At 67.1% G+C, this 112,406-nt stretch carries 106 protein-coding genes, 1 pseudogene and 1 riboswitch (1 of these 108 running past the window's edge); of the genes and pseudogenes, 54 read left to right on the top strand and 53 right to left on the bottom strand.

Going from position 1 to position 112,406, the window contains the following annotated elements; genetic code table 11:
- Positions 1-165: 165 nt before the first annotated feature.
- Together WKB25_RS10745 and WKB25_RS10750 are read right to left on the bottom strand one after the other, a co-directional pair.
- Positions 166-729: a TlpA disulfide reductase family protein gene (locus tag WKB25_RS10745; RefSeq protein WP_340570529.1), complete on the bottom strand. Its 564-nt coding sequence runs from the start codon at positions 727-729 to the stop codon at positions 166-168.
- Entirely contained in the window at positions 726-2,000 is a 1,275-nt protein-coding gene (locus WKB25_RS10750; protein WP_340570531.1) for a YihY family inner membrane protein, read from the bottom strand. The genes WKB25_RS10745 and WKB25_RS10750 overlap by 4 nt, the downstream gene beginning before the upstream one ends.
- 77 nt (positions 2,001-2,077) lie before the next feature.
- Between WKB25_RS10750 and wrbA the strand changes: the two genes are divergently transcribed.
- The 3 genes from wrbA (at position 2,078) to WKB25_RS10765 (ending at position 3,568) form a co-directional block, all read left to right on the top strand.
- A complete protein-coding gene (gene wrbA, locus WKB25_RS10755) occupies positions 2,078-2,671 on the top strand; it encodes an NAD(P)H:quinone oxidoreductase (RefSeq protein WP_093818977.1) in 594 nt (197 codons plus the stop codon).
- Entirely contained in the window at positions 2,668-3,003 is a 336-nt protein-coding gene (locus WKB25_RS10760; protein WP_340570533.1) for a DUF2069 domain-containing protein, read from the top strand. Before wrbA ends, WKB25_RS10760 begins: the two co-directional genes overlap by 4 nt.
- 79 nt (positions 3,004-3,082) lie before the next feature.
- The gene (locus WKB25_RS10765; RefSeq protein ID WP_033830416.1) at positions 3,083-3,568 is read left to right on the top strand and encodes an asparaginase domain-containing protein; all 486 of its coding nucleotides are present in this window, start codon (positions 3,083-3,085) and stop codon (positions 3,566-3,568) included.
- Positions 3,569-3,735: 167 nt separating this feature from the next.
- Here WKB25_RS10765 and WKB25_RS10770 read toward each other — a convergent pair whose 3' ends face one another.
- The 3 genes from WKB25_RS10770 to sufT all read right to left on the bottom strand — a co-directional run bounded on the left by WKB25_RS10770 (position 3,736) and on the right by sufT (position 7,604).
- Positions 3,736-5,475 carry a S8 family peptidase gene (locus tag WKB25_RS10770; protein ID WP_340570535.1) on the bottom strand — a complete coding sequence of 580 codons (1,740 nt, stop codon included), beginning with the start codon at positions 5,473-5,475 and terminating at the stop codon, positions 3,736-3,738.
- 423 nt (positions 5,476-5,898) lie between these two features.
- Positions 5,899-6,993 (bottom strand): branched-chain amino acid aminotransferase, encoded by a 1,095-nt coding sequence (locus WKB25_RS10775; RefSeq protein ID WP_340570537.1) that lies wholly within the window; start codon positions 6,991-6,993, stop codon positions 5,899-5,901.
- 59 nt (positions 6,994-7,052) lie between these two features.
- Positions 7,053-7,604, bottom strand: coding sequence for a putative Fe-S cluster assembly protein SufT (gene sufT, locus WKB25_RS10780; RefSeq protein WP_025877975.1), 552 nt, complete (start codon positions 7,602-7,604; stop codon positions 7,053-7,055).
- A 121-nt stretch (positions 7,605-7,725) separates the two neighbouring features.
- Here sufT and WKB25_RS10785 point away from each other — a divergent pair, with 121 nt between their 5' ends.
- Positions 7,726-8,145, top strand: coding sequence for a hypothetical protein (locus WKB25_RS10785; protein ID WP_340570541.1), 420 nt, complete (start codon positions 7,726-7,728; stop codon positions 8,143-8,145).
- Positions 8,146-8,246: 101 nt separating this feature from the next.
- Here WKB25_RS10785 and WKB25_RS10790 read toward each other — a convergent pair whose 3' ends face one another.
- Positions 8,247-9,707 (bottom strand): NAD(P)(+) transhydrogenase (Re/Si-specific) subunit beta, encoded by a 1,461-nt coding sequence (locus tag WKB25_RS10790; RefSeq protein ID WP_340570542.1) that lies wholly within the window; start codon positions 9,705-9,707, stop codon positions 8,247-8,249.
- The gene (locus tag WKB25_RS10795; protein ID WP_340570545.1) at positions 9,704-10,024 is read right to left on the bottom strand and encodes an NAD(P) transhydrogenase subunit alpha; all 321 of its coding nucleotides are present in this window, start codon (positions 10,022-10,024) and stop codon (positions 9,704-9,706) included. Before WKB25_RS10795 ends, WKB25_RS10790 begins: the two co-directional genes overlap by 4 nt.
- Before the next feature lie 97 nt (positions 10,025-10,121).
- On the opposite strand from WKB25_RS10795, the gene WKB25_RS10800 reads away from it, so the two are divergent.
- From WKB25_RS10800 to WKB25_RS10810, 3 genes are read left to right on the top strand one after another with little or no spacing between them, the layout of a single operon-like run.
- Complete coding sequence (locus tag WKB25_RS10800; RefSeq protein WP_340570547.1) at positions 10,122-10,706, top strand: RNA polymerase sigma factor; 585 nt, start codon at positions 10,122-10,124, stop codon at positions 10,704-10,706.
- Positions 10,703-11,029 carry a hypothetical protein gene (locus tag WKB25_RS10805; RefSeq protein ID WP_340570549.1) on the top strand — a complete coding sequence of 109 codons (327 nt, stop codon included), beginning with the start codon at positions 10,703-10,705 and terminating at the stop codon, positions 11,027-11,029. Before WKB25_RS10800 ends, WKB25_RS10805 begins: the two co-directional genes overlap by 4 nt.
- Before the next feature lie 3 nt (positions 11,030-11,032).
- The gene (locus WKB25_RS10810; protein WP_340570550.1) at positions 11,033-11,497 is read left to right on the top strand and encodes a DUF3106 domain-containing protein; all 465 of its coding nucleotides are present in this window, start codon (positions 11,033-11,035) and stop codon (positions 11,495-11,497) included.
- A 72-nt stretch (positions 11,498-11,569) separates the two neighbouring features.
- Here WKB25_RS10810 and WKB25_RS10815 read toward each other — a convergent pair whose 3' ends face one another.
- Both WKB25_RS10815 and WKB25_RS10820 read right to left on the bottom strand, forming a co-directional pair.
- Positions 11,570-12,649: an NAD(P) transhydrogenase subunit alpha gene (locus WKB25_RS10815; protein ID WP_340570552.1), complete on the bottom strand. Its 1,080-nt coding sequence runs from the start codon at positions 12,647-12,649 to the stop codon at positions 11,570-11,572.
- A gap of 52 nt (positions 12,650-12,701) precedes the next feature.
- Entirely contained in the window at positions 12,702-15,023 is a 2,322-nt protein-coding gene (locus WKB25_RS10820; RefSeq protein ID WP_340570553.1) for a DUF1631 domain-containing protein, read from the bottom strand.
- A gap of 338 nt (positions 15,024-15,361) precedes the next feature.
- Between WKB25_RS10820 and WKB25_RS10825 the strand changes: the two genes are divergently transcribed.
- From WKB25_RS10825 to WKB25_RS10840, 4 genes are read left to right on the top strand one after another with little or no spacing between them, the layout of a single operon-like run.
- The gene (locus WKB25_RS10825; RefSeq protein WP_340570554.1) at positions 15,362-15,943 is read left to right on the top strand and encodes a nitroreductase; all 582 of its coding nucleotides are present in this window, start codon (positions 15,362-15,364) and stop codon (positions 15,941-15,943) included.
- Complete coding sequence (locus tag WKB25_RS10830) at positions 15,940-16,872, top strand: 5'-3' exonuclease H3TH domain-containing protein (RefSeq protein ID WP_340570555.1); 933 nt, start codon at positions 15,940-15,942, stop codon at positions 16,870-16,872. Before WKB25_RS10825 ends, WKB25_RS10830 begins: the two co-directional genes overlap by 4 nt.
- Entirely contained in the window at positions 16,869-17,423 is a 555-nt protein-coding gene (locus tag WKB25_RS10835) for an NUDIX hydrolase (RefSeq protein ID WP_049463930.1), read from the top strand. The genes WKB25_RS10830 and WKB25_RS10835 overlap by 4 nt, the downstream gene beginning before the upstream one ends.
- Positions 17,416-18,213 (top strand): N-formylglutamate amidohydrolase, encoded by a 798-nt coding sequence (locus WKB25_RS10840; protein ID WP_340570556.1) that lies wholly within the window; start codon positions 17,416-17,418, stop codon positions 18,211-18,213. Before WKB25_RS10835 ends, WKB25_RS10840 begins: the two co-directional genes overlap by 8 nt.
- Before the next feature lie 191 nt (positions 18,214-18,404).
- Here the strand turns inward: WKB25_RS10840 and WKB25_RS10845 are convergent, their stop codons facing one another.
- Positions 18,405-18,557, bottom strand: coding sequence for a hypothetical protein (locus WKB25_RS10845; protein ID WP_340570557.1), 153 nt, complete (start codon positions 18,555-18,557; stop codon positions 18,405-18,407).
- Positions 18,554-19,972, bottom strand: a complete 1,419-nt coding sequence (locus WKB25_RS10850; RefSeq protein ID WP_340570558.1) for an MFS transporter — start codon at positions 19,970-19,972, stop codon at positions 18,554-18,556. Before WKB25_RS10850 ends, WKB25_RS10845 begins: the two co-directional genes overlap by 4 nt.
- 106 nt (positions 19,973-20,078) lie before the next feature.
- Between WKB25_RS10850 and WKB25_RS10855 the strand changes: the two genes are divergently transcribed.
- On the top strand, positions 20,079-20,963 hold the full coding sequence (locus WKB25_RS10855) for a LysR family transcriptional regulator (protein WP_340570710.1): 885 nt from the start codon (positions 20,079-20,081) through the stop codon (positions 20,961-20,963).
- Positions 20,964-21,143: 180 nt separating this feature from the next.
- On the opposite strand, the gene pip is transcribed toward WKB25_RS10855, so the two are convergent.
- Together pip and prmC are read right to left on the bottom strand one after the other, a co-directional pair.
- Positions 21,144-22,085 carry a prolyl aminopeptidase gene (pip, locus tag WKB25_RS10860; protein WP_340570560.1) on the bottom strand — a complete coding sequence of 314 codons (942 nt, stop codon included), beginning with the start codon at positions 22,083-22,085 and terminating at the stop codon, positions 21,144-21,146.
- 49 nt (positions 22,086-22,134) lie between these two features.
- Positions 22,135-22,992 carry a peptide chain release factor N(5)-glutamine methyltransferase gene (prmC, locus tag WKB25_RS10865; protein WP_340570561.1) on the bottom strand — a complete coding sequence of 286 codons (858 nt, stop codon included), beginning with the start codon at positions 22,990-22,992 and terminating at the stop codon, positions 22,135-22,137.
- Positions 22,993-23,282: 290 nt separating this feature from the next.
- On the opposite strand from prmC, the gene ahpC reads away from it, so the two are divergent.
- The 5 genes from ahpC to WKB25_RS10890 all read left to right on the top strand — a co-directional run bounded on the left by ahpC (position 23,283) and on the right by WKB25_RS10890 (position 28,263).
- Positions 23,283-23,846, top strand: coding sequence for an alkyl hydroperoxide reductase subunit C (gene ahpC / locus WKB25_RS10870; RefSeq protein ID WP_025877950.1), 564 nt, complete (start codon positions 23,283-23,285; stop codon positions 23,844-23,846).
- Between the two features lie 235 nt (positions 23,847-24,081).
- Entirely contained in the window at positions 24,082-25,674 is a 1,593-nt protein-coding gene (gene ahpF, locus WKB25_RS10875; RefSeq protein WP_340570562.1) for an alkyl hydroperoxide reductase subunit F, read from the top strand.
- Positions 25,675-25,754: 80 nt separating this feature from the next.
- Positions 25,755-26,720 (top strand): LysR substrate-binding domain-containing protein, encoded by a 966-nt coding sequence (locus WKB25_RS10880; protein ID WP_340570564.1) that lies wholly within the window; start codon positions 25,755-25,757, stop codon positions 26,718-26,720.
- Between the two features lie 123 nt (positions 26,721-26,843).
- Positions 26,844-27,248, top strand: a complete 405-nt coding sequence (rnk, locus tag WKB25_RS10885; RefSeq protein ID WP_049468992.1) for a nucleoside diphosphate kinase regulator — start codon at positions 26,844-26,846, stop codon at positions 27,246-27,248.
- 58 nt (positions 27,249-27,306) lie between these two features.
- Positions 27,307-28,263: a transaldolase gene (locus tag WKB25_RS10890; protein WP_340570566.1), complete on the top strand. Its 957-nt coding sequence runs from the start codon at positions 27,307-27,309 to the stop codon at positions 28,261-28,263.
- 522 nt (positions 28,264-28,785) lie between these two features.
- Here the strand turns inward: WKB25_RS10890 and msrA are convergent.
- Together msrA and WKB25_RS10900 are read right to left on the bottom strand one after the other, a co-directional pair.
- Entirely contained in the window at positions 28,786-29,451 is a 666-nt protein-coding gene (gene msrA / locus WKB25_RS10895) for a peptide-methionine (S)-S-oxide reductase MsrA (protein WP_340570711.1), read from the bottom strand.
- 30 nt (positions 29,452-29,481) lie between these two features.
- Positions 29,482-29,745: a DUF2007 domain-containing protein gene (locus tag WKB25_RS10900; protein WP_089238899.1), complete on the bottom strand. Its 264-nt coding sequence runs from the start codon at positions 29,743-29,745 to the stop codon at positions 29,482-29,484.
- 207 nt (positions 29,746-29,952) lie between these two features.
- On the opposite strand from WKB25_RS10900, the gene WKB25_RS10905 reads away from it, so the two are divergent.
- The 5 genes from WKB25_RS10905 to WKB25_RS10925 all read left to right on the top strand — a co-directional run bounded on the left by WKB25_RS10905 (position 29,953) and on the right by WKB25_RS10925 (position 34,719).
- Entirely contained in the window at positions 29,953-31,701 is a 1,749-nt protein-coding gene (locus WKB25_RS10905; RefSeq protein WP_340570569.1) for a glutamine--tRNA ligase/YqeY domain fusion protein, read from the top strand.
- 180 nt (positions 31,702-31,881) lie between these two features.
- Positions 31,882-32,613 carry a DUF6348 family protein gene (locus WKB25_RS10910; protein ID WP_340570571.1) on the top strand — a complete coding sequence of 244 codons (732 nt, stop codon included), beginning with the start codon at positions 31,882-31,884 and terminating at the stop codon, positions 32,611-32,613.
- A gap of 96 nt (positions 32,614-32,709) precedes the next feature.
- Positions 32,710-33,270 carry a nucleoside deaminase gene (locus WKB25_RS10915; RefSeq protein WP_059066057.1) on the top strand — a complete coding sequence of 187 codons (561 nt, stop codon included), beginning with the start codon at positions 32,710-32,712 and terminating at the stop codon, positions 33,268-33,270.
- Complete coding sequence (rlmM, locus tag WKB25_RS10920; protein WP_340570574.1) at positions 33,254-34,321, top strand: 23S rRNA (cytidine(2498)-2'-O)-methyltransferase RlmM; 1,068 nt, start codon at positions 33,254-33,256, stop codon at positions 34,319-34,321. The genes WKB25_RS10915 and rlmM overlap by 17 nt, the downstream gene beginning before the upstream one ends.
- Positions 34,321-34,719 (top strand): EF-hand domain-containing protein, encoded by a 399-nt coding sequence (locus tag WKB25_RS10925; protein WP_340570576.1) that lies wholly within the window; start codon positions 34,321-34,323, stop codon positions 34,717-34,719. Before rlmM ends, WKB25_RS10925 begins: the two co-directional genes overlap by 1 nt.
- Positions 34,720-34,806: 87 nt before the next feature.
- Here WKB25_RS10925 and WKB25_RS10930 read toward each other — a convergent pair whose 3' ends face one another.
- The gene (locus WKB25_RS10930) at positions 34,807-35,988 is read right to left on the bottom strand and encodes a UbiH/UbiF family hydroxylase (RefSeq protein WP_340570578.1); all 1,182 of its coding nucleotides are present in this window, start codon (positions 35,986-35,988) and stop codon (positions 34,807-34,809) included.
- Positions 35,985-37,190, bottom strand: coding sequence for a 2-octaprenyl-6-methoxyphenyl hydroxylase (ubiH, locus tag WKB25_RS10935; RefSeq protein WP_340570580.1), 1,206 nt, complete (start codon positions 37,188-37,190; stop codon positions 35,985-35,987). The genes WKB25_RS10930 and ubiH overlap by 4 nt, the downstream gene beginning before the upstream one ends.
- Before the next feature lie 108 nt (positions 37,191-37,298).
- Here ubiH and WKB25_RS10940 point away from each other — a divergent pair, with 108 nt between their 5' ends.
- The 10 genes from WKB25_RS10940 (at position 37,299) to WKB25_RS10985 (ending at position 47,194) form a co-directional block, all read left to right on the top strand.
- Positions 37,299-37,883 carry a hypothetical protein gene (locus WKB25_RS10940; protein WP_340570582.1) on the top strand — a complete coding sequence of 195 codons (585 nt, stop codon included), beginning with the start codon at positions 37,299-37,301 and terminating at the stop codon, positions 37,881-37,883.
- A gap of 8 nt (positions 37,884-37,891) precedes the next feature.
- Positions 37,892-38,446: a cob(I)yrinic acid a,c-diamide adenosyltransferase gene (locus WKB25_RS10945; RefSeq protein ID WP_089238883.1), complete on the top strand. Its 555-nt coding sequence runs from the start codon at positions 37,892-37,894 to the stop codon at positions 38,444-38,446.
- Between the two features lie 6 nt (positions 38,447-38,452).
- Positions 38,453-39,391 carry a histone deacetylase family protein gene (locus tag WKB25_RS10950; RefSeq protein WP_340570584.1) on the top strand — a complete coding sequence of 313 codons (939 nt, stop codon included), beginning with the start codon at positions 38,453-38,455 and terminating at the stop codon, positions 39,389-39,391.
- An 89-nt stretch (positions 39,392-39,480) separates the two neighbouring features.
- Positions 39,481-41,982, top strand: a complete 2,502-nt coding sequence (lptD, locus tag WKB25_RS10955) for an LPS-assembly protein LptD (RefSeq protein WP_340570586.1) — start codon at positions 39,481-39,483, stop codon at positions 41,980-41,982.
- Entirely contained in the window at positions 41,979-43,322 is a 1,344-nt protein-coding gene (locus tag WKB25_RS10960) for a peptidylprolyl isomerase (RefSeq protein WP_340570588.1), read from the top strand. Before lptD ends, WKB25_RS10960 begins: the two co-directional genes overlap by 4 nt.
- Positions 43,323-43,325: 3 nt before the next feature.
- Entirely contained in the window at positions 43,326-44,306 is a 981-nt protein-coding gene (gene pdxA, locus WKB25_RS10965) for a 4-hydroxythreonine-4-phosphate dehydrogenase PdxA (RefSeq protein ID WP_340570590.1), read from the top strand.
- Positions 44,303-45,106: a 16S rRNA (adenine(1518)-N(6)/adenine(1519)-N(6))-dimethyltransferase RsmA gene (gene rsmA, locus WKB25_RS10970; RefSeq protein ID WP_340570592.1), complete on the top strand. Its 804-nt coding sequence runs from the start codon at positions 44,303-44,305 to the stop codon at positions 45,104-45,106. Before pdxA ends, rsmA begins: the two co-directional genes overlap by 4 nt.
- A 13-nt stretch (positions 45,107-45,119) precedes the next feature.
- Positions 45,120-45,503, top strand: a complete 384-nt coding sequence (apaG, locus tag WKB25_RS10975) for a Co2+/Mg2+ efflux protein ApaG (RefSeq protein ID WP_025877914.1) — start codon at positions 45,120-45,122, stop codon at positions 45,501-45,503.
- Positions 45,504-45,518: 15 nt separating this feature from the next.
- Positions 45,519-46,541, top strand: a complete 1,023-nt coding sequence (locus tag WKB25_RS10980; RefSeq protein WP_340570594.1) for a symmetrical bis(5'-nucleosyl)-tetraphosphatase — start codon at positions 45,519-45,521, stop codon at positions 46,539-46,541.
- Positions 46,538-47,194, top strand: a complete 657-nt coding sequence (locus WKB25_RS10985) for a DUF1287 domain-containing protein (protein ID WP_340570596.1) — start codon at positions 46,538-46,540, stop codon at positions 47,192-47,194. Before WKB25_RS10980 ends, WKB25_RS10985 begins: the two co-directional genes overlap by 4 nt.
- Before the next feature lie 8 nt (positions 47,195-47,202).
- On the opposite strand, the gene WKB25_RS10990 is transcribed toward WKB25_RS10985, so the two are convergent.
- The 9 genes from WKB25_RS10990 to WKB25_RS11030 form a co-directional block, all read right to left on the bottom strand.
- Positions 47,203-47,694, bottom strand: a complete 492-nt coding sequence (locus WKB25_RS10990; RefSeq protein WP_340570713.1) for a dihydrofolate reductase — start codon at positions 47,692-47,694, stop codon at positions 47,203-47,205.
- A 5-nt stretch (positions 47,695-47,699) separates the two neighbouring features.
- Positions 47,700-48,494 carry a thymidylate synthase gene (locus WKB25_RS10995; RefSeq protein ID WP_340570598.1) on the bottom strand — a complete coding sequence of 265 codons (795 nt, stop codon included), beginning with the start codon at positions 48,492-48,494 and terminating at the stop codon, positions 47,700-47,702.
- Positions 48,491-49,378: a prolipoprotein diacylglyceryl transferase gene (gene lgt / locus WKB25_RS11000; protein ID WP_100551599.1), complete on the bottom strand. Its 888-nt coding sequence runs from the start codon at positions 49,376-49,378 to the stop codon at positions 48,491-48,493. The genes WKB25_RS10995 and lgt overlap by 4 nt, the downstream gene beginning before the upstream one ends.
- An 84-nt stretch (positions 49,379-49,462) precedes the next feature.
- Positions 49,463-49,957 (bottom strand): TPM domain-containing protein, encoded by a 495-nt coding sequence (locus tag WKB25_RS11005; RefSeq protein ID WP_340570600.1) that lies wholly within the window; start codon positions 49,955-49,957, stop codon positions 49,463-49,465.
- Positions 49,957-50,841, bottom strand: a complete 885-nt coding sequence (locus WKB25_RS11010; protein ID WP_340570602.1) for a TPM domain-containing protein — start codon at positions 50,839-50,841, stop codon at positions 49,957-49,959. The genes WKB25_RS11005 and WKB25_RS11010 overlap by 1 nt, the downstream gene beginning before the upstream one ends.
- 3 nt (positions 50,842-50,844) lie before the next feature.
- Positions 50,845-51,465 carry a LemA family protein gene (locus WKB25_RS11015; RefSeq protein ID WP_340570604.1) on the bottom strand — a complete coding sequence of 207 codons (621 nt, stop codon included), beginning with the start codon at positions 51,463-51,465 and terminating at the stop codon, positions 50,845-50,847.
- 576 nt (positions 51,466-52,041) lie between these two features.
- On the bottom strand, positions 52,042-53,202 hold the full coding sequence (locus WKB25_RS11020) for an MFS transporter (protein ID WP_340570606.1): 1,161 nt from the start codon (positions 53,200-53,202) through the stop codon (positions 52,042-52,044).
- A 218-nt stretch (positions 53,203-53,420) separates the two neighbouring features.
- Complete coding sequence (locus WKB25_RS11025) at positions 53,421-54,170, bottom strand: TerC family protein (protein WP_340570609.1); 750 nt, start codon at positions 54,168-54,170, stop codon at positions 53,421-53,423.
- A gap of 33 nt (positions 54,171-54,203) precedes the next feature.
- Positions 54,204-54,599: a diacylglycerol kinase gene (locus WKB25_RS11030; RefSeq protein ID WP_340570611.1), complete on the bottom strand. Its 396-nt coding sequence runs from the start codon at positions 54,597-54,599 to the stop codon at positions 54,204-54,206.
- 223 nt (positions 54,600-54,822) lie between these two features.
- On the opposite strand from WKB25_RS11030, the gene WKB25_RS11035 reads away from it, so the two are divergent.
- A complete protein-coding gene (locus tag WKB25_RS11035; protein WP_340570613.1) occupies positions 54,823-55,521 on the top strand; it encodes an SGNH/GDSL hydrolase family protein in 699 nt (232 codons plus the stop codon).
- Positions 55,522-55,815: 294 nt separating this feature from the next.
- Here the strand turns inward: WKB25_RS11035 and WKB25_RS11040 are convergent, their stop codons facing one another.
- The 3 genes from WKB25_RS11040 to WKB25_RS11050 form a co-directional block, all read right to left on the bottom strand.
- Entirely contained in the window at positions 55,816-57,087 is a 1,272-nt protein-coding gene (locus tag WKB25_RS11040; protein ID WP_340570614.1) for a HAMP domain-containing sensor histidine kinase, read from the bottom strand.
- Positions 57,088-57,237: 150 nt separating this feature from the next.
- Positions 57,238-57,951, bottom strand: coding sequence for a response regulator transcription factor (locus WKB25_RS11045; protein ID WP_002811889.1), 714 nt, complete (start codon positions 57,949-57,951; stop codon positions 57,238-57,240).
- 90 nt (positions 57,952-58,041) lie between these two features.
- Entirely contained in the window at positions 58,042-58,689 is a 648-nt protein-coding gene (locus WKB25_RS11050; RefSeq protein WP_340570617.1) for an arylesterase, read from the bottom strand.
- A 75-nt stretch (positions 58,690-58,764) separates the two neighbouring features.
- Here WKB25_RS11050 and WKB25_RS11055 point away from each other — a divergent pair, with 75 nt between their 5' ends.
- Together WKB25_RS11055 and WKB25_RS11060 are read left to right on the top strand one after the other, a co-directional pair.
- The gene (locus WKB25_RS11055) at positions 58,765-59,412 is read left to right on the top strand and encodes an ATP-binding cassette domain-containing protein (RefSeq protein WP_340570715.1); all 648 of its coding nucleotides are present in this window, start codon (positions 58,765-58,767) and stop codon (positions 59,410-59,412) included.
- Positions 59,409-61,922, top strand: a complete 2,514-nt coding sequence (locus WKB25_RS11060) for an FtsX-like permease family protein (protein WP_340570618.1) — start codon at positions 59,409-59,411, stop codon at positions 61,920-61,922. Before WKB25_RS11055 ends, WKB25_RS11060 begins: the two co-directional genes overlap by 4 nt.
- 166 nt (positions 61,923-62,088) lie before the next feature.
- Here WKB25_RS11060 and WKB25_RS11065 read toward each other — a convergent pair whose 3' ends face one another.
- From WKB25_RS11065 to WKB25_RS11085, 5 genes are all read right to left on the bottom strand, one after another.
- Positions 62,089-63,024 (bottom strand): DUF6607 family protein, encoded by a 936-nt coding sequence (locus WKB25_RS11065; protein WP_340570620.1) that lies wholly within the window; start codon positions 63,022-63,024, stop codon positions 62,089-62,091.
- A 72-nt stretch (positions 63,025-63,096) separates the two neighbouring features.
- Positions 63,097-63,699, bottom strand: a complete 603-nt coding sequence (locus tag WKB25_RS11070) for a Hemin transport protein (protein ID WP_340570622.1) — start codon at positions 63,697-63,699, stop codon at positions 63,097-63,099.
- 4 nt (positions 63,700-63,703) lie between these two features.
- Positions 63,704-65,890: a TonB-dependent hemoglobin/transferrin/lactoferrin family receptor gene (locus WKB25_RS11075; RefSeq protein ID WP_340570623.1), complete on the bottom strand. Its 2,187-nt coding sequence runs from the start codon at positions 65,888-65,890 to the stop codon at positions 63,704-63,706.
- Positions 65,891-66,042: 152 nt separating this feature from the next.
- Positions 66,043-66,237 carry a hemin uptake protein HemP gene (locus WKB25_RS11080; protein WP_005412278.1) on the bottom strand — a complete coding sequence of 65 codons (195 nt, stop codon included), beginning with the start codon at positions 66,235-66,237 and terminating at the stop codon, positions 66,043-66,045.
- 197 nt (positions 66,238-66,434) lie between these two features.
- The gene (locus WKB25_RS11085; protein ID WP_340570625.1) at positions 66,435-67,406 is read right to left on the bottom strand and encodes an aldo/keto reductase; all 972 of its coding nucleotides are present in this window, start codon (positions 67,404-67,406) and stop codon (positions 66,435-66,437) included.
- A 193-nt stretch (positions 67,407-67,599) separates the two neighbouring features.
- On the opposite strand from WKB25_RS11085, the gene WKB25_RS11090 reads away from it, so the two are divergent.
- Together WKB25_RS11090 and WKB25_RS11095 are read left to right on the top strand one after the other, a co-directional pair.
- Positions 67,600-68,898: a nucleoside transporter C-terminal domain-containing protein gene (locus tag WKB25_RS11090; RefSeq protein ID WP_340570628.1), complete on the top strand. Its 1,299-nt coding sequence runs from the start codon at positions 67,600-67,602 to the stop codon at positions 68,896-68,898.
- 25 nt (positions 68,899-68,923) lie between these two features.
- Positions 68,924-69,889 (top strand): ribokinase, encoded by a 966-nt coding sequence (locus WKB25_RS11095; protein ID WP_340570630.1) that lies wholly within the window; start codon positions 68,924-68,926, stop codon positions 69,887-69,889.
- A gap of 97 nt (positions 69,890-69,986) precedes the next feature.
- Here the strand turns inward: WKB25_RS11095 and WKB25_RS11100 are convergent, their stop codons facing one another.
- Complete coding sequence (locus WKB25_RS11100; RefSeq protein ID WP_340570632.1) at positions 69,987-71,171, bottom strand: MFS transporter; 1,185 nt, start codon at positions 71,169-71,171, stop codon at positions 69,987-69,989.
- 93 nt (positions 71,172-71,264) lie between these two features.
- Here WKB25_RS11100 and WKB25_RS11105 point away from each other — a divergent pair, with 93 nt between their 5' ends.
- The 4 genes from WKB25_RS11105 (at position 71,265) to WKB25_RS11120 (ending at position 74,718) form a co-directional block, all read left to right on the top strand.
- Positions 71,265-72,182 (top strand): LysR family transcriptional regulator, encoded by a 918-nt coding sequence (locus tag WKB25_RS11105; RefSeq protein ID WP_180166772.1) that lies wholly within the window; start codon positions 71,265-71,267, stop codon positions 72,180-72,182.
- 112 nt (positions 72,183-72,294) lie between these two features.
- Positions 72,295-72,720 (top strand): hypothetical protein, encoded by a 426-nt coding sequence (locus WKB25_RS11110; RefSeq protein ID WP_340570635.1) that lies wholly within the window; start codon positions 72,295-72,297, stop codon positions 72,718-72,720.
- A 164-nt stretch (positions 72,721-72,884) separates the two neighbouring features.
- Complete coding sequence (gene dusB / locus WKB25_RS11115; protein ID WP_025877853.1) at positions 72,885-73,880, top strand: tRNA dihydrouridine synthase DusB; 996 nt, start codon at positions 72,885-72,887, stop codon at positions 73,878-73,880.
- A gap of 10 nt (positions 73,881-73,890) precedes the next feature.
- The gene (locus tag WKB25_RS11120; protein WP_089238831.1) at positions 73,891-74,718 is read left to right on the top strand and encodes a class I SAM-dependent methyltransferase; all 828 of its coding nucleotides are present in this window, start codon (positions 73,891-73,893) and stop codon (positions 74,716-74,718) included.
- Positions 74,719-74,756: 38 nt separating this feature from the next.
- Here the strand turns inward: WKB25_RS11120 and WKB25_RS11125 are convergent, their stop codons facing one another.
- The 3 genes from WKB25_RS11125 to WKB25_RS11135 all read right to left on the bottom strand — a co-directional run bounded on the left by WKB25_RS11125 (position 74,757) and on the right by WKB25_RS11135 (position 78,453).
- Positions 74,757-75,791, bottom strand: a complete 1,035-nt coding sequence (locus WKB25_RS11125) for a metal-dependent hydrolase (protein ID WP_340570639.1) — start codon at positions 75,789-75,791, stop codon at positions 74,757-74,759.
- Positions 75,792-75,946: 155 nt separating this feature from the next.
- The gene (locus WKB25_RS11130; protein ID WP_340570641.1) at positions 75,947-76,747 is read right to left on the bottom strand and encodes a UDP-2,3-diacylglucosamine diphosphatase; all 801 of its coding nucleotides are present in this window, start codon (positions 76,745-76,747) and stop codon (positions 75,947-75,949) included.
- A complete protein-coding gene (locus WKB25_RS11135; RefSeq protein ID WP_340570642.1) occupies positions 76,744-78,453 on the bottom strand; it encodes a lysophospholipid acyltransferase family protein in 1,710 nt (569 codons plus the stop codon). Before WKB25_RS11135 ends, WKB25_RS11130 begins: the two co-directional genes overlap by 4 nt.
- Before the next feature lie 315 nt (positions 78,454-78,768).
- On the opposite strand from WKB25_RS11135, the gene metK reads away from it, so the two are divergent.
- Together metK and WKB25_RS11145 are read left to right on the top strand one after the other, a co-directional pair.
- The gene (gene metK, locus WKB25_RS11140) at positions 78,769-79,980 is read left to right on the top strand and encodes a methionine adenosyltransferase (protein ID WP_089238823.1); all 1,212 of its coding nucleotides are present in this window, start codon (positions 78,769-78,771) and stop codon (positions 79,978-79,980) included.
- A gap of 141 nt (positions 79,981-80,121) precedes the next feature.
- Positions 80,122-80,628: an acyl-CoA thioesterase gene (locus tag WKB25_RS11145; RefSeq protein ID WP_340570645.1), complete on the top strand. Its 507-nt coding sequence runs from the start codon at positions 80,122-80,124 to the stop codon at positions 80,626-80,628.
- 67 nt (positions 80,629-80,695) lie between these two features.
- Here WKB25_RS11145 and ppc read toward each other — a convergent pair whose 3' ends face one another.
- Both ppc and WKB25_RS11155 read right to left on the bottom strand, forming a co-directional pair.
- Positions 80,696-83,407, bottom strand: coding sequence for a phosphoenolpyruvate carboxylase (gene ppc, locus WKB25_RS11150; RefSeq protein ID WP_340570717.1), 2,712 nt, complete (start codon positions 83,405-83,407; stop codon positions 80,696-80,698).
- Positions 83,408-83,642: 235 nt separating this feature from the next.
- Positions 83,643-86,159, bottom strand: coding sequence for a prolyl oligopeptidase family serine peptidase (locus WKB25_RS11155; protein ID WP_340570647.1), 2,517 nt, complete (start codon positions 86,157-86,159; stop codon positions 83,643-83,645).
- A 122-nt stretch (positions 86,160-86,281) separates the two neighbouring features.
- Positions 86,282-86,364, top strand: a riboswitch (S-adenosyl-L-homocysteine riboswitch).
- 36 nt (positions 86,365-86,400) lie between these two features.
- On the opposite strand from WKB25_RS11155, the gene ahcY reads away from it, so the two are divergent.
- The 5 genes from ahcY (at position 86,401) to WKB25_RS11180 (ending at position 91,498) form a co-directional block, all read left to right on the top strand.
- Complete coding sequence (ahcY, locus tag WKB25_RS11160) at positions 86,401-87,846, top strand: adenosylhomocysteinase (RefSeq protein ID WP_099820281.1); 1,446 nt, start codon at positions 86,401-86,403, stop codon at positions 87,844-87,846.
- Positions 87,847-88,172: 326 nt separating this feature from the next.
- Entirely contained in the window at positions 88,173-88,940 is a 768-nt protein-coding gene (locus WKB25_RS11165; protein WP_340570650.1) for a lysozyme inhibitor LprI family protein, read from the top strand.
- A 48-nt stretch (positions 88,941-88,988) separates the two neighbouring features.
- Positions 88,989-90,359, top strand: coding sequence for a peptidoglycan-binding domain-containing protein (locus WKB25_RS11170; protein WP_340570652.1), 1,371 nt, complete (start codon positions 88,989-88,991; stop codon positions 90,357-90,359).
- A gap of 171 nt (positions 90,360-90,530) precedes the next feature.
- Positions 90,531-91,004: a Cys-tRNA(Pro) deacylase gene (gene ybaK, locus WKB25_RS11175; protein ID WP_340570653.1), complete on the top strand. Its 474-nt coding sequence runs from the start codon at positions 90,531-90,533 to the stop codon at positions 91,002-91,004.
- Complete coding sequence (locus WKB25_RS11180; protein ID WP_340570654.1) at positions 91,004-91,498, top strand: hypothetical protein; 495 nt, start codon at positions 91,004-91,006, stop codon at positions 91,496-91,498. The genes ybaK and WKB25_RS11180 overlap by 1 nt, the downstream gene beginning before the upstream one ends.
- A 67-nt stretch (positions 91,499-91,565) precedes the next feature.
- On the opposite strand, the gene WKB25_RS11185 is transcribed toward WKB25_RS11180, so the two are convergent.
- The gene (locus tag WKB25_RS11185) at positions 91,566-91,688 is read right to left on the bottom strand and encodes a hypothetical protein (RefSeq protein WP_340570718.1); all 123 of its coding nucleotides are present in this window, start codon (positions 91,686-91,688) and stop codon (positions 91,566-91,568) included.
- A gap of 292 nt (positions 91,689-91,980) precedes the next feature.
- Positions 91,981-92,538: a DUF3228 family protein gene (locus WKB25_RS11190; protein WP_340570656.1), complete on the bottom strand. Its 558-nt coding sequence runs from the start codon at positions 92,536-92,538 to the stop codon at positions 91,981-91,983.
- A 105-nt stretch (positions 92,539-92,643) separates the two neighbouring features.
- Between WKB25_RS11190 and WKB25_RS11195 the strand changes: the two genes are divergently transcribed.
- Genes WKB25_RS11195 through WKB25_RS11215 form a run of 5 tightly spaced genes read left to right on the top strand, consistent with a single transcriptional unit; the run spans position 92,644 to position 97,249 of the window.
- On the top strand, positions 92,644-93,768 hold the full coding sequence (locus WKB25_RS11195) for a type 1 glutamine amidotransferase domain-containing protein (RefSeq protein ID WP_340570657.1): 1,125 nt from the start codon (positions 92,644-92,646) through the stop codon (positions 93,766-93,768).
- Positions 93,769-93,770: 2 nt separating this feature from the next.
- Entirely contained in the window at positions 93,771-94,460 is a 690-nt protein-coding gene (locus WKB25_RS11200; protein WP_340570658.1) for a response regulator transcription factor, read from the top strand.
- On the top strand, positions 94,457-95,761 hold the full coding sequence (locus WKB25_RS11205) for a HAMP domain-containing sensor histidine kinase (RefSeq protein ID WP_340570659.1): 1,305 nt from the start codon (positions 94,457-94,459) through the stop codon (positions 95,759-95,761). The genes WKB25_RS11200 and WKB25_RS11205 overlap by 4 nt, the downstream gene beginning before the upstream one ends.
- A 43-nt stretch (positions 95,762-95,804) precedes the next feature.
- A complete protein-coding gene (metF, locus tag WKB25_RS11210) occupies positions 95,805-96,632 on the top strand; it encodes a methylenetetrahydrofolate reductase [NAD(P)H] (protein WP_340570661.1) in 828 nt (275 codons plus the stop codon).
- A 41-nt stretch (positions 96,633-96,673) separates the two neighbouring features.
- Positions 96,674-97,249, top strand: coding sequence for a DUF4124 domain-containing protein (locus WKB25_RS11215; protein ID WP_340570663.1), 576 nt, complete (start codon positions 96,674-96,676; stop codon positions 97,247-97,249).
- 179 nt (positions 97,250-97,428) lie between these two features.
- Here WKB25_RS11215 and WKB25_RS11220 read toward each other — a convergent pair whose 3' ends face one another.
- The 3 genes from WKB25_RS11220 to WKB25_RS11230 all read right to left on the bottom strand — a co-directional run bounded on the left by WKB25_RS11220 (position 97,429) and on the right by WKB25_RS11230 (position 102,414).
- Entirely contained in the window at positions 97,429-98,382 is a 954-nt protein-coding gene (locus WKB25_RS11220) for a Nudix family hydrolase (RefSeq protein ID WP_340570664.1), read from the bottom strand.
- 96 nt (positions 98,383-98,478) lie between these two features.
- Positions 98,479-101,196 (bottom strand): preprotein translocase subunit SecA, encoded by a 2,718-nt coding sequence (secA, locus tag WKB25_RS11225; protein WP_340570666.1) that lies wholly within the window; start codon positions 101,194-101,196, stop codon positions 98,479-98,481.
- 264 nt (positions 101,197-101,460) lie between these two features.
- Positions 101,461-102,414, bottom strand: coding sequence for a M23 family metallopeptidase (locus tag WKB25_RS11230; protein WP_099820294.1), 954 nt, complete (start codon positions 102,412-102,414; stop codon positions 101,461-101,463).
- A gap of 12 nt (positions 102,415-102,426) precedes the next feature.
- On the opposite strand from WKB25_RS11230, the gene WKB25_RS11235 reads away from it, so the two are divergent.
- The gene (locus WKB25_RS11235; protein ID WP_162292002.1) at positions 102,427-102,876 is read left to right on the top strand and encodes a DUF721 domain-containing protein; all 450 of its coding nucleotides are present in this window, start codon (positions 102,427-102,429) and stop codon (positions 102,874-102,876) included.
- A 280-nt stretch (positions 102,877-103,156) separates the two neighbouring features.
- On the opposite strand, the gene lpxC is transcribed toward WKB25_RS11235, so the two are convergent.
- The 8 genes and pseudogenes from lpxC to ftsW form a co-directional block, all read right to left on the bottom strand.
- Complete coding sequence (gene lpxC, locus WKB25_RS11240; protein ID WP_089238783.1) at positions 103,157-104,068, bottom strand: UDP-3-O-acyl-N-acetylglucosamine deacetylase; 912 nt, start codon at positions 104,066-104,068, stop codon at positions 103,157-103,159.
- Positions 104,069-104,273: 205 nt separating this feature from the next.
- Positions 104,274-105,509, bottom strand: a complete 1,236-nt coding sequence (gene ftsZ / locus WKB25_RS11245) for a cell division protein FtsZ (protein WP_025876577.1) — start codon at positions 105,507-105,509, stop codon at positions 104,274-104,276.
- Positions 105,510-105,670: 161 nt separating this feature from the next.
- Positions 105,671-106,906 (bottom strand): cell division protein FtsA, encoded by a 1,236-nt coding sequence (gene ftsA / locus WKB25_RS11250; RefSeq protein ID WP_025876580.1) that lies wholly within the window; start codon positions 106,904-106,906, stop codon positions 105,671-105,673.
- 68 nt (positions 106,907-106,974) lie between these two features.
- A pseudogene (locus tag WKB25_RS11255) lies at positions 106,975-107,652 on the bottom strand (cell division protein FtsQ/DivIB); the annotation flags it as partial.
- Positions 107,649-108,653 (bottom strand): D-alanine--D-alanine ligase, encoded by a 1,005-nt coding sequence (locus WKB25_RS11260; RefSeq protein ID WP_340570670.1) that lies wholly within the window; start codon positions 108,651-108,653, stop codon positions 107,649-107,651. The pseudogene WKB25_RS11255 and the gene WKB25_RS11260, both read right to left, overlap by 4 nt.
- Positions 108,650-110,086 (bottom strand): UDP-N-acetylmuramate--L-alanine ligase, encoded by a 1,437-nt coding sequence (gene murC / locus WKB25_RS11265; RefSeq protein WP_340570672.1) that lies wholly within the window; start codon positions 110,084-110,086, stop codon positions 108,650-108,652. Before murC ends, WKB25_RS11260 begins: the two co-directional genes overlap by 4 nt.
- Positions 110,087-110,126: 40 nt before the next feature.
- Positions 110,127-111,215, bottom strand: coding sequence for an undecaprenyldiphospho-muramoylpentapeptide beta-N-acetylglucosaminyltransferase (murG, locus tag WKB25_RS11270; RefSeq protein WP_340570674.1), 1,089 nt, complete (start codon positions 111,213-111,215; stop codon positions 110,127-110,129).
- Positions 111,212-112,406, bottom strand: partial view of a putative lipid II flippase FtsW gene (ftsW, locus tag WKB25_RS11275; RefSeq protein ID WP_340570676.1) — the 3' portion only. 125 nt of this gene lie beyond the right edge of the window; the window shows 1,195 of its 1,320 coding nt (coding positions 126-1,320); its start codon lies off the right edge, out of view; its stop codon occupies positions 111,212-111,214. The genes murG and ftsW overlap by 4 nt, the downstream gene beginning before the upstream one ends.

Here is a 112,406-nt window from a genome sequence, read left to right on the forward strand (position 1 = left end):
ATCCATGGCGCGACCGAGCTTACATGGACGTACTTGCAGCGTCCCCCGCAACCGGACCCACCCCGCCTACCCTCAGGAAACCCGCTTCTGCTTCGGCTGTTGCTGTTGCTTCGGCTGTTGCTCTGGCCTCTGCAGGTGCAGGGCGCAGGCCTGCCGACCAACCCCTTACTTGGCAGCCGCGATCTGCTTTTCGATGTCGGCCGCCGTGACCGGGCCCAGGAAGCTGTGCGCCAGCTTGCCCTGCGGATCGATCAGGTGGGTCAGCGGCAGGCCGCGCGGGGTGGCGAAGTCGGCCGGCGGGTCGAACGGATCGACGATCACGATCGGATAGGTCACCGGATGCTTGGTCAGGAACGACTGCATCTCCGGCGCCTCGATGTCCTCGTAGGCCAGGCCAACCACTTCGATGTTGCTGCGCATGGCATGCAGCGCCGACAGCTCCGGCATTTCCTTGCGGCAAGGTGCACACCAGGTCGCCCAGAAGTTCACCACCACCCACTTGCCACGATGCGCGGCAAGGTCGTAATCGCTGCCATCGACCGCCTTCATCTTCAGCGTCGGGAACTCGGCGGTGACGCGCTCGGCGGGCGTGTCCTCAACCGGCGCCGTCGCGGTCGGGGTCGGTGCCTGCGCGGGCGGTTGGCTGCTGGCCGGGGTCGGCTCCTGCGCGGGTTTGCAGGCGGCCAGGGCCAGCAGCACAGCCAGCAGCAATGGGGTCTTGCAGGTCATGGGGCGTCTCCAGAATCAGGGTAGATGTCGCTGACGCGACGCTTGAGGCGTTCACGCAACGGCAGGCGCAACTCGTCCAGCGCAGCCAGCGCGGCCCGGCCGAGGCTGTCATCGCGGTAAGGCAGGTGTTGTTCGGCCACCGGAATGCGCAGCTGCGTGCATTCGTACAGATCGCCCAGGCTGACCTGGTCCAGGTCACGGGCCAGCAGCCATTCGCCGCGCTCATCACGGCGCAGCAGGCCGATGTCCTCAAGGTTGCAGGCCAGGTCCTGCAGCAGCGAGTCGGTCAGCATCGGTTCCAGCCGCAGGATCTCGTCGTCGGCCAGCCCCCTGCCCTTGGCGCGTGCGTGCTGGAAGCGCCCGAGCAGGCGCAGCAGGCCATAGAACTCGTAGCCCTGCGGCAGGCGCAGTTCCACCGGCTGGTAGCGGAAGGCCGCCATCGACGATGCCAGCGACGCGCCCAGCAGCACCGCCACCCAGCACAGGTAGATCCACAGCAGCAGGATCGGCACGAAGGCCACCGTGCCATACAGCTTCTGGTAGGACTGGAAGCTGCCCAGGTAAGCGCCGATGCCCCACTTCACCAGCTCCAGGATCACCGCGGCCAGAATCGCGCCCGGAACCGCGTGGCGCCACTTCACGGTGTGGTGTGGCACCACCCGGAACATCAGGGTGATGCAGACGAACTCGATCAGGATCGGCGCCAGCCGTAACGCGAGATCGGCAAGCCAGCGCCCCTCCTGCGTGCCGAACAGCGGCATCGCGAACACCCGCGCCGACACGGCCAGTGAAGCGGCGGCAAGCATCGCGCCGAGGGTCAGCACCGTCCAGTAGACCAGGAAGCGGGTCAGCCGCGGCCGACTGCTGCCGACGCGCCAGATCTGGTTGAAGGTCTCTTCAACGCTGTTGAGAGTGATCAGCAGCGAGATGACCAGGGCGATGAAGCCGGCGGCAGTGAGCTGACCCGCGCTCGCCGAGAACTGCCGCAGGTAGCCCTCGGCGGCGCGCGCGGCATTGGGCACGAAGTTGGAGAAGACGTAGTCGCTGAGCTGGTCGCTCCAGCGATCGAACACCGGGAAGGCCGAGAGCACGCCGAACACCACGATCGCCAACGGCACCAGCGCGAACACCGTGGTGTAGGCCAGCGCGGCGGCAGCCTGGAACAGGCGGTCGTCGAGGAAGCGGCGCCACAGGAAGCGGCCGAAGCTGGCGGCGCGTGCGCGATCCCGCGCGCGCTCCATCCACAAATTGAGCGTATCCAAAGGTTCCATCGGCGCAAGGGTACCCGATGCGGAATCGGTGCAGGATAGCCATACTGGCGTCCACACGATGAGGAGAGCTAGGCGCGATGGGCGAAATCCTGGTGCTGTACTACAGCCGCGGCGGTTCGGTGGCACGGCTGGCGCGCCAGATCGCGCGGGGCATCGGCGAGGTGCCGGGCATGGCGGCGCGGCTGCGCACGGTGCCGCCGGTGGCTGCCGTCACCCAGACCGCGCAGCCTCCGGTGCCGGACGATGGCGCGCCGTATGTGAGCGTGCAGGACCTGGTGGAGTGCCAGGGACTGCTGCTGGGTAGCCCCACACGTTTCGGCAACATGGCCGCGCCGGTCAAGCATTTCCTCGATGGGCTCGGCGCCGAATGGGTAAACGGCACGCTGGCGGGCAAGCCGGCCGGGGTGTTCACGTCCACCGCGTCGATGCATGGCGGCCAGGAGTCGACCCTGCTGTCGATGCAGGTGCCGCTGCTGCACCACGGCTGCCTGATCGTCGGCATTCCGTTCACCGAGCCGGCGCTGAGTCACACCACCAGTGGCGGCACGCCGTATGGCGCCAGCCACGTGGCCGGTGCCGCCGATGACCCGCAACCGACCGACGATGAGGCGGTGCTGGCACGGGCGCTGGGCCGGCGCGTGGCCGACATCGCGCAGCGGCTGGCACGATGAGCGCCGCGCCGCGCACCGTGCTGCTGCTTGCCTTGATGGGGCTGGCGGCGCTGTTTGCCGGCTGGTTCATCAACGACAGGCACTGGCTGGCCACCCAGCTGGTGTTCACCGCGCCACCGCTGGCGCTGGCCATCGTCCTGCGGCTGGGCTGGCGCAAGGCAGGCTTCTGGGCGGCGGTGCTGGCCCTGGGCTGGTTCAGCCATGGCGTGATGAGCGCCTGGAGCCATCCCGAAACCCGCTGGCTGGCGCTGATCGAGATCGCGCTGGCGCTGCTGGTGATCTTCTCGGCCAGCCTGCCGGGCCTGCGCGCCCGTTTCGGGCGGCGGCGCTGACGCTGCGCCCGGCGGGCCGTATCATCTGCGTTCCCGGCCCCGCGCCGCTGTACCTGCCTTGGTTTCGCGCATGCACATGATGGAAGAACTCCTGGTCGTCACCACCGGTGGCACGATCGACAAGATCTATTTCGACGACAAGTCGGACTACCAGATCGGCGACCCGCAGATCGGCATGATCCTGCGCGAACTGGGGGTCACGTTCCGTTTCAACGTGATTCCGATCCTGCGCAAGGATTCGCTGCACATCAACGACGACGATCGTGAGCTGATCCGCGCGACGATCGCTGCGCAGCCCACCCGCCATGTGCTGGTGACCCACGGCACCGATTCGATGGTGCAGACCGGCAAGGTGCTGGCGACGATTCCCGACAAGACCATCGTGATGACCGGTGCGCTGAGCCCGGCGCGTTTCCGTGGTTCGGATGCTGAGTTCAACATCGGTTGTGCGATCGGTGCGGTGCAGTCGCTGCCGGCCGGGGTGTTCATCGCGATGAACGGCCGGATCTTCGATCCGCAGCATGTGCGCAAGAACGTGGCGGCGAACCGGTTCGAGTCGGTTTGAGAAACGGCAGCCGAGCGCAGGCAGCGCGCCCCTTGTAGTGCCGAGCCATGCTCGGCAACCGCGCGCCAGCGCGGCACAAAGGTCCGCAGCCGAGCATGGGCTCGGCTCTGCAGAAACAAAAAACACCCCGGCCGAAGCCGGGGCGTGCCCATGGAGAGGGCTTGGGCTCAGTACTGGGCGTTGACGGTCACGCCCGAGAAGGTGCTGTAAGCCTTCACCCGCACGTACCAGGTACCGGCGGTGGGGCTGTTGACAGTGCAGGTCTCGTTGTTGCCGCTCAGGTACGGGCGGCAGGTGTAGACGGTGTCGGTCGGGGCACTGCCCTGGCGCAGGTACAGGTCGGCGTCACCGCTGCCACCACTGATCGCCACGCGCAGCTGCGCGCTGCCAGCCGGGACGTTGACGGTATAGCTGAGCGATGCGCCGCTGGCCGCGCCGAGGCCGGTGACCGGCACGTTGTTCTGCAGCACGGTGCCACCCGGGTTGGGCGTGGTGCCGTTGATCGCGGCTGTCACCGCGGCATCGGCGTCGATGATGCCGGCGCCGCAACCACCCGAGCATGCACCCGGCAGCGGACGCGCGGTGCTCTTGATGATGCTTTCCACCTGCGCCGGGCTGAGCGGGCTCGGTGCCACCGACTGCATCAGCGCAACCACGCCGGCCACGTGCGGCGCCGCCATCGAGGTGCCGTTGTAGGAGGCATAGCTGGCGCTGCCCGGGGTCGTGGTACCGCTGTTGAGGGTGGACAGGATGCTCTGGCCCGGTGCGGAGATGTCGATGCCGGTACCGTAGTTGGAGAAGCTGGCACGCGCACCCGCCGAGGTGGTGGCCGCCACGGCGATCACGTTCGGGCAGTTCGCCGGTACCGCGCTGGAGACGTTGGTGTTGCTGTTGCCGGCAGCGACCACCACGGTGGTGCCGCGGCCGACCGCGCCGTTGATCGCGTTCTGGTAAGTGGTCGAGCAGCTGCCGCCGCCGCCCAGCGACATGTTGATGACCTCGGCCGGGTTGGCGTTGGCAGGCACACCGCTGACCGTGCCACCGGAAGCCCAGACGATCGCGTCGGCGATGTCGGAGGTGTAGCCGCCGCACTTGCCGAGCACGCGCACCGGCACAACCTTGGCATTGAAGGCGGTGCCGGCCACACCGGTGCTGTTGTTGGTCACCGCAGCGACCGTGCCGGCCACGTGAGTGCCGTGCCAGCTGGAGTTGGAGGCCGGAATGCCCGAGCCGCACTCGTTGGCGCCGTACCAGTCGCCCTCGTCGTTGGGATTGCTGTCACGGCCACCGCCATCGCGGGCCATCGCCGCGTCGCTGATGAAGTCATAGCCCGGCAGGATGTTGGCGTTGAGGTCGGCATGGTTGGTGATGCCGGTATCGATCACCGCCACCACCACGCCGGTGCCGGTGGCCTTGTCCCAGGCCGGGCGCACGTTGATCGACGCGTTGGAGGTACCGAAGCCCCATTGCTCGCTGAAGCGGGTGTCGTTCGGGGTCAGCGTCGCGCGCATGATCTGGTCGACTTCGACGTATTCCACGTTCGGGTCGGCGGCGAGCTTGCGCATCAGCAGTTCGGATTCGGCCTGGTCCAGCGCGCGGTCGGTCCTGACCACGGTGGAGCCGACAGCGAGCTTGCGGACTTGCTGCAGCCCCAGCGCGCGGCCCTGGCTGCTGGCGATGCCGGCCGCCGCGGTCTTCAGCGAAGACGCCAGCGCGGTGGTGTTGGCCACCGGCGCACTGCCGTCGCGGAATTTGACGATGAAGCGCTGGTGGGTCGGCGCGGACTGCAGGCCGCTGAGCTGGACATCACCGGCCAGCGCAGGCGTGGCCAGCAGCAGCGATGACAGGACGGACGCACCAAGGACCACCCACACACGACGCACACGCAGTTGCGTTACCTGGGACATCGGATTTCCCTTCTAATGGTGTGAATGCCGGAATCGGCAGAAGCGCCGGCCTGAACCGTGGGCTGGCTTGCAATGGCGAGGTTCGGGTCCGGCGAGCCAGCGGATTCCCCTGACCATCCGCTGTGTAGATGACGCTAGTGGCTCAGACCGGACACCACAAGATTTTCAGCGTCTTTTCAGCAAGATGAAATGTTGGTTTTGAGACTTTTCGGGTCGAGGGTTTGTGAAGATGAAGGAACTTTCGCGTCACCTGCACGGACCTGACTACGCAATGTCGTGTCTCGTCATGTCTTTGCCGACATCGGCGGTCGTGATTCGCCAGGCATGGCGCGCGCCCCCCAGAACGCAGAAAGCCCGTCACGGGGACGGGCTTTCCAGGAAGGCAGCCAGGCATGGCCCGGCTCCAACATTCAGTGCGGGCGATCAGCCCAGCTTGACCAGCCAACCGTGGCGGTCCGGCAGGCGGCCGTACTGGATGTCGGTCAGTTCCTTGCGCAGCGACATGGTCACTTCGCCGGCCGGCGCATTGATGTCGCCCACCGAGAAGCCTTCGCCCTTCAGCTGGCCGATCGGGGTGACCACCGCAGCGGTACCGCAGGCGAACACTTCGGCAATCTCACCCGAGGCCACGCCCTGCTTCCACTCATCGATGGTGACCTTGCGCTCTTCGACCTTCATGCCGCGGTCGCGGGCCAGCTGCAGGATGCTCTCGCGGGTGATGCCCTCGAGGATGCTGCCGGACAGTTCCGGCGTGACCAGGGTGCCGTCCTTGTAGACCAGGAACACGTTCATGCCGCCCAGTTCTTCCAGGTACTTGCCTTCGACCGGGTCCAGGAACAGCACCTGCGAGCAGCCCTGTGCCTGCGCCTTCTGCTGCGGCAACAGCGACGCGGCGTAGTTGCCACCACACTTGGCCGCACCGGTGCCGCCCTTGGCCGCACGCGCGTATTCGGTGGACAGCCAGATCGACACCGGGGCGACGCCGTTGGCGAAGTACGGGCCAGCCGGGCTGGCGATCACGTAGTAACCGGCCTTGTGCGCGCCGCGCACGCCGAGGAAGGCTTCGTCGCCGATCATGAACGGACGGAAGTACAGGCTCGACTCATCGGCCGACGGCACCCAGGCGCTGTCGACGGCGATCATCTGCTTCAGCGATTCGACGAAGATCTCCACCGGCAGTTCCGGCAGCGCCAGGCGCTGCGCCGAACGCTGCAGGCGACGGCCGTTGGCATCCGGGCGGAAGGTCCAGATCGAGCCATCGGCATGGCGGTAGGCCTTGATGCCCTCGAAGATCTCCTGGCCGTAGTGCAGCACGGCTGCGGCCGGGTCCAGCTGCAGCGGACCGTAGGCACGCACGTTGGCGTTGTGCCAGCCGGTGTCCTTGTCCCAGCGCACTTCCACCATGTGGTCGGTGAAGTGCAGGCCGAAGCCCGGCTTCTCCAGGATCTGGGCGCGCTCTTCAGCGCTGCGCGGGTGGTCCGAACGGGTGACGGCGAAGCTGGGAATGGACTGGGACACCGGAGATTTCCTGTTCTGGTTGCGGGTAATGCCGGGCCCGCGTCACTGCGGGCCGTGGGTCAAAGCATGCCGGTTTCGAGCCGGGCGGCCTCGGACATCATGTGCTGGTTCCACGGCGGGTCGAAGACCAGCTCGACGTCGGCCTCGGCCACCGTCGGGATCATTTCAAGCTTGCTGCGCACGTCGTCGACCAGGATGTCGCCCATGCCGCACGCAGGCGCGGTCAGGGTCATCTTCACGTCGATCTCGCGCTGCCCTTCGTCCAGGTGCTTGATCTCCACCTCGTAGACCAGGCCCAGTTCGACGATGTTCACCGGAATTTCCGGGTCGAAACAGGTGCGCAGCTGCTGCCACACCAGTTGTTCGACCTGCTCGTCGCTGGCATCGTCGGGCAGCTCCAGCGGCGCCGGCGCCTCCTTGCCGATGGCATCGCCATCCTTGCCGGCGATACGGAACAGGTTGCCCTCGACGAACACCGAATAACTGCCGCCCAGCGCCTGGGTGATGTACCCATAGCTGCCGGCGGGCAGGGTCACGGTGTCGCCCTGCGGGACCATCACGGCCTCGCAATCGCGTTCGAAGTGGACAGGTTCGCTGCTACGGGAATACATGGGGACCGATATGGGGCTGCGGCCGAAGCCACGCAAGACGGCATTCTAACGTAGGCGCCCGGCCCTCGCCGGTGCACTGCGGCAAACCACAGTATCCTGTGGGCGACCTTCAGGAGCTTCGATGTCCTCCAATGCCGCACGCGCCAGGACCGTTACCTGGCTCTGGCCCTTCATGTTGTTGCTGGCGCTGGCCACCGCCCCCCTCGCCTGGATGCTGATCGCCCTGTTCACCGGCCGTCCCGTCGGCTGGATGGCGGTACTGACCTCCCTGGAACTGGTGTTCATGCTGCGTCTGGGCACGCTTGGCCCCGGCAAGCTGCGCATCGCCCTGGTCGTACTGGGCACGCTGTTGGTGGCCGCGATCGCGAACTGGGCCATCGCCAGTGCCTGGATGGGCGGCTCGATGGGCCTGAACCCTTGGGACGCCTCGCTGCGGATGGGCCCGCACCTGGCCTGGACGCTGATCACCCTGGCCAATGGCGTGGTCGAATGGCTGTGGCTGGCGGTGGGCATTGCCGTAGGCGCCTGGCTTGCGCGTTGATCGCGCCGGTGATGCCCTGGTAGATCCACGCCTTGCGTGGATGGGGTGGTTGAATCTGGGGTCAGAGCCCTTTCCTGCGGAAAGGGCTCCGACCCCAACCCTCAGTGCCCGCCGTCGAGCGCCTTCAGTTCGCTGACCAGCGACGCCGCCGCCTCTGCACCATCGCCGTACAGCATGCGCGTGTTGTCGGCGTAGAAAAGCGCATTCTCGATACCGGCAAAGCCGGTGCCCTTGCCGCGCTTGATCACCACCACGTTGCGCGCGTTGACCACGTCCAGTACCGGCATGCCGTAGATCGGACTGGCCGGATCGGTGCGCGCCACCGGATTGACCACATCGTTGGCGCCGATCACCAGCACCACGTCGGTGGTGGCGAATTCGGGATTGATGTCGTCCATGTCCGCGATCAGGTCATACGGCACACCCGCTTCGGCCAGCAGCACGTTCATATGCCCGGGCATGCGCCCGGCCACCGGGTGGATTGCGAATCTGACCTTTACCCCGCGCGTGATCAACCGCTGCGCCAGTTCCCAGATCTTGTGCTGGGCCTGGGCCACGGCCATGCCATAGCCGGGCACGATCACCACACGTTCGGCAAAGCCCATCATCGCGGCCACGTCGGCGGCTTCGATGGGCTTCTGTGAACCGGAAATCGCCTGTGCTTCACCACCGGCGCCAGCGCCGAAATTGGAGAACAGCACGTTGCGGATCGGCCGGTTCATCGCCTTGGCCATCAACCGGGTCAGCAGGATGCCCGCTGCGCCGACCATCATGCCGGCGATGATCAACGCCTCGTTGCCCAGCACGTAGCCTTCGAAGGACACCGCCAGGCCGGTGAACGCGTTGTACAGCGAGATCACCACCGGCATGTCGGCGCCACCGATCGGCAGCGTCATCAATACGCCCAGCGCCAGCGCCAGCACGAAGAAGGCGACGATGGCCCAGGTGCTGAGCGTGCTGGCAGCGATGACGCCCAGCACCACCACGGCCAGCGCCACCAGCAGGTTCATCGCCTGCTGGCCCGGCCAGGTCACGCGCTTGTCGAGGCGGCCATCGAGTTTGGCCCAGGCAATCACCGAGCCGGACAGCGACACCGCACCGATCGCTGCGCCGACCACGGCCAGCACCAGCACCGTACCGGACGGCTGGCGTGCAGCCAGGTCGGCCAGCGCCTGCGCGCTCCAGTGGGTGGTATCGCGGTTGGCCAGGAAGGCATAGCGCAGCAGTTCCACCGCGCCGATGGCCGCCGCCGAGCCACCGCCCATGCCGTTGTACAGCGCAACCATCTGCGGCATGTCGGTGACCGCGACCTTGCCTGCCGACCACCAGGCCAGGCCGGCACCCAGCAGCAGTGCCAGCAGGATCAGCGGCACGTTGTGCAGTTCGGGCAGGAAGAAGGTCGCCACCGTGGCCAGCAGCATGCCCAGCCCCGCCCAGCGGATACCGCTGCTTGCGGTCATCGGCGAGGCCATGCGCTGCAGGCCGAGCAGGAACAGGGTGGCGGCAACCAGGTAGCTGGCCTTGACCAGCCAATCGAGCAGTTCGACGGTGCTGATGTTCAAGCCTGTGGCTCCTTCGGTTCATCGTTGCCGGCCTTGCGCACGCTCGGCTTGAACATTTCCAGCATCCGCGCGGTGACCACGTAGCCGCCGGCTGCGTTGCCGGCGCCGAGCACCACGGCAAGGAACCCCAGGATTTTCTCCAGCGGTGTCTGCGCGTGCCCCAGCACCACCATCGCGCCGATCAGCACGATGCCGTGGATGAAGTTGGAGCCCGACATCAACGGGGTATGCAGGATCACCGGGACCCGGGAAATGATCACGTGGCCGGCAATCGCGGCCAACATGAAGATGTACAGCGCCACGAACCCGTCACTCACCGGCAACGCTCCTGCTCTGTCTTCGTCGCCCCATCATAACCACGGGCTGAACCCCGCGCGCGTCCCGGTCAACCACGGCGGCACTCACGCGTTGTCGATGGTGACCCCTGTCGAGGAACCGTACCCTGTGCTGGTGAGCAGCCCTGTCCCCCCGAGCGCCGAGACCGATGCCCTGCCGGCGTCGCTGGAAGCGTTCCTGGCCAGCGTCGGCCCGCGCGCGTTCCGCTTCGCCGAAGCCGGCCTGCGCCAGCGCGACGACGCCATGGATGCGGTGCAGGACGCGTTGATGCGCATGCTGGACTACGCCGACAAGCCGGCCGCCGAGTGGGCGCCGCTGTTCTGGAGCATCCTGCGTCGGCGGGTGATCGACGTGCAGCGCCGTCGCCGCTTCCGCCTGCCTTTCTGGCGCGACAACCAGGATGCGGAGGGGGGCGAGATCGACTGGGCTGATCCCGGCCCGGACCCTTCGCAGGCGCACGAGCAGCGCCAGCAGTACCAGCAGTTGGTGCAGGCACTGCGCGCGCTGCCCGCCCGCCAGCGCGAAGCCTTCACCCTGCGCGTGCTGCAGGACCTGGACGGCGCCACCACCGCCCGCGCCATGGGCTGCAGCGAGGGCGCGGTAAAGACCCATCTGGCGCGCGCCCGACAGGCGCTGCAGAATCAACTGGAGATGCACCCGTGAACCGCCCCCTGCCTTCCGATGACGCCCTGCGCAGCCTGCACGCGCAGTCCCTGCAGGCGCTGTCGCCGGCCACGCTGGCACGCCTGCGTAGTGCCCGTCACAGCGCCAGCAGGGCGCACGCCGGTCGCTGGCGCTGGTGGCTGGCCAGCGCCTGTTCGCTGGTGATCGCGCTGGGCGTCGGTGTCCAGTTCGTCGGCCCGGGCGAACATCAAGGCAGTGCCACCGCGCCGATCGTGGCGGCGGAAGAAGACAACGGCGTGCTGTACGACGAGAATCCCGATCTGTACCTGTGGCTGGGCGACAACGACCTGGCGATGGAGTGAACCATGTTGCGATACCCCTCCCTGCCCCTGCTGATCGCCCTGACCCTGCTGCCGGCTGCTTCGGCACTGGCACAGGCCAGCCCACCGGCGCCGGCCACGCGGCCGGCACCTGCTGCCGTGCCGCTGCCGAACTGGGAACAGCTGAGCCCGGCCCAGCGCGAGGCGCTGCTGGCGCCGCTGCGTGACCGCTGGAACGGCGCCGATCCCGCGCAGCGCCAGCGCATGCTCTCGCACGGCCAGCGCTGGCAGTCGATGAGCCCGGAAGAACGCGACAAGGCCCGCCGCGGCCTGCGCCGCTTCGAACACATGAGCCCGGAACAACGTGAGCAGGCCCGGGCATTGTTCGGCCAGATGCGTGACCTCAGCCCGGCCCAGCGCGATGCCATGCGCGAGCGCTGGTCACAGATGAGCGCGGACGAACGCAGGGAATGGGTGCGCGACAACCCACCGCCGGCGAAGCCGCGGTAACCCGCCATCCGCACGCTGGGCCCCTCATCCACGCATGGCGTGGATCTACCGGAGAGGCCCGGCGCTACCAACTCATGACTGCCAGCGGGTCTTGGCCAGCAGTTCGTCTTCCCAGTCGAAACCCAGCTGGCCTTCGTGCACGAACAGGGCGACGAAGTTCATCAGGTTGCGCGCATACATCTCGCTGGCCTGGGTGGCGCCCCGGCTGGCCAGGCCCAGCGGGCCGTCGATGGTCACGCCCTGGTGCTCGATGCATTCGCCGGGCTGGGTCAGTTCGCAGTTGCCGCCACTTTCGGCGGCCAGATCGACGATCACGCTGCCCGCGGCCATGCCTTCGACCATCGCGGCGGTGACGATCGTCGGCGCCCGGCGTCCCGGCACGGCGGCAGTGCAGACCACCACGTCCACGCTGCGCAGATGGTCGCCCAGGCGCCGCTGCTGTTCGGCGCGCTCTTCGTCGGTCAGCGCCCGCGCATAACCGCCCTCGCCTGCCGCACTTACCCCGAGATCGAGGAAGCGCGCACCGAGCGACTGGATCTGCTCGCGGGTTTCCGGGCGCACGTCGAAGCCCTCCACCTGCGCACCCAGGCGGCGCGAGGTGGCGATGGCCTGCAGGCCGGCGACACCGGCGCCGATCACCAGCACCTTGGCCGGACGCACGGTACCGGCGGCAGTGGTCAGCATCGGGAAGAAACGCGGCGCCCGTTCGGCAGCGATCAATGCCGCCTTGTAGCCGGCCATGCCGGCCTGCGAACTGAGCACGTCCATCGCCTGCGCGCGCGTGGTGCGCGGCAGCTGCTGCAGCGGGAACAGGTACAGCCGGTCATCGGAGGCCAATGCAGCCAGCGCCGGGTCGGCCGCCGGGGTCAGCAGACCGACCACACTCGCGCCCGGCTTGAGCTGCGCCAGCACCTCGGCCGGTGGTGCCTGCACGCACAGCAGGATGTCGATCTCGGCCCAACGGGCGTCGTCAAAGGCGCGGGCACCTGCGTCGTCGTAGGCGGCATCGGTGAAACCTGCGGCCTGGCCCGCACCGGGCTGGTACCACACGGTGATGCCCAGCGCACCGAGCTTGCGCGCCGTCTCCGGCGTGAGCGCAACGCGCCGTTCGCCCGGCGCGGTCTCCTTGATCCCCAGCAACGCCACGGCCATGCAGATTCCCGCTGATCGGTGAGTGGGTCCGATCCTAGCAGGCGCACGCGGCTCAGTGCAGCGTCGCGCCACCCGGGTCGAGACGATCAAGCACGCCCTGCATGGCGCTGTCGAAGGCGCCATCGTCGACGTGGGGACGCAGGCGACCCAGTCGCACCATCACCGCCAGTTCCTCGGGCGAGGCCACGCAGAAGCGCACGCCCCGACGGTTGACGAACAGCAGGCGCGAAGAAATCGGGCTGATCCAGGACAGCTTGCCCGCCTGCACCTTGCCATCCTTGTCGACGAAGTCCAGCCAGTTGCCGATCTCCATCCGGCGGAAGCGATCGGCATCGGCGTTGTCGAAATCGTCGGTATTGAAGGTACTGCCCAGCTCGACGGCTGGCGTTTCCGGTGCCGGTGGTGCGGGCAGCACCACCTGCGGCAGCTCGGGCAGCGCGCGCTGCAGCTCCGGTCGCGATTCGGCGATGCCCTGCAGGGTGTCATGCAGCGCATCGATGGCTGCGGAGGCAGCGTCGCCATGCACGCCGACGCTGGCAAACACCTTGGCCAGCAGCGGCTGCCAGGCCTGCAGCCACGGCTTGCCGACAATCTGCCGGCGGGCCTCGGCCACTTCCTCCAGCAGGCCATCGGCCAGGGTCAGCGCTTCGGCCACCGAGGCACCCTCCTCGCCCTCGCGCAGCAGCGCCAGGGTCAGATGATGCTGCCAGGGCTGGCGCAGGAATTCGGCGATCGCCGGCGGCAGGGTGGCGTCGCCGATGCGGCGATCCAGTTCGGCACCGGCACGGGTACGGGCCATTTCCAGCTTTTCCTGGCCGCGCTGGGTCTCGGCGGCCCGACGCTCGGCGATTTCCACGCGACGGCGGTGCTGCACCAGGAAATCGCGGAATTCTTCTTCCAGGGTCAGGAAGATCGCCAGGTTCTCGTTGAACTCGGCGACCAGCCGCTCGATGATTTCTTCGACCTTGGCCATCAGCATGCGCTCGGCCTGGCTTTCGCCGGTGTTGCCCTCGCAGGCCTCGGCCAGCGAGTTGAGCAGCTTGCGCGCCGGATGGGTCTTCTGCACGAACATGCGGCGGTCCAGCATCGCCACCTTCACGAACGGGACCACCAGGCGGCCGATCAGTTCACGCGAGCGGCCTTCCAGTTCACGCTCATCGAGCATCACATCGAACAGCATGCCGACCAGATCGATCGCATCCTCGTCCTGCGCGTCCAGCCGGGTCTGGCCCGGGTCGACACCCAGCCGGGTGGCGCTGGAGAGCACTTCGCTCTTCAGCCGCTGCGCCAACGATTCGCCGTCCTCGCCGATCGCTGCACGCAGGGTCGCACTGGGCGTGGCCTGCAGCAGTGACAGCACCGACATCATTTCGCGCTGGCTCAACGGGCGATGCTGGCCGACCGCGACCTGCGCCGCCGAGGTCGCGTCCTCGCGCACGTGGCGGGTCTGCTGCAGCAGTTCGTGCAGCGCTTCGAGCAACATGCCCTGCTGGCCGGAATAGGCTTCACCGGACGGGCTCTCTTCGCCACCCGCGTGTTGCTGCATGTGGCCACGACGCTCCGACCAGCGCGCGGCAAACCGCTGCGCCCAGGCCGGCGCGGCCTGTTCGTCGTCATTGAATTCGTTGTCGAAGCCAGGTGCCGTGCGCTGCTCGACCAGATCATCCAGACCATGCGGAACGTGCTGCGTCGGGGCCGGCGCCAGTGGTCGGCGCGGGGCCCCCATCTGCGACATCACCCCGGCCGCGGCCAGGTGCTCGTCCAGCTTTTCGTAGATGCGGCCCACCGGTGCGCGCATGTCGCGCTCGCACAGCTTGATCAGCACCAGGTGCACTTCAGGGGCCAGCTCACAGCCGGCGAAGGCTTCGTGGATGGCCACGCCCAGATGCTCCGGGCTGATCGGGTTGCGGTCGGCATCGAGCTCGATACCGCCGCCCAGCCAGCCCAGGCGACGGTCAAGCCGCGCCAGCACCGGCTTGAAGTCGCGCAGCAGCACGGTGGCGAAGTTGCGCACTGCCAGCCGCGATTCCAGTACATGTTCGGGCACCAGGCTCAGGCCGTCCTGGGCCTGCCCGGACAGGGTCAGCTCGGCAGAGACGGGCTCGCCTGCAGCCAGACCAGCCCAGGCATGGCCGAGATGGCCGGCAAACGCGCCGGCAATCTCCTCACGGCGGCGGCGCAGCTCGCGCATCGCGTCCAGGAACAGCAACTGCGACGAGCCGGCATTGCCGGCACGGTCGAACAGGGCATCATCGAAGCGGGCCAGTGCCGCGCCAAAGGCCTGGCACAACGCCGGCAGGACGATGTCCCGGGCAAGCTGGAGCTGGGCCGGGTCACGGCCCGGCGATCCCATCGGAGTGGGCGCGCTCATCATTCGGGAAGGCTCCCCACCTTCTCTGGCTCTGGTGCGACAGACATCATGGACATCGCGACGGCCGGTACACCCCATGCACCGGTCCCTCGATGGTAGGCCGGCCAGCCCATCACGGACAGTGAAACAGTCCTCACTTCAAACCTCATGAACGGCGGCCCGGCAATATTACGTATCGTAAGCCGTGCAGGGCCTGCGAGGCGAGGGGAAGCGGGGCTCCGTGATCCGCCAGTGGCATGATGTTCATCACAGTTTGCTATTCAGGGGCCTGACGCGACACAAACGGCGTCATCTACCTCCCCGACTATAATCAGCGACCCGTGATGACCGGTTCAGACTCCATGCCCGACCCTGCTGCCCTGCTTGCCCTGGATGCCCGCCGCTCGGTGCCCTCGCGGCAACTGGGCGAGCCCGGACCAGACCCGGCCACCCTGCAGCGGATGCTGACCTCGGCGGTGCGCGTGCCCGACCACGGCAAGCGCGTACCGTTCCGCTTCCTGAGGATCGCCGGCGATGCACGTCACACTCTGGGCGACTTCCTGGCCGCGCGCAGCCGTGAGCGCGACCCGCATGCCGGCGATGCCGTGTTCGAGAAGGACCGCCAGCGCTTCAGCCACGCACCACTGGTGATCGTGGTGGTGGCCAGCCCCCGCCCGGACCCGAAAGTTCCCGCACAGGAACAGCTGATGACCGCCGGCTGCGTGTGCTTTGCCCTGTTGCAGGCCGCCCAGGCACTGGGCTTCGGCGCGCAGTGGCTGACCGCATGGATGGCCTTCGACCCCGCCGTGCACGCCCATCTGGGGCTGGCCGAGGGCGAAGGCATTGCCGGTTTCATCCACATCGGCACGCCCAAGGCCGAGGCGCCCGAGCGCGAGCGCCCGGACCCGGCAGCCCTGCTGCGTGACTGGACCCCACCGGCATGAGCCTGCCGGCACCGCCGCCGCTGTACCTGGTCGACGCCAGCATCTATGTGTTCCGCGCCTGGCATTCGCTGCCGGACGAGTTCCAGGACAGCCAGGGCTGGCCGACCAACGCCGTGCATGGTTTCGCCCGTTTCCTGCTCGACCTGCTGGAACGCGAACGCCCGCGGCACATCGCCATCGCCTTCGACGAAGCGCTGGACAGCGGCTTCCGCCACCGCCTGTACCCGGCCTACAAGGCCAACCGCGACCCGGCACCGGAAGCGCTCAAGCGCCAGTTCGTGCACTGCAAGGCGTTGTGCGCAGCGCTCGGCCTGGCGGTACTGGCCCATCATGATTACGAAGCGGACGATCTGATCGGCAGCGCCCTGCATGGCCACCGCAGCAGCCATCGCGGCGTGATCATTTCCGCCGACAAGGACCTGTCGCAGTTGCTGCTCGACCATGACGAGCAATGGGATTACGCACGCAACCAGCGCTGGGACGTGGCCGGGGTCAAGGCCAGGCATGGCGTGCACGCGCACCAGATCGCCGACTATCTTGCGCTGTGCGGCGATGCGGTCGACAACATTCCGGGCATCAGCGGTGTCGGCGCCAAGTCGGCGGCCGTGCTGCTGGCCCATTTCGGCAGCATGGACGTGCTGTACGAACGCCTCGACGAAGTGCCGTTCCTGCGCCTGCGCGGCGCGGCGCAGATGGCGGTGCGCCTGCGCGAGCAGCGCGAGCACGCCCAGCTCTGGCGCCAGCTGACCACCATCGCCCTGGACGCCCCTCTGGAAGGCTGCCAGCCCGGCATGCCGCGCCAGGCGGCCGATCCAGAGCTGCTCGGCGGCCTGTGCCAGACCCTGCGCTTCGGCCCCATGACCCGCCGCCGGCTGTTCAGTGCCGCCGGCATTTCCGACCCCGTCCCTACTTCCAGCGAGCCCGCATGAGCCAGCGCAACACCGAAGCACCGCGTGTCGTCTACGAAGGCAAGTACCAGCGCATGGTCGTGCGCGGCAGCTGGGAGTACAGCGAACGCACCCACGCCGGCGGCTTGGCCGCGATCATCATTGCCGTCACCCCCGAGGACAAGGTGCTGTTCGTCGAACAGTTCCGCGTGCCGCTGCAGGCACCGACCATCGAGATGCCGGCCGGGCTGGTCGGCGACATCGATGCAGGCGAGTCGATCGAAGTTTCCGCGGTACGCGAACTGGAAGAGGAAACCGGCTGGACCGCCGAGCACGCCGAAGTGCTGATGATCGGTCCTACCTCCTCCGGTGCCAGCAGCGAGAAGATCGCCTTCGTCCGTGCCACCGGTCTGCGTCGCATCGGCGAAGGCGGCGGCGACGAGAGCGAGGACATCACCGTGCATGAAGTGCCGCGTACGCAGGCGGCCGCCTGGCTGGTGCAGAAAATGGCCGAAGGTTACGAAGCCGATGCCAAGCTGTGGGCCGGCCTGTGGATGATCGAGCACCACCTGGATGGACGCCCCCGTGGCTGACGCCGGCCTGCATGCGCTGCCGATGCTGCTGGGTGCCGACGATCCGGCGATTTTCAGCGTGCACCGTGCGCAGGGCGCTTCGCCGTTCCTGCTGCTGGCCGACCATGCAGGCCAGCAGGTACCGCGTGCGCTGAACGACCTTGGATTGCCGCAGACCGAACTGGACCGGCATATCGGCTGGGACATCGGCATCGGCGGCACCACCCGTGCACTGGCCGAGCGTCTGGATGCATGGGCGATCGAGCAGACCTATTCGCGGCTGCTGATCGACTGCAACCGCCCCCTGGTTTCACCCACGCTGATCCCCGAGGTCAGCGACCACACCGTGGTGCCGGGCAATGCCGGGCTGACGCCAGCGCAGCGGCAGCAGCGCATCGATGCGATCCACGCACCCTACCATGCACGCATCGATGCCGAACTGGATGCACGCCGCGATGCGGAGCGGCCGACGCTGCTGGTGATGTTGCACAGCTTCACCCCGGTGATGAACGGCATGCAGCGCCCCTGGCATGCCGGCGTGCTGTACCACCAGGACACCCGCTTTGCCCACGCCTTGTTGCAGGCACTGCGCGATGAATGCGACCTGGTGGTGGGCGACAACGAACCGTATTCGGTCAACAGCAGCAGCGACTACGCGGTGCCGGTGCATGGCGAAGGCCGTGGCCTGGTGCACGTGGAACTGGAGATCCGCCAGGACCTGATTGCCGATGCCGCCGGGCAGCAGGCGTGGGCGGAGCGACTGGCGCGGATCTTAAGCGCGTTGCAGCCGCGGTTGTTGGCATTTGGATGACCGCATCCACGCATGGCGTGGATCTACTGCAGCGCTGACGGACATCCGCATTCGGCGAAGAACGAACGAAGCCGGTTCCCAGTAGATCCACGCCATGCGTGGATGATTTTCGTCAACGCAGAACGGGAACATCCATCCACGGGAACGGCCTGAAGCCGTGCACCTGCACGGTCGCGCCGATCGCTTCAAAATCATCCTTGATCGCCTGTGCTCGGCGCCGATCCAGCATCTCCCCCAGCACAAAAGGCAGCGTGCAACCAACCGAAGGAGGCGTACACCTCATCGTCATCGTTGCAGGCTGCGAAGGCGTGCAGGGTCTGTTGCAGGTCCAGCAGCTCGATCATGCTTCGTTGCTCAGGCAAGCGGTCGTCGCCGAGTCCACCCGTGCCGGACGCAGGCCCAGCGCGATGACCACGCCGAGCGCAGCGAACAGCGCGGCACCGTACTGTGCATTGACCATGCCCTGCAGGGCATCAGCACTGGTTGCCGCCTGCGTGCCGCGCGCGGCGTTGGCGACCATCACCAGCACCGCCAACCCCAACGCGCCGCCGATCTGCTGCGCGGTGGCGGCCATGCCGGACGCTACACCTTGCTGCGGCCCCGGCACGCCCTGCCCGGCCACGATCCACATCGCCGTCCAGCTCATGCCCTGGCCCACGCTGAGCACCACGATGCCCGGCAGCAGCGGCCAGTAGCCGGCACCGTGCGGCATCGCCAGCGCCACCGTGGCGATGCCGACGGCACCGGCGGCGAAGCCCCACGCCAGCACCTGACGCGGCGAACGGCGCTGCAGCATGCGTTCTGCAATGCGGATGCCGAAGGTGCACACCAGCGTCGGCAGCAGGAACGCCATGCCGGCCTGCAGCGGGCTCCAGCCGTAACCATCCTGGAAGTACAGCGCCAGGAAGTAGTACTGCACGCCATAGCTGCTCATGAACGCGAAGGTCAGGCCGAGTGCTGCACGCAGGCCGGGCAGGCGCAGCAGTGCGAACTGCATCAGCGGGTCACGGCTGCGCCTTTCGATCTGCACGAACACCGTCAGCAGTACAGCGGAAAGCAGCAGGCAGATGAGCGTGGCCGGCGCGGTCCAGCCCCACTCCGGTCCCTGCACCAGGGTGGTGACCAGCAGGCTGCCGCCGGCGGTGACGGTAAGGCAACCGGCCAGGTCGAAGGAACGGCCGCGCACGCGCGGGCCATCGGCCGGCAGCCACGCGCCCGCGGCAACCGCACAGGCCATGGCCAGTGGCACGATCACCGCCAGCACCGCCGGCCAGCCGAAGGCCTGGGTCAGCACGCCGCCCAGCAGCGTACCCAGCGCGAGGCCCGCCGCACTGGCCATGCTCCAGATCGCCAGCGCGCGGTTGCGCACCGGGCCTTCCGCATACAGGGTATTGATCAGGGCCAGGGTGGCCGGGAACAGCAGCGCCGCACCGATGCCCTGCGCCGCACGCGCCACGATCAGCAGCGTGGCATTGGGCGCCAGCGCGCCCAGCAGCGAGGCCAGCGCGAACAGCAGCATGCCCAGCCGATAGAAGCGGCGCCGGCCCAGCAGATCAGCCGCACGCCCGCCCAGCAGCAGGCTGCCGCCGAAGGCCACGGTGTAGGCGCTGACCACCCACTGCAGTTGCTGCGCATTGATCTGCAGCGCGCGGCCCATGTCGTGCAGGGCCACGAAGATGATGGTGGCATCCAGGGCGATGATCAGCTGCGCGGTGGCCAGCAGGGTCAGCGCCCAGCGCGGGTGTTTCAGGGGAGGCATGCGGCGCCCGGCTCGGAGGGGGGACGGCAGTCTCATTGATGCAGGTGAATCAATAAACCCCCTCATCGCGATTTCTGTCATGATTTTCAGCATGAATGGATCCTCGATGGACCTCAATGCGGTGCGCATGCTGGTGCAGGTGGCCGAAGCGCGCAGCTTCACCGTGGCCGCCGGCCAGCTCGGCCTGAGCCAGTCCGGGCTGTCGCGCGCGATTGGCCGGCTGGAAGCCTCGCTGGGGGTGAAGCTGCTGCAGCGGAACACGCGCAATGTCGCGCTGACCCCGGATGGCCAGCAGTTCGTCGAGCAGGTGGGACCGTTGCTGTGCGGGATGGAAGACGCCGAGCGGCTGCTGGCCGACCGCCCCTGCACGCCCTCGGGCGTGCTGAAGATCAGCGCGCCTTCGATGTTCGGGCGCAAGGTGCTGGTGCCGTTGCTGGGGGCGTTGCTGGAACGGCATCCGCAGTTGCAGGTGGAAGCGGTGCTCAGCGACCGCCTGGTGGATCTGGTGGAGGAAGGCTTCGATGCCGCCCTGCGCACCGGCACCATCGCTGACCAGCGGATGGTGGCGCGTCCGTTGAAGCCACTGCGCTGGGTGACCGTCGCCAGCCCGGCCTACCTGGCCGCGCGGGGCGAGCCGGCCGACGTGGCGTCATTGCAGGACCATGCCTGCCTGGCGGTACGCAACCTGCGCAGCGGCCGGTTGGTGGACTGGCAGTTCCTGCAGGACGGGCAGCTGCGCGAGGTCACGCCGCCGACGCGGATGGTGTTCGACTGCGGCGATCCGTTGGTGGAGGCAGCGATCGCGGGCATCGGCATCGTGCAGGTGATGGATTTCGCGGTGGCCGACGCGCTGGCCGATGGCCGCCTGCAACGCGTGCTGCGGCCGTTCGAAGGCCGCAGCCGCGCGTTGTCGTTGATCTATCCGCCGTCGCGCCAGCATTCGCCGAAGCTGCAGGTGCTGGCCGAGGCGTTGCTCGCCGGGGATTGGTAGATCCACGCCATGCGTGGATGAGGTTCAAACGCAGGAGCAGCCAGGCATGGCCTGGCTCTACTGAGCCTTAGTAGATCCACGCCGCGCGTGGATGAGCGTCTCAATGCAAACGCCGCCGGGTATGGCCCGGCGCTACCGGTAAGGCGTTGCCGGCCAGCGGCCGGCACTACCACGGCCCGATCAGGCGAAGCTGTCGGTGGCGCGCACCAGCGCGTCGACATTCTCTGCTTCGAACGCCGAATGCCCAGAGGCCGGGGTGATCTCCAGCTTCGCCTTCGGCCATGCCTTGGTCAGGTCCCAGGCGTTGGCCAGCGGGCAGACCACGTCGTAACGGCCGTGCACGATCACGCCCGGGATATCGGCGATGCGGTGCGCGTCGCGCAGCAGCTGGTCTTCCACTTCGAAGAAACCGCCGTTGACGAAGTAGTGGTTCTCGATGCGGGCAAACGCCAGCGCGAAGTGCGGGTCTTCATGGCTGTTGATGAAATCCTCGTCCACATGCAGGAAGCTGGTCGCGCCTTCCCACACCGCCCAGGCCTTGGCCGCATCCAGACGCGTTGCTTCGTCTTCGCTGGTCAGGCGGCGATGGAAAGCAGAGATCAGATCGTGGCGCTCCACCGCCGGAATGGGCTTGAGGTAGTGCTCCCACGCATCCGGGAACAGGCGGTTGGCCCCTTCCTGGTAGAACCATTCCAGCTCCCAGCGGCGCAGCATGAAGATGCCGCGCAGGACCAGCTCGGTCACGCGCTGCGGATGGGTTTCGGCATAGGCCAGGGCCAGGGTCGAACCCCAGCTGCCACCGAACACCTGCCAGCGGTCCACTTTCAGGTGTTCGCGCAGCTTTTCGATATCGGCAACGAGGTCCCAGGTGGTGTTGTCCACCAGGTCGGCGTGCGGGGTGGAACGGCCGGCGCCACGCTGGTCGAACAGGATGATGCGGTACTTCGACGGGTCGTGGAACTGGCGCATCTTGTCGCTGCAGCCGCCGCCCGGACCACCGTGCAGCATCACCACCGGCTTGCCGTCCGGGTTGCCGCACTGTTCGAAGTACAGCGTGTGGCGGTCGTCGACCTTCAGGGTGCCGACGTCGTAAGGGGTGATGGCGGGGTACAGCGTACGCATGCTTGCAGCTCCGTGGTGGTGCCCTGCCCTTGGCAGGAGAACCCCCATTCTAGGCGGGTCGCCGGCCCAGGGTGACCCGGTCGCGCTGCTCCAGGTCCTGCACGGTCTGCACGTCGCTGTAGCCGGCCTGTTCGAACAGCGCGCCGATGGCATCGCCCTGGTCCCAGCCGTGCTCGATCAGCAGCCAGCCGCCGGGCTGCAGGTGGTCGGCGCCGCCGGCGACGATGCGGCGGATGTCGTCCAGCCCATCAACGCCCGAGGCCAGTGCCGTGGCCGGCTCGAAGCGCAGGTCGCCCTGTTCCAGGTGCGGGTCGTCGCTGGCGATGTAGGGCGGATTGCTGGCGATCAGATCGAAGCGTTCGCCGCGCAGCGGCGCATACCAGTCGTGACCACCTTCGGCAAAACGCACGTTGCCCAGCTCGTGGCGCGCGGCGTTGCGGGCCGCCACCGCCAGCGCAGCGGAACTGGCGTCGGTGGCCAGTACCTGCGCCTGCGGCCGCTCGCTGGCCAGAGCCAGCGCAATGGCACCGCTGCCGGTACCGAGGTCGGCCAGCTGCAGCGCGCGGTCCGGTGGCAGGCGGTCCAGCGCCAGTTCCACCAGCAGTTCGGTCTCCGGGCGCGGAATCAGGGTGGCCGGGTCGACCTCCAGGTCCAGCGTCCAGAAGCCACGGCGGCCAGTCAGGTAAGCCACCGGTTCACCCGCAAGGCGACGGCCCAGCAGGGCCTCGAAGGCAGCCTGTTCGGCGGCCGGCAACGGATCGGTGGCATGCGCGAACAACCAGCTGCGCGGCCGCTCCAGCACATGCAGCAGCAGCAGTTCGGCCTCATGGCGTGCCTCGGCCCCCGGCAGGCGGGCGCTGGCCTCTGCCACGACCTGGCGCAGGGACGGTTCGGAATCGGCGGACATGGCAGGCACGGCACAGGCGTCGGGGCCGCAATTGTAGGGGGTGGAGACCGTTCAGGTTCGCTGGGACGGGATAAGGGCGGGCTATCGACCCGTTTCCGCAGCCAATGGCGATTTCCCTTGTCATACAGCGGGTTGCAGGATGCTGATTGCCTGATTCATTGCCGGCCCAGTGCACTTTAATAGATTGCATCTATTGAATAGATGTAATCAATGCATTGTCCTTATCGAAACGGAACCGGTAACCTAGGTCCTGTCGATTCACCCACTCCCCTTCACCCAGAGGAAAAACGATGTCCCTGATCAACACCCAGATCCAGCCGTTCGAAGCCAATGCTTACCTGAATGGCGAGTTCATCAAGGTCTCCGACAGCACCCTGAAGGGCCAGTGGTCGGTCCTGATCTTCATGCCGGCAGCCTTCACCTTCAACTGCCCGACCGAGATCGAAGACGCCGCTGACCATTACGCCGAGTTCAAGAAGGCCGGCGCCGAGGTCTACATCGTTACCACCGACACCCACTTCTCGCACAAGGTCTGGCACGAAACCTCGCCGGCCGTCGGCAAGGCCCAGTTCCCGCTGGTCGGCGACCCGACCCACCAGCTGACCCGCGCCTTCGGCGTGCACATCGAAGAAGAAGGCCTGGCCCTGCGCGGCACCTTCATCATCAACCCGGAAGGCGTGATCAAGACCCTGGAGATCCACTCCAACGAGATCGCCCGTGACGTCTCCGAGACCCTGCGCAAGCTGAAGGCTGCCCAGTTCACCGCCGCCAACCCGAACCAGGTCTGCCCGGCCAAGTGGAAGGAAGGCGAGAAGACCCTGACCCCGTCGCTGGACCTGGTCGGCAAGATCTAAAGCAGTACCCGCAGTACCGGCCTGCCGCAGCCCCACGCTGCGGCGCGCCCTTCATCCCCGTGCCGGTCCCCCCGCCGGCGTGGGGGTGAACCCAAGACAGCCAACGCGCGCCAGCCTTGGCCAGCCAGCCCCTTCCACGGTGTCGCTGCCTTGGGTTCACCCCTACCCCCTCGCTGGTCCGCTACCTTCTACAGCGGTGCCACGCCCCCGTTTTGCCTGAAGCCAGGAGAAGACCATGTTGGACGCCAACCTGCAGTCGCAGCTGAAGACCTATCTGGAGCGCGTGACCCGCCCGATCCAGATCACCGCGCATGCCGACGACGGTGCCAAGTCGCAGGAGATGCTGGACCTGCTGCAGACCCTGGAAAGCCTGTCGGACAAGATCTCGCTGCAGGTGCTGCGCGACGGCCAGGGCCGCGTGCCGTCCTTCGACCTGGGCACGCCGGGCCAAGACATCCACCTGACCTTCGCCGGCCTGCCGATGGGCCACGAGTTCACCTCGCTGGTGCTGGCCCTGCTGCAGGTCGGCGGGCACCCGTCCAAGGCCACTGCCGAGCTGATCGAGCAGGTGCAGAACCTGGAAGGCGAATACAAGTTCGAGACCTATTTCTCACTGTCCTGCCAGAACTGCCCGGACGTGGTGCAGGCACTGAACCTGGCCGCGGTGCTCAACCCGCGCATCCAGCACGTGGCCATCGACGGCGCGTTGTTCCAGGAGGAAGTCGAGCAGCGCGAGATCATGTCGGTGCCGACCGTGTACCTCAACGGTGCGGTGTTCGACCAGGGCCGCATGACGCTGGAGCAGATCGTGGCCAAGCTGGACACCAATGCCAGCAAGCGCGATGCCGAGAAGATCGCCGCCAAGGACGCCTTCGACGTGCTGGTGGTCGGCGGTGGCCCGGCCGGCGCCGCTGCGGCGATCTACGCCGCGCGCAAGGGTATCCGTACCGGCATCGCCGCCGAGCGTTTTGGTGGCCAGGTTCTGGACACCATGGCGATCGAGAACTTCATTTCGGTGAAGGAGACCGAAGGCCCGAAGCTGGCCACGGCGCTGGAGCAGCACGTGCGCGAATACGAGGTCGACATCATGGACCTGCAGCGCGCCACTGCGCTGGTGCCGGCCGGTGAAGACGGCCTGGTGCAGGTGCAGCTGGAAAACGGCGCGGTGCTGAAGTCGCGCTCGGTGATCCTGTCCACCGGCGCCCGCTGGCGGCAGATGAACGTGCCCGGCGAAGACCAGTACCGCAACAAGGGCGTGGCTTATTGCCCGCATTGCGATGGCCCGCTGTTCAAGGGCAAGCGCGTGGCGGTGATCGGCGGTGGCAATTCCGGCGTGGAAGCGGCCATCGATCTGGCCGGCATCGTGTCGCATGTGACCCTGCTGGAATTCGATTCCAGCCTGCGTGCCGACGAAGTGCTGCAGAAGAAGCTGCGCAGCCTGGCCAACGTCACCGTGCTGACCAGCGCGCAGACCACCGAAGTGCTGGGCGACGGCAGCCGTGTCACCGGCCTGGTCTACAAGGACCGTGTCGGTGGCGACTCCCATCGCGTTGAACTGGAAGGCATCTTCGTGCAGATCGGCCTGCTGCCGAACACCGAATGGCTGAAGGACACCGTGGCCCTTTCGCCGCGCGGCGAGATCGTCATCGATGACCGCGGGCAGACCAATCTGCCGGGCGTGTTCGCCGCGGGCGATTGCACGACGGTACCCTACAAGCAGATCATCATCGCGATGGGCGCCGGTTCTACCGCCGCACTGAGCGCTTTCGATCACCTGATCCGCTCCTCGGTTCCCAAGAACAGCGGTGCGGTGGCCGAAGCGGCCTGATCCAACGTTCCCAGGCCATCGGGAGCACCATCAACCGGCTGGGCACGCCCTGCCGGTGCAGTACCCCGAGAGGTCTGAGGATGAACCTGCGTGACCTGAAATACCTGGTGGCCCTGGCCGATCACAAGCACTTCGGCCGGGCCGCCGCCTCCTGCTTCGTCAGCCAGCCCACGCTGTCGACGCAGATCCGCAAGCTGGAAGAGGAACTGGGCCTGCCGCTGGTGGAACGCGCGCCGCGCAAGGTGATGCTGACCCCTGCCGGCCACGAAGCGGCCGCGCGGGCACGGGTGATCGTGTCCGAGGTGGAACAACTGAAGGAAGCGGCGCGACGCAGCCGCGACCCGGAAGCGGGTACCGTGCGCCTGGGGATCTTCCCGACCCTGGGCCCGTACCTGCTGCCGCACGTGATTCCGCGCATCCGCAGCCGCTTCCCCGAGCTGGAACTGCTGCTGGTGGAAGAAAAGAGCGATGTGCTGCTGGAGCGCCTGCGCGAAGGCAAACTGGACGCCGCACTGTTGGCGCTGCCGGTGATCGACGACCAGCTGCATGCCGAATTCCTGTTCGAGGAGCCGTTCCTGCTGGCCGTGTCCGGCCGCCATCCGCTGGCCACGCGCGAGCATCTGGACGTACAGGAACTGGCCACGCAGAAGCTGCTGCTGCTGGAAGACGGCCACTGCCTGCGTGACCAGGCGCTGGAAGTCTGTCGCCTGTTCGGCGCCAATGAAAAGTCCGAATTCCGCGCCACCAGCCTGGAAACACTGCGACAGATGGTCGCTGCCGACGTGGGCATCACCCTGCTGCCCAGCCTGTCGGTACAGCCGCCGGTGCCGCGCTCGAACAACATCCGCCTGCTCGACTTCGTCGGTGAGGGCCGTCCCAGCCGGCGCATCGCCATGATCTGGCGCCGCAGCTCGGCGATGAACGAGTTCCTGATGGAGCTGGCCGAGCAGTTCAAGCGCCTGCCCGACGCGCTGTTCACACTGGAGGCGCTGGCCCCGGCAAACGGCGATGCTGCCACCCCGCCCACGCCGGTGCTGAACGGCTGAGACACCGCAGCCGGGCCTCGAAACCGCCGGGAGTCGATTCCGGCCGCATTTGTCCCCACAATACAGTCAGGCGGCGCCAGCAGGTGCCGCCTTTTGCATGGCTTTCAACCAAGGAGCGTCACCATGAACACCGCCAGCGGCCTGCCGCCGTCGATCACTGTTTCCACCCTCGACATGGACCGCCTGGACGCCATGCTCGAATCTCCGGCACACAGCCAGACGCCGGCCGCGCGTGCGCTTGCCGACGAACTCAACCGGGCGACCGTGTTGCCGCCAGACCAGATTCCCGAAGGCATCGTCATGATGCATTCGCGCGTGGAGTGCGAAGATGAAGTGTCGGGCGAGAAGCATGTCCTGACCCTGGTCTTCCCCCGCGAAGCCAATGTCGATGAAGGCAAGGTGTCCGTGCTGGCGCCCGTCGGCAGCGCCCTGCTTGGCCTGGCCGTAGGCCAGAGCATCGACTGGACCGCTCCCGGCGGCCGCAAGCTGCGGCTGCGCGTGAGCGCGGTCCACAACGACCGTCCCTGACCTGCGCTGCGCACCGCGCGCGATCAGTTTCCCTGCAATCCCCGCACCAGGAGCCGTAATGAGTACCCCGTCCAAACTGTCCCAGCTGCGCGAACTGTCCGTGGTCGTTGCCGATACCGGTGACTACGAGGCGATCAAGCGCCTGCAGCCGGTGGACTGCACCACCAATCCGACCCTGGTGAAGAAGGCGCTGGACCTGCCGGTCTATGCGGAACTGATCGAACGCGAACTGGCCTGGGGCCGCCAGCAGGACGGTGACCGCGAGACCGTGGTGCACGCCGTGGCCGACCGCCTGACCATCGGCGTCGGCGCGCTGCTGAGCACGCTGGTACCAGGCCGCGTGTCCACCGAAGTGGACGCCGACCAGGCCCACGACACCGCCGCGACCGTGGCCAAAGCCCGCCAGTTCATCCAGATGTACGCCGATGCCGGCGTGCCGCGCGAGAAGATCCTGATCAAGATCGCCGCGACCTGGGAAGGCGTGGAAGCCGCGCGCGTGCTGCAGGCCGAAGGCATCGACTGCAACCTGACCCTGATCTTCAACCCCACCCAGGCACTGGCCTGCAGCGAAGCGGGCGCATTCCTGATCTCGCCGTTCGTCGGCCGCATCCTCGACTGGTACGTGGCCAACGGCCAGACCCCGGCGAACATCGACGAGGACCCGGGCGTGGTGTTCGTGCGTGGCGTGTATGCCGAATTCAAGCGCCGCGGTTCGCCGACGGTGGTGATGGGTGCCTCGTTCCGTTCGACCGCGCAGATCGAAGCGCTGGCCGGCTGCGACCGCCTGACCATTTCGCCGGACCTGCTGGAAAAGCTGGACGCCGACCACGGCGCGCTGCCGCGCAAGCTGGTGGCCGGTGCCGCTGAAGCGCTGCAGGTGACGCCGATCGACGCGGCGACGTTCGCTGCCGACCTGGCGGCCGATCCGATGGCGACCGAGAAGCTGGCGACCGGCATCGATGCGTTTGCCAAGGATCTGGAAGCGCTGCGTCAGCGGATCCGCGAGGCACTGTGAGGGTTCCGGCCAACGGCTGAGCCCCTCGTGGCGGATCGCGCAAGGCAGATCGTGGGATTGGCAGGGCGGGTGGGCCATGCAGGGGACGCTGCAAGTACGTCCATGTAAGCTCGGTCGCCGCATCCATGCGGCTCACGCCCCTGCACGACCCACCCGCCCTGCCTTCGACAGTTTCCTGCGGCGGTCCGCCACGGAAGAAGGAAAGAAGAGCAGAAGCGGGTCGCGCGCTACGCGTGCTCACAAACAAAAAGGACGCGGCGAAAGCCGCGTCCTTTTTGTTTTCCATCAGTTCGTCAGTAACCCAATGCTCTTTCCCACCGTCACCGGGAAACTGTCGGGGACGGGGCGGTGTGGGTTGGCAGGACCGTTGGCGCCATGGATGGCGCCATCGAGCCCCCATGGATGGGTTTACGGCGTGTCCTGCCAACCCACACCGCCCCTCCCAACCACCAGCAACCCAGAGCCGCTTTGGCTTTGGCCGTTGCTTTCAGCCTCTGCCCGCCGCAGGCGGACCACCGCGCGTCAGCGCGGCACCTCCACATCCAACCCGATCGGACAGCTCACGCCGGTACCGCCGATGCCGCAGTATCCGTTCGGGTTCTTTGCCAGGTACTGCTGGTGGTAGTCCTCGGCGTAGTAGTACTCCGGTGCCGGGTACACGATCTCGGTGGTGATCGGGCCAAAGCCTGCCGCGTCCAACTGCGCCTGGTAAGCCTCGCGGCTGGCCAGCGCGGCCTTGTATTGGGCCTCGTCGGTGGCGTGGATCGCCGAACGGTACTGGGTGCCGGTGTCGTTGCCCTGGCGCATGCCCTGGGTCGGGTCGTGGCTTTCCCAGAACAGCTGCAGCAGGCGCTCCACACTCACCACCGCCGGGTCGAACACCACCTGCACCACCTCGGTGTGGCCGGTCAGGCCCGAACAGACTTCTTCATAGGTGGGGTTCGGGGTGATGCCGCCGGCATAGCCCACCGAGGTGCTGTACACGCCCGGCTCGCTCCAGAATTTGCGCTCGGCGCCCCAGAAGCAGCCCAGCGCGAAGCGGATCTGCTGCAGGCCGGCGAAACGGTCCTTCAGCGGATGGCTGTTCACGAAGTGCTGGTTGCTGTGCAGCGGCAGCGGTTGCTCGCGGCCCGGCAGCGCTTCTTCCGGGCGCGGCAGGCGCTGCTTGAAGGCCCCGATGCCGAGGATGCCCTGTCCGATTCCCAACATGATGCGCTCCTACGCCGGAAGGCCGGCAATGTCGTCGGCATCTGAAATGGGGTCGCCGGGGGCGTGGCCCAAGTCCAGCGCCGCCACGATGTCTTCGGCCTGGGGCCTCGCGGCGTCGGGGATACCGACCCGCAGCACGCCGAACAGCGGCAGCTCGCCCATGCCGCCCAGCAGCGACTCGCCGAACACGAACGCCGGGATGCCGGCGTCTTCCAGCGCGTGCTTGACCAGGTGGGCGTCGAACAGATTGTCGGCCTTGTACACGATGTGCATGCGGCAGCTCCGTGGGACAGGATTCCAGCATACGCCCGGGGGCTGAATGGTGCCGCGGGCGGCATCCCTGGGTTGCCGGCCAGCGGCCGGCACTACCGGTGCGGGATGGTAGCGCCGGGCCATGCCCGGCGAGCGTAGCGGCAACCCGGGCAGCCCTTCCCGGTAAGCGTTAGACTGGCAGTCTTTCTGCCTTACTTTCGCCGACTCATGTCAGAGCACACCCCCGCCAGCCCCGAGACCCCCGCCGACAGCCACGAGAAACGCGATTTCATCCGCCAGATCGTGCGCGAGGACCTGGCCAGCGGTAAGCACCAGGCGATCAAGACCCGCTTCCCGCCCGAGCCGAACGGCTACCTGCATATCGGCCATGCCAAGTCGATCTGCCTGAACTTCGGCATCGCCGGTGAATTCAGCGGCGTCTGCAACCTGCGTTTCGACGACACCAACCCGGCCAAGGAAGACCCGGAGTACGTGGCCGCGATCCAGGACGACGTGCGCTGGCTGGGCTTTGAGTGGAACGAGCTGCGCCATGCGTCGGATTACTTCGAAGCCTACTACCTGGCCGCCGAGAAGCTGATCGCCGACGGCAAGGCCTACGTCTGTGACCTGTCGGCCGAGGAAGTGCGCGCTTACCGCGGCACCCTGACCGAACCGGGCCGGCCCTCGCCGTGGCGCGACCGCAGTGTCGAGGAAAACCTGGACCTGTTCCGCCGCATGCGTGCCGGTGAGTTCCCCGATGGCGCGCGCACCGTGCGCGCCAAGATCGACATGGCCAGCGGCAACATCAACCTGCGTGATCCGGCGCTGTACCGCATCAAGCACGTCGAGCACCAGAACACCGGCAACGCGTGGCCGATCTACCCGATGTACGACTTCGCCCATGCGCTGGGCGATTCGATCGAAGGCATCACCCACTCGCTGTGCACGCTGGAATTCGAAGACCATCGCCCGCTGTACGACTGGTGCGTGGACAACGTCGACTTCGCCCACGACAACGCGCTGACCCAGCCGCTGGTCGACGCCGGCCTGCCGCGCGAAGCGGCCAAGCCGCGCCAGATCGAGTTCTCGCGCTTGAACATCAATTACACGGTGATGAGCAAGCGCAAGCTGATGGCGCTGGTCACCGAACAGCTCGTGGACGGCTGGGAAGACCCGCGCATGCCGACCCTGCAGGGCCTGCGTCGCCGTGGCTACACGCCGGCGGCGATGCGCCTGTTCGCCGAGCGCGTGGGCATCAGCAAGCAGAATTCGATGATCGATTTCAGCGTACTTGAAGGCGCGCTGCGCGAAGACCTGGACAGCGCCGCGCCGCGTCGCATGGCCGTGGTCGACCCGGTCAAGCTGGTGCTGACCAACCTGGCCGACGGCCACGAAGAGCAGCTGACCTTCAGCAACCACCCGAAGGACGAAAGCTTCGGTACCCGCGAAGTGCCGTTCGCACGTGAGGTGTGGATCGACCGCGAGGACTTCGCCGAAGTGCCGCCGAAGGGCTGGAAGCGTCTGGTTCCCGGTGGCGAAGTGCGCCTGCGCGGCGCCGGCATCATCCGCTGCGATGAAGTGATCAAGGATGCCGACGGCACCATCACCGAGCTGCGCGGCTGGCTGGATCCGGAATCGCGCCCGGGCATGGAAGGTGCCAACCGCAAGGTCAAGGGCACCATCCACTGGGTCAGCGCGGTGCACGGCGTGCCGGCCGAGATCCGACTGTATGACCGCCTGTTCTCGGTACCGAACCCGGACGACGAATCGGAAGGCAAGACCTACCGCGACTATCTCAATCCGGAATCGCGCCGCACCGTCATCGGCTATGTCGAGCCGGCTGCTGCCACCGCTGCGCCGGAACAGTCGTTCCAGTTCGAGCGCACCGGCTACTTCGTTGCCGACCGCCGCGACCACACCGAAGCCAAGCCGGTGTTCAACCGCAGCGTGACCCTGCGCGACACCTGGTCGGCCTGAGTACCTGCGCGGGCGCCGCAAAGGCGCCCGCGTCATCCTGCACCTGCCTCATCCTCTGCTGAAGCCCGCGTAGCCGACCCTCGTAACGGCAGGCCCTGCTGCGCGAGCGCAGGCACGTGATGCCATCGCGCTGCCGCTGCCCGCATCATCATCCCCTCCTTGCCCCTGTCAGGCCCTGCCATGTCCGCTGCCCCGAGTGCGCTTCTTCCGCTGCTGCAACAGGTCCTGCTGGGCCGTGACATCGCCTGCACCGTCGAGGGCGACGAACTGCGGCTCGACAGCGGCCTGTGCCTGACGCCACACGGCGTCGCCAGCAATGAACGCGACAACGGCGGCTGGCAGACCTCCACCGTCATCGAGACTCGCCACGCCGGCCTGTTCGCCGATGGCCTGTTCGAATACCAGCACGCCAATGGCGCGACCGAACAGGAATCCCTGCTGTCCGGCTTCGACACCTGGGTGCGGGTGGATCTGGCGACCCTGCAGGCCGCCGTCGGTGCCGAAGATGCGCCGGATCTGCCGATGATGGGGCTGACCTACCCGACCGGCGACGAAGGCGAAGAACACGAGCGCACCGTGGTGCTGGGGCCGCTGGCCCATTACCGCGCCCGCGAACTGGACGACGCTGCCGCGTGCAGCGAGGACGACCACGGCTCCTGCCCCTGCTGCCTGTTCACCAAGAGCATCGACGCCTTCGACGACCTGCTGAAGGCCCACCACTTCCTGGCCATCCGCCTGTTCGCGTCGCGCGACGAGCAGGGCCAGTGCGAAGCCGACTGCCGGGTCAACGGCCATGACTTCGCCCCTGCCCTGCCGCTGCTGCGCGCCTATGCCGCGTGCTGGCCGCAGGCGGGACTGGAGTTCCGCAAGCAGTACGTGGTGATCCGCACCGGCTCACCCTCGCCGGCCTGAATCCAGCGCGTACGCCCGGTACATGCCACTGCCGCTACACTGCGCGCCGACATCTGTTGCACCTGTTCCTTTCACTCCCAACGAGGCACCCCCGCGATGCTGTACGCGCAAGTCCACCTGACCCTTCCCGCCTGGATCCACGACCAGATCGACCTGGATCGTCGATATCCGGGCGACGAGGCCAAGGTCGCGCTGGCGATCGAGCTGTCGCGGCTGAACGTCGACCACGCCAGTGGCGGTCCGTTCGGCGCCGTGGTGTTCGGGCCGGATGACAAAGTGATCGCCGCCGGCGTGAACCGGGTGATGCCGCATTCGACCTCGCTGGCGCACGCCGAGAACATGGCCTACATGCTGGCCCAGCAGCGCCTGCAGACCCCGCGCCTGAACGCGGTGCTGTCGCCGATCACCCTGGCCACCAGCTCGCAGCCGTGCTGCCAGTGCTACGGCGCCACCGTGTGGGCCGGGATCGACCGCCTGCTGATCGGTGCCAGTTCGGCCGACGTGGAAGAGCTGACCCCGTTCGATGAAGGCCCGCTGCCGGCCGACTGGGTGGGCGAACTCAACAAGCGCGGCATCGACGTGGTGCAGGGTCTGAACCGCGATGCGGCGCGCAGCGTGCTGCGTGCCTATGGGGAAAGCGATGGCGCCCGTTACTGAGGCCGGCATCGGCCTGCTGTGCCTGTGCCGGCAGGGCTTCGAGCCCGAACTGGCCGGTGAACTGCAGTTCCGCGCAGGCGCCGCCGGTTTTGCCGGTTACGCCCGTACCCAGCGCAATGATGGCTACGTGCTCTTCATGTGCGACGAAGCCGCGGCGCTTGCACCGCGACTGCCGTGGCGCGAGCTGATCTTCGCCCGCCAGAAGCTGGTGGTGCTGGCCGAGCTGCCGCAACTGGATCCGGCCGACCGCATCACCCCGATGCTGGAGGTGCTGGCCGATGCGCCGCGCTTTGGTGATCTGTGGGTGGAGCACCCCGATTCGGATGCCGGCAAACCACTGTCCGGACTGGCGCGTGCGTTCGGCAATGCCCTGCGCCCGGCGCTGCGCAAGGCCGGCAAACTCAGCGACAAACCGAACGCACGCCTGCCGCGCCTGCACGTGGTGTTCGTCGATGGCACGCACGCTTTCATCTGCGTGGCCAACCCGGACGACAGCGCCCCCTGGGCATTGGGCATTCCGCGTTTGAAGCTGTTGCCCGACGCACCCTCGCGCTCGGCATTGAAACTGGACGAGGCATTGCTGACCCTGCTCGCCCCGAAAGAACGCGAAGCGCTGGTTCGCCCGGGCATGCGCGCGGCCGACCTGGGCGCGGCACCGGGCGGCTGGACCTGGGTGCTGACCCGCCAGCACGTGCATGTGCTGAGCATCGACAACGGCCCGCTGCGCCAGCACGTACTGGACACCGGCCTGGTCGAGCACCTGCGCGCCGATGGCTTCCATTGGCATCCGGAACAGCCGCTGGACTGGATGGTCTGCGACATGGTCGAGCAACCGCGTCGCGTCGCCGAACGCATGGCCACCTGGTTCCGCGAGGGCTGGTGCAGGCACGCGATCTTCAACCTGAAGCTGCCGATGAAGAAGCGTTGGGACGAGACGCGCCTGTGCCTGGACCTGTTCCAGGACCAGGCCGGCAAGCCGCTGGTGGTACGTGCCAAGCAGCTGTACCACGACCGTGAGGAAATCACGGTGCTGGCGTCGCCGCTGCGCTGATGAACGCCACGCGCATTTTCCTTCTGCTGTGTACCGCGTTGCTGGCATCGCCTGCGCTGGCACAACCGGCGCGCCCGCAGCCGGCGCAGAGTGCTCCACTGCGCGATGACAGCGGCGTGGTCCGACAGCAGTCGCTGTCGGCCGGCCGTGTGACCGGCAGCGTCGACATCGTGGTACCGCTGGGGGAAACCCCGGTAACGGTGCGTTCGGTGGCGCCGGCGAGCGTGGTCGGCCAGTACCGCATCCATTTCGCCGAGCTGGACGTGGACGGTGATGGCTTCATCAGCCGTGAGGAGGCGCAGGTGAACCCGGCACTTGCCGACGAGTTCAACGCATTGGACGTGAAGCGTCGCGGCAAGCTGGACCGCACCGATCTGGCCGGTTGGCTGGTGGATTGAGGCCGCTGCGGTAACGGTATCCACGCATGGCGTGGATCTACCAGCTCGATTCCAGTAGATCCACGCCATGCGTGGATGCGCCGTCGGTCACACCCCTGCGGCGCGCTTCCAGAAGGCCTGCACCAGCGGCGGCCACTTGCCCACGCAGCCCAGCGCGCGGCCACGCGCCAGGGTCAGGTGCATCTCGTCGTTGGAGAACAGACGGTTGATCGCTTCGAAGCTGTAGGCGGCGATCTGGTTGTCACTGCGACGCTCGCGCGCCCAGCGCTGCAGACGGTGCGGCGACAACCGTGGCTGCCCACGACGTTCGGCAGACGGCGCCAGCCAGTGCTGCAGGGCGGCGACGTCGCGCAGGCCGAGGTTGACGCCCTGCCCGGCCAGCGGGTGCACCACGTGGGCGGCATCGCCCAGCGCCAGCACGCGACCGGCCACGTAGTGGCGTGCCAACTGCCGGCGCAGCGGGAACGCCGCGCGCGGCGAGACCAGCCGCAATTCGCCCAGGCGCGCGGCGAAGGCACGGGTCAGTTCACGATTGAATGCGTCTTCGTCCAGCGCCAGCACGCGTGCCGCCTCGTCGTCGGGCAACGTCCAGACGATGGAGCTGCGGCGCTCGGCCACCGGCAGCAGCGCCAGCGGGCCGGTCGGCAGGAAGCGCTGCCAGGCCGTCGCCTGGTTGGGCAGCTCGCTGTCCACATAGGCGACCACACCGCGCTGCTGGTAGTCGTGGCGCTCGACCTCGATCCCGGCCAGTCCGCGCAGGGTCGATTCAGCACCGTCGGCCGCCACGGCCAGCGCGGCTTCGATGCGACGGCCATCATCCAGGCGCAGGCGCACACCGTGCTCGTCCTGCTCAAGCGCTTCCACGCGCGCCGGGCAATGCAGCTCCACGCCGGCGGCCGGCAGCGCCGCCCACAGGCGATCCTGCAGCAACCCGTTCTCGACGATGAAACCCAGTTCGCGACGGCCGAAACGGTCCGCGTCGAACAGCAGGTCGTCGCCACCGGCCGCGTCCCACACCTGCATGCGCCGGTACGGCCAGGCGCGCGCCTGCGCGATCGTCGGCCACACGCCGAGTCGCTGCAGCAACTGCACGTTGTCGGCAGCGAAGGCGAACACCCGCAGATCCGGCTGTGCAGCCTGCCATGGTGCAGGTTCACGACCTTCCACCAGCGCTACTGCAAGGCCGGCATCGGCCAGGGCCAGCGCACAGGCAGCACCGACCACACCGCCGCCCACAATGACTACGTCCAGGCGTGCGCGGCGGTTCATGCAGCTTCTCCACGGCACAGGCGCGGCACGTCGCCACGGAAGCCCATCGCACCACCAACCAGCATCGACTGCACCGAGGCGCGCTGTGCGGCCACCAGGCCCAGGCTGCGCAGGGGGCGCAGCAACGGCGCCGGATTGCTGGTCAGGCGAGCAAGACCGCCGGAGAAGGCCACAGTCTGCCGTCGATCTTCTTCACGGCGGGCCACATAGGATCGCAGCAGTGCGTCGCTGCCAGCGTCGCCTTCCACTTCCAGCAACTCGGCCAGCGTCAAGGCATCGCGCAGACCGAGGTTGAAGCCCTGCGCACCCAGCGGGTGGATGGTCTGCGCGGCGTTGCCAAGCAGCACCGTGCGTTCCCCCACCAGCGCGCGCGCCAGTAACTGGATCAGCGGATAGGCGCTGCGCGGACCAGAATCGAGCAGGCGACCCGCGCGCCAGCCGATGGCCTGCTGCAGGCGCTGCAGCCAGGCGGTATCGTCCAGCGCCATCACCGCCCCGGCCTGGTCACGGGCAACGCCGTGCACGGTGCCGAAATGGCGGTCGCCACGCGGCAGCAACGCCGTCGGGCCGGTATCGGTGAAGCGCTCCCAGGCGGTGCCATCGGGCGCACGCTGGCTGCGCACCCGGGCCACGAACAGCGTCTGCTGGAAATCGTGGCGATCGACCTCGATGCCCAACGCATCGCGCACGCCGCTGCTGGTGCCGTCGGCACCGACCACCAGCCGCGCCAGCAGCACGCGCTCACCGCTGTCATCGGCCACCCGCACCTGGCGGTAACCGTCAATCACCTCGCCCAGACCCAGGAAACGCATCGGCCGGTAGCGGCGCAGGCGTGGCAGCTCCTGCAGCCGGCTTTCCAGCGCCTGGCCGAAATCACGCGCCACCACCACCTGGCCGAACCACGGCCGGTCGTAATCGGCAGCATCGAGCTGCACGCGGCCAAAATCACCGGCGCGGCTGACATGGATGCGACGGATCGGGCCGGGCGCCATCGACAGCTTCTGCATGACCCCCAGCGCGGTCAGCGCGTTGATGGTGGCTGCGGCAAAACTGAGGTTGCGCTGGTCGAACACCGCGGGCAGTTCGCCAGCCGGGCTGGCTTCGAGCAGGCCCACGTCGCGGCCCAGGCGGTCCAGGGCGATGGCCAGGCTGGCACCCACCAGACCGCCACCGACGATCAGCACGTCATGTCGTTCACTCATGGGCGCATGATACGCGCTCGCCGTGCCGGCATGCCCACCATGGACCCGCCTGCGCCAAGCGCCGCGCCGGGCTAGAATGAAACCTGAATCCGCTCCGGCCCCACCGCCATGTCCGACTCCGCACCCCGCGCCTTCGTCCTGTCAGTGCTCGTGCTGTTGCTGGCGGCGACCCGCGTCAATCACTTCGCGGCAATCCCGGACGCGTCCTGGGCCGTGTTCTTCATCGGCGGCTTCTACCTCGCCCGCTGGACCCGCTGGGCGTTCCCGCTGCTGATGGTGTTCGCGGTGCTGGTCGACTGGATCGTGATCCGCAGCAGCGGCCTCGATTTCTGGCAGCACTACTGCGTGTCGCCGGGCTACTGGCTGCTGCTGCCGGCGTACTTCGCCATGTGGGCCGGCGGCATGCTGCTGGGCCGCAACTACCGCAGTGCGCAGTGGTCGGTGCTGGGCAAGGGAGCGTTGCTGCTGGTGGCGTCGGTGGCGCTGTGCCATCTGCTGGCGCAGGGCGGTTTCTACTGGACCAGCCAGAACGTGGCCGAGCCGACAGTGGCCGGCTGGGCCCAGAACTACGCACAGTGGTTCGGCCCCTACCTGCGCACCACCGCGATCTACGTGGTCCTGGCCGCCGCACTACAGCTGGCCGTGGAGCAGGTGCTCAAGCTCCTGCAGGCCCGCCGCGACATCCATCACTGAGCGTCGCCATGGGCCATCGCCTCTCGCGCATCTACACCCGTACCGGCGACGACGGCAGCACCGGCCTGGGTGACGGCAGCCGGGTCGGCAAGGACGATCTGCGTGTTGCGTCCTATGGCACCGTCGACGAAGCCAATGCCACGCTCGGCCTGTTGCTGGCCGTGCCGCTGCCGGAAGACGTCCGCGCGCTGGTCGTGCACCTGCAGCACCAGCTGTTCGATCTGGGCGCCGAACTGTGCGTTCCCGGCCATGCCGCGATCCACGCCGCCGATGTGTCGGCGCTGGAACAGCAGCTGGACCACTACAACGCCGACCTGCCGATGCTGAAGGAGTTCATCCTGCCGGCCGGTGGAGAGGCCGCTGCGCGCTGCCACCTGGCCCGTACCGTGGTCCGCCGCGCCGAGCGCGACACGGTCGCCCTGGCCCGTGTTGAACCGGTACGCAGCGAAGCGCTGCAGTACCTCAACCGGCTGTCGGACCTGCTGTTCGTGCTGGCACGGGTGCTGGCACGGGCCGATGGCCACGGCGAAGCGCTGTGGCAGCCACAGCATCGCCAGCGCTGAGCCGCCATGCTGGTCTTCACCCATCCCGCCTGCCTGCTGCACGATCCCGGCCTTGGCCATCCTGAATGCCCGCAACGCCTGCAGGTGGTGCTCGACGCGCTGCACGAGGCCTTCCCCGGCCAACTGGAGTGGCGCGAAGCGCCGCCGGCCAAGTTCGGTGAACTGACCCGGGTGCATGACAGCGCGCTGCTGGATCTGGTGCTGCAACCGCAGACCGCGCCGCTGCGCCAGCTGGACATGGACACCTGGACTTCGCCGGGTTCGGCCAGTGCCGCGGTGCATGCCGCCGGCGCAGGGGTCGCGGCCGTCGATGCAGTGATGCTGGGTGAGGATCCACTGGCCTTCTGCGCAGTACGCCCGCCCGGCCACCATGCCACCAGCAGTACCGCGATGGGCTTCTGCCTGCTCAACAACATCGCCATCGCCGCTGCCTACGCCCGCGACCGCCACGGCCTGGAACGGATCGCGGTGGTCGACTTCGACGTCCACCACGGCAACGGCACCCAGGACATCTTCCAGCACGACGCACGGGTGTCCTACTACAGCACCCACCAGGCCGGCCTGTTCCCCGAGTCCGGCCTGCGCCGTGACCGCGGCGCCGGCAACCTGATGAACATCCTGCTGCCACCGGGCAGCGGTGGCTTCCGCTTCCGCAACGTCTGGGCCGACGAGATGCTGCCGGCGATCGACGACTTCCGCCCCCAGCTGCTGCTGATCTCGGCAGGCTTCGATGCCCACCTGCGCGATCCGCAGGCCGACCTGATGCTGGAGACCGACGATTTCGCCTGGATCACCCGCGAACTGCACGCGCTGGCACGCCGCCATGCCGCCGGCCGGGTGGTGTCGATGCTGGAGGGGGGATACGACCTGCAGGCCCTGGCCGAGTGCAGCGTGGCCCACCTGCAGGCACTGATGGCGACGCCTTCCGGCAATGGGCCTGGATGAACCCGAACCGGCAATCCGGGGATGCCTTCATTGCCCCTATGCAAGGGATGGGGCAAGCTACCGTCCGTTTTCGCCCGAATCCGAACCGCGTGCGCCGAGCCCTCCGCCTGCTTCCCCTGCCCCTGAGCATCGCCGTCTGCCTTCCGGCATGGGCTGATGACAAGCCGCTCAACTGGGGCCTTTGCCCGGCCACCGACGTGATCCCTGCGTTCACCGACGCGCCGACGCCGGTGCCCGGCCAGGACAAGGCTGCCGCCAGCGCTGCGCGCGAACAGCAGCCCACCGACATCGAGGGCGACCAGCTGCTGGGCACCACCACCGTGCCGCAGTACCAGGGCAATGTGGCGCTGCGCCGGGGCGACCAGTTCGTCGGCACCGACAAACTCAGTTTCGATACCGAAAGCGGCAACTACGTCGCCGACGGCAATGTGCGCTACCAGGATGCCTCGATCCGGATGGTCGCCAAGCGCGCCGAGGGCAACCAGGAAAGCGACACCCACAAGATCACCGACATCCAGTACCAGTTGGTGTCCCGCCGCGGTAACGGCGAAGCCGAATCGGTCGACCTGCAGGGCGCGGTCGGGCAGATGCATCGCTCCACCTACACCACCTGCGACCCGTCGCAGCCGGTGTGGAAGCTGACCGCCCCGGAAATCGAAGTCGACAACGATGAAGGCTTCGGCACCGCCCGCAACGCGGTGCTGCGGATCGGCAAGGTGCCGGTGCTGTGGGCGCCCTATTTCAAGTTCCCGATCGATGACCGGCGCAAGACCGGCCTGCTGTTCCCGCAGCTGGGCATGTCCGGCCGTAACGGTTTCGATTACGCACAGCCGATCTACTTCAACCTGGCGCCGAACTACGACGACACGTTGACCCCGCGCTACATGAGCCGGCGCGGCCTGATGCTCGACAACGAGTTCCGCTACCTCTACGAAGGCGGCCGTGGCGAACTGCTGACCGCGTTCATGCCCAACGACAAGCTGCGCGACCGCGACCGCGGCCGGGTGATGTTCGGCGGCTACCACAACCTCGACGACCACTGGCAGGCCCGCGCCAACCTGGCCTGGGTCAGCGACGAGCGCTACGTGGAAGACTTCGCCAATCGCCTGGTGGGTGTCACCGCCTCGAACCTGCAGAGCACCGTGGGCCTGTACGGCACCGGCAAGAACTGGACGGCCGGCATCATGGCCGACCGCTGGCAGCTGACCGACTACACCCTCAACGAGAGTGCGCTGGCCTACAACCGCCAGCCGCGCCTCTACTTCAACTGGGACAAGTCGCTGCTGCCGTGGCTGGAGACCGGTGTCTACGCCGAGGCCGTGCGGTTCACCCACGACGACATCAATTTCAAGTACGGCGCGGATGCCGGCGAAGACCTGCAGTACACCCGCAACGGCCGCCGGCAGACCGATGGCATCGGCGTCAGCGGTGGCTCGCGACTGGACCTGAAACCGTACGTGTCGTTCCCGATCAGCGGCGCGGCCTGGTATGTCACGCCCACGCTGGCCTACCGCTATACCGGTTACCAGCTGGACCGCGGTCTGGTCGACGGCGTGAACGGCATCCGCGGCCAGATCCTGCGCTCGCAGGGCATCGACCCGGCCACCGCCACCCCCGAGCAGCTGCGCGGCAACACCTCGCCCAGCCGCAGCCTGCCGATCGCCAGCCTGGACGCCGGCCTGTTCTTCGATCGTGAGACGAAGATCGGTGGCAAGTCGTTCCTGCAGACCCTGGAACCGCGCCTGTTCTACCTGCGCACGCCCTACCGCAACCAGGACGAGCTGCCGATCTTCGATACCCGCGACTTCACCTTCAGCTGGGGCCAGCTGTTCCGCGATTCGCGTTATACCGGCGCTGATCGCCAGAACGACGCCAACCAGCTGACCATGGCGCTGAGCACCCGCTTCATCGACCAGACCACCGGCAAGGAACGCTTCTCGGCCTCCATCGGCCAGATCCAGTACTTCGACGAATCGCGGGTGTCCGTGACCCCCGGTGGCGCGCCGGTGGAAAAGGGCAAGTCGGCCTGGATCGCCGACGGCAACTACATGATCAACGACCGCTGGACGCTGGGCGCCACCTATCAGTGGGACCCCAAGTACAAGCGCGAGGATCTTGCCAGTGTCCGTGCGCGCTACCTGATGTCCAACGACGGCGTGGTCAACCTGACCTACCGTTACCGCATCAATTCCGGCGCCCCGGCCACCGCCAACAAGCACGACCGCACCCTGCTGGAACAGGCCGACCTGTCGTTCCTGTACCCGCTGAACGAGCGCTGGAGCCTGGTGGGCCGTTATTACTACTCGATCCAGGACAAGGAACCGCTGGAGATCATCGGTGGCGTACAGTGGGACAGCTGCTGCCTGGCCGTGCGCGCCGTGGCCCGCCGCTACGTGCGCAACCGCGAAGGCGAAATGAACAACTCCATCCAGCTCGAGTTCGTGCTCAAGGGCTTGAGCTCCCTCGGCCAGGACACGGACCGCACTTTGCGCCGTGCTATCCTCGGCTACAACCGTGACGACCTCTATCTCGTGCCGCCCAGCAACACCGGAGCGGCCCGCGATGACTACGATCCGAATCAGATCCCATGACCAAGAGCTTCCCCGTTCTCCTCGCATCGCTTCTGGCGGTGTCCAGCGTGTCCGCCCCCCTGCAGGTCATTGCGCAGGAGGCCCAGCCGTTGGACCGCATCGCTGCTGTCGTCGATGAGGACGTGATCCTGCAGAGCGAGCTCCAGCGTGCGATCGCCAACATCAAGGCGCAGTACGCCGGCCGCGAGGCCCAGCTGCCGCCCGATGACGTGCTCAGCCGCCAGGTGCTCGAGCGCCTGGTGCTGGTCAAGCTGCAGGTGGCCCGCGCCCAGGGCAGCGGCATCCGTGTCAGCGACCAGGAACTGACCCAGGCGATGAATGCCATCGCCCAGCAGAACGGCTCGACCCTGGATGCCCTGCGCCAGCGCCTGGCCAGTGACGGCATCGACTTCAACGATTTCCGCGCCTCGGTGCGTGACGAGATCACCGTGCAGCGCCTGCGCCAGAGCTTTGCGCAGAGCCGCATCAGCGTCAGCGAAGGCGAGGTCGATGCGGCCCTGAAGCAGCAGGCCGATGCCGGCAACCAGTTCCACCTGGCACACATCCTGGTCGCCCTGCCCGATGGCGCCAGCGCCGAGCAGATCGCCACCGGCCAGAAGAAGGCCGACGGCGTGAAGGCATTGCTGGACAAGGGCGAACTGGACTTCAATGCGGCGGCCGTGCGTTATTCCGACAGCCCCAATGCACTGGAAGGCGGCGACCTCGGCTGGCGCACCCTGGATGAAATCCCGGCGGCATTCGCACAGACGATGCAGCAGATGAAGCCTGGCGAAGTGGTCGGCCCGATCCGCGGCCCGAGCGGCTTCCAGCTGCTGAAGCTGGTGGAAGTGCGTGACGCCAGCGCGGCGGCAGGCACCCACACCGTCACCGAGTACCACGGCCGCCATATCCTGGTGCGCGTGGACGATGCCCAGTCCGACGCGGCCGCCAAGGCCAAGATCGATACCCTGCGCGCCCGCATTGCCGGCGGTGCCGACTTCCAGCAGGTGGCCAAGGAATCGTCCGAGGACACCAACAGCAAGGGCCAGGGCGGCGATCTGGGCTGGTTCCCGGCCGATGCGTTCGGCCCGGCCTTCGGCCAGCAGGTGGCAGGCATCCAGGACGGCGGCGTCAGCCAGCCGTTCCGTACCGATGCGGGCTGGCACATCGTGCAGCGCGTAGGCACCCGCCAGACCGACGTCGGCAGCGACAACCAGCGCGCCCAGGTCCGCGAGACCATCGGCCGCCGCAAGCTGGAAGACGAGTACAACCGCTTCCTGCAGGAGCTGCGTGGCGAAGCCTACGTCAGCTTCCGCAGCGGTGACCGGGCGGAAAATACCGCCACGCCGCCGCAGTCCTGAGCCATGCTCCCCGAGCTCGCTCTGGTACCGGGCGAGCCCGCCGGGATCGGCCCGGAGCTGTGTGTCCGACTGGTCCAGCAGCCACGCGATGACTGCCGGCTGCTGGCATTCGCCGATCCGGACACCCTGCGCGCGGCCGCTGCCGCGCTGAACCTGCCCCTGCAACTGCTGCCCGAGGACGCGCATGCCCGCGTCCCCGGCGACCTGCGCCTTCGCGTCGTCGCCAACAGCACCCCCAGCCGTTTCGGCCATACCGACCCTGCCAACGCAGGCGCGGTGATCGGCGCCCTGCTGGGTGCCGGCCAGGCCTGCCTGACCGGTGAACTGCACGGCGTGGTGACCGGCCCGGTGCACAAGGCGGTGATCAACCAGGGCGGCATTGCCTACAGCGGCACCACGGAACTGCTGGCCGACCAGGCCGGAGTGAAAGTGGTGATGATGCTGGCCAACGACATCGTCCGCGTGGCCCTGGCCACCACCCACCTGCCGCTGCGCGAGGTCGCCGATGCGATCACCGCCCCCGGCCTGGAACACACCCTGCGCACCGTGCATGCCGCGCTGCGCCGCGAGTTCGGCCTGGCCGCACCGCGCATCGCCGTGCTGGGCCTGAACCCGCATGCCGGCGAAGACGGCCACCTCGGTCGCGAGGAACTGGATCTGGTCATCCCGCTGCTGCAGCGCCTGCGCAGCGAGGGTATGGACCTGATCGGTCCGCTGCCGGCCGATACCGCGTTCCTGCCGTCCAAGCTGGCCGGCTTCGACACCGTGCTGGCGATGTACCACGACCAGGGCCTGCCGGTGCTGAAGTACTCCGGCTTCGAGCAGGCGGTGAACCTGACCCTGGGCCTGCCCTACCCGCGCGTGGCGGTCGACCACGGCACCGCGCTGGATCTTGCCGGCCGCGGCATTGCCGATCCTTCCAGCCTGCAGGCCGCCACAACGCTGTGTGCGCGGCTGGCACGGCAACGTACACTGAGCACATGACTTCCCCGCATTCCCCCTCCGGCCCGGTGTTTTCCGCCCCGGCCAAGAAGCAGCTCGGCCAGCACTTCCTTGCCGACCGCTACTACATCGACAAGATCGTGATGGCGGTCAATCCCAGGGACGGCGACCGCCTGGTCGAGATCGGCCCGGGCCAAGGTGCGATCACCCTGCCGCTGCTGCGCGTCCACCCGAAGATGACGGTGATCGAGTTCGACCGCGACCTGATCGCGCCGTTGACCGCCGCCGCCGAACCGCTGGGCGAGCTGACCATCGTCAACCGCGACGTGCTGCGGGTGGACTTCACCGAGCTTGCCGATGGCCAGCCGATCCGCCTGGTCGGCAACCTGCCCTACAACATCTCCTCGCCGATCCTGTTCCATGCGCTGGAACACGCTGCGGTGATTTCCGACATGCACTTCATGCTGCAGAAAGAAGTGGTCGATCGCATGGCCGCCGGTCCCGGCAGCAAGGTGTTCGGCCGCCTGAGCGTGATGCTGCAGGCCTACTGCGAGGTGACCTCGCTGTTCGTGGTGCCGCCGGGTGCGTTCAGGCCGCCGCCGAAGGTCGATTCGGCCGTGGTGCGTCTGATACCGCGTGAGCCGGCCACCATCAACATCAAGGACCACAAGCGCTTCGCCGACGTGGTCAGGGCCGCCTTCGGCCAACGCCGCAAGACCCTGCGCAATGCCCTGAACAACGTGGTCAGCGCCGAGCAGTTCGTGGCCGCCGGCGTGCGTCCCGACGCCCGCGCCGAACAGCTGGACGTGGCTGAATTCATCGCTTTGGCCAATGCCACCTGATTACACTGCCGGTATGGAAGACGCTGACGTTTATGCCATCTCCGTCGAAGTCGCCCCGCGCTTCCTCGACGACCAATCCGCACCGGAAGACGGTCGCTATGCGTTCGCCTATACGATCCGCATCCACAACCAGGGCCGCGTCGCCGCCCGCCTGGTCGCACGCCATTGGCGCATCACCGATGCCAACGGCCGCGTCGAGCATGTCGATGGCGATGGCGTGATCGGCGAACAGCCACGACTGCGCCCGGGTGAAGACTTCCATTACACCTCAGGTGTCATGCTCGGCACCGAGCACGGCACGATGCAGGGCCATTACGACATGGTGGCCGACGATGGCACCGAATTCGCCGCGCCGGTCGCACCCTTCGTGCTGGCCATCCCGCGCACCCTGCACTGACACGGAGGCCGAACGATGAGTGTATGGGCGATCGGCGACCTGCAAGGCTGCTACGACGTAACCCAGCGCCTGCTGGAAAAGATCCGCTTCGATCCGGCGCAGGACACCCTGTGGTTCTGCGGCGACCTGGTCAACCGCGGTGGACAGTCGCTGGAAACGCTGCGGCTGGTGCATTCGCTGCGCGAACACAGCGTGGTGGTGCTCGGCAACCATGACCTTTCCCTGCTGGCCGTCGGTGCGCGCACCGAAGAGGAACAGCGCAAGGTCAACCCGGACCTGCTGCGCATCGTCCAGGCCGAAGACCGTGACGTGCTGCTGGACTGGCTGCGCCTGCAGAAGCTGGTACACGTGGACCGTGAGCTTGGCTGGATGATGGTGCATGCCGGCCTGGCGCCGAAGTGGACCACGCAGATGGCCGAGAAGCATGCGGCCGAAGTGGAAGTGCAGCTGCACGGCGCCGGCTACCGCAAGCTGTTCCGCAACATGTACGGCGACAAGCCCAGCTGGGCGCCGAACCTGACCGGCTACGAGCGCTCGCGGGCAATCATCAACGTGCTGACGCGCATGCGTTACTGCACCTCGCGCGGCCGTATCGGCATCGAAGACAAGGGCACGCCGGGCACCCAGGAACAGGGGCTGTATCCCTGGTTCGAAGTGCCGGGCCGGGTCGAGCGCGACCTGAAGGTGGTCTGTGGCCACTGGTCCGCGCTCGGCCTGACCATCACCCAGGGCATCCACGCGATCGACACCGGTGCCGTGTGGGGTGGCAAGCTCACCGCGATCCAGCTCGACACCGATGAGCTGCGCGTGGTGCAGGTACCGGGACGCGACGTGCCGGCACCGGTCGCCAACGCGCGGCCGCCTGCGCGGCCCGCACATGAGCGCACTGCAGGGCAAGGCAAGGACAGCGGCCAAGGCAACGGCAACGCTGGCACGGCTGGCGCCCCCGGCAACCGTGGTCCGCGCCGGCGCCGCCGCCGCGGTGGCGGTGGTGGCGGCAACAACAACAACAACAACGGCACGCCTCCTTCGGCATGAAGCCAGGCAACCACGCACCATGGACGGTGCTGCTGCTGACGCTGGCCCTGGCCAGCGGCTGCCAGCCCTCGTCGTCGCCGGCGACCGCCGGCGCTGACAAGTCCGCCGCCCCTGCAACGGCACCGACACCCTCACCACCGTTGGTCGCAGCCGCGCGCGCGCAGATCGGCGTCACCACGCGCTACGACCCTGCCTATCAGGTGCTGGCCTACCCCGGCGGCGACGTGCCCGCTGACCGCGGCGTATGCACCGACGTGGTGGTTCGCGCCCTGCGTACGCAAGGGCTGGACCTGCAGGTCCGCGTGAACGAAGACATGCGCGCTGATTTCAGCGCCTATCCGGCGCTGTGGGGGCTGTCACGACCGGATCGGAACATCGACCATCGGCGCGTGCCCAACCTGATGCGCTGGTTCGATCGCCAGGGTTGGCAACGGCCGATCAGTGTCCGCGCCAGCGACTTCGCTGCCGGCGACATCGTGGCCTGGAAGCTCAACGGCAACGGCCTGCTGCACGTGGGCATCGTCTCCGACCGGCGCCTGGCCGATGGCACCCCGCTGGTGCTGCACAACATCGCGCGGGGTACGCGGGAAGAAAACCTGCTGTTCCAGCACGCGATCATTGGACACTACCGGATGCCGCAAACGATCCTGTAGCGCCGTGATCAGCGGCGCACGTAATGTACGAAACGGAACGCGTACGCGTGGCGTTCGTCAGCCGGGTGCGGCTCGCTGCTCACTTCCTGCCAGTCCTGCGCGTCCAGCTCGGGGAAATGGGTGTCGGCCGGTACTTCGGCATCCACCCAGGTCAGGTACAGATCACTGGCCTGGTCCAGCAGCTGGCGGAAGATCTCGCCACCGCCGATGATGCACAGTTCGCTGGCGCCCTCACCTTCCGCAATCGCTTTCGCCTCGTCCAGCGAGGCCACCGCACGCATGCCCTCGAACGGCACCTGGCCGCTGCGGGTCAGCACCAGGTTGGTCCGCCCCGGCAGCACGCGGCCGATCGATTCGGCGGTCTTGCGCCCCATCAGGATCGGCTTGCCCAGGGTGAGCGCCTTGAAGTGTTTGAAGTCGTCCGGCAGATGCCAGGGCATGGCATTGCCCTGGCCGATGCCGAGATTGCGATCCAGCGCCACCACCATCGACAGCTTCATCGTACTCACACCGCCACCGGCGCCTTGATCGCCGGATGCGGATCGTAGCCGTCGATGCGGATGTCATCGAACTGGAAGCCGAACAGATCGGTCACTTCCGGGTTCAACCACAGCGTCGGCAGTGCGCGCGGCTCACGCGACAGCTGCTCGCGCGCCTGCTCGAAGTGGTTCGAATACAGGTGCGCATCGCCCAGCGTATGCACGAAATCGCCGACACCCAGGCCAGTGGCCTGCGCCACCATGTGGGTCAGCAGTGCGTAGCTGGCGATGTTGAACGGCACACCGAGGAAGATGTCGCCACTGCGCTGGTACAGCTGGCAGCTGAGCTTGCCGTCGACCACATAGAACTGGAACAGGTTGTGGCACGGCATCAGCGCCATCTGCGAGAGCTCGCCCACGTTCCAGGCACTGACCACCAGCCGCCGTGAATCCGGGTTGCGCTTGATCTCGTCCACCAGCCACTGCATCTGGTCGATGCTGCCGCCGTCGGCCGTGGCCCAGCTGCGCCACTGCTTGCCGTACACCGGGCCGAGGTCGCCGTTGTCGTCGGCCCACTCGTCCCAGATGCGCACCTGGTTGTCCTTGAGGTAACCGATGTTGGTATCGCCCTTCAGGAACCACAGCAGCTCGTGGATGATCGAGCGCAGGTGCAGCTTCTTGGTGGTGACCAGCGGAAAACCGTCGTTGAGGTTGAAGCGCATCTGCCAGCCGAACACGCTGCGGGTGCCGGTACCTGTGCGGTCGCTCTTCTCGGCGCCGTGTTCGAGCACGTGCGAGAGCAGGTGCAGATAGGCCTTCATGCCTTGCCCTCCGCCACCACCAGCGGCTGCGGCTGCAGCACCGGCGCGCGGCGCGACATCACCAGCAGCACCAGGCCGAAGGCGATCAGCGGCACGCACAGGATCTGGCCCTTGGTCAGCCAGCCGAACGCCACATAGACGCCGTTGTCGGGCATGCGCACGAACTCCACGGCGAAGCGGAAAATGCCGTACAGCAGCGCGAACAGGCCGCCGATGAGATAGCGATGGCGCGGCTTGGCCGACACCGTCCACAACACCACGAACATCACCAGGCCCTCCAGCAGCGCTTCATACAACTGCGAGGGATGGCGGGCGAACTGATTCAGCGCACCGCTGGCGAACTGCGACTGCAGGGTGGCGTGGTCAAGCTGGTTCAGCGGCGCCGGCAGGCCGGACGGGAACACCACGCCCCAGCTGCCGTCGGTGTACTTGCCCCACAGCTCGGCGCCGATGAAGTTGCCGATGCGGCCAAAACCCAGGCCCAGCGGCACCAGCGGTGCCATGAAATCCATGGTGTCGAAGAAGTGCAGCGCATGCTTGCGCGACCACCACCAGCAGGCCGCGATCACGCCGAGCAGGCCGCCGTGGAAGCTCATGCCGCCATCCCATACCTTGAACAGCAGCAGCGGGTTGTGCAGGAAATCGCCCAGCGCGTAGAACAGCATGTAGCCGATGCGCCCGCCCAGCACCACGCCGAGCATGGCGTAGAACAGCAGGTCGGAGAAGCCGTTGGCATCGACGCCCGGCAGGCGCCCGTCGGCGATCCGCTTGCGCCCCAGCAGCCAGGCGGCGGTGAAGCCGAGCAGGTACATGATGCCGTACCAGTGCACCTTGATCGGTCCCAGCGAGAGGGCGATGGGGTCGATGTCGTGGAAATAGATCATGAAGGGCGCCTTGCAGGGATGCCGATATTCTAGCGCCGCCCGGGAGCGGCCTCGTGGTGGCCGCCATCGCCCGATTGCCGGGCTTCAGCCCAGTATCTGCGGCGTGTCCGGCAGGCCGTCCTGGTCGGACCGCGCCGAGGCCGGAAAGTGCCCTTCCAGCAGGGTGGAAACCTCATCGATGGCATCACGCAGCGCCGCCACCGGCTGCGAACCGCGCAGGCCCTCGCGCAGGTGGGTGCAGACCCGCTGCCATTGCTCGGGCGCGACCCGCCCCTGCAGGCCACGGTCGGCGACGATCTCGATGGCATGGTCGGCCAGCAGCAGGTAGATCAGCACGCCGTTGTTGTGGGCGGTATCCCAGGTGCGCAGGCGGGCGAAGGCATGTTCGGCCGCCTGCCGTGGGGTGACCCTGTGCCACAGCGCGTGCAGCGGCAGATCGGCCTCGACGGCGAACATCACCTGGCCGCCATGGCGCTGCTCGCCCGCGGCGATCGCCTCGGTGATCGCCTGCAGCGTGGCCGGCGGGAACGCCCGGCGCACCGATGGCGAAAACAGATGCCTGCACAGACGTTGGATCATCACCAGCCCCCCGAGGCGCCGCCGCCACCGGAACGGCCGCCACCACCGCCCCAGCCGCCACCACCGCCAAATCCACCACCGCCGCCGAAACCGCCGCCACCCCAGCTCCCGCCGCCCCAACCACCACCGCCGGCAAAACGCCCCGGATGGCCGGACAGCATCGCCACCACCAGGCCGACCACGCCGGCCAGGCCACTGGCCAGCAGCGTGGAGGTGAACAGGAAAGCAGCGACGGCCGCACCGGCGCCCCCCAGCAGGCCGCGCAGCGGGCGCGGCACACGTGAGAACACGCCGCGCAGGATGCTGCCGGCGAACACGCCTATGAACAACGCCAGGAACCAGGTATCGCCGCCGCCGTCTGGCGCACGCCCGTGCTGGCTGCTGACCGGCGCCGGCAGCGGTTCGCCGTCGATGATCTTCACCAGCATCGCCGTGGCGTCGGTGATGCCACCGGCATAGTCATTGGCGCGGAAGCGTGGCACCAGGTACTCCTGGATCACCCGGTTGGCGATCGCATCGGGAATCGCACCTTCCAGGCCATAACCCGGTTCGATGCGCACCCGCCGATCCTCCTTGGCCACCACCAGCAGCACGCCGTCATCCACGCCCTTGCGACCGATCTGCCACTGGTCGAACACGCGGGTGGTGTACTGGGCGATGTCTTCCGGCTGCGTGGTTGGCACCACCAGCACCTGCATCTGGCTGCCCTTGCGTTGCTGCAGGTCCAGCGCCTGCTGCACCAGCGCCTGCTTCTGCGCGGCGTCCAAGGTGCCGGTGGTATCCACCACCGGCGAATCCAGCGCCGGGATCGGCGCCAGCGTCTGCGCCTGCACGGTCAACGGCAGCCACAACCACAGGGCCAGCAGTGTGGCGGCCAGGCGCATCGGTCAGTGGCCCGGGGCCGGGGCGGGCTGCTGCTGCGGCGCGTTGCCGAAATCAACCGCCGGCGCGTTGGAGATCTGCGCTTCGTTTTCCACGGTGAAGTTCGGCTTGGGCTGGTAGCCGAAGATCTTGGCGGTGATCAGCTGCGGGAACGAGCGGATGTAGGTGTTGTAGTCCTGCACCTGCTGGATGTAGCGGCCACGGGCGACGGTGATGCGGTTCTCGGTGCCTTCCAGCTGCGCCTGCAGATCGCGGAAGTTCTGGTCGGACTTCAGCACCGGGTAGTTCTCGGTGACCACCAGCAGGCGCGACAGCGCGCTGCCCAGTTCGCCCTGGGCCTGCTGGAACTGCTTGAGCGAGGCTTCATCGTCGGCGTTGACGTTGATCTGGCCAACGCGCGAGCGGGCGTTGGTGACTTCGGTCAGAACGCGTTCTTCCTGGCTGGCGAAACCTTTCACGGTCTGCACCAGGTTGGGCACCAGGTCGGCACGGCGCTTGTACTGGTTGAGCACTTCGGACCAGCTGGCCTTGACCGCTTCGTCCTTCTGCTGGATGGCGTTGTAGCCGCAGCCGGACAGCAGGGAGGCCAGCAGCAACAGGGAAATGAGGCGGGTCAGCAGGCGCATGGCCAAGGCTCCGGGTGGACTGAGCGCCGAGCATGCCATGGTCGGTGTTAACGGGCGTGTGGAGAGTGTCGGCCGTCGTCGGCCATCGGGCGCCGCCCCCTCCGCGGTAGTTCGTGGCTGGCTATCGGGTGGCGGCCGGGAGGGTGGGTTGGCTGGGGGACGCCGTGAATACGTCCTTGTAGGCTCGGGCGCGCCATCCTTGGCGCTTACGCCCCCAGCCAACCCACCCTCCCGGCCACGGACGGTTTCCTGCGCACCGCGGGAAGATCAAAAGAAAAAAATCAAAATCAAAAGCAAAAGCCGATTCTTCAGACATTTGTGTCGACCAAGGTCGACACCTACCAACAGCACAGAACGCCGTCCCGACAGGTCGCGGAAAACTGTCGAAGGCGGGGTGGGTCAGCTTGCGGGGGCGTGAGCGCCATGGATGGCGCGACCGAGCTTACATGGACGTACTTGCAGCGTCCCTCGCAAGCTGACCCACCCCGCCATCCCACAGCAAACCCGCTTTTGACGTTGCTCTGGCTGTTGCTCCGGCTTCTGCGGGTGCAGGGCGCAGCCCTGCTGCCAAACCCCTCAGCAAGCCTCAGCCACCGGCGCGCGCGCACGCCCCAGCCACGCCAGCAGCAGCGCCGATGCCGCCAGCAGGCCACCGGCCACCGGAATCGCCGCGTAGCCCAGCCCCAGGCTGATCACCGCACCACCCAGCGCCGCGCCCAGTGCATTGCCGAGGTTGAACGCACCAACATTGATCGACGACGCCAGTCCCGGCGCCTCGCTGGCTGCCTGCATCACCCGGATCTGCAGCGGCGGCACGATGGCGAAGGTCGCTGCACCGAACAGCAACACGCCAAGCGCTGCGGTCGCGTGGCTCATGAAGGCCAATGGCAGCACGAACATCAGCGCCGCCAGAACCGCCAGCAGGATGCGGGTCGAACCGTCCAGCGACCAGTCGGCCATGCGTCCGCCGATGCCGTTGCCAATGGTGAAACCAATACCGATCAGTGCCAGCGACAACGCAATGAAGGCATTCGAGGCACCGGTCAGCTCGGTCAACACCGGCGCCACGTAGGTGTAGAGGGTGAACATCGCACCTGCGCCCAGCACCGTGGTCGCCATCGCCAGCAGTACCTGCGGCTGCATGATCGATTTCAGTTCACGTCGGACATCCGGGCGTGTACCCGCTGCGGAAGCCGGCAGTGCCATCGCCAACGCGGTGATCGCCACCACGCCGAGTACGGCAGTGCCGGCAAAGGCCAGGCGCCACCCCAGCTGCTGGCCGACCCAGGTCGCCAGCGGCACGCCACCGATGTTGGCGATGGTCAGGCCCATGAACATCGTTGCCACCGCCGCCGCCTGCTTGTCCTTCGGCACCAGACTGGCGGCGACCACCGCGCCGATGCCGAAGAACGCGCCGTGATTGAGGCTGGTCACCAGCCGCGACAGCAACAGCAGGCCGTAGTTCGGGGCCAGCGCCGACAGCACGTTGCCGACCACGAAGATCGACATCAGCAGCATCAGCGCGGTGCGCTTGCCGAACCGCCCCATCAGCAGGGTCATCACCGGCGCGCCCAGCATCACGCCCACCGCATAGGCGGTGATCAGCATGCCGGCAGTGGGGATGCTGGCCCCCACTCCGCTGGCGATGACCGGCAACAGGCCCATCGGGGTGAACTCGGTGGTGCCAATGGCGAAGGCGCCGACGGCGAGTGCCAGCAATGCGGCTCTGGAATTCATGGGGGTTGCCTGCGTGGGGCAGGCCCTGTGGAAAATGAGCGCGTAGCCTGCGCGCTTTGCCGGCGGGGAGTAAGCCTCCACGCGGGAAAACAGTGTTGATCCCAGTTCACAAGTGGCGGGCAGGTCGGCCAACCGGGTAGCGCCGGGCCATGCCCGGCGAGCGCAGCGGCGCCCGGAAAGCAGAACCCCCGGCGCTGGCCGGGGGTTCGGGGTAATGCTTACCAGTCGCCGGCACCCGGCACGTGGTGTTCGCGTGCGCGGCGGCGCATCAGCAGGTTCAGCCACTCCACCAGCACCGAGAAGCCCATCGCGGCGTAGATGTAGGGCTTGGGCACGTGCACGTCCAGGCCGTCCAGGATCAGCACCGCACCGATCAGCAGGATGAAGGCCAGGGCCAGCATCTTCACGGTCGGGTTGGCATCGATGAAACGGCCCAGCGGGTTGGCCGCCAGCAGCATCACCGCCACCGACAGCAGGATCGCAGCGACCATCACCGGCACGTGGTCGGCGATGCCGACGGCGGTGATCACCGAGTCCAGCGAGAACACGATGTCGATGATCGCGATCTGCGCGATCACGTAGCCGAACACGGCCGAGGTCTTGGTGGTGGTCGGGTCCTCGTCCTCGCCACCGGTGATCATCTCCTTGATCTCCATCCAGCCCTTGATGATCAGGAACAGGCCACCGACGATCAGCACCAGGTCGCGGATGGAAATGCCCATGCCGGCCACGGTGAACAGGTTCGCCTGCATGTGCGCCAGGTACGCCAGCGACACCAGCAGGCCGATGCGGGTGATGCAGGCCACCGCGATGCCGAGGCGGCGCGCGAACGGGCGGCGGTTCTCGGGCAGCTTGCTGACGGCGATGGAGATGAACACCAGGTTGTCGATGCCGAGCACGATCTCCAGCGCGCTCAGAGTGAACAGGGTCAACCAGACGTTCGGATCGGCGAGAAACTCAAGGGACATGGGAAGTCTTCAACAAGGGGGGAGGAAGAAGGATCAGCCGACGCTGGCCGGGAACAACCGCGGCACCAGCACCAGGGCCCAGCACAGCAGCACGTTCATCATCAGCACGAACACTGCCGCCGAGCCCATGTCCTTGGCGCGGCCGGCCAGTTCATGGATTTCCGCGCCATAGCGTTCGATCACCGCCTCGATGGCCGAGTTGGCCAGCTCCATCGCCAGCACCAGCAGCATCGAGCCGATCATCAGCGCGCGCTCCACCGGTGTCTGGCCCAGCCAGATCGCCAGCGGCGCCAGCAGCACCAGCAGGTAGACCTCCAGCCGGAACGAGGACTCATGCAGCCAGGCAGCTCGCAGGCCCTGCCAGGACCAGCGGGCGGCCTGGAAGATACGGCGCGGACCGCGGGGCATGTGGCCGAACTGATCAGCCACGGGTGAAGCATCCAGCAACAGGGGCGCGGCGCAGCGACCGCTCAGACGCACGGCAGGGAATCATGGGTGCACAGGGATAGGCAGACGGCCCCCATTTTGCCACAAGGGCGGCAATGGCAGCCCGGAAGCCCCGCCGGGAGGCCCCGCGAACGGCCCAGCACGGCCAAGCGCGGGGCCAGGCCAGCTTCTATGATGGATGCCCCCTGCCCTGCCGGAGTGCCCGATGACCCGTCCCCGCACCTGCCTGATCCTGCTTGGCCTGCTGGCCGCGCCGCTGGCCCAGGCCCTGAGCCCGCCGGCGCCGCCGCAGGTACCCGCGCAGGTCTCCAACGTGGCCTGGGCCGCCGACATGGCGTCCTTCGCCAGCGCCGACCGCACCAATCCGCCGCCGCGCGGCGGCATCGAATTCATTGGCAGCTCGTCCTTCCGCATGTGGGACAGCCTGGCCCAGGACTTCCCGGGGCAACCGGTGTTCAACCGCGGTTTCGGTGGTTCGGAAGTACGCGACAGCACCTGGTACGCCGGTCAGGCCATCGTGCCGTACGCGCCGTGCAAGGTGTTCTTCTACGCCGGCGACAACGACCTCAACAGCGGCCGCAGCGCGACCCAGGTACGCGACGACGTGGTGGCCTTCGTGCAACGCGTGCATCGCGACCTGCCGAAGACGAAGGTGGAGTACGTCTCCATCAAGCCCAGCCCGTCGCGGGCGCACCTGCTACCGGCGATCAACGACGCCAACGAGAAGATCAAGGCTGCGCTGGCGAAGCTGCCCAACACCGGCTACACCGACATCTACACACCGATGCTCGGGGCCGATGGCCAGCCCGATGCCTCGTTGTTCCGCGAGGACATGCTGCACATGACCCCGGCCGGCTATGCGATCTGGACCAAGGCGCTGGCGCCGAAGGTCAACTGCAACTGAGTGATGCCGGGGTTGCCGGCCAGCGGCCGGCACTACCGGAAAAGCTCCATCCACGCGTGGCGTGGATCTACTGGCTCTATCCACGCATGGCGTGGATCTACTGGCTCTATCCACGCATGGCGTGGATCTACTGGCTCTATCCACGCATGGCGTGGATCTACGTGTCGACCAAGGTCGACACCTACCAACAGCGGCGGGAACCCGCCATCCCACGGAATGCCCGCTGTTGCTCTTGAAGTTGAGGTTGCCGGCCAGCGGCCGGCACTACCGCGGGTGCCGGGTGCAGCCCGGCCCTCAGCGGAAAACCACCGTCGCCTCGGTGCCCTTGCCCAGCTCGCTGGTCAAGCTGACCTTCCAGCCGAAGCGTTCACACAGGCGACGCACGATCGACAGGCCCAGGCCCGTACCCTGCGGACGGCTGGGATCAGCACGATAGAACGGCTCGAACGCACGCGACAGCGCGTCGGCGGACATGCCGATGCCGGTATCGCTTACCACCACCCGGTCGTTGTGCACGTGCACGTCGATGCGACCTTCGTCGGTGTAGCTGCAGGCGTTGCGCACCAGGTTGCTGACCACCACCTGCAGCACCCGGGGCGGTGCATGCAGCTGCACGGCCGCGTCACTGTGCAGGTGCACCGCCAGCGGCCGGCCCACCAGCAGTTCATTGGCGTTGTCCACTTCGTAACGGACGATGTCGTTGACGTCGAACAGTTCCACCTGCGGCTCGACGTCGGCCTCGCGGGCCAGGATCAGGAACGCATCGATCACCGCTTCCATGTCCCGCCCGGCACGCTGGATGCGCTGCAGGCTGCGGCGCAGGCGCGGCTCCAGGCTTTCATCGCCCAGTGCCATGTCGCTGGCCACCCGGATGACGGTCAGCGGCGTACGCAGTTCATGGCTGGCATCTCGGGTGAAGTTGCGCTCGCGTGCCACGTGCGCAGTGACCCGGTTGGCCAGCGAATGCAGCGCCGCTGCCAGTTGCCGGGTCTCGCCCTGCATGTCTGCGGGCAGCTTGTTCGGTTCCAGATCGGCCGCTTCCGGATGGCCCGGATCCCAGCGCGAGACGCGCCGCGCCAGCCAGTTCACCGGTGACACCAGGCGTTTGGACGCGCGGTAGGTGATCCAGGAGGCGCCATACACCGCCAGCAGGGTCAGCAGCACCGGCACGATGCCGAACCAGAACGCCAGCATCTCTGCGCGCGAGCGCATGAACACCAGGTACAGGCGGCCCTCCTCACGGGCGTCGACCAGCACCAGCTGATCGTCGTCGGGCAGTTCGTGGAAACCCGGTTCCAACGTGCGCAGGTTGGCGGGCAACGACAGGCTCGATTGCCCGCGCTCCAGCAGGTAGCCACGGATGTTCTGGGTATTGGGTGGCGGCTGCACGGGCGAGGCCTCGTGCAGCGTCCAGTAGTACGCCGCTTCTTCGCGCAGGGCAGCACCGACCAGGCTGTGCTTGATCACCAGCGAAACCAGCCAGGCGCCCAGCAGGATACCCAGGCTGGCCAGCACGGCTTGCAGGATGAAGGCGATACGGATCTTGCGCGGCAGGCCGTGCGGCATTGCGATGTCCCGGTCAGAGCGCTGCGATTATAGGCAGCGCGCTGTGCCGTGATCGTGCATGGACGATGACGACCGGGCATCCGGAACGTTCCCCCCTTCCCTGCCGACCACAGCCGTGCCGGTTCTGCTGCAACACCGGCACGACGTTGATCAGGCCATCGGCTGGGCGATATCGGCGATGCGATAGCCCGCGCTCTGCACGGTGTGCAGCAGCGGCCGGTCGAACGGCTTGTCGATGATCTTGCGCAGGTTGTACAGGTGGCTGCGCAACGTGTCCGAATCAGGCAGGCCGTTGCCCCAGATCTCGCGCTCGATTTCCTGGCGTGTGACCACACGCGGCGATTCGCGCATCAGGATGGTCAGCAGGCGCAGGCCGATCGGCGACAGCTGCAGCTCGGTGCCGGCACGCGTGGCACGCATGCTGACCGGATCGAGCACCAGGTCGGCGACCTTGAGCACTTCCGAACCGACCTGGCGACGTTCACGGCGGATCAGCGCGCGCAGGCGGGCTTCCAGTTCCTGGATCGCGAACGGCTTGGTCAGGTAATCATCGGCACCAAAACCGAGGCCGGTGAGCTTGTCGTCCAGCGTGTCACGCGCGGTCAGCATCAGCACCGGGGTCGACTTGCGCGCATCGTTGCGCAGCCGGCGGCACACTTCGATGCCATCCAGTCGCGGCAGCATCAGGTCCAGCACGACCACGTCGTAGCTGTTCTCGGCAGCCAGACGGTAGCCGTCCAGGCCATCCTGCGCATAGTCCACCTCGAAGCCACGGCCTTCCAGGTACTCCCCGATCATCTCGGAGATGTTGCGGTTGTCTTCGACTACCAGCACCAAGCCGGAAGTCTCCTTCGTCTGACGCATGAGAATCCCTTTTTCTTCAGCTTTGTGAAACATGCCCGATCGACGGTGCACGCGATGTGAAGTTGCGTCACTGAAAAGAAGATGGCGTGCTCACAGCAGCGGTTTCAGCAGCGGCCATACGTTGTCCAGCACTTTCGGCTGCGCCTGCGCGGTGGGGTGCAGGCCATCGGCCTGCATCAATCCCGGCTGCAGGGCCACGCCTTCCAGCAGGAATGGCAGCAACGGTACCTTGTACTGCGTGGCCAGTGCCCGGTACGCCGCCGCCAGGCGCTGGCGGTAGCCGGGCCCATAGTTGGGCGGCACGTCGATGCCCAGCAGCAGCACCTTGGCACCGGCCTTCTGGCTGGCCTGCACCATTTTTTCCAGGTTGCCCTGCACCTGCGCCGGAGTCAGGCCGCGCAGCGCATCATTGCCGCCGAGGGCGACCACCACCACCGTGGGCTTCTCCCGCGCGAGCAGGCCCGGCAGGCGGGTCAGCGCGCCGGCGGTGGTTTCCCCGCTCATGCTGGCGTTGACGATGCGCGGCGGGGTTTTCGACTGCTGCCTGACCCGCTGCTGCAGCAGGCTGACCCAGCCTGCATCGACCGGGATATTGTGGGCGGCACTGAGGCTGTCACCGAGCACCAGCACGGTACCGGTGGCCGGACCTTTGGCACACGCCAGTGCCGGCAACAGCAGCAACCCTAGCAACAGCAGCATCATTGCGCCGGCTTGCCGGCTCCATCCCGTCTTTTGCATTGGAGTCTCCTCATCGACAGCCTGTCCCCCCGCAGCGCGCCCGTCGCCATCGCCGTCGACCAGGTCGGCAAATCCGTGCATGGCCCGGAGGGTGAAGTCCACATACTGGACAACATCACCCTGACCGTCCATGAAGGCACCAGCGTGGCCATCGTCGGCGCCTCCGGTTCCGGCAAGACCACCCTGCTCGGCCTGCTGGCCGGGCTGGACCTGCCCAGCCGGGGCCGCATCACGCTGGCGGGCCAGTATCTGACGGCATTGGACGAAGAAGCCCGTGCACAGCTGCGCGCGCGAGACGTCGGCTTCGTGTTCCAGAGCTTCCATCTGCTGCCGGCGCTGACGGCGGCCGAGAACATCGCGCTGCCGCTGGAACTGGCCGGGCGCGAGGACCGCACGCGGGTGGATGAAGTGCTGGCTGCGGTAGGGCTCTCGCACCGCGCCCGCCACTATCCGCGGCAGCTGTCCGGCGGCGAGCAGCAGCGGGTGGCCCTCGCCCGCGCGTTCGTCAGCCGCCCGCGCATCCTGTTCGCCGATGAGCCCACCGGCTCGCTGGACCAGGCCACCGGCCAGCACATCAGCGATCTGCTGTTCGAACTCAACGCCGGCAGCGGTACCACCCTGGTGCTGGTCACCCACGACCTGCGCCTGGCGCAGCGCTGCCAGTACATCCATCGCATCGACAACGGCCGCCTGCTGCCGGTGGAACATGGAGTGGACGCATGAACCTGCTGCGGCATGCGTGGCGCGCGCTGCGCCGCGAAGCCCTGGCCGGTGACCTGCTGACCGTCTTCGCCGCCCTGGTACTGGGCGTGGCGGTGATGACGGCGGTGGGCACACTGGTCAACCGGGTCAACCTGGCCCTGACCGGCAGCGCCGCGGAAATGCTCGGCGGCGACCTCGGCGTGGCAGGGCGCGATGACCCGCCTGCCGCGTTCGCCGAGGAGGCGCAGCGACGCGGCCTGGCGCACACGCGGCTGGCCAGCTTCGGCAGCGTGTTGTTCCAGGGCGATGCCAGCCAGATGGCCAGCATCAAGGCCGTGGAAGCAGGCTACCCGCTGCGTGGGGCGCTGCGCGTGCGCGCCACGCCCGGCGGCGCGCTGATCGCCGATGCCGGGATGCCGGCCAAGGGCCAGGCCTATGCCGATCCGCGCCTGCTGCAGGCGCTGGGGCTGAAGGCCGGCGACGATCTGGAATTCGGTGCAGGCACGCTGCGCATTGCCGGCATCATCGAATCCGAGCCCGACGCCGGCGGCGACCTGCTGACGCTGTCGCCGACCCTGCTGGTCAACCGTGCCGATGTGGAAGGCACCGGCCTGCTCGGCCCCGGCAGCCGCATCAATTATCGGCTGATGTTCGCCGGCCCGGCCACCGACATCGCTGCATTCCGGCAATGGCTGCTGCCGCAGGTGAAGGGCATGCGCCTGCTCAGCGTGAACGATACCCAGCGCGGTGTGCGCCAGGCCTTCGATCTGGCCGGTCGTTTCCTCGGCCTGAGCGCACTGCTGGCGGTACTGCTGGCTGGCGTGGCCACCGCACTGGCAGCCAACCGGTTCGCCCTGCGTCGCATCGACCAGGTGGCGATCCTGCGCTGCCTGGGTGCACGCCAGCGCGACATCCTGGCCGGCCTGGCCCTGCAGCTGCTGATGCTGGCCGTGCCGGCCTGTGCGATCGGCATCGGCCTGGGCATGGCGGCGCAGGAAGGGCTGGTACAGGTGCTGGGTAGCCTGGTGCCGCAACGCCTGCCGCTGCCCGAAGCGATGCCTGCGCTGACCGGCGCGGGCATCGGCCTGTTGCTGCTGTTCGGCTTCGGACTGCCGCCGCTGCTGCGCCTGCGTGGCGTGCCGCCCATGCGTGTGCTCAACCGCTCGTTCGCCGCCTTGCCGCCTGCTTCGCTTCTGGCCTATGTGGCCGCACTGGCGGCCAGCCTGGTACTGGCGGTGCAGGTCACCGGCGATCTGAAGCTGGCCCTGTGGGTGCTGGGTGGGCTGGCCGGGCTGGCGGTCGCCGCAGGCGTGGTCGGGTTCCTGCTGCTGCAGTTGCTGCGTGGCCTGCAGCATCGTCTGCATGGCAACTGGCGCTTGGGCCTGGCCGCGCTGACGCGGCGGCGGATGCTGGCGGTGATGCAGCTGGTGGGGCTGTCTCTGTCGCTGTGCGCCCTGCTGTTGCTGGCGGTGATCGGCCCCGGCCTGCTGCAGCAGTGGCGCGAGCGCCTGCCCGCGGACACGCCGAACTACTTCCTGATCAACATCCAGCCCGAGCAGCGCGACAGCGTGCTGGCCGCACTGCAGGGCCTGGGTGCGGATGATGCCAGCATCGAACCGATGGCCACCGGCCGCCTGATCGCAATCAACGGCAAACCACCGCTGCGGGTGGACCGCACGCCGGCCGACGACAGTCAGCCGCAGGGCGAAGGCCAGCGCGACGACGATGACGAGAACCGTCCGCTGAACTTCAGTTGGCGCAGCACGTTCCCGCCGGCCAATACGCTGCTCAACGGCACGTTCTGGACGCCGGACAGCACCGCTGCCGAGGCCTCGGTGGAGATCGGCTGGGCCAAGCGCTACGGCGTGTACCCGGGCGACCGCATCACCATTGCAGTGGGCGAGCAGGAGCGCGAGTTCAGCGTCACCAGCGTGCGCAAGGCCGACTGGAACACCTTCCGGCCGAACTTCTTCGTGCTGTTGAACCCGAACGCAGTGGGCGATACACCGCACAACCTGCTGTCGGCGTTCCACCTGCCGGCGGGACAGGCGGCGGGTCTCGGGGCCCTGGTGCGTGGGCAGCCGAACCTGTCGCTGCTGGACGTGGATGCGGTGATCTCGCAGGTGCGCGATGTGATGGAACGGGTGGCACAGGCGGTGCAGCTGGTGATGGTGTTCAGCCTGCTGGCCGGCGTGCTGGTGCTGCTGGCGGCGCTGCAGGCGACGGCTGGCGAGCGCCGCTATGACAGCGCGGTGCTGCGCACGCTGGGTGCAACGCGGCGCCAGCTGCGTGGCGCGGTACTGGTCGAGTTCGGTGCGCTGGGCGCCTTGGCGGCGTTGCTGGCGGTGGGCGCGGCAGCAGTGATCGGCGTGGCGGTGTCGCAGAAGGTGTTCGAGCTGCCGCTGCTGCCGCCGTGGCCGGGCCTTGTGTTGGGCGGCCTGCTCGGCATTGGCCTGAGCCTGCTGGCCGGCTGGTTGGGCACCCGTCGGATCCTGCACACGCCACCGGCATTGGCATTGCGCGAGACCTGACGCCGTTGTGAAAGCAAAGGCATCCACGCATGGCGTGGATCTACTAGCGATAGCCCCAGTAGATCCACGCCGCGCATGCCAGTAGATCCACGCCATGCGTGGATACAGCGCCGAGCAAGCTCGGCACCCACCAGAGCGTGCACAAGCCCGGCACCCGCCGTGCCGATCAACCTTCCTTCGGCGCCTTTTCCACGTACTTGGCGAAGACGTCGTCGATCTGCTTGTCCTTCACCTTCTTGCCGGCCTGCACATCCTCGGCCTGGGTGAACAACGGGATGATCATCGCCATGCCATCGAGCTTGGTCTTCAGGTGCACGCCCGGGGCCTGGGTCAGAAAGCCGTCCCAACGCTGGCGCACCTTGCTCCAGTAACCGGCAGTGGCCTTCCAATAATCACGTGCGGGAGTGAAGTCGACCTCGGTGGTCCTGATGTAGTCGTTGAAGCCGAATTCGCGGGCGATTTCGACCTGGCTGCCATCGGCGTTGCGCTGCACCTTGGTGTTGAACTGCTCGTGGGTCCAGCCGTTCGGGGTCAGCGTGTGGCGGTTGACCACGGCCAGCGCGTTGTAATCGCTGCGCTTGGTGTACTCGCGGCGTGGCAGCGGGCGCCAGCTGATGTCGCTGGTCCAGGTCGGCACGTTGTTGCCGTAGGTCCACGTGCCGGTGCCGCAGTAGCGCGGTGCATCGCTGACTTCGTACACGCACTGGGTCCAGGCGCCCTGGTTGGTTGCGGCCGCGATCGTGCGCACCTGCCAGGTCTGGTCGGCGCTGAACTCGAAGCGGTTCGGCGCTTCATACACCCAGTCCTGCCGCCAGTGCTTGGTCACGTGGCCGCTCTTCTCGTCCAGCAGCAGGTGCTGCAGCACGATGCGCTTCGGCGTGTCCTCGACCACGATCACCACTTCGTTGCCGCCGCTGCGCATGGCCGGCGCGCGCTCGTAACCCGGCTTCAGCAGCACGGTCTCATCAAAGGCGAAATCCACCGCGTACTCACCCTGCATGGCCAGGATGCTGTCGTGGTCGCGGGCGATGTCGGAGGGCTGCGCGTTGGCGGCGCCACTGGCGGCGAGCAGCACCATCACGCTGGCTGTCTGGAACTTCATCGGGTCTTCCTTCGGGGTTGCAGGTTTCGTGGAAAGGCCATCCTGGCCAGCAGTCGATCCATCGCAATCAGGTCACAGGCGGACCAGTGGCAGGTCGCCGGGGGCGCGCGCGGCGGGCCGGCGTGCGGCATCGGCACAACAACAGTCGTCGATCGCCAGCTCGCCTTCGGCGCCTTCCATGCGCGCGATCCGGCGCGCGGTGGCGGCACCCAGCGACGACAACGTGGACAGGCTGGCAGCGAGCGTGCGGCCCTCGTCAGCGGCGTGCAGGCGCAATGTGCACAGGCGCCAGCGCTGGCCGCCCAGGTGCCCGGCCAGGCGCCGCCACAGGCGCTCGCCGACGCTGCCATCGGCTTCGTGCGAAGGACCGGGCGGCAGCGTCGCCACCAGCCGGTCCCAGGCCAGGAAATCGCTGTCCGGCAACAGGTACAGGCGCCACACGCAGCGGCCGCGAGCATCGAGGAAGCACAGGCTTTCGCGCAGGCCCTCGCTGTCCACGCCCTGGCAGGCATGCACCGATACCGCCTGGCGCCAACCGCCAAGCTCGTTGCCATCGGCGTGGTACAGGCACAACACGGTGCCGAGCGCTGCCAGCTGCGCCGGCGCAGGCCAGGCCCGCAGCGACGAACGCGACAGGGAGGACGGCAGGCGACGTGCGGACAGGGCTCGGCTCATGGGATCACCAGGACACGGCAAGGCTGGCCGACAGGGTGCGGCCGGGGCTGGTATAGCGGTCCAGAACGGTGCTGGTGGCCGACAGGGTCGAGCCGACGTTGGACCAGTCGATGTAACGCTTGTCACCCAGGTTGAAGACACCGACGTTGAAGGTGGCGCCCGGGGCGAAGTTCCAGTGCGCCATCAGGTCGGCCACGCCATAGCCGGCCGGGCGATAGATGGTGGTCGAGGCCACACGGTCCTTGCGCTTGACGAAGGTGCCGGCCAGTTCGACGCCCCAGGTATCGGTGTCATACATCAGGCCGACGGTGCCGCGCATCGGATCGACCGAATCCAGCGGCACATCGGCGGTCTTGTTGTCGCCGCGCGACCACGCCACCGCACTGCGCAGCGCCCAACCCTGCAGCGCCGGGCTGATCTGGCCGAAGTCGACACCGGCCTTCAGTTCGGCACCGTAGATGCGCGCGTCGGCGATGTTGCGCGACTGGAACACCATCAGGCCCTGCGCGTTGGTCCCCACCAGCGTCTGCGACTCGATGAAGTCCTTGTAGTCGTTGTAGTAACCGCTCAGGCTCACGTACGCCGCTGGCGACAGGAATCGCAGGCCCAGTTCGACACCATCGCTGGTTTCCGGCTTCAGGTCCGGATTGGGAATGGCGGTGTAGCCGAAAGCGAAGTTGGTGAAGCCGAGGTTGACGTCGTTGTACGGCGGCGAGCGGAAACCACGCGAGTAACCGGCAAACAGCGACCACTCGTCGGTGAAGCGATAGACCAGGCCGAACTTCGGCGACACGCTGGTCTTCTTCAGCTCCGACACGGCCACGCCGGGATTGTCCTCGGCGAAGATGCTGTCCACGTCCGGCTTCAGTTCGTAGCGGTCCACGCGCACACCCGGCACCAGCGACAGCTTGCCATCGGCCAGGCGCATTTCATCCTGCGCGTACAGGCCCAGCTCGGTGGTCTTGCTGATCGGGAAATCGCGTACGGGGAACGCGTCGGGCAGGATCGTCGTGCTGACCACGCCACGGTTGCTGACCTGGTAGCCATCCCGCTTCTGGCGGATCTCGGTGCGGGCGCCATCGAAGCCATAGGTCAGCGCGTGTTCGACGCTGCCGGTGCTGAAGGCCTTGTTGAACACTGCCTGCAGACCGTACACGCGCTGGTCGAAACTGAACTCGCGATGGCGGGTGCTGCCGTTGGCGCGCGCTTCATTGGTGCGCTGCCTGGTTTCGCTGTCCTGCGTGTAGACCTGCCAGTGCAGGCTGTCGGCGAAGCCCTTGTCCAGCGCATCCATCTCGTGGGCGAAGGACACGCGGGTGCGGTTCTGCGTGTCGCGCGCCTTCATGCCGGTGGTGGTGGTGCGGTCGATCGAGGACAGCACGTTGGTATCGGTGTTGTCTTCGTTGCCTTCCACGGTCAGGCGGAAACGCTGGTCTTCGCTGGGCGCATAGACCAGCTTGGCCAGGCCGCTGCGACCATCACGGTCCTGCGGGTTGGCCGCGGTGCGCGTGTTGTCGTTGCTGCGCACATCGCCCTTGTTGTCGGTTTCCTGGCCCTGGCGGTGGTTGATGTTGACCATGCCGCTCCAGTGCTCGCCACCAAAGGCGCTGGTGACGCCGCCGATCAGGCCTTTCCACTCGCCGTCGTAGCCGAACTTCAGGCCGACGTAGCTGTCCTTGCCATCCTTCAGGTAATCGGCCGGGTCCTTGGTGACGAAGGCAACCACGCCGCCGAGTGCGTCCGAGCCGTACAGCGAGCTGGCCGGTCCACGCACGATCTCCACGCGCTTGAGCGTGTCCAGGTCGGTGAAGTTGCGGTTGGCGTTGGAGAACGAGCCGATGTTGAAGCTGGTCGGCATGGCGATGCCATCGGTCTGGATGCGCACACGGTTGCCGTCCAGGCCGCGGATGCGGATGCTGCCGATGCCGAAGCGGGTGGCACTACGGCTGACCGACAGGCCCGGCTCGTAGCGCACCAGATCCTTGATGTCCTGCACCAGCTGCCGGTCCATCTGCTCGCGGTCGATCACATCGACGGTGGCAGCGACATCGCTGACCGCACGTTCGGTACGGGTGGCGGTGACCTGCACACGATCGAACTCGCGCGCGTCGGGCGCGGCGTCGGCAGCAGCATGGGCGGACAGCGGCAGGGCCATCCACAGGGCAATGGAAAGGGCAGTCGGGCGGGTCATCGGCATCGTTCGGTCAGGCAGGGGAACCCCCGGCCACTGCCACGCCAAACAGGCATGAACGGTAGACCGAGGGGGAGAGAGCAGGAGCGGACGGGTCGCCCACCCTGCCGGCGCGGCCGACAGGAGGGAGGGAGGCGGGCGACCAGACCGCGTTACTTGGTCAGGATCAGCTTGTCGTTGCTGGTATGACGCAGACGGTAGAAACGGTCACCGTGCTGGATCAGGATTTCGCGACGGCCCTTGAGCAGGGCTTCGCTGTCGATGACCTCTTCCGGCGGCACGACACGAACCGGGCGGTCGCGGAGGGTCAGCGTTTCGGGGCGCAGCAGTACAGGTTGAGCATTCATGAGCATCTGGACTCGTGCGAGGGACGAGTTAAATGATAATGATTCTCAGTTGACAATCAACAATCATTCTCAACTTAATTGATGGAATTAATGATCGAAATTTAAATTTCGATAGTCTATGCCTATTGGATTGGGCGCAATTGGCCGCGGTAAGGCCGGCCGAGCGTGGGCTCGGCCCTACAACCTGTCCCCGGCCCTCAGGCGAATACGGCTTCCACCTGTGCCCAGCCGGCGTCGTCCACCTGCGCCAGCACGTCCAGCGACTGCAGGTTCTGCAGCAGCTGGCTGACCCGGCTGGCGCCGAGGATCACACTGGACACGTTGGGATTGCGCAGGCACCAGGCGATGGCCAGGCTGGCCGGGGCGTGGCCCAGCTCGCGGGCCACGGCACTGAAGCGACGCACCCGGGCCAGGCGCGCATCGGCGTTGTCGCCCAGCACCAGGTCCTGCAGCCAGCCCATGCCTTCGCGGCCCAAGCGCGCATCGGCCGGGACGCCGTCGTCGTACTTGCCGCTCAGCAGGCCCGAGGCCAGCGGCGAGAAGATCGTGGTGCCCAGCCCGGCGGTGGCATACAGCGGCGCGTACTCCACTTCCACCCGCTCCCGATGCAGCAGGTTGTACTGCGGCTGCTCCATCGACGGTGCCTGCAGGTTATGCCGCGCGGCGATGTCCACCGCTTCCTGGATCTGGTTGGCCGACCATTCCGACGTGCCCCAGTACAGCACCTTGCCCTGCCGGACCAGGGTGTCCATGGCGTGCACCGTTTCAGCGATCGGAGCGTCCGGATCCGGTCGATGGCAGTAATAAAGGTCCAGATACTCCACCCGCAGGCGCTTGAGCGCAGCATGGCAGGCGTCGGTCACATGCTTGCGCGACAGGCCCCGCTGGGTCGGCCGCGGGTCCTGGGCACTGCCGAAGAACACCTTGCTGGACACGCAGAAACCATCGCGCGGCAACCGCAGGTCGGCAATCACATCGCCCATCACCTGCTCGGCGCGGCCGTTGGCATAGCCCTCGGCGTTGTCGAAGAAGTTGATGCCGTGGTCCCAGGCCGCCGCCACCAGGTTGCGTGCCTCGTCGCGCGGCACCTGGTCGCCGAAGGTCACCCAGGCGCCGAAGGACAGGGCGGAAATCGGCAGGCCGGTGGAGCCAAGGCGACGGTAGAGCATGCGATTCTCCTGCTGCGGGCCCGCATACGGGCCGGGATCAAGCCACCATTCTACCTGTCCCGGCAGGCGCAACCCCTTGCTGTTGCTGGCCTGATCGGAGCCGATGGCCGCGCGCAGACCGCTTTTCCTTGCTCCGGCCCCTGCCCTGCACTAGGCTTCCCGTTTTTCGCGACGCCCCAGGGGAGTCACTCAGATGGTCGAAGGTTTGGGCAGGATCGGCTTCGGCCTGTTCGGTTTGGCGGTGCTGATCGGCATCACCTGGCTGTTTTCCAACAACAAGCGCGCGGTGGACTGGAAGCTGGTCGCCACCGGCATCACCCTGCAGATCGCCTTTGCGGCACTGGTGATCCTGGTACCGGGCGGGCGCGACGTGTTCGATGCGCTGGGCCAGGGCTTCGTGAAAGTACTGAGCTTCGTCAACGAAGGTTCGAAGTTCATCTTCGGCTCGTTGATGGACGTCAAGAACTACGGTTTCATCTTCGCCTTCCAGGTGCTGCCGACGATCATCTTCTTCTCGGCGCTGATGGGGGTCATGTACCACCTCAACGTCATGCAGGCGATCGTGCGGGTGATGGCCTGGTCGATCACCAAGGTGATGCGCGTGTCCGGTGCGGAAACGACCAGCGTCTGCGCCAGCGTGTTCATCGGCCAGACCGAGGCACCGCTGACGGTGCGTCCGTACATCGCCAAGATGACTCAGTCCGAGCTGCTGACGATGATGATCGGCGGCATGGCCCATATCGCCGGCGGCGTGCTTGCCGCGTACGTGGGCATGCTCGGCGGCGGCGACCCGGTGCAGCAGGCGTTCTACGCCAAGCATCTGCTGGCGGCCAGCATCATGGCGGCCCCGGCCACCCTGGTCGTGGCCAAGCTGCTGATTCCGGAAACCGGCACCCCGCTGACCCGCGGCACGGTCAAGATGGAAGTGGAGAAGACCTCCAGCAACATCATCGACGCGGCTGCGGCCGGCGCCGGTGACGGCCTGAAGCTGGCACTGAACATCGGTGCGATGCTGCTGGCCTTCATCGCCCTGATCGCCCTGCTCAATGCGCCGCTGACCTGGTTCGGTGAAGTCACCGGCCTGGCGGCTGCGATCGGCAAGCCGACCGACCTGTCGACCATCTTCGGCTACGTGCTGGCGCCGATCGCCTGGGTGATCGGCACCCCGTGGGCCGATGCCACCACCGTGGGTTCGCTGATCGGCCAGAAGGTCGTGATCAACGAGTTCGTCGCCTACACCGAACTGTCGAAGATCGTGAATGGCCAGGTGCCGGGCATGAGCCTGTCCGACGAAGGTCGCCTGATCGCCACGTACGCCCTGTGCGGCTTCGCCAATTTCAGTTCGATCGCGATCCAGATCGGCGGCATCGGCGGGTTGGCACCGGAGCGACGCCACGATCTGGCCAAGTTCGGCCTGCGCGCGGTGCTTGGCGGTACCATCGCCACCTTCATGACGGCTACCATCGCCGGCGTGCTGACGCATTTCAGCTGAACCCTTGTTTGAGAAAAGATTCCCTATGAGCAGCAGTGTCGTTGTCGTCGGTTCCTTCAATGTCGATCACGTGTGGCGGTGCGAGTCGCTGCCGGCGCCGGGTGCGACCATTGCCGGCCGCTACAGCACCGGTCCGGGCGGCAAGGGCTTCAACCAGGCCGTTGCCGCCTGCCGTGCCGGCGCTGACACCAGCTTCCTGTGTGCGCTGGGCGACGATGCGGGTGGTGCCACCGCCCGTGACCTGGCCGCGCAGGATGGTTTCGCGCTGATCGCCGAAGCCAGCAGCGAGCCGACCGGCACCGCCGGCATCTATGTCGATGCCCGTGGCCGCAACACCATCGTCATCGGCCCGGGCGCCAACGCGGCGCTGAGCACCGAGTTCGTGCAGCAACAGCAGGCCCTGCTGACCGGCGCCAAGGTGGTGCTGGTGCAGCTGGAATCGCCGGTGCAGACCATCGAAGCGGCACTGGCCGTGGCCCGCGAGGCCGGTGTCACCACCGTGCTCAACACCGCACCGGCCGACGCACCCTCGACCATCGGCCTGCTCAAGCTGGCCGACGTGATCACCCCGAACGAGACCGAGTTCGCTGCCCTGCTCGGCCGTCATGTCGGCGAGCGCGTGGATGCCAACGACGTCGCCGCGCTGGACGGCGCCAGCCTGCATGCGCTGTGCCGCAAGCTGGTCGGCAACGGCACGGTGGTGGTGACCCTGGGTTCGGTGGGCGTGTTCGTGTCGCATGCCGACGAGCACCTGCGTGGCGACACCCAGCCGTACTACCGCGTGGGTGCCGAACAGGTGCAGGCGATCGACACCACCGGCGCCGGCGATGCCTTCAACGGTGCGCTGGTGGCCTCGCTCGCCCAGGTGCCGGACGCTCCGTTCGCCCGCCACGTGCGCTTCGCCAACCAGTTCGCCGGTCGTTCGACCGAGAAGGAAGGCGCGGCCGCGGCAATGCCGCGCTTCACCCCGGCCGACGCCGAAGTGAAGTAAATGAAGTGAAGTAGATCTGCGCCACGCGTGGATGAAGGGCCCGGGCATGCAGATGCCCGGGCTTTTTTTTTGTCTTCCATCCACGCACCGCGTGGATTTACTGCCAACGCCGCAGCAACAGGCCAGCGGCAATCGCCAGCACCGCCACGGCGGCCGCAGCCAGGCCCAGCGAGGCCAGGCCGAAGCCTTCGATGACGCCGCCACCGAGCAGCGCGCCCAGACCGATACCAGCGTTGGCCGCCGAGACATTCAAGGTACCGGCCAGCGCCTGCGCCTGCGGCGCGGCTCGCATCACCCGCACCTGGCACAGCGGGAACAACGCGGTATGCGCAATCCCCCACAGCACCAGTGCGATGACTGTCAATGCCCCCTGCCCGGCCCAGCCGACGCTCGCCAGCATTCCCACCGCCAGCACCGTGCAGAACGCGATGGTCGCACCCAGCGGTGCACGGTCAACCCAGCGCCCGCCCAGTGCATTGCCGAGGAGCCCCACCACACCGAAGCCCATCAGCCACCAGCCCACCTGCCCGGCAGGGACGCGTGACAAGCGTTCGAGCACGTCGGCCAGATAGGTGTAGGCGGCGAACATGGCGGTGAACACCAGCACCGACAACAGCACATTGCCCAACAGCCACGGCTGGCGAAGCACACGCGCCTGCTCACCCAGCGCTCGCCGCGGTTCCACGCTCGTTTCCGCCGGCATCCACAGCGCCAGCGCCCCGGCCATCAGCAGCGACAACGCGGCCAACAGCCAGAAGCTGCCGCGCCAACCAATGGCCTCGGCGGCCAGCGTACCCAGCGGGATACCGAACAGCATCGCGGCGGTTATGCCCAGATAGATCCGTGCCACCGCACGTCCGCCCTGACCAGCGGGCGCCAACCGCACGGCGGTCTCGCTGGCAGTGCCCCAGAACACCGGCAGCGCCAACGCCGGCAACACCCGCGCCAGCGCCAGCACCCACGGCTGCTCGGCCACGGCGGCCAGCGCATTGGAGGCCGCGAACAGCACAAGAATGACCACGAACAAGCGGCGTCGGTTGAAGTGTGACAACAGCGCAGTCAACGGCGGCCCGGCCAGCATGACGGTGAACGCAAACAGGGTGACCAGCTGTCCGGCGCGGGCGATGCTCAGGCCGAGGTCGCGTGCCAGCGCAGGCAACAGGCCGACGATCAGGAATTCGGTGGTGACGATAACGAACGCGGATATTGCCAGCAACACGCTCGAGAGGCGTGCGCGGGCAACGCTGTGGCCAAGAGCCAGTGAAGAATCGAGAGAGGACATTCAGGTGAATCAGGTCAGGAGTCGACAGCCTATTCCCTGCATCTATTCCGATTGTTGCTATATTTTCGGCCAATTCCGGACAGATATTCGCCAATGCTTCCCACCGAGCGGCTGCGTGGCATCGAGGCCTTCGTCGCCACCGCCGATGCAGGTAGTTTTACCGCTGCCGCCGAGCGCCTGCACCTGACCAGTTCGGCGATCGGCAAGACCGTTGCCCGGCTGGAGGCACGGCTGGGAGTGCGGCTGTTCGAGCGCAGCACGCGGCGCCTGCGCCTAACCGAAGCCGGTGAGGGCTTCTACCGCACCTGCGTCCGCGTGATGGGCGAACTGGCCGATGCCGAATCGGTACTGGCCGCACACGCAGACGCCCCCGTGGGCCGCCTGCGGGTGGATGCACCGGCCACCTTCGGGCGCGTGAAGGTCTGGCCAATCCTGCTGCACCTGGCCGCCGAGTTTCCGCAGCTGTGGCCGCAGGTGACCTTCAGCGACCGCTTCATCGACCTGGCCGAGGAAGGCGTCGATCTGGCTGTACGCATCGGTGGCCCGGAACCACTGCCGGTCACCCTCGGCAGCCGCCTGCTTGGCCACGAATGCCTGCGCTTCTGTGCGTCACCAGCCTATCTGCAGCGGCACGGTTTGCCCGGCTCGGCGGCCGAGCTGGCCGACCATGATGGGGTACTGTTCGGCCGTGCCGATGGGAGCATTGGGCCGTGGCAGGTCGCCGATGCCGGGCAGCGCATCGCACCGCTGCAGGCCCGAGCTCGGCTGGTGGTCGGTAGTGCCGAAGCACAGGTGGCGGCGGTCGAAGCCGGCTTCGGCATCGCCCAACTCGCCACCTGGCTGCTCGATGACGCACTGGCACGCGGCAGCCTGGTTTCGATCCTGCCGGAACTGGACTGCCGCGGCCTGCCGCTGCGATTGCTGTGGTCGCAAGGCCGACAATTGCTACCGCGCGTGGATGTGGCATTGGACCGGCTGGCGGCTGGGCTGCGGATCGATCCACCGCGGTGAACCACCTCCCGCGCGTGGTGTCGTGCCGTCGATGCAGGTGCGACTGCCTGCCGCATTGCCCGCGCCCTGGCCCTCGCCCACCATCCGCCCAGCTTCTCTGCTCAGGCGCGACATGAACGGATTCCCCTGGCTGCTGGTCGCGGCCACCGGCAGTGCCATCGCGGCCCTGCTGCACATCGGCTGCATCGCTTTCGGTGCCCCCTGGTATGAGCGCTTCGGTGCCGGTCGGCGCGTGGTCCAGCTGGCCGAGGCCGGGCATTGGTGGCCGCCACTGATGACAGCCGGCATCACCGCCGTACTGCTGGTCTGGGCACTGTATGCGCTGGCCGCAGCGAGGCATGCGCCGATGGCCGGCAGTCACCGGGTGCTGCCTGGCATCGCTGCCCTGTTACTGTTGCGTGCGGCGATGGGGTTCGTGCTGGCGCTGCTGCGCCCCGGCTACAACGGCGTGCGCTTCTGGGTGGCCAGTTCGCTGGCCTGCCTCGGCCTGGGGCTGGCGTTCGCGTTCGGCACCGCCCAAGCCTGGCAATCCCTGTAGGGCAGCGGTACACCCAGCCGCCCACCATCACCCGCCCTTGGGGGCGACGGAAGCAACCGTCAAGCATCTGCTGATACCCTTCTGGCATGAGGTCGGTCCGGATGGGCCTGAACAGGAAGACCGCCCCCCCAGCCGGGGCGCCGGCCGCGCCCTACAATGGGCGCATGCAGATCGGCCCGTACTCCATTGCCCCCAACGTCGTGCTTGCGCCCATGGCCGGCGTCACCGACAAGCCCTTCCGCCTGCTGTGCAAACGGCTGGGCGCGGGTCTGGCCGCCTCGGAAATGACCATCAGCGACCCGCGCTTCTGGAACACGCGCAAGTCGATCCACCGCATGGACCATGCCGGTGAACCCGCGCCGATCAGCGTGCAGATCGCCGGTACCGAGCCGCAGCAGCTGGCCGAGGCGGCGCGCTACAACGTCGACCATGGCGCGCAGATCATCGACATCAACATGGGCTGCCCGGCCAAGAAGGTGTGCAACGCATGGGCGGGCTCTGCGCTGATGCGCGATGAGCAGCTGGTCGCGCGCATCCTGGAAGCGGTGGTCAACGCGGTGGACGTGCCGGTGACGCTGAAGATCCGCACCGGCTGGGACTGCGACCATCGCAACGGCCCGCTCATCGCGCGTATCGCCGAAGACAGTGGCATCGCTGCCCTGGCCGTGCACGGCCGTACCCGCGACCAGCACTACACAGGCCAGGCCGAGTACGCCACGATCGGCGAGATCAAGGCCGCGTTGCGCATCCCCGTGATCGCCAACGGCGACATCGATTCGCCGCAGAAGGCCGCCTTCGTACTGCAGCAGACCGGCGTGGACGCGGTGATGATCGGCCGCTCCGCACAGGGCCGGCCGTGGATCTTCCGCGAGGTGGCGCATTACCTGGCCACCGGCGAGGAACTGCCGCCGCCGTCGCTGGCCGAAGTGCGCGACATCCTGCTCGGCCACCTGCACGCACTGCACGATTTCTATGGCGAACCGCAGGGCGTGCGCATCGCACGCAAGCACCTGGGCTGGTACGCCAAGGACCGGCCGGAGAATGCCGCGTTCCGCGCGGTGGTCAACCGTGCTGAAGATCCGGCCAGCCAGATCGCACTGACCACCGACTATTTCGACCGCCTGATCGCCGGGGAACCGGCGATGTCTTCTGCTGCCTGAGCCCGCCATCATGACCCCGCCGATTTCTTCCCCGACCTACCTGCACGGGTTCTCCGGCACCGAGCAGCAGCGCCTGATGACCCAGGCGCGCCTGCTGGAATCGAGCATCTTCGGCCAGATCGATTACAGCGGCGCAAAGCGCCTGCTGGAAGTCGGCAGCGGCGTGGGTGCACAGACCGAGATCCTGCTGCGCCGCTTTCCCGAGCTGCACGTGACCGGCGTGGACCTGAGCGAGACCCAACTGGAAACCGCACGCGAGAATCTGGCGCGTACGCCGTGGTGCAGCGACCGTTACACGCTGCAGCAGGCCGATGCCGGCGAACTGCCGTTCGAGGCGCGCACCTTCGATGCGGCCTTCCTGTGCTGGGTACTGGAACACGTGCCCTCGCCCGCGCGCGTGCTGAGTGAAGTACGCCGCGTACTCGCCCCGGGCTCGCCGGTGTACATCACCGAGGTGATGAATGCCTCGTTCCTGCTTGATCCGTATTCGCCGCACATCTGGCGCTACTGGATGGCCTTCAATGACTTCCAGTACGACCATGGCGGTGACCCGTTCGTCGGCGCCAAGCTGGGCAATCTGCTGCTGGCCGGCGGCTTCCGCGATGTGCACACCGAGATCAAGACCATCCACCTGGACAACCGCGAACCGGCACGTCGCAAGACGATGATCGCGTTCTGGGAACAGCTGCTGCTGTCAGCGGCTGACCAGCTGCTGCAGGCCGGCACGGTGGACGAAGAAACGGTGGAGGGCATGCGTCGCGAGTTCCGGCTGGTGCAGAACGATCCGAACGCGGTGTTCTTCTATTCGTTCGTGCAGGGCCGCGCAACGGTGTATTGAGCGGCCTGCGGTATGCGCCATCCACGCGTGGCGTGAATCTACTGCTCGGGTTCATGCCAGATGCGCTGCCACATCGCCGACAACCGGCGACCGGCATCGGCACGCGCGGCCGGGCTTCCGTAATCCACCCGCAGCTGCTCGGGCACGATCGCGCGCCACTGGCCGTCAACCTGCTCGGCCACCGCGAAGTTGAAGGTGTAGTCCGGCTCCAGGCCCATGCGCAGGTCGCTCAGCACCAGCCGACCTTCCACCACCTGTGCGCGCATGAAGCCACGGTTGAACCATTGCAGGCGCCATACTGCCGGAATTCCCGTCGCTTCGCGCAGTGCCTGCACGTTGGACGGATGCCCCTCGAAACGCATCGGCGCATGGTCGGCCACCAGCGAGCGGTCACCCACCACGTAGCCATTGGGAGTCATCGCCACCACCCGCCACAACAGGGTATTGAACGGCATCGGCACCGAGAACCGCGGCGCGTCACCCAGTCCCATCGCGGCCAGGCTCTGCTGCGCGGCACGGTCGACCCGTGCCTTGGCGATCAACCCCCAGCCCAGGTACGCACTGCTGAGCAGCAAGGCAACACCAAGCACCTTGCCCGCCCACGGCCGCGCCCGACCGAACCAGGCCAGCGCGCAGCCCAGCAGCAGCCACACCGTGTAGCCGGGATCGATGATGAAGACGCTCGAGCCCATCGCCGGATGCGGCTGCAACGGCCACCACAGCTGCGTGCCGTAGACGGTGAACGCATCCAGCACGGGATGGGTGACCAAGGCCAGCTGGATCGCCCAGAACCAACGCACCGGTGACTGCGCCACCCTGCCGTTGCCGAAGCGCTTGAACAACCACCAGATCAGCGCGGCTACCCACGGCAGCACCAGCAGCGAATGGCTGAAACTGCGGTGGTCGGTCATGTTCGCCACCGGGTCGGCGGCGGCAAAACCCAGCCACAGGGCGTCCAGGTCCGGCAGGGTACCGAGCGCGGCACCGGCCAGCAGGGCGGCACGGCGATGTCCGGGCGGGGCGATGGCGGCAGCGACGGCGCCGCCGAGAACGATCTGGGTCAATGAGTCCATCGGCCGATGCTAGCGGGTTGCGCGCGGTGTATGTAGCGCCGAGCCCATGCTCGGCTGCGCTTCGTTCGGCGCCACGACAGCCGAGCATGGGCTCGGCTCTACAGGGGGACCACCTTGCACGCCCGTCGAGCATGGCTCGACGCTGCAGGAGCGGTTTACGCCGCCTGCGACAACCGCGCCCCTGGCAGCTCGGCCAGTGTCTGCCCGTTGTGGTCCAGCAGCCGCAACGCGCCGTCGTGGTCCTCTGCCAACGCGGTCAGGCTCTCCACCCAGTCACCATCGTTGGCGTAGACCAGGCCATCGCGTTCGACCAGCGCGGCGCGGTGGATGTGTCCGCAGACGATGCCATCCAGGCCACGCCGGCGCACATCATCCAGACCCGCCTGCACGAAGCGCTCGATGTAGCGTTCGGCCGCACCGCTCTGGCGCTTCAGGAATTCGGACAACGACCAGTAGCGCATTCCGAGTCGACGCCGCACCGCATTCAACAGATGGTTGCCGGTGAGGATGCGGTAGTACAGCCAGTCACCAAACCGCTCCTGCAGGCCGCCGAAGTGGGTGACGCCGTCATAGTCGTCGCCATGCGCCACCAGCAGCCGGCGGCCATCGGCCGTGGTGTGGATCGCGCGGCGGCGCACCTGCATCGCCGGCAGCATCAGGCCGCACACCTGGCGCAGCGACGCGTCGTGGTTGCCGGGGATGTAGATGATCTCGGTACCGGCGCGCCGCAGCGCGTGCAGGGCCAGAATGACCTCGCTGTGCGACTGCCGCCAGTTGGCGCGCCGGTGTGCCATCCACCACAGGTCGATGATGTCGCCGACCAGATACAGGCGTTCGCAGCGCAGCGTGCCGAGAAAACGCGCAAGCTCGGTGGCATGGCAATGCCGCGACCCCAGATGCACATCGGAGACGAACACGGCGCGACGATGCGGTGCCAGGTTCGCCAGCGTGTTCATGCCGGCATCCCCGCATCGCGCAGGTAGCGTTTGCGCTTGTGTGGACGGATCGCGTGCAGGTCGACTTCGATCAGGCCGTCGATCGAGTCGCTGAAATCCGGGTCGACGCCGAACGCCAGGAACCGTGCACCGCCAGGTTCGCACAGGTCGGTGTACTGCCGGTACAAGGTGGGCACGCCGGTGCCGAGCGCGGCAAGGTTGGCTTTGAGCACGTCGAAGGCGGCTGCCGCATCCAGTTCGCCGAAGCACGGTGGCGCGGCGAAGTACTGGAACGGCCGGTTCGATTGCACCCGACCATCGGCCGCGCCGTAGTAACGCTGGTAGTACGCCACCAGCTGCTCGCGTGCGTCGCGCGGCAAGGCGGCGCTGATCGACACCGCACCGAACAGGTAGCGGATGCCGGGCTGGCACTGCAGATAGGCGCCGATGCCCTGCCACAGGTAATCCAGGCTGCGGCTGCCCCAGTAGTCGGGCACCACGAAGCTGCGGCCCAGTTCCAGGCCTTCGGCAATGCGTGGAATGGCATCGTCGGAATAGCGGAACAGCGAAGCGCTGTAGAGCCCGGCCAGGCCCCGGCGCGCCAACGCCTGCGCGCCACGCATGATCCTGTAGGCACCGGCGATGCGCTGGGCGGTGCCGTCCCAGATCACGATGTGCTGGTACTGCAGGTCGAAGTCGTCCAGGTCGCGACTGCGCCCCGTGCCCTCGCCCACCTGGCGGAAGGTCAGTTCGCGCAGCCGCCCCAGCTCGTGCAGCAACGGCGAATCAGCAGCGCAGCTGGCCAGCAGGATCTGTTTGCCATCGGCGGTCTGCCCCAGCACGGTGGCAGCGGCAATCCCAGCGGCGACCTGTGCAGGCGGCACCGGTGCGGCCAGCGGCTCGGGTCCTGCCGGGCAGCCTTCGGCGACCGGCGTAGTGCGCCCCAGGGCGTATACCGCGCGGCGCACCGCCAGCAGCTGCGCGCCGGGGTCACCCTGCCCCAGCTGCATCGGTTCGCCGATGCGCAGCCGCAGTGGCCGGCCACGGCGGGCGAACATCTCGCGTGCCAGCAGGGCCGTACCGGCCGGCTTGAACAGGGTCGACGCGCCGTAGAACAGCGCCGAGTTGCGCGCTTCCACCCGCACTGGCAGTACCGGTGCGGCGGCGGCACGGGCAAAGCGGACAAAACCCCGCTGCCAGCGACCATCGCGAATGCCGAGCAGCGACAACCGCGAGACCTCGCCGGCCGGGAACACGATCACGCACTGCTCGGCCGCCAGCGCCTGCTCCACCGCCTGCAGGCTGGTGCGCTGGACCTTGCCGCCGAGGATGCGCACCGGCAGCAGCAGGTCCTGCAACGGGCCGATCGCGCCCAGCAGATCGTTGGCCACGATGCGTACGTCGCGGCGGATGCGGCCGACCGCATCCAGCAGAGCCAAGGCATCCAGCGCGCCGGAGGGATGGTTGGCCACGATCAACAGGCGGCCGGTGGCCGGAATCCGCGCCAGCGCGGCGGTGTCCACGTGGTAGCGCCCCTCGATGAACTCCAGTCCGGCGGCGACGAAGTCGAAACCGCGCAGGTTTGCATTGCGGCGCAGGAACGCCTCGATCCGGTCCAGCCGCGACCAGCGTCCAACGCTGCGCAGCAGGGGCCGGGCCAGTTGGCCGCGACGGCCATGGAACCAGTCGGGATAGCGTTGCTGCAGACGCTGTTCGAGTTCCAGCATGGCGTGTCCACTCCTGCCCGGCGGCCGGGTTGGCCGAGAGCCTGCGCCCGGGACGCGGCAGCCAGATGGCGATTTGGCGGCAGAATGATGACGGCGCCTGCACCGGCCCATCCGGGCCCGGCGGGGGCGCGGCAATGGTCACGCCAGTGGAACACTGCCTGTGCACGATGCCCGCGCAATGCCCTCCAGGCCTTGCTCTGCCGGGCACAACACCTTAACCACCGGCAACCCATACGGGTTCACAATGCACAGGCGGCGCACCCCGTGTATCATTCGCGCCCATCTTTCCATCCGAATCAAAGGATATTAAGCCTGATGTCCAGCTACCTCTTCACCTCCGAGTCGGTCTCTGAAGGCCATCCGGACAAGGTTGCCGACCAGATCTCCGATGCGGTGCTGGACGCGATCCTGACCCAGGACCAGCGCGCCCGCGTGGCCTGCGAGACCATGGTCAAGACCGGCGTTGCCATCGTTGCCGGCGAAATCACCACCAGCGCCTGGATCGACCTGGAAGCGCTGACCCGCAAGGTCATCGTGGACATCGGCTATGACAGCTCCGAAGTCGGCTTCGACGGCGCCACCTGCGGCGTGCTGAACCTGATCGGCAAGCAGTCCCCGCACATCGCCCAGGGCGTTGACCGCAAGAAGCCGGAAGAAATGGGCGCTGGCGACCAGGGCCTGATGTTCGGCTATGCCACCAACGAAACCGACAGCTACATGCCGGCGGCGATCCACCTGTCGCACCGCCTGGTCGAGCAGCAGGCCAAGATCCGCAAGAAGCGCAACTCGCCGCTGTCCTGGCTGCGTCCGGACGCCAAGAGCCAAGTCACCCTGCGCTATGAAAACGGCGTGGTCTCGGCCATTGACGCGGTGGTCCTGTCGACCCAGCACGCCCCGGGCATCAAGCAGAAGGACCTCATCGAGGCCGTCCGCGAAGAGATCATCAAGCCGGTGCTGCCGGCCAAGTGGCTGCACAAGGGCACCAAGTTCCACATCAACCCGACCGGCAAGTTCGAGATCGGCGGCCCGGTGGGCGACTGCGGCCTGACCGGCCGCAAGATCATCGTCGACACCTACGGCGGCTGGGCCCGTCACGGTGGTGGCGCGTTCTCCGGCAAGGACCCGTCCAAGGTTGACCGTTCGGCCGCCTACGCTGCCCGCTACGTCGCCAAGAACGTGGTTGCCGCCGGCCTGGCCGACCGTTGCGAAGTGCAGGTCTCCTACGCCATCGGCGTGGCTGAGCCGACCTCGATCTCGGTCACCACCTTCGGCACCGGCAAGATCAGCGACGACAAGATCGAGAAGCTGATCCGCAAGCACTTCGACCTGCGTCCGTACGGCATCATCAAGATGCTGGACCTGATCCACCCGATGTACCAGCAGACCGCGGCCTACGGCCACTTCGGCCGCAAGCCGAAGGAGTTCAGTTACATCAACGGCGAAGGCGAGACCGTCAACGCCACGGCCTTCTCCTGGGAGAAGACCGATCGCGCCGCTGCCCTGCGCGCCGATGCGAAGCTGAAATAAGAAAAACGAAGGGCCGCGCAAGCGGCCCTTCTGCTTCCTGTAGAGCCGAGCCCATGCTCGGCTTTCTTTTTGTCTGCGCCAAGAGCAGCCGAGCATGGGCTCGGCTCTACACGAGCCACGCCACGCCGATACAATCGCCCCATGTCGACCGAACTCAAATCCCACCAGCTGTCCATGACCGTGCTGATGTCGCCGGAGATGGCCAATTTTTCCGGCAAGGTCCACGGTGGCGCGATCCTGCGCCTGCTCGACCAGGTGGCCTATGCCTGCGCCAGCCGCTATGCCGGCCGCTACGTGGTCACCCTGTCGGTGGACCAGGTGGTGTTCCGCCAGCCGATCGCGGTGGGCGAACTGGTTACCTTCCTGGCCTCGGTGAACTACACCGGCACCTCGTCGATGGAAATCGGCGTCAAGGTGGTGGCCGAGGACATCCTCAAGCGCAGCGTGCGCCACGCCAACAGCTGCTTCTTCACCATGGTGGCGGTGGACGAGGAAGGCCGGCCGACGCCGGTTCCGTCACTGCAGCCGGCCAATTCGGACGAGAAGCGCCGCCAGGCCGCAGCATTGATCCGCCGCCAGCTGCGCCAGGAAATGGAACAGCGGCATCTGGAACTGCTGGCGTCCAATCCGCCGTCACCAGAAGAATGAAGGCGTGCGGGGCAAGCCCTGCACCCACCGAAGCAGGGAGCGCCGGGCCATGCCCGGCGGATGCATTTCACCCGGTGTTCTGCACGCCCTGCGAAACACCATTCACGCAGGCCACCAGCGCGCGCAGCAGGTCGTCGTCCTCGCGCCCGCTTTCGCGCCAGCGCTGCAGCAGGTCCACCTGCAGCACGCTGATCGGGTCCACATAGGGATTGCGCAGGCGGATCGACAGCGCCAGCCGCGCGTCGTGGTCCAACAGGGTCTGCTGCCCCATCAGCGCCAGCAGCCAGTGCCGGGTCAGTTCAAGCTCGCGTTCAACCTGCGGGAAGAACGCATCGTGCAGCTCGCCTGACAGCCGCGAGAACTGTTCGGCGATGGTGATATCGCCCTTGGACAGCACCATCGCGATGTCATCCAGGAACGTGCGGAAGAACGGCCAGTCCCGCGCCATTTCACGCAGCGTGGCTTCATGGCCGGCGTCCACCGCCGCCTGCAGGCCGCTGCCGACGCCATACCAGCCCGGAATCACCGCCCGCGCCTGGCTCCAGGCAAACACCCACGGAATCGCACGCAGGTTGGTCAATGCCGCATCCTGGCCGAGCCGGCGCGAAGGCCGCGACCCCAGCGTCATCCGTTCGATCACATCGATCGGCGTAGCGGTGCGGAAGTAATCCATGAAACGCGGCTGGCCCACGAACGCCCGATAGACCTCGCTGCTGGAGCCGGCGATCACGTCCATCACCGGCCGCCACGCGTCCTCGCGCGGCTCGGCGGCGCGCGGGCGCAGGCTGGCGCGCAGTACCGCACCGGTGGCCTGCTCCAGCGAGCGCAGCGCCAGCGCGCGGATGCCGTACTTGCGGTGGATCACCTCCCCCTGTTCGGTCACCCGCAGGCGGCCATCGATGCTGCCGCGTGGCGAGGCATCGACCGCGTGCGTGGTCTTGCCGCCACCGCGGCTGATCGAGCCGCCGCGGCCATGGAAGAAGGTCAGGCGCAGGCCCGCTTCGGCGGCCACCTCCAGCAGTTCAACCTGCGCACGTTGCAGGCCCCAGCGCGAGGCGGCAATGCCGCCATCCTTGCTGCTGTCCGAATAACCGAGCATCACCATCTGCACGTCGTGGCGTGCATGCAGATGCGCGCGGTACACCGGATCGGCCAGCAGATCGCGCAGCGTCGCGGTGCCGCGCTTGAGGTCGTCTACGGTTTCGAACAGCGGCGCGATATCCAGCGGCACGCTGCCGGCGTCATCGACCAGTCCACCACGACGCGCCAGTGCCAGCACTGCCAGCACATCGCCACGGTCGTGCGCCATCGAGATGATGTAGCTGCCGAGCGCGTCGCCACCATGCCGCGCACGCGCATCGGCCAATGCAGCGAACACCGCATCCAAGCGCTGGTTGCCCTCATCATTGCCAACGGGCAAGGGTGTTTCACCACTGGCATGTGGCGCCAGCAGGCGTGCGCGTCCGGCTGCATCCAATGCGTCCCATGCCGCGTCGCCACCCAGCACGGCCGCCAGCGCGCGCGCATGCACGCTCGATTCCTGGCGCACATCCAGCCGCGCCAGATGGAAGCCGAAGGTCTTCACCCGCCACAGCAGGCGCTGCACGGCGAAGCCGCCGGCATGTTCGCCACGGTTCGCACGCAGGCTGTCGAGGATCAGCTGCAGGTCATCGATCAGCTCGTCCGGACCGGCATAGGCACCGTCGGCATCATCCAGCGTGGCCTGCAGGCGTGCGCGCATGCGGTCGTTGAGCAACCGATACGGCATGTCGGCATGGCGTGGCCGCGACTGCACCTGCGGCAGCAACTGCTGGTAATGCGCGACACGCGCCTGCAGTGCATCGCTCACCCCCACCCGTTCGGTGGATTGGCTGAGCAGGCTGGCCAGCTGCAGCAACTCCTTCTGATACTGGCCCAGCACGGCAACGCGTTGTGCATCCAGCGTGTTGCGGATGGTGTGCGCATCCACATTGGGATTGCCGTCCATGTCGCCGCCCACCCACGTGCCGAAACGCAGCAGGCGTGGCAACGGCAGCTCTTCGCCATAGGTATCGCGCAACGCCTGCTGCAGCGATTCGTACAGCACCGGAATCACCCGGTACAGCACCTGCACCAGATAGAAGCCGACGTGTTCGCGCTCGTCGTCCACGGTCGGACGCACCGGCGAGGAATCGGTGGTCTGCCACGAGGCGGTCAATGCCATGCGGAAGCGCGCGGCGTCTGCGGCGGCCTCACCCGGCGTGCGCTGACCGTCGAGGTTGTCGACCAGGCTGGCCACCATCAGCTGCTCTTTTTCCAGCAGCGCGCGGCGCACGGCCTCGGTCGGGTGCGCGGTGAATACCGGCTCGATATCGATGCGTGGCAGCCACTGCGCCAGTTCGTCCAGGCCGACGCCCTGTGACTTCAGGTGCTGCAGGGCGTCCTGCAGGCCATCGGGTTGCGGTGCAGCGGCAACGGCGCGCTGGTAATCGCGGCGTCGGCGGATGCGATGCACGCGCTCGGCGATGTTGACCACCTGGAAGTAGGTGCTGAACGCACGCACCATGGTCTCGGCCTGCTGCGGCGCACGCCCGGCCAGGCCATCGGCCAGCTCCGACAGCGGTGCCTGGTTCTCGCGACGGGCGATGGCACGCGTACGCACGTCCTCGACGTCGTCGAGGAAAGCGGCCGACACCTGCTCGACCAGCAGGTCGCCGACCAGTGCACCGAGACGGCGCACATCGTCACGCAGGGGAAGATCGGGGGAAGCGAACTCGATACTGCTGCGGTACTCGTTCATCGGCGACGCACAGGCCTCGGTCAACGTATCCAGACCCCAAGCCTAAACCAGATTACGCACGATGCTGCGATGCGGAAATGGTTTCATCTGCACGTATCCGCAGCAGAAGCAGCCGAGCGTGGGCTCGGCTCTACAGACGTCATCACGCGCCATACCGTGTAGCGCCCGAGCCCATGCTCGGGCGGCGGCGCAGCCGCACAGGCGGCCCCCGTTGTGGGGGCCGCCCTCATGCGGGTCAGCGCTTCTTCCTGGCGTTGCCCTGCTGCACCGGGCCCAGGGTCTGCTCCAGCCAGCGCTCGCTTTCGGCCAGCATGGTCATGATCGATTCGCGTGCACGGTAGGCATGCGATTCGTTCGGCAGCATCACCAGGCGGGCAGTGCCGCCCAAGCCCTTCACCGCAGCGAACATGCGCTCGCTCTGCAGCGGGAAGGTGCCCGAATTGTTGTCGTCCACGCCATGGATGAAGAGGATCGGATCCTTGATCCGGTCGGCGTAATTGAACGGCGCCATCTTCTGGTACACGTCCTGCGCCTGCCAGTAGTTGCGCTCTTCGGCCTGGAAACCAAACGGGGTCAGCGTGCGGTTGTAGGCACCGCTGCGGGCGATGCCGGCCTTGAACAGGCGGGTATGCGCAAGCAGGTTGGCGGTCATGAACGCACCGTAGGAATGGCCACCGATGGCGATGTGATCGCGATCGGTCACGCCACGACGCACCACCTCGTCCACTGCGGCCTGCGCATTGGCCACCAGCTGTTCGATGTAGGTGTCGTTGGGTTCCTTGTCGCCTTCACCGATGATCGGCATCGACGGGCTGGCCAGTACCACATAGCCCTTGGCCAGGAACGCCTGCGGGCCCCAGTAGCTGATCGCGTTGAAGCGGTACGGCGAATCGGTCACCTGGCTGGCGGCCGCCGCGCTCTTGAACTCACCCGGGTAGGCCCACATCAGCAGCGGCCGCGGACCATCGCGCTTGGGGTCATAGCCCGGCGGCAGCAGCAGGGTCGCGGTCAGGTCCACGCCGTCCTTGCGCTTGTAGCGGATCTGCTCCTTCTGCACGCCCTTCAACTGCGGCAGCGGATGGGCGAAGTGGGTCAGCGCACGCGGTGGAGCGTTGGTGTCGGCCAGCGACTGCACGTAGAAGTTGGTCGGCTCGTCCGGGCTCTCGCGGCTGATCAGCAGCGAACTGGCCTGCGCATCCAGCAACGTCACCGGCGCGGCATAGGCCGGTGCCTGCGAATGGAACAGGCGGGTCGCCTTGCCGCTGGCCACGTCGAAACGATCGACGAACGGACGGTCGCCCTCCGGCGATGCACCGGCTCCGGCCAGGTACAGGCTGCCACCATCGGCGGTGGTCTGCAGAAGCGAGCGGCCGCGGTCATCGCTGGCCATCAGCGGACGCCCCGGATCGGCATAGCGGTCCTGCGCATCGCGGTCCCACAGCAGCCTGGCATCGGCGCTGGCGTTGTCCGGTGCGATCAGCCAGGTCTTGCTGCGGCGGGTCTTCCACCACGATTCGTTGAGCAGGGCCAGGTCGCCACGGCCCCAGCTGATGCCGGCGTAACGGCTGCCGAGCTGGGCCAGGGTCACCGGCGGCGTGTCGAACGGTGCGGCCTGCATGAACACCGCATCGCGTACCTTGGCCTCCTTGTTCGGGTCACCGCCATCCTGCGCTTCGGCCCACACCAGGGTGGCATCGGCATCGCCGCGCCAGCTGATGTCACGCACGCCGGTCACTTCGGCATCGTTACCGGTCGGCAGGCCTTCCACCAGCGGACGCACCGCCACGGTATGCACCAGCTTGCCGGTGCTGCGGTCGAGCACTTCGATGCGGCGCGGGAAACTGCTTACCGGCACCACGTAGGAGTACGGGCGCTGCACCGGCTGGCTGAGCACGAAGCGGCCATCGGGCGACACCGCAAAGCCCATGAAGATGCCGGCCGCACCGATGGCACGGCTCTGCCCGTCCAGGCTGACCTCCACCGGCTGAGTGGTGGCGTAGTAATCGAACTGGCGCGCGTCGGCCTCGTTCTTCAGCAGATCCTGGTAGGTGCGGATGGACACCACGCCCCCGCCCTGGCTGGTCTGCTGCACGGCCGGGCCGGTCGGAATGCCATCCGCGGCCGGTGCGGCGCCCAGGTTGGCCGGGCGGGTGAACACCAGCAACCCACGGCTGTCCGGCAACCACTGGTAGCCACTGCCAAGGACGGTGTTCAGGCCGGCGAGCAGACGACGGGCGCTGCCGCCGGCCACGTCCACCAGCCACAGTTCATTGGCGCCGGTAGCGGCATCGACCTGGTTGAAGGCCAGCCACTTCTGGTCCGGCGACCACGTCAGGCTGGCAATCGACAACGAGGCCGGCAACCCGCTGATCTGCCGCTCCTTGCCGTCCGCCACGTTCATCAGCCACAGCTTCTGGCCGAAGCTGAAGCGGCTGTCGGAGAAGGTGCGCGGATTGATGCGCAGGCCGGCCAGCTTCAGCTCGGGCTGCGCCACCACCTGGATCGACGGCAGCGACGGCATCTGCATCAGTGCGGCCACGTCGCGGCGTGGCGACAGGTACAGTGACGGTGCCCGCGGCGCGTCGACCACCGCCTGCAGTGCGGCAGAGGGCAGCTCGTAACCGGTCACGCCCTGCGCTTGGGTCTGTGCCGCCTGCGGGGCCGCAGCCCAGGCCTGCGGGACCACCGCCAGCAGGGCCATCGACAGGACCAGGCCAGTCAAGCGCCGGTTGCGGCGTGCGTGCATGCTCATCATTGTTCCACCTGTTCGCTGCGTGAACCCCCGACCTTAACAGGCCATGCACATCCGCCCATCTGCCGATGGTTGGGTCATCGCTGTGTCACAGCGGAGCCGCGATATAATGGGCATCCTCCCCTGCCGAGGGGCGCTGCGACCGGATCCCCTGAGACCGGCCAGGCTCGGCCAGGTGGCTTTGCAACAACGGCGCCCGGCCAGATGCGAGCATCCGCTCGCCCACAACCGGAGCTACTGCATGAATGCTGTTGCCAAGACCTTCTCCACCGAAGGCGATTACAAGATCCGCGACATCACCCTGGCCGACTGGGGCCGCAAGGAACTGGACATCGCCGAGCACGAAATGCCGGGCCTGATGTCGATCCGCCGCAAGTACCAGGCCGAGCTGCCGCTGAAGGGCGTGCGCGTGACCGGCTCGCTGCACATGACCATCCAGACCGCCGTGCTGATCGAGACCCTGAAGGACATCGGCGCCGACGTGCGCTGGGCCTCGTGCAACATCTTCTCGACCCAGGACCACGCCGCTGCGGCGATCGCCGCCACCGGCACCCCCGTGTTCGCCTGGAAGGGCGAGTCGCTGGAAGAGTACTGGGACTGCACCCTGGACGCGCTGACCTTCACCCTGGCCGACGGCACCCTGACCGGCCCGGAACTGGTGGTCGACGACGGCGGTGACGTGACCCTGCTGATCCACAAGGGGTACGAACTGGAAAACGGCAGCACCTGGGTCGACGAAAAGGCCGCCTCGCACGAAGAGCAGGTCATCAAGAACCTGCTCAAGCGCGTGGCCAAGGAGCGCCCGGGTTACTGGGGCCGCGTGGTCAAGGACTGGAAGGGCGTTTCGGAAGAAACCACCACCGGCGTGCACCGCCTGTACCAGCTGGCACAGGCCGGCACCCTGCTGATCCCGGCGATCAACGTCAACGACTCGGTCACCAAGAGCAAGTTCGACAACCTGTACGGCTGCCGCGAGTCGCTGGCCGATGGCCTCAAGCGCGCGATGGACGTCATGCTGGCCGGCAAGGTCGCCGTGGTCTGCGGCTACGGTGACGTGGGCAAGGGTTGCGCCGCCTCGCTGCGTGCCTACGGTGCGCGCGTCGTGGTCACCGAGATCGACCCGATCTGCGCCCTGCAGGCGGCGATGGAAGGCTTCGAGGTCAACACCATCGAATCGACCCTGGGCCGTGCCGATCTGTACGTCACCACCACCGGCAACAAGGACATCATCCGCATCGAGCACCTGAGCGCGATGAAGGACCAGGCCATCGTCTGCAACATCGGCCATTTCGACAACGAGATCCAGGTCGATGCGCTGGTCGCCTTCCCGGGCGTGAAGCACGTCAACATCAAGCCGCAGGTGGACAAGTACATCTTCCCGAACGGCAACGCGATCTTCCTGCTGGCTGAAGGCCGCCTGGTGAACCTGGGCTGCGCCACCGGCCACCCGAGCTTCGTGATGTCCAACTCGTTCGCCAACCAGACCCTGGCCCAGATCGACCTGTGGGCCAACAAGGGCAGCTACGAGAACAAGGTGTACCTGCTGCCGAAGAAGCTGGACGAAGAAGTGGCCCGCCTGCACCTGGAGAAGATCGGCGTGAAGCTGACCACCCTGAGCCAGGAACAGGCCGACTACATCGGCGTGCCGGTGGAAGGCCCGTTCAAGCCGGATCATTACCGCTACTGATGCCGTGCGCGGGGTCGGATCCCTTTCCGCAGGAAAGGGCTCTGACCCCCAGCAACGGATGCACACGGACGGGCGCCTTCGGGCGCCCGTTCTGCATTCCGGCGCCCGCCAGTCCGATCCGCGCGCGCTGTCACAGAGTCCTACGACGTCGCTTGCTACGCTCTGTTCCCCCGACGGCCCCCGCCTCGGGGTGTTGCAATGCCCAGCCCGCCACGCGCGGCCGCCACGGCCCCCCAGTTCCATGGTTCGCCCCATGCCTGCCGCCCGCAGGCCATGCGCCAGGACGCAGACATCAAAGGATAGACATGCAGCGCAGCAGTGAACGTATGACCCGCGCCATCAAGCCCCTCATGACCCTGTGCTGGGTGGCCCTGCTGGCCGCCTGCACCCCGCCGTCCGGCGATGCCCAGGCCACGACGCCTGCAGCAGCCAGCGGACAGGCCAACACCGACGGCAAGGCAGTCAGCGCCGCGGCAGCGGCCGCCGGCAGCAGCACCGCCTGCGCCGATTCGGCATCGCCGGTGCAGACCCTGATCTGCAACGACCCCGCCCTCTTGAAGCAGGAAGGCGAGCTGGCCAAGGCCGAAGCCGCCGCAAGCCAAACCCTCGATGCCGCCGGCAAGGCCAAGCTGCAGGCCGAGCAACAGCGCTGGATCCAGCACACGCGCGATCTGTGCAGCGACGCGCACTGCCTGCAACAGGTAGTTGCCGACCGCCTCAAGGTGCTGTCGGCCACGCGCGACGGCCTGGTCGACCAGGACGCCTGCGAAGTGCCCGACGGCCAGCAGCAGTGCGTGGACATGCTGGTACTGCGCGACCCCAACAGCCAGCTGGCGACCTTCAACACGCTGCTGGGTGAAAACGGCCAGGAAGGCCGCCTGCTGGGCTGCACAGCGGCTACCAATATCGGTGGCGGACACAACGCCCAGCTTGCGGCCAACTGCACCCAGGAAACAGCCAGCGGCAAGCGCAACGTACAGCTGTGCAGCAACCAGATGGTCGGCCAGTTCGCCATCGAACCGGCGCCCGCCGCCTACGGCACCGAGGCCACCCGCCAGCTGCTCGGCTTCACCCAGCAGCACTGCGCCGGCTGACATCCGCTGGGCGGCCCGCACCTTTTCCCTCATTGAAGGACGATGACCATGGCAACGGATTCCACCCTCACCCGCGAGCAGCTGTCCACCCTGTTCCTCAACACCGAGCTGGGCGGCAACACCCGCCATCTGGACCATTTCTCATACGCCAAGGAGGGCACCAGCGCCTACTCGTTCGGCCTGGTGCAGTTCGACGTCGGCGGCAACCCCCAGGCCAGGCGCTTCCTGCGCGACAACGGCTTCACCAACGGTGACATCGAACTGCTGTCCCAGCACGGGGGGCTGAGCACACAGCAGCTGGCCGCGCTCGACGCCAAGCTGCAGGCCATTCCGCAGGCCAACATCGACCAGCTCACCAACGCCAAGCTGGACAGCGCCATCGAGCGCGTCGACGAGGCCATCGCCAAGGTGCGGGCGACCAACCCGGCCGCAGCCGATGCCATCGTGGCAAACCCGGAACTGCAGCTGGCCATGGCCGACTATGACAACCAGTTCGGCAGCATGGGCCCGCAGTTCATCAGCTATCTGGCCGGCAATGCGGAGAAGCTGCAGGGCGGTACCGTCCAGGCCGGCGATCCACCAAGCCGGGCCGACGTACAGACCTTCGTCGATGCAACCAAGTACGGCATCCAGTCACCTGCGGCCGTGACCAGCCGCGATCAACGCTTCGACACGGCCATGACCCAGCTGGGCATTACCCAAACCCATGCACCCTCACACGGCTCGCCCGCCACGCCCGGTGCGCAGGCTGGTAGTGGCGTGCTGGTAAACGGCGCAAAGGGTGATGAGGTGCAGGCCATGCAGCAGAAGCTGGCCGACCTCGGCTACACGGGCAAGGACGGTGCACCGCTGGTGGCCGACGGTCACTTTGGCCCGGGCACGCTGCAGGCAGTCCAGCAATTCCAGCGCGATCACCATCTGACGGTGGACGGCAAAGCCGGCAACGGCACCCTGGGTGCGCTGGACGCGGCAAGCCTGCAGCGCCAGCAGCAGGCCGAACCTGCGGCGCCCGCAGCAGCACCGAGCATGGCCACGCCCGGGCACGCCGACAATCCGCGTTATCAGCAGGTCGTGGAGAAACTGGAAGCGCTTGAACAGCAGCGCAGCCAGGGCGGGCTTTCGCCGCTGTTCCATGACCGCGGCCAGCTGGAGAATGCCGCTGGACAGGTCGCCTACGAGTCCAAGGTCGTCGGCATGTCACAGGTGGACACCGTGGTGGCGCGCCCGGATGGCCAGGGTGTGTTCGCGGTACAGGGCCAGCTGGGTGATCCTGCAGCGCACCGCACCTACATCGACCTTGCGCAGGCGGTCGGCCAGGACCTGCCGTCCAGCACACGCCAGAGCGAAGCGTTGAACGTCGAACAGACACAACGGCAGGCGCAGGAACAGGCACAGGCGCAGCAGCCGCTGTCGCGCTGATCTGCGATGGATCGGGTGGATCCACGCATGGCGTGGATCCATCTACCGAAGGGCATCGTGGAAGTGATGAGCTTCCCGCCCCGGGATGCTGGAAAGCCGGTTCGCATCACCAGCTGATGCAGCAGTAGCCTCGGTCAAGTCAGCAGGGGAAGGCCGCGCTACGATTCCCCCATGACCCCGGCCATCAACCTGCTCAAGCGCGAGAAGATCGCCCATACCGTGCACAGCTACGTGCACGACGCCCATGCCGAATCCTACGGCGGCGAAGCCGTCGAAAAGCTGGGGCTGGACCCGGCACAGGTATTCAAGACACTGCTGGCCAGCACTGAAACCCACGAACTGCTGGTAGCGATCGTGCCGGTGGCCGGCCAGCTCGACCTGAAGGCACTGGCCGAAGCCGCCGGCTGCAAGAAATGCGAGATGGCCGCCGTCGATGCCGCGCAGCGCGCAACCGGCTATCTGGTCGGCGGCATCAGTCCGCTGGGGCAGAAGAAGCGCCTGCGCAGCTTCCTTGATGCCAGCGCGCAGACGCTGCCGCAGTTGCATGTCAGCGCGGGGCGGCGTGGACTGGAAGTGGAGCTGGCACCCGCCGACCTGCTGCGCCTGACCGGCGGCCATTACGCCGCGATCGGCAGGCCCCATTGATGCGCTGGCCATGGTCCGCATCGCCGCCACCGCGGCTGGATGATCCACAGGCCGACGTGCTGCTGCAGGATCTGCTGTCGCGCGATGCCAGCCGTGTCCACACGGCGAGCAGCCAGCTGGCGCGGTTGTTCAGTGCCACTACGCTTGACGCACTGGCGCCACATGCCGAACGCATCGAACACGCCTGCAATGGTGTGCAGCTGGGCGGGGCGCTGGTCAGCAACGATGTGCACCTGAAAGCCGCACTACACCGCCTGCACTATTGGCGCGAACGCAGCGGCTGTTTGTGCGCGCTGTATCCGGACTATCTGTTCTTCAACCCACGCCGGCTGATCGAACAGGGGCATGTGCGGCTGCTGGAACAGGGCGTGGCCGAGGATGGCTGGGGCGACCGGCATCGGGTGGCCTGCACACATTGCAGCCAGCAATGGGACGCCACTGACCGCGAGTACCACTACCCGTGGTGGGAGTGGATCGTTGTGACCGATGATTGAAGCCACGCATGGCGTGGCGCTACTGCGGTAGTGCGCAGATCAATACCCTGCGTGGGCGGCATGGCCGCTACTCCACCAGTTCATAGCGCATCGGCACGCGCGCGATGCTCAACTCGGGCACCGTGCTCTTCGTATCCGTGCGGATGAAACGCCAGCCGCGCAACTCGTCCACCGCCGCCTCATCCAGCAGCGCATGGCCGCTGGACCGCTCGACAACGACAGCGGCAACCGTCCCTTGGCTGCATCGACAGCGCGGTCACCCCCGCATCGCGCAACCCGGAAACGGCCGCCAGTGGCGAACATGCTGTCTCAGCGCCCGGCGTTGCCGCCAGCACCACGGCAGCCGGCAGCATGCCTGCCAGCAGCAGCAGTGGAATAATCCTTGCCCCGATACCCATGCCCCGCCCTCCGTGCGTTTGCCTGCCCGATCATAGGGCAGTAGGGCAGTCGCGCATGGCATGGCGCCACGGGCTCTTGTGCATTCACGGCCGCCAATTGGCATTGCTCTCCCAGAACGCCACCGCACGCTGGTACGCCTCGCGATCCAAGGGCACGCCCGAACCGCCCTCCTCCACACCCAGCGCATTGCGCATCATGGTGATCGGTGCCATCGGCACTTCTTCCGGTTCGGCGGTGTAGATGCAGCCGACGATGCCCCAGTCCGCATCAATCGGCGAGCCCTCCCTGGCCAACTGCTCGGCGCTGTACAGGATCACCACCAGGTAGTTCGCACGCGGCGATTCCACGCCCTCGAACCAGCGCACCAGCACCGGCAGTTCCTCACGGTTGCGTGCTTCGTAGCCACTGCGCAGCTGGTGCCGGTTGGCGTCGGTGATCGGCACCGTCAGGCAGCGCGTGCTGGTCCAGTTCTCGTACACGAACAGTTTGCAGAACGGTGCATAGCCATCGAGCACCTTCAGCGGCGGATGCGCGTTGAGGTGCGCCTCGAACTGCTCGGCGCTGCAGTCCTGGATGGTGTTGCCGCGCGGCACGCGCGGGAACAGGCGGGGGCGGGCGAAATCGGTGAGGACGATGGACATGGCGATGTGATGCGGAAACAGGGGCTCAGGTTAACCGCCGGCGTGCTTGAAGTCTGCTTCACATCTACCGCGCAGACTGCGCCGCACACCCAAGGAGAGACGAGCATGTTCCGATTCCACCCGAGCCACCTGCTGGCGCTGGTCCTGCTGCCGTTGGCCGCTGTTGCGGCCCCGGCTCTCCCAGAGCCGCCGCGCGTGCTGCTGGTGGTCAGCAGCGAGGGCCGCGACCAGGGCAAGAGCCGCCCCGGTTTCGAGATGGACGAGTTCGCCCAAGCCTGGTTGATCCTCAAGCGCAACGGCTTTGCCATCGATGTGGCAAGCCCCCGCGGCGGTGCCGTGGAAGCAGACAAGTACAACCCCGCCGAAGCATTCAATGCCGCGCTGCTTGCCGATCAGCAGGCCGTTGCCAAGCTGGCTGCCACGCTTCCCACAGAACAGCTTCGTGCCACCGATTACCAGGGCGTGCTGGTGATCGGCGGCAAAGGCGCGATGTTCGACCTGCCCGGCGACACCGCCCTGCAGCAGACCATCGCCAGCATCTGGGAACAGGGCGGCGTCGTTGCCGCCGTCTGCCACGGCCCCGCCGCATTGGCGGAGGTACGCCTGGGCAATGGACGCCCGCTTGTGCAGGGCCGGGCGATGACCGGTTTCACCGAGGAAGAGGAAGCCCAGTTCGGCAAACGCTGGGCGAAGGAATTCAGCTTCCAGCTGGAGCCGCGCATGCGCGAACTGGGGGCGCACTGGCAGGAGGCACCGCTGATGATGCCGAAGGTGGTGGTCGATGGCCGGCTGCTGACCGGGCAGAACCCGTTCTCGACCGCGGCCCTCGCCGATGCCTTCGTGCGTGCCAGCGGTCGCACTCCTGCAACGCGCGAGCCCTGGCGTGACGAACGCAGCATGGCCCTTGTCGAGCAGCACCTGCAGCGACGCGATGACAGCGCAGCGCGGCAGCTGGCAGAGCGCAGCAACGATTTCCATGTGGAGCTGATCGGCATGCTGGGGTACGTGCAGCTGCAGGGCGCAGCCGATGGCACTCAGGTCTCCGATGCACTGGCCATCATGCAGCTGGCCCGCCCGCACATGCAGGAACCGCGACTGGACGTGGCCATCGCCGATGCGCACTGGCGCCTTGGCAGGACGGCCCAGGCACGCGAGCAGTTGCTGGCACTGCTGGAAAAGCAGCCGCAGCTGGACGAAGCTAAGGCTCTCCTGGCCCGCATGCAGCCCTGACCATGGAAGCCGAGCGCCTGCGCCTGCTGTTGATCGAAGACAACCTGCCGCTGGCCTCGGCCATCGTCGACCTGCTGCAGGCCCAGGGCCATCAGGTCGACTTCGCCGCCGACGGCCAGATCGGCCTGCGGCTGGCACTGGCAACACCACCGGACGTGCTGCTGCTCGATGTGGGACTGCCAGGCATCGACGGCATCACCTTGTGCCGGCGGTTGCGTGAATGCAGCGACCGTCATGTGCCGGTGTTGATGCTGACCGCACGCGATGCGATCGACGACAAGCTGCAGGGGTTCGCTGCCGGCGTGGACGACTACCTGGTCAAGCCGTTCGACGACGCAGAGCTGCTGGCCCGTTGCCTTGCCCTCGCCCGGCGCCACCGCGTGGGCCAACCGAACCTGCTGCACATCGGTGCATTGAGCATCGACCGGCGCAGTGGCCAGGCCTGGCGCGCGGGCACGGCGCTGGAGCTGCAGCAGGTTCCACAGCGCATCCTGCTGGCGCTGGCCGAAGCCTGGCCGCGCACCGTCACCCGCAGTGAACTGGTGCAGCGCCTGTGGGGAGATGAAGCGCCCCCCTCCGATCCGCTGCGCTCGCATCTGTACCTGCTGCGCCAGGTACTGGACCGGCCATTCGACGGTGAGATGCTGCGCACCGTGCACGGCGTCGGCTTCCGGCTGGAGGCCTCGCCATGAAGCGGCGGCCGATCCAGCGCCTGCGCCGCCGCCTGGTCGTCGCGTTTACCTCCTTCACCCTGCTCATTGCTACGGTGTTCGGGCTGTATTCGCTGGTCTTCATGTACGCCGTGGAAGACAGCGTTTTCAATGCACAGCTGACCCGTGAAGCAAAGGCGCAGCTCGCCGTCCATGCGGCTACGGGTCGGTGGCGCGAGCCAGGCGATGCGGCCATCCGCCTGTATCAGGACACGACCGCGTTTCCAAGCGATCTGCAGACCACATTCACCCAGGAGCCGTGGCGTTCTGAATTCAGCGGCAACCAGGGCCGGCACTACCACGTGCGGCGCATGGATCCGCCACCGCCGTCACGGCCTGCCTGGCTGATCGCCGAGGTCAGCTCTCAACTGGCAGTACGCCCGATCCGCGATGGCGTGGTGGCCCTGCTGGCCGGTACCGCGCTGGTGATGGTGCTGCTGGCGATCCTGCTGGGCGTGTGGCTTGCGCGCCGTGGCACGCGCCCTCTGTACTCGCTCGTGGCGCACGTGGAGGCGTTGCCACTGCTGCCGCAGACAGACACCGCCCTGGCTGCTCACTTCGACGATGACGAGATCGGCGTGCTGGCGCGTGCCGTGGACCGGCTGTCCGCACGGGTGGCCGCCTTTGTTGCCCGCGAACACGCCTTCACCCGCGATGCCAGCCACGAACTGCGCACACCGTTGGCGGTGATTTCCAGCGCTGCTGGCCAGTTGCTGCACGAACCCGGGCTGTCCGAGCGCGGGCAGCAGCACCTGCAGCATATCCGCTTGTCAGCGCTGCAACTGCAGCAAGCGGTGGCGGCACTGCTGGCCCTGGCCCGCGAGGACGAGGCGCCACCCGCCGCGCAGGTGCGTCTGATACCGCTGCTGGAGCGGGTAATCGTTGAACAGGCTCCTCTGCTCGGCGCACGGCCAGTGGAGGTACAGATGACATTGACCGACGATGCGGCGCTCTGCGCGCCGGAGCCGGCGCTGCGCGTGGTGCTGGCCAACCTGATCGGCAATGCCTTCGCCCATACACCGCTGGGACATGTGCGCATCAGCATGGAAGCAGGCGAACTGTCGGTGTACAACAGCACTGGCAGCGACGCATCCCTTGGCCACTGGCCCGATCCACGCCCTTTTGAAAAAGGCCAGGACAGCCTTGGTAGCGGTCTCGGCCTGGAGATCATGCGTCGTCTGTGCGATCACCATGGCCTGCAACTGCGGATCGAACGACACGCCCTTGGCGTGCGGGCGATCCTGCGCGGCCGATCTCACGCAACAATTGTACATCCATCTTGATGGAGCGATATACTGACCCACACCCGTCGCCGCCGCCCGCGCCATGACCGCCATCAGCTTCGAGTTCTATCCGCCCAAGACCGACGAACAGCGCACCCAGCTGGACCGTGCCGCGGCCAAGCTGAAGGCGTATGCCCCCGAGTACGTGTCCTGTACCTTCGGCGCCGGTGGCTCGACCCTCAGCTACACCTCCGAGACCGTGCGCCATCTCAACCAGCATCACGGCTTCGAAGCGGCCCCGCATCTGTCCTGCGTGGGCGGCACCCGCCAGGAGATCCGCGAGCTGCTCAAGCTGTACCGCGCCATCGGCTGCCGGCGGCTGGTCGCACTGCGCGGCGACCTGCCGTCGGGCATGGGCTTCCCCGGCGACATGCGCTACGCCTCCGAACTGATCGCCTTCATCCGCGCCGAACACGGCGATGCCTTCCGCATCGAAGTGGGCGCGTATCCGGAAACGCACCCGCAGGCACAGGACGCACTGCTCGACCTGAAGCACTTCAAGGCCAAGATCGACGCCGGTGCCGATGCGGCCATCACCCAGTACTTCTTCAACCCCGATGCCTACTTCCACTTCGTCGACGAAGTGCAGCGGCTCGGCGTGCAGGTGCCGATCACCCCGGGCATCATGCCGATCTCCAACTTCAGCCAGCTGCGCCGTTTCTCCGAACAGTGCGGTGCGGAAATCCCCCGCTGGATCAGCCGCAAGATGCAGGCCTACGGTGACGACGCCGAATCGGTGCGTGCGTTCGGTGCCGAAGTGGTGGCCAAGCTGTGCCAGCGCCTGGTTGAAGGCGGCGCACCGGGCCTGCACTTCTACACGTTGAACCTGGCCAAGCCGACGGTCTCGGTACTGACGCTGCTGCGCGGCTGAAAAGTACGCTGCGTTGTCGCAATCGGCGCTACGCTGCGTCGATGAAGGTCGCCCTGTCCCTGTTGCTGCTGCTGCTGCCCGGCGTCTGCGCCATCGCGCAGGCGCAGTCCACGCGCTTGAACCGCTGCACCGATCCGCAGGGGCAAAGTGTCTACACCGACCGCCCCTGCGACAGCCTGGGTGCGCAGTCCCGGCGGCCACCGCCGGCGCCTTCCGGCAATACCCTGCAGCGCGACAGCCTCGGCAGCAGCTGCCCACGCCGTTTGAGCGAACTGGTGCAGGCCTTGCACACGGCGGCCGCCGTCGGTGATGTGAACCGGCTCTCTTCGCTGTACCTGTGGGGCGCGGTGTCCGATGCGGGCGCTCAGCGGATTCTTGGCCAGCTGGAATCGGTGGTGCGGCGGCCGCTGGTGGACGTGGTGCCGGTGTATCCGCGGCAGGATCTGGACGAGGGCCAGGACATCGCCGCACAGGATTCGCAGACGGAGCCGCTACCGACTGCGCGGCGACATCCGATCGGGCTCCGGTTGGAGCAGACCTTGCCGGGCAGCGCCACGCGCGCGGCGACCGTGCTTGGGCTGCGGCGGCAATATGGGTGCTTCTGGATTACGTTGTGAGTGGGTCGGGCTGAGCGTCATCCACGCATGGCGTGGATCTACTGGTCCGTGCGTGGCATGGGTCTGCTCATCCACGCATGGCGTGGATCTACTGCCTGCGGTGAGGGGTCGGTTCCCTTTCCAGCGGAAAGGGATCCGACCCCGGATTCGAGCGAGGAGGTCAGAGCCCCTGTATGGCGCTACACCGGCCACAGTCCGCGGATGGCGGCGATGCCCTGCCCGCCGTGACGGCGGGCCTCGATCACGTGCTGCGGTGTCATGCCGCCAAGCGCGTAGATCGGCAGCGAGACCTGCGCGCGCATCGCGGCGAAGGCTTCCCACCCCAACGGCACTGCATCGGGATGGCTCGCAGTAGCCTGCACCGGCCCCAGCACCGCGAAATCGCAGCCGAGCCGCTGTGCCGCCAACAGCTGTTCAAGATCGTGGCAGGAGGCGGCCACCAGTTGCCCGGCCGGCAGCGGCCGTTCATGCAGTGACTGCAGCTGCTCGCTGCCCAGGTGCACGCCGACGCCGAGGGTGCGTGCCAGCTCGATATCGCGGTTGAGCAGCCACTGCACGCCGCGCCGATGCGTGCGCACAGCCTGCTCGATCATGCCCTGCCGCTGCGGATGCTCGGCGGGCAGGCGCAGCTGGATGCGTTGCTGCCCCGAAGCGACCGCCTGCTGCAGCTGGCCGTGCCAACGCTGCAGGCCACCCTCATCCGCCTCTGGTGCGGGGGTGATCAGGTAGCAGTCTGGCTGGCGCAGTACGGCTACCACCGGCAGGTCAGCCGGCGGCATGGAATAGCGGACCAGCTTGTCCGGCGCCACCCAGGTGATGGCCTGGCCCTCGCGTCCGCGCGGGGCGCCCTTCCAGCTGCGCACGTGCCGCACTTCCAGGGTCAGGTCCTTGTCGGGGTAGCGCTGCGGCACGTCCATGATCCAGTCGCCCACCTCGGCCTCGATGCCCAGCTCCTCGTGCAGCTCGCGCACCAACGCCTGTTCGGAGGTCTCGCCGGGCTCGCGCTTGCCGCCCGGGAATTCCCAGAGGCCGGCCATGTCGCGGCTTTCGGTGCGGCGGTTGAGCAGGATGCGGCCGCGGGCGTCGGTGATGACGGCGGCTACGACGTGGATCGATCGTTTCGGGGAAGGCATGGGGGGAGCATGCCGAAAACCGGGGCACCGGCGCAATCGCGGAGCACTTCATTGCCCATAACAGGAAAGCCCCGCTTTCGCGGGGCTCTCCAGGGGTCAGCTCAGCTGGCCGTGGCAGTGCTTGTACTTCTTGCCGCTGCCGCACGGGCACGGATCGTTGCGACCGATCTTCGGCTCGTCACGCTGCAGCTGGGCGGCCTCGACCTGCGCCGCTTCCTCGTCGGCGCTGTAGCCGCCTGCGTCCTGGTGCTGGAACTGCGACTGCTTCAGGCGGGCTTCCACCTGCTGGCGCTCGGCCGCTTCCAGGGCCTGCACTTCCTCGTCGCTGCGGATGCGCACGCGGGCCAGCAGGGTCACCACTTCGCGCTTGACGTTCTCCAGCATGTCCGAGAACAGCTCGAAGGCTTCTTTCTTGTATTCCTGCTTCGGCTGCTTCTGCGCATAACCGCGCAGGTAGATGCCCTGGCGCAGGTAATCCATGCGCGCCAGGTGCTCCTTCCAGCTCTGGTCGAGCACGGTCAGCATCACGTGCTTCTCCAGTGCGCGCATGGTCTCTTCGCCCACACCCGCTTCCTTCTCGGCGAAGTGCTGGTTGATGCGTTCCTGCACCTTGGCGGTGATGCCTTCGGCGTCCAGTTCCTCGTGCGACTTGACCAGATCGGTCAGCGACATGTCCACGCCGAAGTCCGACTGCAGGGTGGCTTCCAGGCCACGCAGGTCCCACTGCTCGTCCACCGAGTTCGGCGGCACGAAGCGGGCGACGATGTCGAAGATCACGTCGTCGCGGATGCCATCGACGTTGTCCTTCACCGACTCGGCGTCAAGCAGTTCGTCGCGCTGGGCGTAGATCACCTTGCGCTGGTCGTTGTTGACGTCGTCGAAATCCAGCAGGTTCTTGCGGATGTCGAAGTTGTGGGCCTCGACCTTGCGCTGCGCCTTTTCAATCTGGCGGCTGACCAGGCGGTCCTCGATGACGTCGTCTTCCTTCATGCCCATCATGCGCATGGCCTTCTGCACCCAATCGGAGGCGAAGATGCGCATCAGGTTGTCTTCCAGCGACAGGTAGAAACGGGACGAACCCGGGTCACCCTGGCGGCCCGAACGGCCACGCAGCTGGTTGTCGATACGACGTGATTCGTGGCGCTCGGTGCCAACGATGTGCAGGCCGCCCGCGGCCTTGACCGCGTCATGGCGCTTCTGCCATTCGGCCTTGATCGCGGCCTTCTGTTCGTCGGTCGCGTCTTCGCCCAACTCGTGGATTTCCGCTTCCAGCGAACCACCCAGCACGATGTCCGTACCACGACCGGCCATGTTGGTGGCAATGGTCACGGCGGCCGGACGACCGGCGTTGGCGACGATGGTCGCTTCGCGGTCGTGCTGCTTGGCGTTGAGCACTTCGTGCTTCACACCCGCCTTGCGCAGGTGCTCGGACAACATTTCCGAGGTTTCGATCGAGGTGGTACCCACCAGCACCGGCTGGCCACGCTTGGCGCACTCTTCGATGTCGGCCAGCACCGCATTGAACTTGCCCTTGCGGTTGAGGAACACCTGGTCCGGGCTGTCCTTGCGGATGGTCGGACGGTTGGTCGGGATCACCACCACTTCCAGGCCGTAGATGCTCTGGAATTCGAACGCTTCGGTATCGGCCGTACCGGTCATGCCGGACAGCTTCTTGTACATGCGGAACAGGTTCTGGAAGGTGATGCTGGCCAGCGTCTGGTTCTCGCGCTGGACCGGCACGCCTTCCTTCGCTTCCACCGCCTGGTGCAGGCCATCGGACCAGCGGCGGCCGGCCAGGGTACGGCCGGTGAATTCGTCGACGATGACCACTTCGCCATCGCGCACGATGTAGTCCACATCGCGCTGGTAGATGGCGTGCGCGCGCAGGGCGGCGTTGAGGTGGTGGACCACGGTCAGGTTCTGCGCCGCGTACAGGCCTTCGGTCTCGGCATCGAGGATGCCCGCTTCCACCAGCAGCTGTTCGGCGTGCTCCATGCCCGCTTCGGACAGGTGCACCTGCTTGCCCTTCTCATCGACCCAGAAGTCACCCTCACCGTCTTCCGCTTCCTGCTTGACCAGGTTCGGCACGATGCGGTTGACGCGGATGTACAGCTCCGGGGAATCGTCGGCCGGGCCGGAGATGATCAGCGGGGTACGTGCTTCGTCGATCAGGATGGAGTCGACTTCATCGACGATGGCGTAGTGCAGGCCGCGCTGGTAGCGGTCGGCCTTGGACAGCGCCATGTTGTCGCGCAGGTAATCGAAACCGAATTCGTTGTTGGTGCCGTAAGTGATGTCCGAACCATAGGCTTCACGCTTGTCGCTGTGCGGCATGCCCGGGTAGACCACGCCCACGCTCAGGCCCAGCCAGTTGTACAGCTTGCCCATCTGCGCGGCGTCGCGCCGGGCCAGGTAGTCGTTCACGGTGACCACGTGCACGCCCTTGCCTTCCAGCGCGTTGAGGTACACCGGCAGGGTCGCCACCAGGGTCTTGCCTTCACCGGTGCGCATTTCTGCGATCTTGCCCAGGTGAAGCACCATGCCGCCAATCAACTGCACGTCGTAGTGGCGCATGCCCAGCACGCGGCGACCGGCCTCGCGGCAGACCGCGAAGGCTTCCGGCAGCACCTTGTCCAGGGCTTCACCACCGGCGATGCGCTGCTTGAATTCCGGCGTCTTGGCCTGCAGCTGCTCGTCGGAAAGCTTCTCGATCTCCGGCTCCAGCGCATTGATCTTGGCGACGATGCGGTTGAGCTGGCGCAGCTGTCGTTCATTACGACTGCCAAATACGCGGGTAAGCAGGCTGTTGATCATTGAAGGAACCGGGTTGGATGGGAATGCCGCACGGCTCCGGGAGGATCCGTCCGCCGCAAACGAAACAGGGCGCCTGGCGCCCTGTCGATGGCAACACCCATTGTAGCTTGGGATGGGCGGCAGGGGTTTCAACCCTTTGCGGTCGTCTAGGCGGCCGGGACCGGGGTCCTGGCGGCCGCGCTTCGCGCTCGCGGGGCATCGCCCCGCGCTACCGCCGGGATCCGACGGCGTCCCGATAGCGCCGGGCCATGCCCGGCGTTGCAATCAACCGCGGGTGATGCGCCCGACCGGCGTGTTGCCGCCATCGCCGAGGAACTTGCGCGGGTTGACCACGTTGCCGTTCTCCCACACCTCGAAGTGCACGTGGGCGCCGGTCGAACGGCCGGTGGAACCGGCCTTGGCCACTTCCTGGCCGGCGCGGACGAGGTCGCCGACCTTCACCACCAGGCGCGAATTGTGCGCGTAGCGGGTGACGTAGCCATTGCCGTGATCGACGTCGACCACGTTGCCGTAGCCGCCCTTGACCCCGGAGAAGCTGACCACGCCATCGGCCACGGCCATCACCGGGTCACCGACGCGGGCGTGGAAGTCCATGCCCTTGTGGGTGGCGGCACCGCGACCGAACGGGTCAGCGCGGGTACCGAAGCCGGAAGTGACATAGCTGTTGCGGATCGGCATGCGCGAGGGCACGGCGTTCTGCTGCAGTTGATGGTCGAACATCAGCGATTCCATCACCGACAACTGGCGGCCTGAAGCAGCGAAGCGCTGCTCCAGCACCTGTAAGTCGGCGTTGACGTCCTTCACCGGGATGTCGGCGGTCGGGCCGCCGGCATCGCCGTCACCGAGGCCGGGGGTCTCGTTGAAGTCGAATTCGCCGTCTTCCAGCTTGCCCATCTGGGTCAGCCGCTCGCCCAGGGCGTTCAGGCGGGTGGCCTGTGCCTGCAGCTCGCCGAGGCGGGCGGCCAGCGCGTTGACCTGGGTCTGCGCATCGCGCTGGACCTTGGCCAGCTCGGCCTCCTGGCGGTCGACCTTGGCCTGCAGGCGCGAATCATTGAGCGCACTGGCGCCAATGCCGCCGGCAAGGCCGATAATGCAACCTGCGCCGAGCACGCTGCCCAGCAGGGCTCGGGGGCGGTCCTCGAAGTAGAACCGCAAACGCGTGAGCGCCGATTTGGCCTGTCCTTCACGCGTTTTGATTACGATCTTTTTGAATGCCATCAGTGAGTTTTCATGTCTGAGCCGAAATCCAGCGTTCGTCCCGCATCCAGACCGAAACCGGCCCTGGATGTAGTGATGGCGGACAAAAGCGGGAACCCGCTGCGGCGTGCCCTATGGCTCGACGCGCTGGACCGTCAGTTGCGCCCCCAGTTGCCGCCACCTCTGCGCAGCCGTTGCCGGCTGGCCAATGTGGACGGGGAACACCTCGTTTTTCTCGTCGAATCCCCGGTCTGGCATGCCAAGTTGCGGCTTGCCGAAGCCCAGTTGCTCGACGCGGCCCGGTCCATCGGGCTGAAGGCCACCAAGGTGACCGTCAAGACTGCGTCTCCCACTCCCACGCGCTCCCCAGCGCTCGACAACCGGAATGGACCCCACGCAGTTTCAGCCGCCACGCACAAAGGGCTACGCGACGCCTTGGCAGCTCTGCAGGACCTTCCTTCGAAACCGAAGCGGGAAACCTGAAAGCAGCGGAGCGTCCTGCTCCACTCCCCGTCGCGCGTGTCACCGCAGCGTGAAACATTTCGGGGGCCGGGTCGCATCCTAGCTGGCCCCGGTGGGGCAGTCGTTAGATTGTTGTTAAAACAACGTTAAATTCAGGCTTCCGATCCGACAGGTTCACAAAACCGTGACCTCGGCCCGGCCGTCGCGTCACCCACTGCGCCAGCGCCTCAAGAAACGTCGAAAACGCAAACGCCGCCCTGGAAGGCGGCGCTTTTTCATTAAAATTCAACAACTTGCGCAATCAGGCATAGGCCGGCGTGGCGTACACCACCGGGTCCGGCACCGCCGGCGAGTCGTAGGTGACCCACTCCCAGGCAGTGGCATCGGCCATCAGCGCCCGCACCAGCTTGTTGTTGAGCGCGTGGCCCGACTTGAAGCCCTCGTAGGCGCCCAGCACCTGGCCGCCGGCCAGATAGAGGTCGCCGATCGCATCGAGGATCTTGTGGCGCACGAATTCGTCGGCGTAGCGCAGGCCGTCTTCGTTGAGCACGCGGAACTCATCGAGCACGATGGCGTTGTCCATCGAACCGCCCAGGCCGAGGTTGCGCTCGCGCATGTATTCCAGGTCGCGCATGAAGCCGAAGGTGCGCGCGCGGGAAATTTCCTTGGTGTAGGCCATCGTCGAGAACTCGATTTCCTGGCGCGACTGCTTGGCCGGGATCATCGGGTGGTCGAACTGGATGGTGAAGCCCAGCTTGTACCCCTCATACGGGGTGAAGCGGGCCACCTTGTCGCCCTCGGTCACTTCCACGGTCTTCAGCACGCGGATGAAGCGCTTGGGCGCATCCTGTTCCACGATGCCTGCCGACTGCAGCAGGAACACGAACGGGCCGGACGAACCGTCCATGATCGGCAGCTCGGCCGAGGACAGTTCGACGATGATGTTGTCCACACCCAGGCCGGCCAGGGCCGACATCAGGTGTTCGACGGTCTGGATCTTGGCGTCGTTGCAGGTCAGGCCGGTGCACAGGGTCACTTCGGTGACCAGCTCGGCCTTGGCAGGCACTTCCACTACCGGGTCCAGGTCCACGCGCCGGAACACGATGCCATGGTTGACCGGCGCCGGACGCAGGGTCATGTAGACCTTGTCGCCGCTGTGCAGGCCTACGCCGGTGGCGCGGATCGTGTTCTTGAGGGTGCGTTGCTGGATCATGGGGGACGACCGGAAGTGACACAGTAGATTAACACGCAGGGTCCCCTACCCCGACTGAAACGCAGGTAGAAGCCGCCGGCAGCACACACCGGCGCGCCGGTGGGACGCGCGTGAAGCAGGGCGGCCGGGCCCATCCTGGCCCGGCGCCCGCGTTTTCAGGACATGGTGGCGCAACCCGGGGGGGACAAGCCCCGGGCAGCGTCGATCAGTCCGCCTGGCGGCGCAGGAACGCCGGGATGTCCAGGTAATCGTTCGGCAGTTCCGCCGCAGCCGGGGCCGAAGAGGCCGGAGCCGACGGGGTGGAAGCCGCCACGCTGTCGCTGCTGGCCCGACGCAGGCCCAGGCCCATGCCGCCGACAGCCTTGGACACCGCATCGCCGCCGTTGTCGAACTCGCCGAACTCCGGCTGGCCGGTGGTGGCGTTGCGGACCAGCTTGATCGGTGCGCGCTCGCCCGGACGCTGGGTCTTGCTGGCCGAGACGCGGTTCAGACCCGTGGCGACCACGGTCACGCGCACTTCGTCCTGCATGTCCGGATCGAGCACGGTACCCACCACCACGGTCGCGTCTTCCGAAGCGAAGCCGTCGATGGTGCGGCCGATCTCGTCGAACTCGGCCATGGTGAAGTCGGCACCGGCGGTGATGTTGACCAGGATGCCGTTGGCACCGGCCAGGTTCACATCGTCCAGCAGCGGGTTCTGGATGGCCGACTCGGCCGCGGCCTGCGCGCGGTCATCGCCGCGGGCGGTACCGGTACCCATCATCGCCAGGCCCATTTCGGACATGACGGTGCGCACGTCGGCGAAGTCGACGTTGATCAGGCCCGGACGCACGATCAGGTCGGCGATGCCCTGCACGGCGCCCTGCAGCACGTCGTTGGCGGCACGGAAGGCCTGGATCATGGTCGCGTTGCGACCCAGCACGGTGATCAGCTTCTCGTTGGGAATGGTGATCAGCGAGTCGCAGTGCTGGCTCAGTTCCTCGATGCCCTTCAGCGCGACCTGCATGCGGCGACGGCCTTCGAACGGGAACGGCTTGGTGACCACGGCCACGGTCAGGATGCCCATTTCCTTGGCCAGCTGTGCCACCACCGGCGCCGCGCCGGTACCGGTGCCACCGCCCATGCCAGCGGTGATAAAGACCATGTCCGCGCCCTGCAGCGCGTCCATGATGCGCTCACGGTCTTCCAGCGCAGCCTGGCGGCCGACTTCCGGGTTCGCGCCTGCGCCCAGGCCCTTGGTGACATTGGTACCCAGCTGCAGCTGCAGCTTGGCACCACAATTCTTGATGGCCTGCGAGTCGGTGTTGGCGGTGATGAATTCCACGCCATCCACCGCCGAGTTGACCATGTGCGCCACGGCATTGCCGCCGCCGCCGCCCACGCCAACCACCTTGATCACCGCATTGGGTGCCATCTTTTCGATCAGTTCAAAATGCGCCATGTCCGTGTCCTCGTTGTATCCGCTTTCGATTGCATGGGCCTTCGGGCGTCCTGCCTTCGTGCTGCATGCCGTCGTTGCGGCTGTGTGGGTTATGTGTTGCCGGTGTTGCGTCGTGTTACCGGTGTTGCAACCGGGCGAGCCCGGGTGGTGCAGATTCCGCGTCAGAATTCGCCACGGAACCAGGTCTTGAGTTTCTTGAACATGCTTCCAGCGCGGCCGGTCGGCAGCGACGGCCGGCGCGGATGCTCGATCTGGCTGCCCATCAGCAGCAGGCCCACGCCGGTGGCATGCACCGGGTTGCCGACCACTTCGCCCAGCCCGGTGACGTGCTGCGGGATGCCCACGCGTACCGGCATCTGCAGCATCTCCTCGGCCAGTTCGACCACGCCTTCCATCTTCGAGGCGCCACCGGTCAGCACCATGCCGGCGCGCACCAGTTCCTCGAAGCCGGAGCGGCGCAGTTCGGCCTGCACCATTTCGAAGATCTCTTCGTAGCGGCCCTGCACGGCCTGCGCCAGCGCGTGGCGCGGCATGCGGCGCGGCGGACGATCACCCACCGACGGCACCTGGATGCTCTCCTCGGCGGTGGCCAGCTGGGCCAGGGCACACGCATAGCGCACCTTGATCTGCTCGGCTTCCGGGGTCGGCGTGCGCAGCATGTGCGCGATGTCGTTGGTCACGTGGTCGCCGGCGATCGGCAGCGAGGCGGTGTGGCAGATCGCGCCCTGCACGAACACCGCGATGTCGGTGGTGCCGGCGCCCATGTCGACCAGCACCACGCCCAGCTCGCGCTCGTCGGCGGTCAGCACCGCCACGCTGGAGGCCAGCGAGGACAGCACCAGGTCGTCCACCTGCAGGCCGCAGCGCTGCACGCACTTGCTGATGTTGGCGGCAGCCGACTGCGCGCACACCACCAGGTGCGCATGTACCTCCAGGCGCACGCCGGTCATGCCGACGGGGTTGCGGATGCCTTCCTGCGAATCATCCAGCACGTACTCGCGCGGGATCGCATGCAGGATCTTCTGGTCGGCCGGAATCGCCACTGCCTTGGCCGCATCGAGCACGCGATCCAGGTCGCCCCAGGTCACTTCGCCGTCGCGGATCGGCACGATGCCGGGCGAGTTCTTGCACTGCACGTGATTGCCGGAGATGGAGGCATACACCGAGCGGATCTCGCAGCCGGCCATCAGCTCGGCTTCTTCAACCGCGCGCTGGATCGACTGCACGGTCGATTCGATATCCACCACCACGCCGCGCTTGAGGCCGCGCGACTCGTGCGAGCCGATGCCGATCACCTCGATCGGGTTGCCCGGCGAATACTCGCCCACCAGCGCCACCACCTTGGAGGTGCCGATATCCAGGCCGACGATCAGCGATTTGTCACCCTTGCGATTCATGTTCTTTCCTGCGTCCTTCGTGCCGGGGTGCCCGGTGCATTGGCGGGGGCGGCCGGAGTGCCCCAGCTCAGCGTGAAACCATTGGTATATCGGAGGTCGGCGCGCTCGATCGGCGCGGCCTGGTTGGCCAGCTGCGGCAGCACGCGCACGAAGCGCTGCAGGCGCGAACGCGCATCGTCGCGGCCGACCACCACTTCAGTGCCGTTGCTCAGCAGCAGCGACCAGCTGCCGCGCGCGTCCATGGTCAGCCGGCGCACATCGACGCCAGCCGGCGCGAACAGCGCGCGCGAATCGTTGTACAGCTTGACCACTTCTTCGGTCTGGCTGTCCGGGCCATCCAGCTCGGGCAGCTGCAGGTCGGCCAGCTTCTTCGGCGTGGGGAACAACTTGCCCTGCTCGGACAGCAGGCGACCTTCGCCCCAGCGCGCGAACGGCTTGTGCTCGACCAGCGTCACTTCCAGCACGTCCGGCCACTGCTTGCGCACCTGCGCGCTTTCCACCCACGGCAGTTTTTCCAGTGCGTCCTGCGCGTCCTGCAGCTTCACCGCGAAGAAACCGGCATGTGCGTACGGCAGCAGCACCTGCTGCAGCTGTTCCGGCGACACCCGCTTGAACTCACCGTGCACGCGCAGCTTCGCCAGCGGCCAGCGCTCGGCGCCGACCCAGCCATTGACCACGGCCACCACCGGCAGTGCAACCACCGACAGTGCCAACAGCCAGACGAAGATGCGCAGCACCGCGTTCATGCGTGCGATGCCTCCAGGGTCTGTTCCAGCACGCGCCACACCAGCTCCTCGAAGCTGATGCCGGCCTGCCCGGCCGCCTTGGGCACCAGCGAATGGCTGGTCATGCCCGGCGCGGTGTTCACTTCCAGCAGGAAGAAGCGGCCGCTGGTGCGATCACGCATCACATCGACGCGCCCCCAGCCACGGCAACCGGCCGCGCGGAAGGCCGCCAGCGCGATGCGGCGGATCTCTTCTTCGTCATCACCCTCCAGGCCCGGGCACAGGTACTGGGTGTCTTCGGCGATGTACTTGGCGTTGTAGTCGTACCACTGGCCCTTGGGCACGATGCGGATCGACGGCAGCGCGACATCACCGAGGATGGCCACGGTCAGTTCGTCGCCAACCACCATCTGTTCCATCAACAGCTGGCCGTCGTAGCGCGCGGCCAGGGCCACCGCTTCGTCCAGGCCGGCGTCGTCAGTGACCCGGCTGATGCCCACGCTGGAGCCTTCGTTGGCCGGCTTGACCACTACCGGAAGACCGAGCTCGGCCGCCAGCGCGTGGACATTCTTTTCGGCCGCTCCCGGCATCCTGCCTCCCGCGGCACTCGTACCTCCGTGTACTTCGCGGTACTGCGGGGTCGGCAGGCCCAGCGACAGCCACACCTGCTTGGTGCGGATCTTGTCCATGCTCAACGCCGAGCCCAGCACATTGGAACCGGTGTAGGGCACGCCGAAGGCCTCCATCAGGCCCTGCACGATGCCGTCCTCACCACCACCGTTGTGGCCGTGCAGGATGTTGAACACGCGATCGATGCCGCCGGCCGCCAGCGCCTTGGCCAGCGCCGGAATGCCGTCGATGGCGACGGCGTCGACGCCGCGCGACTGCAGGGCTTCGAGCACGTTGCGGCCCGAATCCAGCGACACTTCGCGTTCACTGGAGCTGCCACCGAGCAGCACGGCGACGCGGCCGAACACGGCCGGGTCGGTGCTGCGCAGCGGCGGGAAGGTCAGCGTGCTCACGCCTCGCCCTCCGCCTTGAAGCCTTCCACGGCAATGTGGCTGGCGACGGCGCCGATGTCGCCGGCACCCATCATCAGCAGCAGATCGCCGTCCTGCAGCACGTCCGGCAGCACGGTTGCCAGCTCGGATGCCTTGCCGACCACCACCGGCTCGCTGCGGCCGCGCGCGCGGATGGCGCGGGCCAGCGCATGCGAATCGGCGCCGGCAATCGGCTCTTCACCGGCCGGATAGACCTCGCTCAGCACCAGCGCATCGACACTGGACAGCACCGCGGCAAACTTGTCGAACTGATCGCGGGTACGGCTGTAACGGTGCGGCTGGAAGGCCACCACCAGGCGCTTGTCGGCCCAGCCACCACGCGCGGCGGCGAACACCGCTTCCAGCTCGCTCGGATGGTGACCGTAGTCGTCGATGATGCGGACCTTGGCACCGCTGGCGGTGGTCACTTCGCCCAGATCGTTGAAGCGGCGACCGACGCCCGCGAAGCTGGCCAGCGCACGCGCGATCGCATCCGGGGCCACGCCCAGCTGCCAGCCCACCGCCGCAGCGGCCAGCGCATTGAGTACGTTGTGCTTGCCCGGCAGCGCCAGCACCACTTCCTGGCTGGTGCCCTGCGGCAGTCGCAGGGTGAAGCGCATGCGCGAACCTTCCTGCACCACGTTCTCGGCGCGCACGTCGGCCTGCGGGCTCATGCCGTAGCTCATCACGTGGCGCGGGGTCTTGGCGGCCAGTGCCGCCACTTCCGGATCGTCGATGCACAGCACCGCCAAGCCGTAGAACGGCAGGCGCTGCAGGAACTCGGCGAACGCCGCCTGCACGCGGGCGAAGTCGTTGCCGTAGTTCTCCAGGTGATCGGCGTCGATGTTGGTGATGATCGACATCAACGGATTCAGGCGCAGGAAGCTGCCATCGCTCTCGTCGGCCTCGGCCACCAGCCACTGGCCACCGCCAAGCTTGGCGTTGGCACCGGCTGCCAGCAGCTGGCCACCGATCACGAAGGTCGGGTCCAGCCCACCCTCGCTCAGCACCGCAGCGGTCAGGCTGGTGGTGGTGGTCTTGCCGTGGGTACCGGCCACGGCGATGCCGCGGCGGAAGCGCATCAGCTCGGCCAGCATCGCCGCGCGCGGCATGATCGGAATGCGCTGGCTGCGCGCTTCCATCAGCTCCGGGTTGTCTTCGCGGATCGCGCTGGAGACCACCACGCAGTCGGTGCCCAGCACATTGGCAGCGGAATGGCCGCGCATGATGCGCGCGCCCAGGCCGGCCAGGCGGCGGGTGGCCGTGTTGTCGGCGTTGTCCGAACCGGACACTTCGTAGCCCAGCGTCAGCATCACTTCGGCGATGCCGCTCATGCCGGTGCCGCCGATGCCGACGAAATGCACGCGCGGGAATGCGCGCACCAGATCGTTGGTGTCATGCAGGCGGCGGATCATGCGCGGCCTCGCGCAGGGCAGGCGCTGGAGCGTGCCTTCTTCATACAGCTTCCTCGAGAATGATATCGGCGATGCGCTCGGCGGCATCGACCTTGGCCAGGGCACGCGCGGCTTGCGCCATCTGCATGCGGCGGGCGGGATTTTCGGACAGATCACGCAGCAGCGCGGCAATGCCGTCTGCCAGCGTTTCGTCCTGCTTCAGCAATACGGCCGCGTCGCGCTCGACCAGATACTCCGCATTGCGGGTCTGGTGATCGTCGACAGCAGCGGGGAATGGCACCAGCACGCTGCCGATGCCGACCGCACAGAGTTCGGCCAGCGTGGACGCGCCGGCACGGCACACCACCAGATCGGCCCAGGCAAAGGCTTCGGCCATGTCGGCGATGAACGGCGTCACGTCGCCCTGCACGCCGGCCTTGGCATAGGCCTCCACCGCTTCGGCATGCAGCTTCTCGCCACTCTGGTGACGCACCACCACCGGCACCTGCGCGCCGAGCGCGGCCAGTGCCTGCGGCACACCACTGTTGAGGGCGCGTGCGCCCTGGCTGCCGCCCAGCACCAGCAGGCGCAGCGGACCGCTGCGATCGGCCAGCCGCTGCTGCGGCGGCGCGACGGCGGCGATTTCGGCGCGTACCGGGTTGCCCACGAACTCCTCGCGTGCAGCGAAAGTGTCCGGGAACCCGGTCAGCAGGCGGCGCGCGTAGCGCGACAGGATGCGGTTGGTCAGGCCCGGCGCGCGGTTCTGTTCGTGCACGATCAACGGCAGGGCGTGCAGACGCGCGGCCATGCCACCGGGGCCGGAGGCGAAGCCACCGAAAGCGACCACCGCGCGCGGCTGGCGATCACGGATGATCAGGCCGGCGGCACGCAGCGCGCGCATCAACCGCCACGGCGCAGCCAGCAGGGCCAGCTTGCCCTTGCCACGCAGACCGGTGATGGCCAGCGTATCGATGTGGATGTCGTGCTGCGGAACCAGACGGGTTTCCATGGCGCCATCAGCACCCATCCAGGTGACCGGCACGCCACGCGCGCGCAGCACGCGGGCCACGGCCAGGCCCGGGAAGATATGCCCGCCGGTACCACCGGCCAGGATCATCACCGGCCGGGCGTTGTTCTGGACTGCGCTCATCCGAGCCTCCCGAAGGTAGGTTCGACGCGCGACTGCAGGCGGCTGGTGCCGCGCACGGCGGCCGGCTCGGCCGCAGCCGGTTCGGCGGCCATCGGCACGTTCTTCGCCACCGGTGCAGCTGACGCCTCGGCGGCAGCCGGGCCTGCAACTTCGTCAACAGCGCCCATGCGCACGGCCTGGCGGCGTTCGGCACGCTTCAGCTCATACGACACGCGCAGCAACAGGCCCATTGCCACGCAGGTCATCAGCACCGACGAACCACCCGACGAAATCAGCGGCAGGGTCAGGCCCTTGGTCGGCAGGATGCCCAGGTTCACGCCGATCGAAACGAAGGTCTGCATGCTGATCCACAGGCCGATGCCGAAGGCGATGTAGCCGGAGAAGTGGCGCTTCATTTCCACGCAGCGCATGCCCAGCCAGAACGTGCGGCCGACCAGCAGTGCGTACAGCGCCACGATCACGCAGGTACCGAGGAAACCGAACTCCTCGGCGGTGACCGAGAAGATGAAATCGGTATGCGCCTCGGGCAGGTAGTACAGCTTCTGCACCGAATTGCCCAGGCCGACGCCGGTCCACTCGCCGCGGCCCACCGCCATCAGCGCGTTGGACAGCTGGTAGCCGTCGCCCTGCTGGTCGGCCCACGGGTCGAGGAAGGAGGTGATGCGGCGCATGCGGTACGGCTCGATGATCGCCAGCGCGCTCATGCCCACCAGGCCGATCACCACCGGCATCGACATGCGCGGCATGTTCACCCCGCCCAGCACCAGCATGCCGGCGGTGATCGCCAGCAGCAGGGTGGACGAACCGAAGTCGGGCTGCAGCAGCAGCAGCACCACCAGCGCACCGGCCACGCCCAGCGGCTTGAGCATCGCCGGCCAGGTGGCGTTGACCTCGTCGCGGAAGCGCACCAGGTAGCTGGACAGCCAGACGATGTAGAGCACCTTCACCGCTTCGACCGTCTGGAACTTGGAGATGCCCAGGTTGATCCAGCGACGAGCGCCGTTGACGCTGCTGCCCAGGCCGGGAACGAACACCACCACCAGCAGCGCGAAGCAGCCCAGCAGCAGCATCTGGTTGTACTGCTCGATGGTCTTCAGCTCGGTACGCGCGGCGATGATGGCCAGCACGATGCCGACCGCCAGGAAGATCAGGTGGCGGTTGAGGTAGTAGAACGGGCTGCTCATCAACGCG

The organism is Stenotrophomonas sp. G106K1, assembly GCF_037969685.1.
GTDB lineage: Bacteria > Pseudomonadota > Gammaproteobacteria > Xanthomonadales > Xanthomonadaceae > Stenotrophomonas > Stenotrophomonas lactitubi.

Excerpts from the sequence above, each read along its gene's own strand:
- WKB25_RS10745 (WP_340570529.1), bottom strand. The coding sequence starts at position 729 with ATGACCTGCAAGACCCCATTGCTGCTGGCTGTGCTGCTGGCCCTGGCC.
- WKB25_RS10750 (WP_340570531.1), bottom strand. The coding sequence starts at position 2,000 with ATGGAACCTTTGGATACGCTCAATTTGTGGATGGAGCGCGCGCGGGAT.
- wrbA (WP_093818977.1), top strand. The coding sequence starts at position 2,078 with ATGGGCGAAATCCTGGTGCTGTACTACAGCCGCGGCGGTTCGGTGGCA.
- WKB25_RS10760 (WP_340570533.1), top strand. The coding sequence starts at position 2,668 with ATGAGCGCCGCGCCGCGCACCGTGCTGCTGCTTGCCTTGATGGGGCTG.
- WKB25_RS10765 (WP_033830416.1), top strand. The coding sequence starts at position 3,083 with ATGGAAGAACTCCTGGTCGTCACCACCGGTGGCACGATCGACAAGATC.
- WKB25_RS10770 (WP_340570535.1), bottom strand. The coding sequence starts at position 5,475 with ATGTCCCAGGTAACGCAACTGCGTGTGCGTCGTGTGTGGGTGGTCCTT.
- sufT (WP_025877975.1), bottom strand. The coding sequence starts at position 7,604 with ATGTATTCCCGTAGCAGCGAACCTGTCCACTTCGAACGCGATTGCGAG.
- WKB25_RS10785 (WP_340570541.1), top strand. The coding sequence starts at position 7,726 with ATGTCCTCCAATGCCGCACGCGCCAGGACCGTTACCTGGCTCTGGCCC.
- WKB25_RS10800 (WP_340570547.1), top strand. The coding sequence starts at position 10,122 with ATGGTGACCCCTGTCGAGGAACCGTACCCTGTGCTGGTGAGCAGCCCT.
- WKB25_RS10810 (WP_340570550.1), top strand. The coding sequence starts at position 11,033 with ATGTTGCGATACCCCTCCCTGCCCCTGCTGATCGCCCTGACCCTGCTG.
- WKB25_RS10815 (WP_340570552.1), bottom strand. The coding sequence starts at position 12,649 with ATGGCCGTGGCGTTGCTGGGGATCAAGGAGACCGCGCCGGGCGAACGG.
- WKB25_RS10820 (WP_340570553.1), bottom strand. The coding sequence starts at position 15,023 with ATGATGAGCGCGCCCACTCCGATGGGATCGCCGGGCCGTGACCCGGCC.
- WKB25_RS10825 (WP_340570554.1), top strand. The coding sequence starts at position 15,362 with ATGCCCGACCCTGCTGCCCTGCTTGCCCTGGATGCCCGCCGCTCGGTG.
- WKB25_RS10830 (WP_340570555.1), top strand. The coding sequence starts at position 15,940 with ATGAGCCTGCCGGCACCGCCGCCGCTGTACCTGGTCGACGCCAGCATC.
- WKB25_RS10835 (WP_049463930.1), top strand. The coding sequence starts at position 16,869 with ATGAGCCAGCGCAACACCGAAGCACCGCGTGTCGTCTACGAAGGCAAG.
- WKB25_RS10845 (WP_340570557.1), bottom strand. The coding sequence starts at position 18,557 with ATGATCGAGCTGCTGGACCTGCAACAGACCCTGCACGCCTTCGCAGCC.
- WKB25_RS10850 (WP_340570558.1), bottom strand. The coding sequence starts at position 19,972 with ATGCCTCCCCTGAAACACCCGCGCTGGGCGCTGACCCTGCTGGCCACC.
- WKB25_RS10855 (WP_340570710.1), top strand. The coding sequence starts at position 20,079 with ATGGACCTCAATGCGGTGCGCATGCTGGTGCAGGTGGCCGAAGCGCGC.
- pip (WP_340570560.1), bottom strand. The coding sequence starts at position 22,085 with ATGCGTACGCTGTACCCCGCCATCACCCCTTACGACGTCGGCACCCTG.
- prmC (WP_340570561.1), bottom strand. The coding sequence starts at position 22,992 with ATGTCCGCCGATTCCGAACCGTCCCTGCGCCAGGTCGTGGCAGAGGCC.
- ahpC (WP_025877950.1), top strand. The coding sequence starts at position 23,283 with ATGTCCCTGATCAACACCCAGATCCAGCCGTTCGAAGCCAATGCTTAC.
- ahpF (WP_340570562.1), top strand. The coding sequence starts at position 24,082 with ATGTTGGACGCCAACCTGCAGTCGCAGCTGAAGACCTATCTGGAGCGC.
- WKB25_RS10880 (WP_340570564.1), top strand. The coding sequence starts at position 25,755 with ATGAACCTGCGTGACCTGAAATACCTGGTGGCCCTGGCCGATCACAAG.
- rnk (WP_049468992.1), top strand. The coding sequence starts at position 26,844 with ATGAACACCGCCAGCGGCCTGCCGCCGTCGATCACTGTTTCCACCCTC.
- WKB25_RS10890 (WP_340570566.1), top strand. The coding sequence starts at position 27,307 with ATGAGTACCCCGTCCAAACTGTCCCAGCTGCGCGAACTGTCCGTGGTC.
- WKB25_RS10900 (WP_089238899.1), bottom strand. The coding sequence starts at position 29,745 with ATGCACATCGTGTACAAGGCCGACAATCTGTTCGACGCCCACCTGGTC.
- WKB25_RS10905 (WP_340570569.1), top strand. The coding sequence starts at position 29,953 with ATGTCAGAGCACACCCCCGCCAGCCCCGAGACCCCCGCCGACAGCCAC.
- WKB25_RS10910 (WP_340570571.1), top strand. The coding sequence starts at position 31,882 with ATGTCCGCTGCCCCGAGTGCGCTTCTTCCGCTGCTGCAACAGGTCCTG.
- WKB25_RS10915 (WP_059066057.1), top strand. The coding sequence starts at position 32,710 with ATGCTGTACGCGCAAGTCCACCTGACCCTTCCCGCCTGGATCCACGAC.
- rlmM (WP_340570574.1), top strand. The coding sequence starts at position 33,254 with ATGGCGCCCGTTACTGAGGCCGGCATCGGCCTGCTGTGCCTGTGCCGG.
- WKB25_RS10925 (WP_340570576.1), top strand. The coding sequence starts at position 34,321 with ATGAACGCCACGCGCATTTTCCTTCTGCTGTGTACCGCGTTGCTGGCA.
- WKB25_RS10930 (WP_340570578.1), bottom strand. The coding sequence starts at position 35,988 with ATGAACCGCCGCGCACGCCTGGACGTAGTCATTGTGGGCGGCGGTGTG.
- ubiH (WP_340570580.1), bottom strand. The coding sequence starts at position 37,190 with ATGAGTGAACGACATGACGTGCTGATCGTCGGTGGCGGTCTGGTGGGT.
- WKB25_RS10940 (WP_340570582.1), top strand. The coding sequence starts at position 37,299 with ATGTCCGACTCCGCACCCCGCGCCTTCGTCCTGTCAGTGCTCGTGCTG.
- WKB25_RS10945 (WP_089238883.1), top strand. The coding sequence starts at position 37,892 with ATGGGCCATCGCCTCTCGCGCATCTACACCCGTACCGGCGACGACGGC.
- WKB25_RS10950 (WP_340570584.1), top strand. The coding sequence starts at position 38,453 with ATGCTGGTCTTCACCCATCCCGCCTGCCTGCTGCACGATCCCGGCCTT.
- WKB25_RS10960 (WP_340570588.1), top strand. The coding sequence starts at position 41,979 with ATGACCAAGAGCTTCCCCGTTCTCCTCGCATCGCTTCTGGCGGTGTCC.
- pdxA (WP_340570590.1), top strand. The coding sequence starts at position 43,326 with ATGCTCCCCGAGCTCGCTCTGGTACCGGGCGAGCCCGCCGGGATCGGC.
- rsmA (WP_340570592.1), top strand. The coding sequence starts at position 44,303 with ATGACTTCCCCGCATTCCCCCTCCGGCCCGGTGTTTTCCGCCCCGGCC.
- apaG (WP_025877914.1), top strand. The coding sequence starts at position 45,120 with ATGGAAGACGCTGACGTTTATGCCATCTCCGTCGAAGTCGCCCCGCGC.
- WKB25_RS10980 (WP_340570594.1), top strand. The coding sequence starts at position 45,519 with ATGAGTGTATGGGCGATCGGCGACCTGCAAGGCTGCTACGACGTAACC.
- WKB25_RS10985 (WP_340570596.1), top strand. The coding sequence starts at position 46,538 with ATGAAGCCAGGCAACCACGCACCATGGACGGTGCTGCTGCTGACGCTG.
- WKB25_RS10990 (WP_340570713.1), bottom strand. The coding sequence starts at position 47,694 with ATGAAGCTGTCGATGGTGGTGGCGCTGGATCGCAATCTCGGCATCGGC.
- WKB25_RS10995 (WP_340570598.1), bottom strand. The coding sequence starts at position 48,494 with ATGAAGGCCTATCTGCACCTGCTCTCGCACGTGCTCGAACACGGCGCC.
- lgt (WP_100551599.1), bottom strand. The coding sequence starts at position 49,378 with ATGATCTATTTCCACGACATCGACCCCATCGCCCTCTCGCTGGGACCG.
- WKB25_RS11005 (WP_340570600.1), bottom strand. The coding sequence starts at position 49,957 with ATGATCCAACGTCTGTGCAGGCATCTGTTTTCGCCATCGGTGCGCCGG.
- WKB25_RS11010 (WP_340570602.1), bottom strand. The coding sequence starts at position 50,841 with ATGCGCCTGGCCGCCACACTGCTGGCCCTGTGGTTGTGGCTGCCGTTG.
- WKB25_RS11015 (WP_340570604.1), bottom strand. The coding sequence starts at position 51,465 with ATGCGCCTGCTGACCCGCCTCATTTCCCTGTTGCTGCTGGCCTCCCTG.
- WKB25_RS11020 (WP_340570606.1), bottom strand. The coding sequence starts at position 53,202 with ATGAATTCCAGAGCCGCATTGCTGGCACTCGCCGTCGGCGCCTTCGCC.
- WKB25_RS11025 (WP_340570609.1), bottom strand. The coding sequence starts at position 54,170 with ATGTCCCTTGAGTTTCTCGCCGATCCGAACGTCTGGTTGACCCTGTTC.
- WKB25_RS11035 (WP_340570613.1), top strand. The coding sequence starts at position 54,823 with ATGACCCGTCCCCGCACCTGCCTGATCCTGCTTGGCCTGCTGGCCGCG.
- WKB25_RS11040 (WP_340570614.1), bottom strand. The coding sequence starts at position 57,087 with ATGCCGCACGGCCTGCCGCGCAAGATCCGTATCGCCTTCATCCTGCAA.
- WKB25_RS11045 (WP_002811889.1), bottom strand. The coding sequence starts at position 57,951 with ATGCGTCAGACGAAGGAGACTTCCGGCTTGGTGCTGGTAGTCGAAGAC.
- WKB25_RS11050 (WP_340570617.1), bottom strand. The coding sequence starts at position 58,689 with ATGCAAAAGACGGGATGGAGCCGGCAAGCCGGCGCAATGATGCTGCTG.
- WKB25_RS11060 (WP_340570618.1), top strand. The coding sequence starts at position 59,409 with ATGAACCTGCTGCGGCATGCGTGGCGCGCGCTGCGCCGCGAAGCCCTG.
- WKB25_RS11065 (WP_340570620.1), bottom strand. The coding sequence starts at position 63,024 with ATGAAGTTCCAGACAGCCAGCGTGATGGTGCTGCTCGCCGCCAGTGGC.
- WKB25_RS11070 (WP_340570622.1), bottom strand. The coding sequence starts at position 63,699 with ATGAGCCGAGCCCTGTCCGCACGTCGCCTGCCGTCCTCCCTGTCGCGT.
- WKB25_RS11075 (WP_340570623.1), bottom strand. The coding sequence starts at position 65,890 with ATGACCCGCCCGACTGCCCTTTCCATTGCCCTGTGGATGGCCCTGCCG.
- WKB25_RS11080 (WP_005412278.1), bottom strand. The coding sequence starts at position 66,237 with ATGAATGCTCAACCTGTACTGCTGCGCCCCGAAACGCTGACCCTCCGC.
- WKB25_RS11085 (WP_340570625.1), bottom strand. The coding sequence starts at position 67,406 with ATGCTCTACCGTCGCCTTGGCTCCACCGGCCTGCCGATTTCCGCCCTG.
- WKB25_RS11090 (WP_340570628.1), top strand. The coding sequence starts at position 67,600 with ATGGTCGAAGGTTTGGGCAGGATCGGCTTCGGCCTGTTCGGTTTGGCG.
- WKB25_RS11095 (WP_340570630.1), top strand. The coding sequence starts at position 68,924 with ATGAGCAGCAGTGTCGTTGTCGTCGGTTCCTTCAATGTCGATCACGTG.
- WKB25_RS11100 (WP_340570632.1), bottom strand. The coding sequence starts at position 71,171 with ATGTCCTCTCTCGATTCTTCACTGGCTCTTGGCCACAGCGTTGCCCGC.
- WKB25_RS11105 (WP_180166772.1), top strand. The coding sequence starts at position 71,265 with ATGCTTCCCACCGAGCGGCTGCGTGGCATCGAGGCCTTCGTCGCCACC.
- WKB25_RS11110 (WP_340570635.1), top strand. The coding sequence starts at position 72,295 with ATGAACGGATTCCCCTGGCTGCTGGTCGCGGCCACCGGCAGTGCCATC.
- dusB (WP_025877853.1), top strand. The coding sequence starts at position 72,885 with ATGCAGATCGGCCCGTACTCCATTGCCCCCAACGTCGTGCTTGCGCCC.
- WKB25_RS11120 (WP_089238831.1), top strand. The coding sequence starts at position 73,891 with ATGACCCCGCCGATTTCTTCCCCGACCTACCTGCACGGGTTCTCCGGC.
- WKB25_RS11125 (WP_340570639.1), bottom strand. The coding sequence starts at position 75,791 with ATGGACTCATTGACCCAGATCGTTCTCGGCGGCGCCGTCGCTGCCGCC.
- WKB25_RS11130 (WP_340570641.1), bottom strand. The coding sequence starts at position 76,747 with ATGAACACGCTGGCGAACCTGGCACCGCATCGTCGCGCCGTGTTCGTC.
- WKB25_RS11135 (WP_340570642.1), bottom strand. The coding sequence starts at position 78,453 with ATGCTGGAACTCGAACAGCGTCTGCAGCAACGCTATCCCGACTGGTTC.
- metK (WP_089238823.1), top strand. The coding sequence starts at position 78,769 with ATGTCCAGCTACCTCTTCACCTCCGAGTCGGTCTCTGAAGGCCATCCG.
- WKB25_RS11145 (WP_340570645.1), top strand. The coding sequence starts at position 80,122 with ATGTCGACCGAACTCAAATCCCACCAGCTGTCCATGACCGTGCTGATG.
- ppc (WP_340570717.1), bottom strand. The coding sequence starts at position 83,407 with ATGAACGAGTACCGCAGCAGTATCGAGTTCGCTTCCCCCGATCTTCCC.
- WKB25_RS11155 (WP_340570647.1), bottom strand. The coding sequence starts at position 86,159 with ATGAGCATGCACGCACGCCGCAACCGGCGCTTGACTGGCCTGGTCCTG.
- ahcY (WP_099820281.1), top strand. The coding sequence starts at position 86,401 with ATGAATGCTGTTGCCAAGACCTTCTCCACCGAAGGCGATTACAAGATC.
- WKB25_RS11165 (WP_340570650.1), top strand. The coding sequence starts at position 88,173 with ATGACCCGCGCCATCAAGCCCCTCATGACCCTGTGCTGGGTGGCCCTG.
- WKB25_RS11170 (WP_340570652.1), top strand. The coding sequence starts at position 88,989 with ATGGCAACGGATTCCACCCTCACCCGCGAGCAGCTGTCCACCCTGTTC.
- ybaK (WP_340570653.1), top strand. The coding sequence starts at position 90,531 with ATGACCCCGGCCATCAACCTGCTCAAGCGCGAGAAGATCGCCCATACC.
- WKB25_RS11180 (WP_340570654.1), top strand. The coding sequence starts at position 91,004 with ATGCGCTGGCCATGGTCCGCATCGCCGCCACCGCGGCTGGATGATCCA.
- WKB25_RS11190 (WP_340570656.1), bottom strand. The coding sequence starts at position 92,538 with ATGTCCATCGTCCTCACCGATTTCGCCCGCCCCCGCCTGTTCCCGCGC.
- WKB25_RS11195 (WP_340570657.1), top strand. The coding sequence starts at position 92,644 with ATGTTCCGATTCCACCCGAGCCACCTGCTGGCGCTGGTCCTGCTGCCG.
- WKB25_RS11200 (WP_340570658.1), top strand. The coding sequence starts at position 93,771 with ATGGAAGCCGAGCGCCTGCGCCTGCTGTTGATCGAAGACAACCTGCCG.
- WKB25_RS11205 (WP_340570659.1), top strand. The coding sequence starts at position 94,457 with ATGAAGCGGCGGCCGATCCAGCGCCTGCGCCGCCGCCTGGTCGTCGCG.
- metF (WP_340570661.1), top strand. The coding sequence starts at position 95,805 with ATGACCGCCATCAGCTTCGAGTTCTATCCGCCCAAGACCGACGAACAG.
- WKB25_RS11215 (WP_340570663.1), top strand. The coding sequence starts at position 96,674 with ATGAAGGTCGCCCTGTCCCTGTTGCTGCTGCTGCTGCCCGGCGTCTGC.
- WKB25_RS11220 (WP_340570664.1), bottom strand. The coding sequence starts at position 98,382 with ATGCCTTCCCCGAAACGATCGATCCACGTCGTAGCCGCCGTCATCACC.
- secA (WP_340570666.1), bottom strand. The coding sequence starts at position 101,196 with ATGATCAACAGCCTGCTTACCCGCGTATTTGGCAGTCGTAATGAACGA.
- WKB25_RS11230 (WP_099820294.1), bottom strand. The coding sequence starts at position 102,414 with ATGGCATTCAAAAAGATCGTAATCAAAACGCGTGAAGGACAGGCCAAA.
- WKB25_RS11235 (WP_162292002.1), top strand. The coding sequence starts at position 102,427 with ATGTCTGAGCCGAAATCCAGCGTTCGTCCCGCATCCAGACCGAAACCG.
- lpxC (WP_089238783.1), bottom strand. The coding sequence starts at position 104,068 with ATGATCCAGCAACGCACCCTCAAGAACACGATCCGCGCCACCGGCGTA.
- ftsZ (WP_025876577.1), bottom strand. The coding sequence starts at position 105,509 with ATGGCGCATTTTGAACTGATCGAAAAGATGGCACCCAATGCGGTGATC.
- ftsA (WP_025876580.1), bottom strand. The coding sequence starts at position 106,906 with ATGAATCGCAAGGGTGACAAATCGCTGATCGTCGGCCTGGATATCGGC.
- murC (WP_340570672.1), bottom strand. The coding sequence starts at position 110,086 with ATGATCCGCCGCCTGCATGACACCAACGATCTGGTGCGCGCATTCCCG.
- murG (WP_340570674.1), bottom strand. The coding sequence starts at position 111,215 with ATGAGCGCAGTCCAGAACAACGCCCGGCCGGTGATGATCCTGGCCGGT.